100 protein-coding genes and 1 riboswitch are annotated in these 111136 nt (G+C 55.9%); of the genes, 45 read left to right on the forward strand and 55 right to left on the reverse strand.

Features of this window, described 5'->3' with window-relative positions; all coding sequences use genetic code 11:
* Positions 1–133 precede the first annotated feature (133 nt).
* The 3 genes from CNE01S_RS10845 to CNE01S_RS10855 all read right to left on the reverse strand — a co-directional run bounded on the left by CNE01S_RS10845 (position 134) and on the right by CNE01S_RS10855 (position 4145).
* Positions 134–1009, reverse strand: coding sequence for a diguanylate cyclase regulator RdcB family protein (locus CNE01S_RS10845; RefSeq protein ID WP_072279129.1), 876 nt, complete (start codon positions 1007–1009; stop codon positions 134–136).
* Positions 1009–3372 (reverse strand): clamp-binding protein CrfC, encoded by a 2364-nt coding sequence (gene crfC / locus CNE01S_RS10850; protein WP_061275921.1) that lies wholly within the window; start codon positions 3370–3372, stop codon positions 1009–1011. The genes CNE01S_RS10845 and crfC overlap by 1 nt, the downstream gene beginning before the upstream one ends.
* A gap of 104 nt (positions 3373–3476) precedes the next feature.
* On the reverse strand, positions 3477–4145 hold the full coding sequence (locus tag CNE01S_RS10855) for a WYL domain-containing protein (protein WP_038476507.1): 669 nt from the start codon (positions 4143–4145) through the stop codon (positions 3477–3479).
* 409 nt (positions 4146–4554) lie between these two features.
* On the opposite strand from CNE01S_RS10855, the gene CNE01S_RS10860 reads away from it, so the two are divergent.
* From CNE01S_RS10860 to phnP, 13 genes are all read left to right on the forward strand, one after another.
* On the forward strand, positions 4555–4890 hold the full coding sequence (locus tag CNE01S_RS10860; protein ID WP_039289439.1) for a zinc ribbon domain-containing protein YjdM: 336 nt from the start codon (positions 4555–4557) through the stop codon (positions 4888–4890).
* Positions 4891–4988: 98 nt separating this feature from the next.
* The gene (gene yjdN, locus CNE01S_RS10865) at positions 4989–5417 is read left to right on the forward strand and encodes a VOC family metalloprotein YjdN (protein WP_061275923.1); all 429 of its coding nucleotides are present in this window, start codon (positions 4989–4991) and stop codon (positions 5415–5417) included.
* Between the two features lie 606 nt (positions 5418–6023).
* The gene (gene phnF, locus CNE01S_RS10870; protein WP_061275925.1) at positions 6024–6749 is read left to right on the forward strand and encodes a phosphonate metabolism transcriptional regulator PhnF; all 726 of its coding nucleotides are present in this window, start codon (positions 6024–6026) and stop codon (positions 6747–6749) included.
* Positions 6750–7211 carry a phosphonate C-P lyase system protein PhnG gene (gene phnG, locus CNE01S_RS10875; RefSeq protein ID WP_061275927.1) on the forward strand — a complete coding sequence of 154 codons (462 nt, stop codon included), beginning with the start codon at positions 6750–6752 and terminating at the stop codon, positions 7209–7211.
* On the forward strand, positions 7208–7792 hold the full coding sequence (phnH, locus tag CNE01S_RS10880; RefSeq protein WP_061275928.1) for a phosphonate C-P lyase system protein PhnH: 585 nt from the start codon (positions 7208–7210) through the stop codon (positions 7790–7792). The genes phnG and phnH overlap by 4 nt, the downstream gene beginning before the upstream one ends.
* Positions 7792–8856 (forward strand): carbon-phosphorus lyase complex subunit, encoded by a 1065-nt coding sequence (locus tag CNE01S_RS10885; protein ID WP_061275930.1) that lies wholly within the window; start codon positions 7792–7794, stop codon positions 8854–8856. The genes phnH and CNE01S_RS10885 overlap by 1 nt, the downstream gene beginning before the upstream one ends.
* Entirely contained in the window at positions 8849–9694 is an 846-nt protein-coding gene (locus CNE01S_RS10890; protein WP_008455722.1) for an alpha-D-ribose 1-methylphosphonate 5-phosphate C-P-lyase PhnJ, read from the forward strand. The genes CNE01S_RS10885 and CNE01S_RS10890 overlap by 8 nt, the downstream gene beginning before the upstream one ends.
* Positions 9691–10449: a phosphonate C-P lyase system protein PhnK gene (gene phnK, locus CNE01S_RS10895; RefSeq protein ID WP_008455724.1), complete on the forward strand. Its 759-nt coding sequence runs from the start codon at positions 9691–9693 to the stop codon at positions 10447–10449. Before CNE01S_RS10890 ends, phnK begins: the two co-directional genes overlap by 4 nt.
* Before the next feature lie 9 nt (positions 10450–10458).
* Positions 10459–11163: a phosphonate C-P lyase system protein PhnL gene (phnL, locus tag CNE01S_RS10900; RefSeq protein ID WP_061275932.1), complete on the forward strand. Its 705-nt coding sequence runs from the start codon at positions 10459–10461 to the stop codon at positions 11161–11163.
* Positions 11150–12286 (forward strand): alpha-D-ribose 1-methylphosphonate 5-triphosphate diphosphatase, encoded by a 1137-nt coding sequence (gene phnM, locus CNE01S_RS10905; RefSeq protein ID WP_061275934.1) that lies wholly within the window; start codon positions 11150–11152, stop codon positions 12284–12286. Before phnL ends, phnM begins: the two co-directional genes overlap by 14 nt.
* Positions 12283–12870 (forward strand): ribose 1,5-bisphosphokinase, encoded by a 588-nt coding sequence (phnN, locus tag CNE01S_RS10910; RefSeq protein ID WP_245874493.1) that lies wholly within the window; start codon positions 12283–12285, stop codon positions 12868–12870. Before phnM ends, phnN begins: the two co-directional genes overlap by 4 nt.
* Entirely contained in the window at positions 12863–13330 is a 468-nt protein-coding gene (phnO, locus tag CNE01S_RS10915; protein WP_061275938.1) for an aminoalkylphosphonate N-acetyltransferase, read from the forward strand. Before phnN ends, phnO begins: the two co-directional genes overlap by 8 nt.
* Positions 13308–14066 carry a phosphonate metabolism protein PhnP gene (gene phnP / locus CNE01S_RS10920; RefSeq protein ID WP_061275940.1) on the forward strand — a complete coding sequence of 253 codons (759 nt, stop codon included), beginning with the start codon at positions 13308–13310 and terminating at the stop codon, positions 14064–14066. The genes phnO and phnP overlap by 23 nt, the downstream gene beginning before the upstream one ends.
* On the opposite strand, the gene yjdP is transcribed toward phnP, so the two are convergent.
* Complete coding sequence (yjdP, locus tag CNE01S_RS10925) at positions 14063–14380, reverse strand: DDRRRQL repeat protein YjdP (protein ID WP_061275942.1); 318 nt, start codon at positions 14378–14380, stop codon at positions 14063–14065. The genes phnP and yjdP overlap by 4 nt on opposite strands.
* Positions 14381–14448: 68 nt before the next feature.
* The gene (rpiB, locus tag CNE01S_RS10930) at positions 14449–14898 is read right to left on the reverse strand and encodes a bifunctional allose-6-phosphate isomerase/ribose-5-phosphate isomerase RpiB (RefSeq protein ID WP_061275944.1); all 450 of its coding nucleotides are present in this window, start codon (positions 14896–14898) and stop codon (positions 14449–14451) included.
* A 355-nt stretch (positions 14899–15253) separates the two neighbouring features.
* Between rpiB and CNE01S_RS10935 the strand changes: the two genes are divergently transcribed.
* From CNE01S_RS10935 to alsK, 6 genes are all read left to right on the forward strand, one after another.
* Positions 15254–16144: a MurR/RpiR family transcriptional regulator gene (locus CNE01S_RS10935; RefSeq protein WP_061275946.1), complete on the forward strand. Its 891-nt coding sequence runs from the start codon at positions 15254–15256 to the stop codon at positions 16142–16144.
* 55 nt (positions 16145–16199) lie between these two features.
* Positions 16200–17135, forward strand: a complete 936-nt coding sequence (gene alsB / locus CNE01S_RS10940) for a D-allose transporter substrate-binding protein (RefSeq protein ID WP_061275947.1) — start codon at positions 16200–16202, stop codon at positions 17133–17135.
* A gap of 249 nt (positions 17136–17384) precedes the next feature.
* Positions 17385–18917: a D-allose ABC transporter ATP-binding protein AlsA gene (gene alsA / locus CNE01S_RS10945; protein ID WP_061275950.1), complete on the forward strand. Its 1533-nt coding sequence runs from the start codon at positions 17385–17387 to the stop codon at positions 18915–18917.
* Positions 18896–19876 carry a D-allose ABC transporter permease gene (alsC, locus tag CNE01S_RS10950; RefSeq protein WP_061275952.1) on the forward strand — a complete coding sequence of 327 codons (981 nt, stop codon included), beginning with the start codon at positions 18896–18898 and terminating at the stop codon, positions 19874–19876. Before alsA ends, alsC begins: the two co-directional genes overlap by 22 nt.
* A 135-nt stretch (positions 19877–20011) precedes the next feature.
* The gene (alsE, locus tag CNE01S_RS10955) at positions 20012–20707 is read left to right on the forward strand and encodes a D-allulose 6-phosphate 3-epimerase (RefSeq protein WP_061275954.1); all 696 of its coding nucleotides are present in this window, start codon (positions 20012–20014) and stop codon (positions 20705–20707) included.
* Positions 20691–21635 carry an allose kinase gene (alsK, locus tag CNE01S_RS10960; protein WP_061275956.1) on the forward strand — a complete coding sequence of 315 codons (945 nt, stop codon included), beginning with the start codon at positions 20691–20693 and terminating at the stop codon, positions 21633–21635. The genes alsE and alsK overlap by 17 nt, the downstream gene beginning before the upstream one ends.
* Here the strand turns inward: alsK and CNE01S_RS10965 are convergent.
* Entirely contained in the window at positions 21568–24150 is a 2583-nt protein-coding gene (locus CNE01S_RS10965) for an ATP-binding protein (RefSeq protein ID WP_061275958.1), read from the reverse strand. The genes alsK and CNE01S_RS10965 overlap by 68 nt on opposite strands.
* 321 nt (positions 24151–24471) lie before the next feature.
* Here CNE01S_RS10965 and CNE01S_RS10970 point away from each other — a divergent pair, with 321 nt between their 5' ends.
* The 4 genes from CNE01S_RS10970 to CNE01S_RS10985 all read left to right on the forward strand — a co-directional run bounded on the left by CNE01S_RS10970 (position 24472) and on the right by CNE01S_RS10985 (position 28775).
* The gene (locus CNE01S_RS10970) at positions 24472–25995 is read left to right on the forward strand and encodes a sugar ABC transporter ATP-binding protein (protein ID WP_061275960.1); all 1524 of its coding nucleotides are present in this window, start codon (positions 24472–24474) and stop codon (positions 25993–25995) included.
* Positions 25988–26980: an ABC transporter permease subunit gene (locus tag CNE01S_RS10975; protein ID WP_061275961.1), complete on the forward strand. Its 993-nt coding sequence runs from the start codon at positions 25988–25990 to the stop codon at positions 26978–26980. Before CNE01S_RS10970 ends, CNE01S_RS10975 begins: the two co-directional genes overlap by 8 nt.
* Before the next feature lie 35 nt (positions 26981–27015).
* Positions 27016–27960 (forward strand): ABC transporter substrate-binding protein, encoded by a 945-nt coding sequence (locus tag CNE01S_RS10980; RefSeq protein ID WP_008455755.1) that lies wholly within the window; start codon positions 27016–27018, stop codon positions 27958–27960.
* 131 nt (positions 27961–28091) lie between these two features.
* Positions 28092–28775: a D-lyxose/D-mannose isomerase gene (locus tag CNE01S_RS10985; protein ID WP_061275963.1), complete on the forward strand. Its 684-nt coding sequence runs from the start codon at positions 28092–28094 to the stop codon at positions 28773–28775.
* Here CNE01S_RS10985 and CNE01S_RS10990 read toward each other — a convergent pair.
* On the reverse strand, positions 28772–29506 hold the full coding sequence (locus CNE01S_RS10990) for a response regulator (RefSeq protein ID WP_061275965.1): 735 nt from the start codon (positions 29504–29506) through the stop codon (positions 28772–28774). The genes CNE01S_RS10985 and CNE01S_RS10990 overlap by 4 nt on opposite strands.
* Before the next feature lie 293 nt (positions 29507–29799).
* On the opposite strand from CNE01S_RS10990, the gene fdhF reads away from it, so the two are divergent.
* Positions 29800–31947, forward strand: a complete 2148-nt coding sequence (gene fdhF, locus CNE01S_RS11000; protein WP_082763209.1) for a formate dehydrogenase subunit alpha — start codon at positions 29800–29802, stop codon at positions 31945–31947.
* A 60-nt stretch (positions 31948–32007) separates the two neighbouring features.
* Here the strand turns inward: fdhF and gltP are convergent, their stop codons facing one another.
* The gene (gltP, locus tag CNE01S_RS11005) at positions 32008–33321 is read right to left on the reverse strand and encodes a glutamate/aspartate:proton symporter GltP (protein WP_061275971.1); all 1314 of its coding nucleotides are present in this window, start codon (positions 33319–33321) and stop codon (positions 32008–32010) included.
* Between the two features lie 426 nt (positions 33322–33747).
* Between gltP and acs the strand changes: the two genes are divergently transcribed.
* The 3 genes from acs to actP all read left to right on the forward strand — a co-directional run bounded on the left by acs (position 33748) and on the right by actP (position 37748).
* On the forward strand, positions 33748–35706 hold the full coding sequence (acs, locus tag CNE01S_RS11010) for an acetate--CoA ligase (RefSeq protein ID WP_061275974.1): 1959 nt from the start codon (positions 33748–33750) through the stop codon (positions 35704–35706).
* Positions 35707–35787: 81 nt separating this feature from the next.
* Positions 35788–36102 (forward strand): DUF485 domain-containing protein, encoded by a 315-nt coding sequence (locus tag CNE01S_RS11015; protein WP_061275976.1) that lies wholly within the window; start codon positions 35788–35790, stop codon positions 36100–36102.
* Entirely contained in the window at positions 36099–37748 is a 1650-nt protein-coding gene (gene actP, locus CNE01S_RS11020) for a cation/acetate symporter ActP (RefSeq protein WP_039289385.1), read from the forward strand. Before CNE01S_RS11015 ends, actP begins: the two co-directional genes overlap by 4 nt.
* Before the next feature lie 45 nt (positions 37749–37793).
* On the opposite strand, the gene CNE01S_RS11025 is transcribed toward actP, so the two are convergent.
* Both CNE01S_RS11025 and CNE01S_RS11030 read right to left on the reverse strand, forming a co-directional pair.
* Complete coding sequence (locus tag CNE01S_RS11025) at positions 37794–38483, reverse strand: LrgB family protein (protein ID WP_061275978.1); 690 nt, start codon at positions 38481–38483, stop codon at positions 37794–37796.
* A complete protein-coding gene (locus CNE01S_RS11030) occupies positions 38476–38901 on the reverse strand; it encodes a CidA/LrgA family protein (RefSeq protein WP_039289381.1) in 426 nt (141 codons plus the stop codon). The genes CNE01S_RS11025 and CNE01S_RS11030 overlap by 8 nt, the downstream gene beginning before the upstream one ends.
* 101 nt (positions 38902–39002) lie before the next feature.
* On the opposite strand from CNE01S_RS11030, the gene CNE01S_RS11035 reads away from it, so the two are divergent.
* Positions 39003–39902, forward strand: a complete 900-nt coding sequence (locus CNE01S_RS11035; RefSeq protein ID WP_061275980.1) for a LysR family transcriptional regulator — start codon at positions 39003–39005, stop codon at positions 39900–39902.
* 5 nt (positions 39903–39907) lie between these two features.
* Here the strand turns inward: CNE01S_RS11035 and CNE01S_RS11040 are convergent, their stop codons facing one another.
* The 4 genes from CNE01S_RS11040 to soxR form a co-directional block, all read right to left on the reverse strand.
* On the reverse strand, positions 39908–41554 hold the full coding sequence (locus tag CNE01S_RS11040) for a Na+/H+ antiporter (protein ID WP_061275981.1): 1647 nt from the start codon (positions 41552–41554) through the stop codon (positions 39908–39910).
* Positions 41555–41703: 149 nt separating this feature from the next.
* Positions 41704–43053: a guanine/hypoxanthine transporter GhxP gene (gene ghxP / locus CNE01S_RS11045; protein WP_061275983.1), complete on the reverse strand. Its 1350-nt coding sequence runs from the start codon at positions 43051–43053 to the stop codon at positions 41704–41706.
* A gap of 344 nt (positions 43054–43397) precedes the next feature.
* Positions 43398–44066 (reverse strand): glutathione S-transferase family protein, encoded by a 669-nt coding sequence (locus tag CNE01S_RS11050; RefSeq protein ID WP_061275985.1) that lies wholly within the window; start codon positions 44064–44066, stop codon positions 43398–43400.
* A gap of 309 nt (positions 44067–44375) precedes the next feature.
* A complete protein-coding gene (soxR, locus tag CNE01S_RS11055; protein WP_061275986.1) occupies positions 44376–44831 on the reverse strand; it encodes a redox-sensitive transcriptional activator SoxR in 456 nt (151 codons plus the stop codon).
* Positions 44832–44911: 80 nt separating this feature from the next.
* On the opposite strand from soxR, the gene soxS reads away from it, so the two are divergent.
* Entirely contained in the window at positions 44912–45235 is a 324-nt protein-coding gene (gene soxS / locus CNE01S_RS11060; RefSeq protein WP_038476622.1) for a superoxide response transcriptional regulator SoxS, read from the forward strand.
* A 20-nt stretch (positions 45236–45255) separates the two neighbouring features.
* Complete coding sequence (locus CNE01S_RS11065; RefSeq protein WP_061275988.1) at positions 45256–45921, forward strand: alpha/beta hydrolase family protein; 666 nt, start codon at positions 45256–45258, stop codon at positions 45919–45921.
* Here CNE01S_RS11065 and pdeC read toward each other — a convergent pair.
* Positions 45895–47502 carry a cyclic di-3',5'-guanosine monophosphate phosphodiesterase PdeC gene (pdeC, locus tag CNE01S_RS11070; protein ID WP_061275990.1) on the reverse strand — a complete coding sequence of 536 codons (1608 nt, stop codon included), beginning with the start codon at positions 47500–47502 and terminating at the stop codon, positions 45895–45897. The two genes, CNE01S_RS11065 and pdeC, sit on opposite strands and share 27 nt — an antisense overlap.
* Positions 47503–47943: 441 nt before the next feature.
* Between pdeC and CNE01S_RS11075 the strand changes: the two genes are divergently transcribed.
* A complete protein-coding gene (locus CNE01S_RS11075) occupies positions 47944–48225 on the forward strand; it encodes a YjcB family protein (protein WP_061275992.1) in 282 nt (93 codons plus the stop codon).
* 47 nt (positions 48226–48272) lie between these two features.
* On the opposite strand, the gene modA is transcribed toward CNE01S_RS11075, so the two are convergent.
* The 4 genes from modA to CNE01S_RS11095 all read right to left on the reverse strand — a co-directional run bounded on the left by modA (position 48273) and on the right by CNE01S_RS11095 (position 51228).
* Positions 48273–48977, reverse strand: a complete 705-nt coding sequence (gene modA / locus CNE01S_RS11080) for a molybdate ABC transporter substrate-binding protein (protein WP_061275993.1) — start codon at positions 48975–48977, stop codon at positions 48273–48275.
* Positions 48977–50029 carry an ABC transporter substrate-binding protein gene (locus CNE01S_RS11085; RefSeq protein ID WP_061275995.1) on the reverse strand — a complete coding sequence of 351 codons (1053 nt, stop codon included), beginning with the start codon at positions 50027–50029 and terminating at the stop codon, positions 48977–48979. The genes modA and CNE01S_RS11085 overlap by 1 nt, the downstream gene beginning before the upstream one ends.
* A gap of 102 nt (positions 50030–50131) precedes the next feature.
* Entirely contained in the window at positions 50132–50617 is a 486-nt protein-coding gene (locus CNE01S_RS11090; RefSeq protein WP_061275997.1) for a surface-adhesin E family protein, read from the reverse strand.
* Positions 50617–51228 carry a hypothetical protein gene (locus CNE01S_RS11095; RefSeq protein ID WP_061275998.1) on the reverse strand — a complete coding sequence of 204 codons (612 nt, stop codon included), beginning with the start codon at positions 51226–51228 and terminating at the stop codon, positions 50617–50619. Before CNE01S_RS11095 ends, CNE01S_RS11090 begins: the two co-directional genes overlap by 1 nt.
* A gap of 507 nt (positions 51229–51735) precedes the next feature.
* On the opposite strand from CNE01S_RS11095, the gene CNE01S_RS11100 reads away from it, so the two are divergent.
* A complete protein-coding gene (locus tag CNE01S_RS11100; RefSeq protein WP_008455804.1) occupies positions 51736–53121 on the forward strand; it encodes a diaminobutyrate--2-oxoglutarate transaminase in 1386 nt (461 codons plus the stop codon).
* 14 nt (positions 53122–53135) lie between these two features.
* Positions 53136–54608: a pyridoxal phosphate-dependent decarboxylase family protein gene (locus tag CNE01S_RS11105; RefSeq protein WP_061276000.1), complete on the forward strand. Its 1473-nt coding sequence runs from the start codon at positions 53136–53138 to the stop codon at positions 54606–54608.
* 59 nt (positions 54609–54667) lie between these two features.
* On the opposite strand, the gene CNE01S_RS11110 is transcribed toward CNE01S_RS11105, so the two are convergent.
* Complete coding sequence (locus CNE01S_RS11110) at positions 54668–55663, reverse strand: alpha/beta hydrolase (protein WP_061276002.1); 996 nt, start codon at positions 55661–55663, stop codon at positions 54668–54670.
* Between the two features lie 18 nt (positions 55664–55681).
* Complete coding sequence (locus CNE01S_RS11115) at positions 55682–56617, reverse strand: aromatic alcohol reductase (protein WP_061276004.1); 936 nt, start codon at positions 56615–56617, stop codon at positions 55682–55684.
* Positions 56618–56761: 144 nt separating this feature from the next.
* Here CNE01S_RS11115 and CNE01S_RS11120 point away from each other — a divergent pair, with 144 nt between their 5' ends.
* Positions 56762–57673: a LysR family transcriptional regulator gene (locus CNE01S_RS11120; RefSeq protein WP_061276005.1), complete on the forward strand. Its 912-nt coding sequence runs from the start codon at positions 56762–56764 to the stop codon at positions 57671–57673.
* Between the two features lie 50 nt (positions 57674–57723).
* On the opposite strand, the gene CNE01S_RS11125 is transcribed toward CNE01S_RS11120, so the two are convergent.
* Together CNE01S_RS11125 and ssb1 are read right to left on the reverse strand one after the other, a co-directional pair.
* Positions 57724–58341, reverse strand: a complete 618-nt coding sequence (locus tag CNE01S_RS11125; RefSeq protein WP_061276007.1) for a hypothetical protein — start codon at positions 58339–58341, stop codon at positions 57724–57726.
* Positions 58342–58459: 118 nt separating this feature from the next.
* Positions 58460–58990 (reverse strand): single-stranded DNA-binding protein SSB1, encoded by a 531-nt coding sequence (gene ssb1, locus CNE01S_RS11130; protein WP_061276009.1) that lies wholly within the window; start codon positions 58988–58990, stop codon positions 58460–58462.
* 234 nt (positions 58991–59224) lie between these two features.
* Between ssb1 and uvrA the strand changes: the two genes are divergently transcribed.
* Positions 59225–62056, forward strand: a complete 2832-nt coding sequence (uvrA, locus tag CNE01S_RS11135; protein ID WP_061276011.1) for an excinuclease ABC subunit UvrA — start codon at positions 59225–59227, stop codon at positions 62054–62056.
* Here the strand turns inward: uvrA and CNE01S_RS11140 are convergent, their stop codons facing one another.
* The 5 genes from CNE01S_RS11140 to dnaB all read right to left on the reverse strand — a co-directional run bounded on the left by CNE01S_RS11140 (position 62057) and on the right by dnaB (position 67312).
* Entirely contained in the window at positions 62057–62410 is a 354-nt protein-coding gene (locus CNE01S_RS11140) for an MmcQ/YjbR family DNA-binding protein (RefSeq protein WP_061276018.1), read from the reverse strand.
* A 139-nt stretch (positions 62411–62549) separates the two neighbouring features.
* Positions 62550–63263: an acid phosphatase AphA gene (gene aphA, locus CNE01S_RS11145; RefSeq protein ID WP_061276020.1), complete on the reverse strand. Its 714-nt coding sequence runs from the start codon at positions 63261–63263 to the stop codon at positions 62550–62552.
* Positions 63264–63480: 217 nt separating this feature from the next.
* Positions 63481–64674: an amino acid aminotransferase gene (locus CNE01S_RS11150; protein ID WP_061276021.1), complete on the reverse strand. Its 1194-nt coding sequence runs from the start codon at positions 64672–64674 to the stop codon at positions 63481–63483.
* 58 nt (positions 64675–64732) lie between these two features.
* Entirely contained in the window at positions 64733–65812 is a 1080-nt protein-coding gene (gene alr / locus CNE01S_RS11155) for an alanine racemase (RefSeq protein ID WP_061276022.1), read from the reverse strand.
* 93 nt (positions 65813–65905) lie between these two features.
* Positions 65906–67312 (reverse strand): replicative DNA helicase, encoded by a 1407-nt coding sequence (dnaB, locus tag CNE01S_RS11160; protein ID WP_008455821.1) that lies wholly within the window; start codon positions 67310–67312, stop codon positions 65906–65908.
* 79 nt (positions 67313–67391) lie between these two features.
* Between dnaB and CNE01S_RS11165 the strand changes: the two genes are divergently transcribed.
* Positions 67392–68375, forward strand: a complete 984-nt coding sequence (locus tag CNE01S_RS11165) for a quinone oxidoreductase (RefSeq protein WP_061276024.1) — start codon at positions 67392–67394, stop codon at positions 68373–68375.
* Positions 68376–68583: 208 nt separating this feature from the next.
* Here CNE01S_RS11165 and dusA read toward each other — a convergent pair whose 3' ends face one another.
* The 3 genes from dusA to CNE01S_RS11180 all read right to left on the reverse strand — a co-directional run bounded on the left by dusA (position 68584) and on the right by CNE01S_RS11180 (position 71656).
* Positions 68584–69588 (reverse strand): tRNA dihydrouridine(20/20a) synthase DusA, encoded by a 1005-nt coding sequence (gene dusA, locus CNE01S_RS11170; RefSeq protein ID WP_061276025.1) that lies wholly within the window; start codon positions 69586–69588, stop codon positions 68584–68586.
* Between the two features lie 85 nt (positions 69589–69673).
* The gene (locus CNE01S_RS11175; protein ID WP_061276026.1) at positions 69674–70981 is read right to left on the reverse strand and encodes a conjugal transfer protein TraF; all 1308 of its coding nucleotides are present in this window, start codon (positions 70979–70981) and stop codon (positions 69674–69676) included.
* A gap of 171 nt (positions 70982–71152) precedes the next feature.
* Positions 71153–71656: a cupin domain-containing protein gene (locus CNE01S_RS11180; protein ID WP_061276028.1), complete on the reverse strand. Its 504-nt coding sequence runs from the start codon at positions 71654–71656 to the stop codon at positions 71153–71155.
* A 95-nt stretch (positions 71657–71751) separates the two neighbouring features.
* Between CNE01S_RS11180 and zur the strand changes: the two genes are divergently transcribed.
* Positions 71752–72264, forward strand: a complete 513-nt coding sequence (zur, locus tag CNE01S_RS11185; protein ID WP_061276030.1) for a zinc uptake transcriptional repressor Zur — start codon at positions 71752–71754, stop codon at positions 72262–72264.
* Positions 72265–72335: 71 nt separating this feature from the next.
* On the opposite strand, the gene CNE01S_RS11190 is transcribed toward zur, so the two are convergent.
* From CNE01S_RS11190 to CNE01S_RS11205, 4 genes are all read right to left on the reverse strand, one after another.
* On the reverse strand, positions 72336–72545 hold the full coding sequence (locus CNE01S_RS11190) for a CsbD family protein (protein ID WP_061276032.1): 210 nt from the start codon (positions 72543–72545) through the stop codon (positions 72336–72338).
* A gap of 234 nt (positions 72546–72779) precedes the next feature.
* Positions 72780–74114, reverse strand: coding sequence for an MATE family efflux transporter DinF (gene dinF / locus CNE01S_RS11195; protein ID WP_061276034.1), 1335 nt, complete (start codon positions 74112–74114; stop codon positions 72780–72782).
* A gap of 75 nt (positions 74115–74189) precedes the next feature.
* Positions 74190–74798 (reverse strand): transcriptional repressor LexA, encoded by a 609-nt coding sequence (lexA, locus tag CNE01S_RS11200; RefSeq protein ID WP_008455837.1) that lies wholly within the window; start codon positions 74796–74798, stop codon positions 74190–74192.
* A gap of 109 nt (positions 74799–74907) precedes the next feature.
* Positions 74908–75276: a diacylglycerol kinase gene (locus tag CNE01S_RS11205; RefSeq protein ID WP_061276035.1), complete on the reverse strand. Its 369-nt coding sequence runs from the start codon at positions 75274–75276 to the stop codon at positions 74908–74910.
* Between the two features lie 131 nt (positions 75277–75407).
* Here CNE01S_RS11205 and plsB point away from each other — a divergent pair, with 131 nt between their 5' ends.
* Positions 75408–77837 carry a glycerol-3-phosphate 1-O-acyltransferase PlsB gene (plsB, locus tag CNE01S_RS11210; protein ID WP_061276037.1) on the forward strand — a complete coding sequence of 810 codons (2430 nt, stop codon included), beginning with the start codon at positions 75408–75410 and terminating at the stop codon, positions 77835–77837.
* Between the two features lie 59 nt (positions 77838–77896).
* Here plsB and ubiA read toward each other — a convergent pair whose 3' ends face one another.
* The 5 genes from ubiA to malK all read right to left on the reverse strand — a co-directional run bounded on the left by ubiA (position 77897) and on the right by malK (position 83017).
* Positions 77897–78769 carry a 4-hydroxybenzoate octaprenyltransferase gene (gene ubiA, locus CNE01S_RS11215; protein WP_061276039.1) on the reverse strand — a complete coding sequence of 291 codons (873 nt, stop codon included), beginning with the start codon at positions 78767–78769 and terminating at the stop codon, positions 77897–77899.
* Complete coding sequence (ubiC, locus tag CNE01S_RS11220; RefSeq protein ID WP_061276041.1) at positions 78769–79278, reverse strand: chorismate lyase; 510 nt, start codon at positions 79276–79278, stop codon at positions 78769–78771. The genes ubiA and ubiC overlap by 1 nt, the downstream gene beginning before the upstream one ends.
* Positions 79279–79504: 226 nt before the next feature.
* The gene (malM, locus tag CNE01S_RS11225; protein ID WP_061276043.1) at positions 79505–80443 is read right to left on the reverse strand and encodes a maltose operon protein MalM; all 939 of its coding nucleotides are present in this window, start codon (positions 80441–80443) and stop codon (positions 79505–79507) included.
* Between the two features lie 99 nt (positions 80444–80542).
* Entirely contained in the window at positions 80543–81865 is a 1323-nt protein-coding gene (locus tag CNE01S_RS11230) for a maltoporin (protein ID WP_061276045.1), read from the reverse strand.
* Between the two features lie 42 nt (positions 81866–81907).
* Positions 81908–83017, reverse strand: a complete 1110-nt coding sequence (gene malK, locus CNE01S_RS11235; RefSeq protein ID WP_061276047.1) for a maltose/maltodextrin ABC transporter ATP-binding protein MalK — start codon at positions 83015–83017, stop codon at positions 81908–81910.
* 373 nt (positions 83018–83390) lie between these two features.
* Here malK and malE point away from each other — a divergent pair, with 373 nt between their 5' ends.
* From malE to malG, 3 genes are all read left to right on the forward strand, one after another.
* A complete protein-coding gene (malE, locus tag CNE01S_RS11240; RefSeq protein WP_039289315.1) occupies positions 83391–84581 on the forward strand; it encodes a maltose/maltodextrin ABC transporter substrate-binding protein MalE in 1191 nt (396 codons plus the stop codon).
* 136 nt (positions 84582–84717) lie between these two features.
* Positions 84718–86262 carry a maltose ABC transporter permease MalF gene (gene malF / locus CNE01S_RS11245; RefSeq protein WP_061276048.1) on the forward strand — a complete coding sequence of 515 codons (1545 nt, stop codon included), beginning with the start codon at positions 84718–84720 and terminating at the stop codon, positions 86260–86262.
* Positions 86263–86273: 11 nt separating this feature from the next.
* Complete coding sequence (gene malG, locus CNE01S_RS11250; protein ID WP_061276055.1) at positions 86274–87164, forward strand: maltose ABC transporter permease MalG; 891 nt, start codon at positions 86274–86276, stop codon at positions 87162–87164.
* Positions 87165–87267: 103 nt separating this feature from the next.
* Here the strand turns inward: malG and psiE are convergent, their stop codons facing one another.
* The 6 genes from psiE to pgi all read right to left on the reverse strand — a co-directional run bounded on the left by psiE (position 87268) and on the right by pgi (position 93560).
* Positions 87268–87675 carry a phosphate-starvation-inducible protein PsiE gene (gene psiE, locus CNE01S_RS11255; protein ID WP_039299448.1) on the reverse strand — a complete coding sequence of 136 codons (408 nt, stop codon included), beginning with the start codon at positions 87673–87675 and terminating at the stop codon, positions 87268–87270.
* 85 nt (positions 87676–87760) lie between these two features.
* Positions 87761–89857 (reverse strand): YjbH domain-containing protein, encoded by a 2097-nt coding sequence (locus tag CNE01S_RS11260; RefSeq protein WP_061276058.1) that lies wholly within the window; start codon positions 89855–89857, stop codon positions 87761–87763.
* Complete coding sequence (locus CNE01S_RS11265; protein ID WP_061276060.1) at positions 89857–90594, reverse strand: capsule biosynthesis GfcC D2 domain-containing protein; 738 nt, start codon at positions 90592–90594, stop codon at positions 89857–89859. Before CNE01S_RS11265 ends, CNE01S_RS11260 begins: the two co-directional genes overlap by 1 nt.
* A complete protein-coding gene (locus CNE01S_RS11270; RefSeq protein ID WP_061276062.1) occupies positions 90591–91229 on the reverse strand; it encodes a YjbF family lipoprotein in 639 nt (212 codons plus the stop codon). Before CNE01S_RS11270 ends, CNE01S_RS11265 begins: the two co-directional genes overlap by 4 nt.
* 62 nt (positions 91230–91291) lie before the next feature.
* Positions 91292–91543 (reverse strand): exopolysaccharide production protein YjbE, encoded by a 252-nt coding sequence (yjbE, locus tag CNE01S_RS11275; protein ID WP_008455862.1) that lies wholly within the window; start codon positions 91541–91543, stop codon positions 91292–91294.
* 367 nt (positions 91544–91910) lie between these two features.
* Positions 91911–93560, reverse strand: a complete 1650-nt coding sequence (pgi, locus tag CNE01S_RS11285; RefSeq protein ID WP_061276067.1) for a glucose-6-phosphate isomerase — start codon at positions 93558–93560, stop codon at positions 91911–91913.
* Positions 93561–93799: 239 nt separating this feature from the next.
* Positions 93800–94021, forward strand: a riboswitch (Lysine riboswitch).
* 103 nt (positions 94022–94124) lie between these two features.
* Here pgi and lysC point away from each other — a divergent pair.
* From lysC to CNE01S_RS11305, 3 genes are all read left to right on the forward strand, one after another.
* Positions 94125–95474, forward strand: coding sequence for a lysine-sensitive aspartokinase 3 (lysC, locus tag CNE01S_RS11295; protein ID WP_061276071.1), 1350 nt, complete (start codon positions 94125–94127; stop codon positions 95472–95474).
* A gap of 92 nt (positions 95475–95566) precedes the next feature.
* The gene (gene panS / locus CNE01S_RS11300; protein WP_061276073.1) at positions 95567–96499 is read left to right on the forward strand and encodes a ketopantoate/pantoate/pantothenate transporter PanS; all 933 of its coding nucleotides are present in this window, start codon (positions 95567–95569) and stop codon (positions 96497–96499) included.
* Between the two features lie 91 nt (positions 96500–96590).
* Positions 96591–96863 carry a YjbD family protein gene (locus CNE01S_RS11305; protein WP_008455871.1) on the forward strand — a complete coding sequence of 91 codons (273 nt, stop codon included), beginning with the start codon at positions 96591–96593 and terminating at the stop codon, positions 96861–96863.
* A gap of 1 nt (position 96864) precedes the next feature.
* Here the strand turns inward: CNE01S_RS11305 and rluF are convergent, their stop codons facing one another.
* The 5 genes from rluF to metH all read right to left on the reverse strand — a co-directional run bounded on the left by rluF (position 96865) and on the right by metH (position 103882).
* On the reverse strand, positions 96865–97743 hold the full coding sequence (gene rluF / locus CNE01S_RS11310) for a 23S rRNA pseudouridine(2604) synthase RluF (RefSeq protein WP_061276074.1): 879 nt from the start codon (positions 97741–97743) through the stop codon (positions 96865–96867).
* A gap of 65 nt (positions 97744–97808) precedes the next feature.
* Positions 97809–98123, reverse strand: coding sequence for a CcdB family protein (locus CNE01S_RS11315; protein ID WP_045780956.1), 315 nt, complete (start codon positions 98121–98123; stop codon positions 97809–97811).
* Positions 98123–98386, reverse strand: a complete 264-nt coding sequence (locus tag CNE01S_RS11320) for a type II toxin-antitoxin system CcdA family antitoxin (RefSeq protein ID WP_061276075.1) — start codon at positions 98384–98386, stop codon at positions 98123–98125. The genes CNE01S_RS11315 and CNE01S_RS11320 overlap by 1 nt, the downstream gene beginning before the upstream one ends.
* Positions 98387–98422: 36 nt before the next feature.
* Complete coding sequence (locus CNE01S_RS11325; protein WP_061276076.1) at positions 98423–100054, reverse strand: Na/Pi cotransporter family protein; 1632 nt, start codon at positions 100052–100054, stop codon at positions 98423–98425.
* 144 nt (positions 100055–100198) lie between these two features.
* Entirely contained in the window at positions 100199–103882 is a 3684-nt protein-coding gene (gene metH / locus CNE01S_RS11330; protein ID WP_061276089.1) for a methionine synthase, read from the reverse strand.
* Between the two features lie 192 nt (positions 103883–104074).
* Here metH and iclR point away from each other — a divergent pair, with 192 nt between their 5' ends.
* Complete coding sequence (iclR, locus tag CNE01S_RS11335) at positions 104075–104908, forward strand: glyoxylate bypass operon transcriptional repressor IclR (protein WP_061276078.1); 834 nt, start codon at positions 104075–104077, stop codon at positions 104906–104908.
* On the opposite strand, the gene aceK is transcribed toward iclR, so the two are convergent.
* From aceK to metA, 4 genes are all read right to left on the reverse strand, one after another.
* The gene (gene aceK, locus CNE01S_RS11340) at positions 104905–106647 is read right to left on the reverse strand and encodes a bifunctional isocitrate dehydrogenase kinase/phosphatase (protein ID WP_061276080.1); all 1743 of its coding nucleotides are present in this window, start codon (positions 106645–106647) and stop codon (positions 104905–104907) included. The genes iclR and aceK overlap by 4 nt on opposite strands.
* 57 nt (positions 106648–106704) lie before the next feature.
* Positions 106705–108012: an isocitrate lyase gene (gene aceA / locus CNE01S_RS11345; protein WP_061276081.1), complete on the reverse strand. Its 1308-nt coding sequence runs from the start codon at positions 108010–108012 to the stop codon at positions 106705–106707.
* A gap of 30 nt (positions 108013–108042) precedes the next feature.
* The gene (gene aceB, locus CNE01S_RS11350) at positions 108043–109641 is read right to left on the reverse strand and encodes a malate synthase A (protein WP_061276083.1); all 1599 of its coding nucleotides are present in this window, start codon (positions 109639–109641) and stop codon (positions 108043–108045) included.
* Positions 109642–109886: 245 nt separating this feature from the next.
* Complete coding sequence (gene metA, locus CNE01S_RS11355) at positions 109887–110816, reverse strand: homoserine O-acetyltransferase MetA (protein WP_061276085.1); 930 nt, start codon at positions 110814–110816, stop codon at positions 109887–109889.
* Between the last annotated feature and the right edge of the window lie 320 nt (positions 110817–111136).

The raw sequence follows: 111136 nt of genomic DNA on the forward strand, positions 1-111136 counted from the left end.
CATGTGAAACAGCGCTGGAAGTGAACGGAACCTTAGTCGATCCTTCATGGAAGATATTTGTCGCTAAGAGGCAGCCTTCGGAAGAGAATGCCGGTGAGATGGAACAATCTCTTCCCTGAGAACGTTCAATCACTTAGCCAAAAACTTCATCGACCAGCGCACTGCCGAGGCGCATGGCAGAACAAATACGCGGCATCCCCAACGCTACGCCCTGCCAGCCCTGGGTGACCGAGTAGCTGACCGGCTGACGCTCGATATTGCAGCCATCGCCGAGCCAGGTTAAAGCGTCTTTATGCTCCAACAGGCCCGGAGACGTTGGCGTCGCCAGCCAGTCATGGAAATAGTGGCGGGTACGGGGGGAAGCATTTACTTCTTCCGCCAGGCGGCTAATGGCGAGAGCGCGCACATGCTCAATCAGCTCCGCCGCCTGTTCCGGCGTTCCCAGACGTACGGCATCGCCAAAGGTCCCCCAGCGCAACTCTTCCAGTGCGACGTAGCAACGTGCCGCGGGAGAGAATGAAAAATAGTGCCCGCTGCGCCAGCGGGAAAAAATCTGCTCACTGTGGACCATGCCCTGGCGAACAAGATCGCTGTGCTGAAACTCTTCTTCTAGCCGGGCCAATCGCTGAGAAAACTGCTCGCGCAGGGCCTGAAGCCGCTCGCGAACTGCCGCCGAATGGTGCGCAGTGCGGGCAGAAACCGGCTCTAGCTGGGCAATTCGCTCGCTTATCTGGCTGTTGGCTAAATAACTTTTTGCCAGATCTGCCGACAGCTGACCGAGGCTTATCAGCGATGCATCAAGCTCGTCCTGCGGCGGTATTGCTGCCATCCCGGCCTGCCGCCGGGCCATGACGACGAACAGCGCCAAAAGCTGCTCATAAAATGCCTGACTTTGTGGGCTGCTCCACGGCTGGCGGGCGACATCAATCCCCATGGCAAAATCGACGACAAATTTTTCGCTAAGACAGCTGAGGGTTCTTATTGGCCCTTCCATTAATACACTGCTCATCATTGCTCCGCTGAGAAAAGCGTCTGGATATCATCGCGCAACAGGCGTGTATCCTCGTGAATGTAACGTGCCGTTCTGACACTCTGTTCCAGCTTATTCTGGAGAGAAAACAGCACGGTGTCGTTCTGCTGCTTAGCGGAGAGACTCTGCCGTAAATTACTGTGAATAGCGTCCAGTACGCCGGTAAAATCAGCGAAAAACGTCGCCATCCCGGCCGTGACGGAAATATCCACCTGCGCGGTAATGGCCTGATTTATCTGGCTCAGGAAAGTCGACACATGGTCATGCAGCTTTTGCTGTAACTTCTCCAGGTCAATCACGTAGCGGCTGTGGGTGGCCGCGTAATCTTCCCAGCCCCAGTCCACGCTGTTTAACCAGCGCGCCAGCACGCCCCGCATCCCGTTCTGTGGCTGCATTTCTGACATCGCCACTTCCTGGCTTTCGATAACATTGGTGAAAGCCGATTGCGTATTAAAGTTAAGCTGGCTGGTCTGGAACGCAGGCAGGCTGATTTGGGCACGGAATCCGGCCACTTTGAGGCCGTCGCTTACCCGCTGTTCAATAGGTTTCAACGCCGACTGCAGCGTATAACTCAGGCTCGCCTCAAGATTACTGAGCAGCGCGCCAAGCTCCCCGCTTAGCGTCTGCTGCGCGGCAAATAAAATGCTTTCGCTGGAAGCGCGGACTTTGTGCAGCAAGGTGCGAGCCGTCGCTTCATCTTCACCCATTAGCTTGTCGCTGCCCGGTGAAAAATCCACGTTCCGCGTCAATGTGTGTGGGTATAACGGATGCAACTTCTCTGCGCCCAACCTCCCTTCGCGGAAGTAGGTTTTCAGGTCGCTATGAATCTGAGTTTCAAAGCGCCGCACAAAATCGGCTATGCCAGCGAGAGCATCGCTGACCTGCTGCTGAATCACCGTGCTCACCGACTGCTGAGTCTGCAGCAGCAGTTGAATATCCAGCTCCAGTTGCCGAATATTCTCCTGCAGGCTGTCGTTGGCCACCTGCAATCCCTGGCAGCGGAAGCTCAGATAGCGTTCAGCGCCCTCGGCATAATCCAGCAGTTTGTGGCACGCCGCACGCAGCGTGTACAGAGAAGCATTGGCGTGCGCGGTATGCAGGATAGTCTCAATCGGTGACTCAAACATGGAGTCTTCCCACAGCAAATCCGCCGCATGGCGCAGATGCTCGATGTCGGCCAAATCCGCACTGCGCCAGCGCCGGCCTAGTGCCGCTTCCGCAAAGTCCTGCACCCAGCGCTGCTCTTCAGGGTCGGGTAAACGGCCATGCGTGGCCAGTTCATAGCGGGCGCGGTTGGCAAGGTAGCCCCACATGCTCGACACCGGGAAAACGTTTTCCGGCGCGATGCTGTCCTTCATCAGCGTCCCGGCGATCATCGCCTTCACCTGAGCGGCATCGTCGCCGTTGCGATCCTTCTGATCGAACTTATTCACCAGCGCATACAGTGGCACCGATTTGCTGACGCCTAGCACCGCCTCACGAACTTCTTCGTCGGATATGGACTTGAGCTGCGTATAGTCCATCACCGCCAGCACGGCTGAAGCCTGTGCCAGCTGCTCTTTAAGCATCTTTTGCAGGTGCGGCTGCCCCGCTTCATTCGGGCCAGGCGTGTCCAGCAGCGTCAGCTGGCCGTGGCCGTTTTTGAGGCCGGCCAGATGCACAAATTCCACCTCAATGACCGGCACATGTTCAATAGCCGCGTAGGCTTTAAAGGGGAAAGCAACATCCAGCACCCGGCACAGGCGTACCAGATCGTTCAGGCTCTTCAGGCAGTGGAAAATAGGCTGCGCGCCGAGATAATGGCGCTCAAAGCCTTTGCCGTCAGCAATTCGGGCAATAAGCGCCTCCATATCCCGGTCCACTTCCAGCTTGCGCGCCAGCGCTTCCCGGCTGGTGATCAGCAGCTTTTCCTGCAGCGTCCCCATCAGACTTTCTATCGGCTGCACATACGGGAAGTGCAGCACCGGTTCGCGCTGGCCCGGCGTGTGGCGGATCAGCGTCGGCAACGCCGTCATTGGCCGGTTACGATTAGGCAGAACCTCCGTACCCACAATGGCATTAATGGTGGTCGACTTCCCCGCTTTCATGGTGCCGACAATAGCCAGAACCATTTCATGTTGGGTTATTTTACGCCTTTCGTTTTGCAGCATATCTTTCTGCAATTCGATACCGCGTGGGCTAAATTTCAATGGATGTACCGTAGCCACAGGGTTCGCTAAAGCGCTATTTTGTTCATTTTGCAAAGCCAGTGGAGCGACTTTTAAAGCGCTAAGGTTTTGCAACGCTAATTGCAAAAGCCGCTCGGCTTCCTGACTCAGTTCAAAAATAGTTTGTGTGTGCATAAAAAATCTTTCCTTAACTCAAATTATCCGGTTTTATGACCGCCACCGTTTAGTTGTAATCATGGCAATACCGGTTTTTATAATTACGTGAGGGAAATAATTTATTAATTAACATTACACCATGCCGCGATCCTGGCTTTTAAGTCGCTCTGCCAGACCTGCGGGGAAATAATGGTGAGATGCGGTATCCAATACTGCACCAGCGGAAACAATTGCTCAGGCGAAGCAATATGACTCGCCAGGAGTAACTCTCCGTTATCAAGCTCTCTGATGGTTTTCTGAAAAGGTAATAGCTTGCGCTGTTTAAAATGTTCAGCCGCCTGCGCGGAAACCTGTAACAGCACTTCCGTTTTTACCCTTTCCCCACCAGGATCATCCCGATCGTCAAATAATGGATAAAAAATAGCTTTACGCTGTGGGCTATTTTCATATTCATACCCTACAACCAATAAATCTGGAATAGCACGTAGAGTAATATATTGATTATGGCTCTTTATGTCGTACCACGGATAAAACGCAGCAAGCCCTACGCGTTTAGTAATGCGTAACAGGTCGTTTACGTTAAACTGTCCTTTTAAATGCGAAGAGAGACGCTTTTTCCCTTCGCCGACGTCCTCCAGAATAGCACCAAGCCGGTTCAAATCACGATACGCAGTTCGCATATCTACATCAAAACGCTGGCGGATAATATCAGCGGAAAGGGTTTCCCCCTGATAAAGACTTAAGACGATTTCGGCCAGTCGATCTGCAACTTTTACTTTCGCGCCTTTCATTCTCATCGGTTCCTGCCTCTGTATCGGTACATCCATAGGCCCAACCATACCCCTGTCAAGTGACAGGAGGTGTCAGCGCAATACGCTTTTTTTTATTTTTTCAAACAGGTATAGCGCAGCAGCCCATGCTGGCAGACTTGCTCGAAGCGAAGTGAAACTAAGTTAAATTAGCCTTATTTAACGGCAATTAAAGCCTGAACTTTAAGTTAAATTTGGTGCTTATTTCTTTGAATGAAAGGTTTTTTGCACTTTATGGCAGCCAGAAAGCCCATTGGGCATAGGTTTACGGCAATAATCCCTGCAAATGTAGGGATTTGATGTATAATCTCAGCACTTTTTCGCGATTCAGCATGTTTTTACGGCCAAATCGCTATTTTTCATTACTTTATCTCACCTTGAGGATCAGATAATGCAACTCCCTCATTGCCCGAAGTGCAATTCCGAATACACCTACGAAGACAACGGCATGCTGATTTGCCCGGAGTGCGCTCATGAATGGAACCCTGCCGCGGCGAGCGAAGAAGACGCTGCGCTGGTGGTAAAAGATGCCAACGGTAACCTGCTGGTCGACGGCGACAGCGTCACCGTGGTGAAAGATCTGAAGGTCAAAGGCAGCTCTTCGATGCTGAAGATCGGCACGAAAGTGAAGAATATCCGCCTGGTGGAAGGCGATCACAACATCGACTGTAAAATCGACGGTTTTGGCCCGATGAAGCTGAAGTCCGAGTTTGTGAAAAAGAACTAATTTCCCCCCGGCAGGTGGCTCTGCTGCCTGCCCCGCCTGGCCTACCTGTCCCGCACAACCTACACTTCTTCTGCACTCTTCTTACAGAGGATTCGGTTATGCCTTTAGGACCCTACATCTCATTAAACGGCCACTGCGCCGAGGCTATCGCCTTTTACCAGCAGGCTTTGGGCGCCGAACTGACGTTCAAAATCACCTTTGGTGAAATGCCCAAAGAAGCAAAAAATACCGAAGGCTGTAGCGGGGCCGTTGCCTATTCAGACGACAGCATCATGCACGCCAGTCTGCGGGTGGCCGGCAACGATTTGATGATGACCGACGCCAGCATGAGCGGAGAAAAACCGCAGCACAGCGGCTTTTCACTCTGTCTGGCAAGCCACGATACGGCAGAGGGTAAACGCTGGTTTGACGCCCTCTCTGCAGGCGGCACCGTCACCATGCCGTGGAGCGAAACTTTTTGGGCAAAAGGCTATGGCTCACTAACGGATAAGTTCGGCATTCCGTGGATGGTCAACGTCGAGAGATAAAGCGGTATATTCTATTATTCTTTTTGGGCCCGTCACGCCGGGCCCTTTATTTTCACTCCTGATTAAAAGTTCAAGAAAATCAACGCAACTTATATATTCATTTTTTTGATGCTATTTTATTATTCCATTTCAGCGAGTTTATTCCTGACAAAAAGAGTCAACTGGCAGGAAGCGATCGGCACGGGCACTAAATTAATTATTCCAAATCTAAAAATATTATTTCAGCAATAAGACACTCTATTTAAAAAGAAGCTAAGGAATATAGAATATATTCAAAAATCAATCGCAAGCGCCGCGGCTAAAAATTGGCTGCTGATGATTGCCTGGCTTTAACCTTTCCCCCGCCACCCACCGATTTTTAGGCAAAACAAGGCAACTCCCTGATTCCTCTGAAAACAGCTCAGTGCGCCGACCGCAAACTTCAACTCTTCATCGTACAGAAACCAATCATTAACAAAACCGTCACTTTCCCCCGGCACCATGAGGCAACTTTTGAAGGAGGCCCGTGATGCAAACGACTCTTCACCTCATCAAGCAAAACCCATGCACAGCCCAGCAGCCGCGCGTGCGCATTCGCTTTATCTGATTTGAGAGGCTTTGACTGTTATGCACTTGTCCAGACATCCGACCAGTTACCCGACCCGCTATCAGGAGATAGCCGCCCGGCTCGAACAGGAGCTGCGCAATAACTACCGCTGCGGCGACTACCTGCCCGCAGAAACCCAGCTGGCCGCCTATTACGAAGTTAACCGCCACACGCTCCGCCGCGCCATTGACGAACTGGTCAACAAAGGCTGGGTGCAGCGCCGCCAGGGCGTTGGCGTGCTGGTGCTGATGCGCCCGTTTGACTACCCGCTGAACGCTCAGGCGCGCTTTAGCCAAAACCTGCTGGATCAGGGCAGCCACCCGACCAGCGAACGCCTGCTGGCGGTGATTCGCCCGGCCTCGCAGGACGTAGCAGATGCACTGGGGCTGGCCGAGGGAGATAACGTTATTCACCTGCGCACCCTGCGCCGGGTGAACGGTATCGCGGTGTGCATCATCGACCACTATTTTTCCGAACAGAGCTGGTGGCCGACGCTGCAAACCTTCGGCAACGGATCGCTGCACGATTTTCTCCAGGCCGAGTTAGGGATTGCCCTGACCCGCGCCCAAACCCGCATCAGCGCTCGTCGTTCCCAGGCCAAAGAGAGCCGTCTGCTGGAAATCCCCAACTTGGCGCCGCTGCTTTGTGTTCGCACCCTTAACCATCGTGAAGGCGAGGCCAAAGCGGCGGAATACTCCGTAAGCCTGACCCGTGCCGACATGATTGAATTCACCATGGAGCACTAAATGGACACCAGCCATTTCAACACCGAACAGCGCCGCGAGTGGATGGCGGTGCTGTCACACAGCCAGCCGCAGGAGCTTCTTGAGCGCTGGAACAGCCTGAACATTCACGCGGATTACACGCTCATTCGCGCGCCGGAAATCGGCCTGGTGCAGGTGCAGGCCCGCATGGGCGGCACCGGCCAGCGCTTTTTCACCGGCGACGCCACGCTGACCCGCTCGGTGGTCAAGCTGGCGAGCGGCACCTATGGCTACAGCTACCTGCTTGGCCGCGACAAACAACACGCTGAATGCTGCGCGGTGATCGACGCCCTGATGCAGGAAACCGCGCATTTTCACACGCTACAAGAAACCCTCATTGCACCGCTGGCGGCCAACCGTGAACAACGTCTTGCCGCTCGCCGTGCGGAAGTTAACAGCAGCCGCGTGGACTTCTTCACGCTGGTACGCGGAGACAACGCATGACTTTAATGACCGCTTTTACCCTTCCGGTGCAGGATGCCCAGCAGAGTTTTCGTCGCCTGCTCAAAGCGATGAGCGAGCCGGGCGTGATTGTCGCGCTGACCTCGCTGCAGCAGGGCTGGCTGCCGCTGAACGTGGCCACCACCAGCGTGCTGCTGACGCTGGCCGATAACGACACGCCGGTGTGGATCGACAGCACGTTGGGCAACGATATTGCCGCACAAAATATCCGTTTTCATACCAATGCGCCGCTGTGCGAGCAGCCTGAGCACGCGCAGTTTGCCGTCGCCAGCGACGCTATCTCTTCCGAAGAGCTGAACCTGCTGGCTCAGGGCTGCGACATCGCACCCGATACCAGCGCGACGCTGATTCTGCAGGTGTCCAGCCTGAGCGGAGGGCGCATGCTTCGCCTGACCGGCGCTGGCATCAACGAAGAGCGCATGATCGCCCCGCAGCTGCCGGAATGTGTGCTGCACGAACTGACCGAACGCCCGCACCCGTTCCCGCTGGGCATTGACCTGATTTTGACCTGTGGCGATCGCCTGCTGGCTATCCCACGGACCACCCACGTGGAGGTGTGCTGATGTACGTTGCCGTCAAAGGGGGCGAGAAGGCAATCTCCGCCGCCCACGCCCTGCAGGAGCGCAACCGACGCGGCGATGAAACGCTGAAAGAGCTGAGCGTCGCGCAGATCGAACAGCAGCTAGGCCTGGCGGTCGACCGCGTGATGACGGAAGGCGGCATCGCCGACCGGGAGCTTGCCGCGCTGGCCATCAAACAGGCCAGCGGCGACATGATTGAGGCCATTTTCCTGCTGCGCGCCTACCGCACTACGCTGCCTCGCCTCGCCGTGAGCGAGCCGCTGAACACCGCTGAGATGCGCCTCGAACGCCGTATCTCCGCCGTTTATAAAGACGTCCCTGGCGGCCAGCTGCTTGGCCCAACCTACGACTACACGCATCGCCTGCTGGACTTCACGCTGCTGGCTAACGGCGAAGTGCCAGACGCAGAACCTGCCGACGAGCAAAGCGCCCCTTCTCCGCACGTGTTCAGCATGCTGGCGAAACAGGGCCTGGCCAAAGTCGAAGAAGACGACGGTGCTCAGCCGGACGACATCACCCGCAATCCGCCGGTTTACCCGTGCTCGCGCTCTTCGCGCCTGCAGCAGCTGGTACGCGGCGACGAAGGCTACCTGCTGGCGCTGGCTTACTCCACCCAGCGCGGTTACGGGCGCAACCACCCGTTTGCCGCCGAGATCCGCAGCGGCTACGTGGACATCGAAATTGTGCCGGAAGAACTGGGTTTTGCGGTGAACATCGGCGAACTGCTGATGACCGAATGCGAAATGGTGAACGGCTTTGTTGCCCCCGCAGATGAACCACCGCACTTCACGCGCGGCTATGGCCTGGCGTTTGGCATGAGCGAGCGCAAAACCATGGCGATGGCGCTGGTTGACCGCGCGCTGCAGGCTCCGGACTACGACGAAAACGTCGCCAGCCCGGCGCAGGACGAAGAGTTCGTGTTATCCCACGCGGATAACGTGGAAGCGGCGGGCTTTGTGTCCCACCTCAAGCTGCCGCATTACGTGGATTTCCAGGCCGAACTGGAGCTGCTTAACCGCCTGATAAAGGAGCGAGCCAATGGCTAACCTGAGCGGCTATAACTTTGCCTATCTGGACGAGCAAACCAAACGCATGATCCGCCGCGCGATGCTGAAAGCCGTGGCTATTCCAGGTTATCAGGTGCCGTTTGGCGGCCGCGAAATGCCAATGCCTTACGGCTGGGGCACCGGCGGCATTCAGCTTACCGCCAGCCTGATTGGCGAGTCTGACGTCCTGAAGGTGATTGACCAGGGCGCGGACGACACCACCAACGCCGTCTCGATTCGTAACTTCTTCAAGCGCGTGACCGGCGTGAACACCACCGAGCGCACCGAAGACGCAACGCTGGTGCAGACCCGCCATCGCATCCCGGAAACGCCGCTGGTTGAAGACCAGATCCTGATTTACCAGGTGCCGATCCCTGAGCCGCTGCGCTTTATCGAACCGCGCGAAACGGAAACCCGCACCATGCACGCGCTGGAAGAGTACGGCGTAATGCAGGTGAAGCTGTACGAAGATATCGCCCGCTTCGGCCATATCTCCACCACCTACGCCTACCCGGTGAAGGTGAACGATCGCTACGTGATGGACCCGTCGCCGATCCCGAAATTTGATAACCCGAAAATGCACATGTCCCCCGCGCTGCAGCTGTTCGGTGCCGGACGCGAAAAACGCATTTACGCCGTGCCGCCGTTTACCCGCGTAGAGAGCCTCGACTTCGACGACCATCCTTTCCAGGTCCAGGAATGGGAAGAGCCGTGCGCTATCTGTGGGTCACGCCACAGCTACCTTGATGAAGTGGTGCTCGACGACGCGGGTAACCGCATGTTCGTCTGCTCCGATACCGACTACTGCCGCCAGAACAGTGAGGCCTCTCAGTCATGACCAGCCCGTTACTTTCGGTGAATAACCTCACCCACCTCTATGCGCCCGGTAAAGGCTTTATGGACGTGTCGTTCGACCTCTGGCCCGGGGAAGTGCTGGGCATCGTGGGCGAGTCCGGCTCCGGTAAAACGACGCTGCTGAAGGCGATTTCCGCCCGCCTTGCGCCGCAGGAAGGGGAAGTGATTTACCTCGACCGTTCGCTGTACGACATGTCGGAAGGTGAACGCCGCCGCCTGCTGCGCACCGAATGGGGCGTGGTGCACCAGCATCCGATGGACGGCCTGCGCCGCCACGTTTCTGCCGGGGGCAACATCGGCGAGCGCCTGATGGCAACCGGGGCGCGCCACTACGGCGACATTCGTGCCACCGCCCAGCGCTGGCTGGAAGAAGTCGAAATCCCGTCGGCCCGTATTGACGACCTGCCGACCACGTTTTCCGGCGGGATGCAGCAGCGCCTGCAGATCGCCCGCAACCTGGTGACTCATCCGAAGCTGGTGTTTATGGACGAGCCTACCGGCGGGCTGGATGTTTCGGTGCAGGCGCGCCTGCTCGACCTGCTGCGCGGCCTGGTGGTGGAGCTGAACCTGGCCGTGGTGATTGTCACCCACGACCTGGGCGTGGCTCGCCTGCTGGCCGACCGCCTGCTGGTGATGAAACAGGGCAAAGTGGTGGAAAGTGGGCTGACCGACCGCGTACTGGACGACCCGCATCACCCGTATACCCAGCTTTTGGTGTCCTCCGTCCTTCAGAATTAGGTACTCGCTATGACCAGAATACGGGTTGAAAACCTGAGCAAAACCTTTGTCCTGCACCACCAGCACGGCATTCGCCTGCCGGTGCTGGCAAACGCCTCGCTGGAAGTCAAAGGCGGTGAATGCGTGGTGCTGCACGGCCACTCCGGCAGCGGGAAATCCACCCTGCTGCGTTCGCTGTACGCCAACTATTTGCCGGATGAAGGACACATCTGGGTTAAGCACAACGACGAATGGCTCGACATCGTGCAGGCTCCGGCGCGTGAAGTGCTGGCGGTGCGTCGCCAGACCATCGGCTGGGTGAGCCAGTTCCTGCGTGTTATCCCACGGATTTCCGCGCTCGAAGTCGTCATGCAGCCACTGCTGGATTTGGGCGTGCCGCGCGAAGAGTGCGAGGCAAAAGCCGCCAGCCTGCTGACCCGGCTCAACGTCCCGGAGCGCCTGTGGCACCTGGCCCCGTCGACCTTCTCCGGCGGCGAGCAGCAGCGCGTAAACATCGCCCGCGGCTTTATTGTTGATTACCCCATTTTACTGCTGGATGAGCCCACCGCCTCGCTGGACGCCAAAAACAGCGCCGCCGTGGTGGCTTTGATTCAGGAAGCAAAAGCGCGTGGAGCGGCCATTGTCGGCATCTTCCACGATGAAGCTGTACGTGAACAGGTGGCCGACCGCCTGCATACGATGTCCGCGATGGAGCCCCAACATGATTATCAATAATGTTCGCCTGGTCCTGGAAGAAGAAGTGATCAGTGGCTCGCTGGAAGTGGCCGACGGTGTGATTCGCAACTTTGCCGAGACCCAAAGCCAGCTGCCGGGCGCACACGACGGCGGCGGCGGCTGGCTGCTGCCGGGGCTGATTGAGCTGCACACCGACAACCTGGATAAATTCTTCACCCCTCGGCCAAAGGTTGACTGGCCGGCGCACTCCGCCATGAGCAGCCACGATGCGCTGATGGTGGCGAGCGGCATCACCACCGTGCTGGATGCCGTTGCCATCGGCGACGTACGCGACGGCGGCGACCGCCTGGAAAACCTCGAAAAAATGATCAACGCGGTTGAGGATACGCAAAAGCGTGGCCTCAACCGCGCCGAGCACCGCCTGCACCTGCGCTGCGAGCTGCCGCACCACACCACGCTGCCGCTGTTCGACAAGCTGGTTGACCGCGAGCTGGTGTCCCTCGTTTCGCTGATGGACCACTCGCCGGGCCAGCGCCAGTACGCGGAACTCTCGAAATACCGCGACTATTATCAGGGCAAATACCATCTCACTAACGAGCAAATGGATCGCTTTGAGGAAGAGCAGCTGACGCTGGCGGCGCGCTGGTCACAGCCAAACCGCCAGGCCATTGCCGCCCGCTGCCGCGACCGCAATATCGCCCTCGCCAGCCATGACGATGCGACGACCGCCCATGTGGTGGAGTCCCACGAAATCGGCAGCGTGATCGCCGAGTTCCCGACCACGGAAGAAGCCGCTGAAGCCTCTCGTCGCCACGGCATGAGCGTGCTGATGGGCGCGCCGAATATCGTGCGCGGCGGCTCTCACTCCGGCAACGTGGCGGCCAGCCATCTGGCTCAGGCCGGGCTGCTGGATATCCTTTCCTCGGATTACTATCCGGCAAGCCTGCTGGATGCGGCCTTCCGCGTGGCGCACGACGACAGCAACAGCTTCACGCTGGCGCAGGCGATTCACCTTGTGACACGCAACCCGGCGCGGGCGCTGAACCTGACCGACCGCGGGACGCTGGCGGAAGGTAAACGAGCGGATCTGGTGCTGGCGCACATGCACGGTGACCATATCCATGTCGATCACGTCTGGCGCCAGGGAATTCGGGTGTTCTGATGAGTAAACTAATCTGGCTGATGGGCCCGTCCGGCTCCGGCAAAGACAGCCTGCTGAGCGCCCTGCGCCAGCAGGAACACGCCAGGCTGCTGGTGGCGCACCGGTACATTACCCGCGCCGCCGACGCGGGCTGCGAGAACCACATTGCGCTGAGCGCAAACGAGTTTGAGCAGCGCCAGCAACTGGGGCTGTTTGCCCTGAGCTGGCAGGCGCACGAGCACTCCTACGGCGTCGGCGTGGAAATGGATATATGGCTCGAGGCCGGATTTGACGTGGTAGTAAACGGCTCGCGCCAGCACCTGAAACAGGCGCGGGAACGTTATGGCGATGGGCTGGTGCCCATCTGCCTGCAGGTTTCCGGGGACGTATTGCGCCAGCGGCTGGAACAGCGTGGGCGGGAAAACGCAGAGCAAATCGAGCAGCGGCTGCAGCGGGCCGCGCTTTACTCGCCAGAGGGAGGCGATTGCCTGATACTCAACAACGACGGGAGTCTGCTACAGTCTGCCGCATTATTTATGCGGCTGTTAGCCCAGCACCGCTCGAACGTTATCCCTCTTCACCGCAAGGAGCCCCGCCATGTCTGATGTTGTTAAATTAAAAGCCGCCGCTATCGAAGACAGCGACACCGTTTACCGCATGATTTGCGAGCTAAAGCAGGCCCAGGCCGACCGCCCCGGCTTTAATGCCTGCTTTGCCGAAAACCTGCGCGATCCAAATATCTTTTATCAGCTGGCATGGCTGGGTAATAAAGCCGTGGGGATGATTAGCCTGCACCTGCAATATCACCTGCATCATGGCCGCCGCATTGGCGAGATCCAGGAACTGGTCGTGCTGGAAGAAGCCCGCGGCCACGGCGTCGGCAAACAGCTGCTTGCCTGGGCTGAAGATAAAGCGCGTAAAGCCGATGCGGAACTGACGGAGCTGTCGACCAGCACCGGCCGCAAAGACGCTCATCGTTTTTACGAACGTGAAGGCTACCGCGCCACCCATATCCGCTTTACCAAACCGGTGGAGACACCTGATGACGCTCACGTTAACGCTTAGCGGCACCGGCGGGGCGCAGCTTGTTCCCGCCTGGGGCTGTGGCTGCGCAGCCTGTTCGCGGGCACGCAGTAACCCTTCTCATCGCCGCCGCCCGTGCAGCGCGGTGGTCAAATATAACGATGCGGTGACGCTGGTAGACGCGGGACTGCCTGACCTGATGGAGAGCTGGCAGCCCGGAGATTTTCAGCAGTTTTTGCTCACCCACTACCATATGGATCACGTCCAGGGGCTGTTCCCTCTGCGCTGGGGCGTGGGCGAGAAAATCCCGGTTTACGGCCCGCCGGATGAACAGGGCTGTGACGATCTGTTTAAACACCCCGGTCTACTGGACTTTAGCCATACCGTCGAACCGTTTGTCGCCTTCACCCTACAGGCACTGCGCGTCACGCCGCTGCCGCTCCTGCATTCAAAGCTAACGTTTGGCTATCTGTTTGAAACGGCCTACAGTCGGCTGGCGTGGCTGAGCGATACGGCGGGGATGCCGGACAAAACCCTGAAGTTTCTGGCCGCCAACCGCCCGGAAGTGGTGGTGATAGATTGCAGCCGCGAACCCCGACCAGAAACGCCAAAAAATCACTGTGACTTAACGACCGTTATCGCGCTGAACGAACAGATTGGTAGCCCCCGAGTCGTGCTAACGCACATCAGCCACCAGTTTGATGAATGGCTGATGCACAACACCCTGCCTGAAGGCTTTGAAGCCGGTTTTGACGGCATGGAAATCGTGCTGGATTAACGGTCGTCGTCCTGCAGGCGCCGCTCATCGTCATCCAGCTGCTGGCGTTCACGGTCGAGCTGGTTCTGACGTTCATCAAGACTTCGACGCCTGTCTTCCAGCTGGCGGTACCGGGCTTCGTCCTGGCGGCTGAGCCTGCGCTGAGCCGCTTCGTCATCGCTATCGTCATGATAAACGCGGTCGCCATCGGGCTTATAAGCATCGCTAAATGCCTGCTGGATATTGCCAATGGCGTCATCAATCACGTCGGCCTGCGCGAACGGCGAGGCCAGGTAAAGCGTGCCGAGCAGCAGCGCGGCGGCATAAGATTTCATCGGTCAGTCTCCGGGATGGACTGGCCTCAGCGTAGTCAGCCGGCCTCACGCGCAGTAGCGGAGGAATCTCAAATTCTCGGCGATTCCAGCGCGCCAATAGCCTCTACCCGCGCCTGATGCCGCCCGCCTTCAAACTGCCCGTTTAACCACGCGTCGACGATCATTTTGGCCAAATCCAGCCCGACGACTCGTGAGCCGAAGGCCAGCACGTTGGTGTTATTGTGCTGGCGGGAAAGCAGCGCAGAATATGGCTCACTGCAGACCACTGCCCGGATGCCGGGAAACTTATTGGCGGTGATGGAGATCCCCACGCCGGTGCCGCAAATTAAAATGCCGCCCTCAGCTTCGCCGTTAACCACGGCCTGCGCCACGGCGCTGGCGTAAAGCGGGTAATCGGTGCGCTCGCCGGACCAGGTGCCCTTGTCCAGCACCTCAATCCCTTTCTCCTGAAGATGCGCCACAATCTCCGTCTTCAGCAGGAAGCCTACGTGGTCACAGCCAAATGCAATTTTTTTCATTTTGTCCTCGCCGTTGCCGTTACTTTACGAACCCGACAACTCTTGTGATTTAAGACCGGTTCACTGCCCAATTAATCGGCAGAATTGCCGGGTTCGTGGCCATTTCTACACCGATTCTCTTCACAACACAATGCAGAAACTTGTCAAGTTCGTGTCATAAAACGATCTCCACTAACGAGAAAAACTAAGTTATTTCATTATATTTCATACAAATAAATACAATTAAGCACTCACCCAAACTTCACAAAAAGTAAAACTTTATGAATTAACTATTTTTGTGAAGTGATCAGCATATTTTCTGTTCACGCTGTGGTGTTATAGTGGCGTCTTCACTCTACGGACATGAGAGAACAGGATGAGTCAGTCAGATATTGATTCACAGCCGCCGTTCGGCATCGGCCTTGCCCCCTGGCTGCGTATGAAGCAGGAGGGGATGACGGACAATGAAAGCCGCATCGTCGACTGGTTGTTGAAGCCTGGTAATCTGAGCGATGCCCCGGCCATTAAAGACGTTGCCGAAGCCCTTGCGGTGTCGGAAGCGATGATCGTTAAAGTCTCGAAGCTGCTGGGGTTTAGCGGCTTCCGTAACCTGCGCAGCGCGCTGGTCGCCTACTTTTCCGAGTCAGAGCAGGTGCTGCCGACCGAGCTGGCGTTCGACGAAGCGCCGCAGGACGTGGTCAATAAGGTGTTTAACATTACCTTACGCACCATTATGGAAGGCCAGTCGATCGTCAACGTGGACGAAATCCACCGCGCGGCACGCTACTTCGCGAAGGCGAAACAGCGTGATTTGTACGGCGTTGGCGGCTCGAACTCTATTTGTAACGATATCCAGCACAAGTTTTTACGCATCGGCGTGCGCTGCCAGGCTTACCAGGATGCCCACATCATGATGATGTCGGCCTCGCTGCTAAAAGAAGGCGACGTGGTGCTGGTGGTTTCCCACTCAGGGCGCACCGGCGATTTAAAAGCGGCGGTGGAGCTGGCGAAAAAGAACGGCGCAAAAATAATTTGTATTACCCATAGCTACCATTCGCCCATAGCACGCCTGGCTGATTTTATTATTTGTTCACCAGCGCCAGAGACGCCTTTATTAGGCCGCAACGCCTCGGCACGAATATTACAATTAACGTTACTCGATGCTTTATTTGTTTCAGTCGCACAGCAAAACATTGAACAGGCAACATTAAATATGCAAAAGACCGGCGCTATTGTGGATTTCTTTTCACCTGGCGCGCTGAAGTAAAAAAGAGATCCCGTGTGAGCGGGATCTGACTGCACCCTACACTGAGAATATGATTATGAATAAATATCTGAAAATATTCAGCGGCGCTGCTATGGGCCTGATGTTATCCACCAGCGCTTTTGCCGCTGCCGATTACGCGGTGGTATTAAAAACATTATCCAACCCTTATTGGGTGGATATGAAAAAAGGTATTGAAGATGAAGCTAAAACGCTGGGCGTTAGCGTTGATATTTTTGCTTCGCCTTCGGAGGGTGATTTCCAGTCGCAATTGCAGCTTTTTGAAGATTTAACGAATAAAAAATACAAAGGTATCGCTTTTGCACCGCTTTCCTCGGTAAACCTCGTGGTGCCGGTCGCTAACGCCTGGAAAAAGGGCATTTACCTGGTCAACCTCGATGAAAAAATCGATATGGATAACCTGAAAAAAGCCGGCGGTAACGTCGAAGCCTTTGTGACCACCGATAACGTCGCTGTCGGCGCGAAGGGCGCAGGATTCATCATCGATAAGCTAGGTGCCGCAGGCGGCGACGTAGCTATCATCGAAGGCAAAGCGGGGAACGCCTCCGGCGAAGCCCGCCGCGTAGGTGCCAGTGACGCATTTAAGAAAGCCAGCCAGATTAAGCTCGTCGCCAGCCAGCCTGCCGACTGGGACCGCATCAAGGCGCTCGATGTGGCGACCAACGTGCTGCAGCGTAACCCGAATCTGAAAGCCTTCTACTGCGCGAACGACACGATGGCGATGGGCGCCGCTCAGGCGGTGGCCAACGCCGGGAAGACCGGGAAAATTTTGGTTGTCGGCACCGACGGTATCCCGGAAGCCCGTAAGATGGTGGATGACGGGCAAATGACCGCTACCGTGGCCCAGAACCCGGCGGATATCGGTGCGACAGGCCTGAAGCTGTTGGTGGATGCGGCGAAAACCGGCAAGGTGATTGCGCAGGATAAAGCCCCGCAGTTCAGCCTGGTGGATTCGGTGCTGGTGACGAAATAGTTTCTGGTCTGAGTGGCTTTATCCCCTCACCCCGGCCCTCTCCCAAAGGGAGAGGGTGAAAAAAGGGAGCCTGCTCCCCCGGGCAAAGGTGCGAAAAGAGTACTAAAAGAAAAGCAGTGGCAGCAGTTATTCCCTCTCCCTTTAAGGATGAGGCAGAAAATCAATATCAGCTCAGTACCGTCCCCTCTCCCCTGTGGGGAGAGGGTTAGGGTGAGGGGAAACCTTCGCTAAAAATGATTGAGGCTCGTCATGGTCACGCCATACATTGCAATGGCGGGGATCGGCAAATCCTTTGGTCCGGTTCACGCATTAAAATCGGTTGATTTAACAATATTCCCCGGCGAAATTCACGCCCTTCTCGGGGAAAACGGTGCAGGTAAATCAACCCTGATGAAAGTCTTGTCGGGTATTCATGAACCGACCAAAGGCACCATTACGATTAATGATGTTAATTATGAAAAACTTGATCATAAATTAGCGGCACAGCTCGGCATAGGGATTATTTATCAAGAACTCAGCGTTATTGATGAATTAACGGTTTTAGAAAATCTTTATATTGGCCGTCACACAACCAAAAAAGTTTTCGGGATTAATATTGTTGACTGGAAAGAGATGCGTATTCGCGCCGCGATGATGCTTTTACGTGTTGGCTTAAAAGTGGATCTCGATGAAAAGGTGGGTAATTTATCCATCAGTCACAAGCAAATGTTAGAAATTGCCAAAACATTAATGCTGGACGCCAAAGTGATTATTATGGATGAGCCCACGTCTTCTTTAACCAATAAAGAAGTGGATTATCTTTTTCTCATCATGAACCAGCTGCGTAAAGAAGGCACGGCGATGGTGTACATCTCCCATAAGCTTGCCGAAATCCGCCGCATCTGCGACCGCTATACGGTGATGAAGGACGGCAGCAGCGTCTGCAGCGGCCTGGTCAGCGACGTCTCCAACGACGACATTGTGCGCCTGATGGTTGGCCGCGAGCTGCAAAACCGCTTTAGCGCGATGAAAGAGAGCGCCGGGAACGTGGAGCATGACGTGGTGTTTGAGGTGAAGCACGTCAGCAGCCGCGACCGCAAAAAGGTGAAAGATATTTCGTTTAGCGTCAACCGTGGCGAGATTCTGGGCTTTTCCGGCCTCGTAGGATCCGGGCGTACCGAGCTGATGGACTGCCTGTTTGGCGTGGATAAACGCTCCTCCGGAGAAATTCTGCTTAACGGCAAAAATATCTCGCCCAGCTCACCGATGGATGCGCTGAAAAAGGGCATGGGCTACATCACCGAAAGCCGCCGCGATAACGGCTTCTTTGCCAACTTCTCCATCGCGCAGAACATGGCCGTCAGCCAGAGCCTCAAGCGCGGCGGCTACAAAGGCGCAATGGGCCTGTTTAACGAAGTCGAAGAACGAAAAATTGCCGAAGCCCAGCGCCAGCTGCTGGCGCTGAAGTGCCACAGCGTCGATCAGAACATTACCGAGCTTTCCGGCGGCAATCAGCAGAAGGTGCTGATTTCTAAGTGGCTGTGCTGCAACCCGGAGGTGATCATTTTCGATGAGCCTACGCGCGGGATCGACGTCGGCGCTAAGGCCGAAATTTACAAAGTGATGCGCCAGCTGGCGGATGACGGAAAAGTCATTCTGATGGTGTCGTCTGAGCTTCCCGAAATTATCGCCGTCTGCGACCGCATTGCCGTGTTCTGCGAAGGGCGACTGACGCAAATCCTGACCAATCGCGACGATATCAGCGAAGAGGAGATTATGGCATGGGCATTACCACAAGAATGAAACGCGAAGAAAGTGAGAAAAAGCCGTTCAATTTCGCCCAGTTCTGGGACAAATACGGCACCTTCTTCATCCTCGCGATTATCGTCGGCATCTTCGGCACGCTCTCCGCCGAGTACTTCCTGACGGCCAGCAACATCAGCGCCATCTTCGTGCAAAGCTCGGTGACCGTGCTTATCGGCATGGGGGAGTTCTTCGCTATTCTTGTGGCGGGGATTGACCTGTCGGTCGGCGCGATTCTGGCACTTTCCGGCATGGTGACCGCCAAGCTGATGCTGGCAGGCGTCGATCCGTTCCTCGCGGCGCTGATTGGCGGCGTGATTGTCGGCGGGCTGCTCGGGGCGATTAACGGCTGCCTGGTGAACTGGACGGGGCTGCATCCGTTCATCATCACGCTCGGCACCAACGCCATCTTCCGGGGCATCACGCTGGTTATTTCCGACGCCAACTCGGTGTACGGCTTCTCGTTCGACTTCGTGAATTTCTTCGCCGCCACGCCGCTCGGCATTCCGGTGCCGGTGATCTTCTCGCTGATTGTCGCCGGGATACTGTGGTTCCTGACCACCCGCACGCGGCTGGGGCGCAATATTTACGCCCTCGGCGGCAATAAGAATTCGGCCTTCTACTCCGGCATCGACGTGAAGTTCCACATGCTGGTGGTGTTCATCATCTCCGGCATCTGCGCCGGGCTGGCGGGCGTGGTCTCTACCGCGCGTCTTGGGGCGGCAGAACCCCTTGCGGGGATGGGATTTGAAACCTACGCCATCGCCAGCGCGATCATCGGCGGCACCAGCTTCTTCGGCGGCAAAGGCCGAATTTTCTCGGTGGTGATTGGCGGCCTGATCATCGGCACCATCAACAACGGGCTCAACATCCTCCAGGTACAAACCTATTACCAGCTGGTGGTGATGGGCGGGCTGATCATCGCCGCGGTGGCCCTGGATCGGTTAATCAGCAAGTAAATTCGTCGTCTTTCTAACGGCAGATGCGTTGGCTGCATCAGCTCACCCCAGTCACATAGTTAGCTATGCTCCTGGGGACTCGCAGCCTGGCCGCCTTTCTGTCGTCCGAAATCCATAGAATTACAGGAGCTTATAGTGAAAATTTCCCCCTCTTTGATGTGCATGGATCTGGCGAAATTCCAGGAACAAATTGAATTTATCGACCAGCACGCCGACTACTTCCATATCGACATTATGGACGGCCACTTTGTGCCGAACCTGACGCTGTCCCCGTTCTTCGTCGGCCAGATCAGGAAGCTTGCGAGCAAGCCGCTGGACTGCCATTTGATGGTCACCCGCCCGCAGGATTACATCGTCCCGCTGGCGCAGGCCGGGGCGGACATCATTACCCTGCATCCGGAAACCATTAACGGTCAGGCCTTCCGACTCATCGAAGAGATCCGCCGCCACGGCATGAAGGTCGGCCTGATTTTGAACCCGGAGACCCCGGTGGAGGCGATGAAGTACTACATTCATAAGGCAGACAAGGTGACGGTGATGACCGTTGACCCGGGGTTTGCCGGCCAGCCGTTTATTCCAGAAATGCTGGAAAAAGTGGCCGAGCTGAAAGCCTGGCGCGAACGCGAAGGGCTGAGCTACGAAATTGAAATTGACGGCTCCTGCAACGCGGCAACCTATGAACGACTCATGGCCGCCGGGGCAGATGTGTTTATCGTCGGCACTTCCGGGCTGTTTAATCACGCCCGTGACATCGACGAGGCCTGGCAGGTGATGAGCGAGCAGATCCTGGCGGCCAAAAACGAGGTTATACCCCATGCCAAAACCGCTTAACGTGGTGGCCGGAGTGGATATGGGCGCCACCCATATCCGCCTGTGTTTGCAGGATGAGTCCGGCGCGGTGCTGCACTGTGAAAAACAGCGCACAGCAGAGATTATCTCGGGGGGCGTAGTCTGCGGGATCGCCCATCTGGTAAACGATCGGTTGGATCGCTTTCACGCCCGCTGCCGCGGCATGGTGATGGGGTTTCCGGCGCTGGTCGGCAAAGACAAGCGCACGATCATCTCCACGCCCAATTTGCCGCTTGCCGCCGCCGAGTTTAACGAACTGGCGGGCAAGCTGGAGGATGCGCTCGGCTGCCCGGTCGAATTTTCACGTGACGTCAATCTGCAGCTCTCGTTCGACGTCGCGCAAAACGGGCTGCAGCAACAGCAGGTGCTCGGGGCTTATCTCGGCACCGGCATGGGCTTTGCCGTCTGGCTGAACGGCGCCCCCTGGACCGGCGCCCACGGCGTTGCCGGGGAGCTGGGCCATATTCCGCAGGGCGATATGCACCTGACCTGCGGCTGCGGAAATGCGGGTTGCCTGGAAACGGTGTGCTCGGGGATTGCCCTGAAACGCTGGTACGACGCCAGCCCGCGTGCGTATGAAATTGGCGAGCTGTTCAGCGTTGCCGCGCAGGAGCCGTTTGTCGTTGCCCTGCTCGACCATGCGGCGCGCGCCATTGCCACCAGCGTGAATCTGTTCGACCCGGATGCGGTGATCCTCGGCGGCGGCGTAATGGACATGGTCGATTTTCCACGCGAGGCGCTGATTGCGCAGACTAAACGTTATCTTCGTCGCCCGCTGCCTCACGATGCCGTGCGCTTTATCGACGCGTCTTCCTCGGCCTTCAACGGCGCTCAGGGAGCGGCTACGCTGGCCCGCGCCTGCTTCCTGCCCGCGCTTTACGTAGCGCCTCAGCAAGCTGCGCTCGGGTGAAAGGCTTACGCAGCAGCTCCACCTCCGGCTGGTGCTGCTCGCTGCGGCGTAGGTCCTGCCCGCTTACCAGCAGCAAATCCAGCTGAGGATGATGGCGGCGAGCCTGCTGGAGCACGTCCGCGCCGCTTAGCTCGCCGGGCAGCATCAGGTCGCTGATCACAATGCTAATGTCCGGCACCTCGCTCATCAGCTGCAGCGCCTGCTGGCTGTCGCTGGCTTCCAGCGTCAGGTAACCCAACTGATGCAGCTGTTCGCACAGCGTCTGGCGCACGTCCGGCTCATCTTCAAGCACCAGCACAAGCTGGTCGGAAATATCGGCCTGTTCATCGGCTACAGGCAGCGCCTCAGGTTGAACCTCCGCAGACGCCCGAGGCAGTTGCAGTCTGACCCGAGTCCCTTTGCCAGGCTCGCTTTCTATTTGCACTCGCCCGCCTGACTGGCGCACAAAGCCATAAACCATCGACAGCCCAAGCCCGCTGCCGCTGCCGGTCTGTTTGGTGGTGAAGAACGGTTCAAACACCTGCGCTTTCACCTCATCCGTCATGCCGTGCCCGGTGTCGGCGACCTCAACCACTACCATATCCTGCTTGCGCCCTTCGCCGCGAACCACGCGCTGGTTCCAGGTACGAATCTTAATTTCACCGCTGCGCCCTTCCATCGCGTCCCTGGCGTTCATCACCAGGTTAATGATCGCGTTCTCCAGCTGATTGACGTCGATCCACGCGGGCCAGGCGGGCTGCTGGGCTTCAACGGTAAGCGTGAGATGGGCGGGCAAAGAGTGGCGCATCAGCGGGTCGAGGTTTTCCAGTAGGCTTTTCATCGCCACCGCCCTCGGGTGCAGCGATTGCTTACGGGAAAAGGCGAGCAGCCGCTGGGTTAGCTGCGCGCCACGCTCGGCGGCCTTAAGCGCACGCTGAATGCGCATGGCATCCGACGAGTCTGTCGCGGTCAGCTCCAGACTGCCGATGATTACCGCCAGCAGGTTGTTAAAGTCGTGCGCCAGGCCACCGGTAAGCTGCCCCACCGCCTTCATTTTTTGGCTGTGTACCAGCGCTTCTTCCAGCGCTTTGCGCTCGCTACGCTCCAGCACCACGTTCACCATGCCCCGCCCCGGCACCGGGCTAAAACGCAGCTCGATGGTGCGGCCGTCTGCCAGCCTCAGCTCCTGCGGCTTCGGCAAGGGCCGGGATAGATTGCCCAGCATGTGTTCCTGCAGCGGCGTGACCTGCTTCAGCAGCCCGAGATAGTGCTGGCCACGCTGCAGGCGCTGCGGCTCAAGCCCCAGCAGCAGCGGATATTGCTGATTCCATACCACCAGGAAACCGTCGCTGTCGAACAGCGCAAAGCCATCGCGCATGGCGTGGAAGGTGGTTTCCAGCAGGGTACTTTTTTCTTTCAGCAGGCGTGAGGTGTGCTCCAGCGAAGCGGTATTACGGGCAAAGACGTTGAACGCCCTGGCCAGCTCGCCCAGCTCATCGCGCCGCTGCTGCGCGGGCACGCTGACCTCTTTTTCGCCTTTCGCCAGCCGCGTCATCGCCTGGGAAATCGCCGTTAAGTTTGAGCCCAGGTTGCGGTAAATATACAGCCCGGCAAACCCGGTGATCACCAGCGCCAGCAGGGCAAACAGGCCGATAAAAGCGATGATGGACTGCAAATCCCGATGGCTTTGCTGGCTGCGCTGCCGGGATTCTTCCCCGACTTTTTGCACATACAGGTTGATGTCCTGGTTCAGAAAAGCCACCAGCGCTTTGATGTGGTACATGTGCCAGGCGATGCCCAGGTCGCTTTCCTCAAGCTGCGCAGAAAGCGGCGGCAGCTGGCGCAGGCCGTTTCTGAACTGCTGCAAAATGCTGTCCGACAACGGCGACGGCGCTCGTTCGGGGAGAAGCTGCATCACTTCGCTAAGCTGGCGCACCGCAGGCCTCGGCGAGGAGGACTGAATCGCCACCAGAATCAGGCGATCCATCTCTTTGAGCAGCCCGGCATCCGGCACGTTCAGCCCTTCGCGCGCGTTGACCTCCTGCAGGTGCTCAAGGTAGCTCTGGTTTTGGTACAACGCGCTTAGCAGCAGATTGCGTTGCAGGTGGCGGCGGTGCCCCATCACCAGCATGTTAGTGACGCTGCTTTCCAGCTCGTTGCTGCGGTCGATGATCCGGCTAACCAGCTGCGGCTCGCGGCTCGCCAGCGGCGCGGTGGCCAGGTGAGAAAGCGAGTTTTGCAGCGAAAGCTGGGTTTGCTTCAGGCTTGCCGCCTCGCTCTGGTATTCCAGCGCGCCGACAACCTGAGAAAGCCTGACCGCCGCCGTCGCCACGTTGGAGGTGTCGCGCGCCAGCTCCATGCTGCCGGACATGTCGAGCAGCGTTTGCCCCTGCACCTGCTCCTGAAGGCGGCTGGCGTGCTCAAAGCCGAGCACCGCCACACCGCAGACCATCAGCGTGACCGCCACCACCAGCAGGTTAAAGAACAGCAGGCGGCCACGGGCGCTGGCGAAGAAGGAGGGGCGAGGCTGGGTCATAGAGGCTCCGTGGTTGATTGTGCCCTCTCACCCTCTCCCCCAGGGGAGAGGGGAAAAAAGGGGTAACCTCTCCCCTGGCGAAGTGGAGAAAAATTAGCACGCCGCTTTTCCCCCTCTCCCTTTTAGGGAGAGGGTCGGGGTGAGGGTCACACATTCACTCCAGTTAAGCATTGCACGGATTTTGATAAATGTTTCCGCACCGGGAATGTGATCCAGGTTAACTATTCAACTCTATGACAAATATGAACGGCCGCTGACATTTTGCATTTACCGGCATGTGGTTGACTGGCGCTTATTGATAACCACCACAGGCGCCGCACCATGAGCAGAGTTCCCATTCTGGAAATGCGCAATATTGCCAAGTCATTTGGCAAGTTTTATGCGCTAAAAGGCGTCGATTTAACGGTATTTTCCGGTGAGATCCATGCCCTGATGGGCGAAAACGGGGCGGGTAAAAGCACCCTGATGAAGATCCTCGCCGGGGCTTACATCGCCACCAGCGGCGAAGTGCTGATTGACGGCGAACCCTATGCCATCAAAGGCCCGAAAGATGCCCTGAACGCGGGCATCACGCTGATTTATCAGGAGATGCAGCTCGCCCCAAACCTTACCGTGGCGGAGAACATTTTCCTCGGCAGCGAACTGGCGCGCGGCGGCCTGGTGCAGCGTAAAGAGATGGTGCAGCAGGCGCAGGCGGTGATTGACCGCCTCGGGGCGCAGTTTAAAGCAACCGACCTCGTCATGAAGCTGACCATTGCCGAGCAGCAGCAGGTTGAGATCGCCCGCGCGCTCCAGCGCAAAAGCCGCATTCTGGTGATGGATGAACCCACCGCCGCCCTCTCCTCCCGCGAAACGCATCGCCTGTTTGAGCTGATTTTCCGCCTGCGTGATGAAGGCATGGCGATTATCTACATCAGTCACCGCATGGCGGAAATTTATGAGCTGTCAGACCGGGTCAGCGTGCTGCGCGACGGCCAGTACGTCGGCAGCCTGACGCGCGAAAATCTTAACGCCAGCGAGCTGGTGAAAATGATGGTTGGGCGACCGCTCAGCGACCTGTTTAACAAAGAGCGTGATATCCCGCTCGGCAGCCCTCGCCTCAACGTTCATCACCTGACGGACAGCGGAAAAGTGCTGCCCGTCAGCCTGCACGTTCGCTCCGGGGAAATTGTCGGCCTGGCCGGGCTGGTTGGTGCCGGGCGTTCAGAGCTGGCGCAGCTGATCTTCGGCGTGCGTAAGGCCACGGGCGGTACGGTTGAGATAGACGGCGAGCCGGTGACGCTTCACTCCCCTCGCGAGGCGATTCAACACGGCATCGGCTTCCTGACGGAAAACCGCAAAGAGCAGGGGCTGTTCCTCGAGCTGGCCGCGCAGGACAACATCACCATGGCCACGCTTGAGCGTGACGCTCATTTCGGCATGCTCGACCGCAAAAAAGCCCAGACCATTTCCGACGACGCCATCAGCCTGCTGAATATCCGCGTGCCGCACGCCCAGGTTCGCGCCGGGGGCCTGTCCGGCGGAAACCAACAAAAGCTGCTGATTTCCCGCTGGGTTGCCATTGGGCCACGCATTCTGATCCTCGATGAGCCTACGCGCGGCGTGGACGTCGGCGCCAAAAGCGAGATTTACCGCATCATGAACCAGCTGGCCCGCCAGGGCGTGGCCATTTTAATGATTTCCAGCGAGCTGCCCGAAGTGGTGGGCATGAGCGACCGGGTGTACGTCATGCGCGAAGGCAGCATTGCCGGCGAGCTGCTGCGCCACGACATTACGCAAGAAAATATTATGACCCTGGCTACCGGCGTGACCGAGGCCCATAAGAAAGAGGTTCACCATGACTAACTCAGGCACGCAACCGGTGGCAAAATCCGCCTCGCTTAAAAAAGCCCTGTTCGGCGATTTGATGCAAACCGTCGGTATTTTGCCGATTTTGATACTGATCGTCGCCGTATTTGGCTTTGTGGCACCGAACTTCTTCACCGAGTCTAACCTGCTCAATATCGCCCGGCAGTCGTCTATCAACATCGTGCTGGCGGCGGGGATGACCTTCATTATTCTGACCGGCGGTATCGACCTGTCCGTGGGCTCAATTCTCGGCACCACCGCCGTGACGGCAATGGTCGTGTCGCTGATGCCCGGCTGGGAGGGGCTGTCGATTCCGGCAGCGCTGCTGATGGGCACCGGGCTCGGGCTGTTTAACGGCATGCTGGTCGCCTGGGCTGGGCTGCCGCCGTTTATCGTCACGCTCGGTACCTATACCGCGCTGCGCGGTGCGGCGTATCTGCTGGCCGACGGCACAACGGTGATTAACTCCAACATCAACTTCGAGTGGATTGGTAACGCCTATCTCGGCCCGGTGCCGTGGCTGGTGGTTATCGCCCTGCTGGTGATTGCGGTGTGCTGGTTCATTCTGCGCCGTACCACGCTGGGGGTTCATATCTACGCGGTGGGCGGCAACATGCAGGCGGCACGCCTGACCGGCATCAAAGTGTGGATGGTGCTGCTGTTCGTGTACGGCATGAGCGGCCTGCTTTCCGGGCTCGGCGGCATCATGAGCGCGTCACGTCTTTACAGCGCCAACGGCAACCTCGGCGTGGGCTATGAGCTGGACGCGATTGCCGCCGTTATCCTCGGCGGAACCAGCTTCGTGGGCGGGATAGGCACCATCACCGGCACGCTGGTGGGGGCGCTGATTATCGCCACGCTCAACAACGGCATGACGCTGATGGGCGTCTCCTATTTCTGGCAATTGGTGATCAAAGGGGCGGTGATCATCATAGCGGTGCTGATCGACAAATACCGTACCCGTCACCATCAAAGTGCATAACAACAAAACCCTACCCTAAGAGTGAGGAAAACAGCATGCGTTTGAAACCTATAGTTACTGCGTTACTGGCTGGTGCAATGATCGCAGGCGCGCCGTTTGCCCAGGCGAAAGAGTTAAAGTCTATCGGCGTGACGGTGGGCGACCTCGCCAACCCGTTCTTCGTGCAAATAACCAAGGGCGCCGAGCTGGAAGCCCGCAAGCTCGCTGGCGACAACGTGAAGGTGACGCTGGTCTCCAGCGGCTACGATCTCGGCCAGCAGGTGGCGCAGATCGATAACTTTATCGCCGCGAAGGTGGACATGATCATCCTTAACGCCGCAGATTCCAAAGGGATCGGCCCGGCGGTAAAACGTGCGAAAGACGCCGGGATCGTTGTTGTGGCGGTGGACGTCGCGGCTGACGGCGCCGATGCCACGATCACTTCCGATAACACCCAGGCCGGGCAAATGGCCTGTAAGTACATTTCCGACCGCCTGAAAGACAAAGGCAACGTGGTTATCATCAACGGGCCGCCGGTTTCCGCCGTGCAGAACCGCGTTGAGGGCTGCGAAACCGAATTCAAAAAACACCCGGACATTAAGATCCTTTCCTCTAATCAGAATGCTAAGGGCAGCCGTGAAGGCGGCCTGGAAGTGATGACCTCGCTATTAGCGGCGAATCCGAAGATCGACGGCGTGTTTGCGATCAACGATCCGACGGCGATCGGGGCCGATCTGGCGGCAAAACAGGCCCAGCGTAATGAGTTCTTTATTGTCGGCGTGGACGGTAGCCCGGACGGTGAGGAGGCCCTGAAGCGTGGCGGCAGTTCGCTGTTTGTGGCGACGCCAGCGCAGGATCCGCAGGTAATGGCGGCGAAAGCGGTCGAGATTGGCTACGACATCTTGCAGGGTAAACCCGCGCCGAAAGGCCCGGTGCTGATCCCGGTGACGATGATCGATAAGAGCAATATCGGCAGCTACAAAGGGTGGACGGTGAAGTAATTTGCCCCTCACCCCAACCCTCTTCCCAAAGGGGAGAGGGAGAAAAACCGTTAGTTATCTCTCAGATCGAGTCAAAACGCCGTCAGTCCCCTCTCCTTCCAGGGAGAGGGTCCACGTCAAAGGGAGGCCAGATGAAACGCTCCGAGGTTAATCAATACCTGAATGAAACCCGCCAGTTTTTTGCCCGTCACGGTGTGCAACTGCCGCCGTTCGCCGGGTTCTCGCCGCAAAAATGGCTGCAGGTTAACCCCCGTAGCTGGCAAGAGGTCTTTGATCTAAAGCTCGGGTGGGATATCACCGACTTCGGCGGCAGCGACTTCCTGACCATGGGCCTGACGCTGTTTACCCTGCGCAACGGCTCTCCTGAAGGTGCGCCCTACGCCAAAACTTACGCCGAAAAAGTCATGCATGTGCGTGATAACCAGATGACGCCGATGCATTTTCACTGGAGCAAACAGGAAGACATCATCAACCGCGGCGGCGGGAATTTGATTGTCGAACTGTGGCATTCAGATCCGTTTGAACAGCCTGACGAATCGGACATCACGGTGGTGATTGACGGCTGCCGCCAGACGCACGCCGCAGGCAGCCAATTGCGTTTATCGCCGGGAGAAAGCATCAGCCTGGTGCCGGAGATGTATCACAGCTTCTGGGGGGAACCGGGCTACGGCGACGTGCTGGTCGGCGAAGTGTCGATGGTCAACGATGACGATCACGACAACCGCTTTTTAAAGCCTCTCGAGCGCTTCAGCAGCCTCAGCGAAGATGCCGCGCCGGAGCTGCTTTTGTGCCATGAGTACCGCCGGTTTATCTAAACCGCATTATTTTCGCCGTGGGTGATATCTGCGGCAAAGACGTAGCCCACGCCGCGAATGGTGCGGATAAGCGTGGGCTGGTGCGGATTGACCTCGATTTTGCGCCGCAGCCGCATAATTAATACGTCGATGGTGCGGTCAAACACTTCGAGGCTTTCGCTGTGGGTTAGCTCCAGCAGCTTTTCCCGCGACAGCACTTTCCTGGCGTTCTGCACCAGGGAAAGCAGCAGGCCATATTCACCCTGGGTGAGATCAACCTGCTGCTGCTGAGCGTTCATTAGCTGGCAGCGGTCAGTGTCCAGCCGCCAGCCGTTAAACTGCAGCCCGCTGGTTTTGGTCGGGCTGATTTCTACGGCCAGCGCCCCGCTACGCCTCAGCACCGCTTTCACCCGCGCGACAACCACGCGGCCGTTAAACGGTTTGGCGATATAGTCATCGGCGCCCATTTCCAGCCCCACCACCACGTCGGACTCGCTGCCCATACCCGTGAGCATCACCACCGGCAGCGCCGGACGCAGTTTCTGCACCTGCTGAAGCACCAGCAAGCCATTGGTATCCGGCAGCATCATATCCAGCAGGATAAGCGCGATGGAGGGTTCTGCCGCCACAATCTGCAGCGCTTCATTGCCGCTATGGCACACCAGCACGTCAAAAACGTGTTCACTGAGCACATCGCGCAGCACGTCGCAAATGGCCTTGTCGTCATCCACCACCAGGATTGCAGGTTTCATTATTGTCTCCGGAGGGGAGGAGGTTCTTTTAGTGTGAGCGATTGTTGATTGCGCGCCGCAGAAAGAACACAGATCCGTGCGGAATTTTCTATCACTGTCACAAATGGCCGTCAGTTCGACACGTCATTTATGACGAAATCCCCTGCCTTTCGTCAGCCCGTTCGCCAGATACCCGCCAAACCCGCACCAATAACCACTCACTCTATGTGGCATAGATAATGCATTGAGTGGCGCAGCAAGGCGGTTTGCATTTATCGCCGCACTTAAATGACAGCATTGACTGGAGCAACATGATGAAAAAAGTCGTCACGGTTTGCCCCTATTGCGCCTCGGGTTGCAAGATAAACCTGGTGGTGGATAACGGCAAAATCGTCAAGGCGGAAGGCGCACAGGGTAAAACCAACCAGGGCGACCTTTGCCTGAAGGGTTATTACGGTTGGGATTTTATCACCGATACCAAAATCCTTACCCCGCGTTTGAAATCCCCGATGATTCGCCGCGAGCGCGGCGGCAAGCTGGAAGCGGTTTCCTGGGATGAAGCGCTGGGCTACGTCAGCTCTCGTCTGAGCGAGATCAAAGCCAAGTATGGCCCGAACGCCATTCAAACCACCGGCTCCTCACGCGGGACCGGCAACGAAACCAACTATGTAATGCAAAAATTTGCGCGCGCCGTTATTGGTACCAATAACGTCGATTGCTGCGCACGTGTCTGACACGGCCCATCGGTTGCAGGTCTGCACCAGTCGGTCGGTAATGGCGCGATGAGTAACTCTATCGTCGAGATTGAGGATACTGATTTAGTCTTTGTGTTCGGGTATAACCCGGCAGATTCACACCCTATCGTGGCTAATCGCGTGATTAAGGCGAAGCAGAAAGGGGCTCAGATTATCGTCGTCGATCCGCGCAAAATTGAAACCGCGCGCATTGCCGACATGCATTTAAGGTTACGCAACGGCTCGAACATCGCGCTGCTGAACGCGATTGGCCACGTCATTATTGAAGAGAACCTTTACGATCACGCTTTCGTTGCTGCCCGTACCGAAGGCTTCGAGGAGTACCGCAAAATCGTTGAAGGCTACACGCCGGAGTCCGTAGAGGAAATCACTGGCGTCAGCGCCGGCGAAATCCGTGCGGCGGCGCGCATGTACGCCAAAGCCAAAACAGCCACCATTCTGTGGGGCATGGGCGTGACCCAGTTCTACCAGGGCGTGGAAACCGTGCGCTCGCTCACCAGCCTGGCGCTGATGACCGGCAACCTTGGCAAGCCTAACGTGGGCGTGAACCCGGTTCGCGGCCAGAACAACGTGCAGGGCGCCTGCGACATGGGCGCACTGCCGGATATGTTCCCCGGCAACCAGTACGTCCGTGACGCGGAAACTCGCAGCAAATTTGCCGCTGCCTGGGGCGTTGACGCGCTACCGGAAGCCAACGGCTACCGCATCAGCGAACTGCCGCACCGCGTAGAACATGGTGAAGTCCGTGCCGCCTATATTATGGGTGAAGATCCGCTGCAAACCGACGCCGAGCTTTCTGCGGTGCGCAAAGCGTTTGCCGGACTCGAGCTGGTGATTGTGCAGGACATCTTCATGACCAAAACCGCCGCCGAGGCCGACGTTATTTTACCGTCCACCTCCTGGGGCGAGCATGAAGGCGTCTTCACCGCCGCCGACCGTGGCTTCCAGCGCTTCTTTAAGGCCGTTGAGCCGAAGTGGGATCTCAAAACGGACTGGCAGATTATCAGTGAAATCGCCACCCGCATGGGCTACCCGATGCGCTACAGCAACACCCAGGAAATTTGGGACGAGCTGCGTCATCTGTGCCCGGACTTCTACGGCGCGACCTACGAGAAGATGGGCGAGCTGGGCTATATTCAGTGGCCTTGCCGCGATACCTCGGATGCAGACCAGGGCACCTCTTATCTGTACGAGAGCAAGTTCGAGCGTCCTAACGGTCTGGGGCAGTTCTTCACCTGCGACTGGGCGCCGCCTATCGATCGCATCACCGACGAGTACCCGATGGTGCTTTCCACGGTGCGTGAAGTCGGCCACTACTCCTGCCGTTCAATGACCGGCAACTGTGCCGCCCTGGCCGCGCTGGCCGATGAGCCGGGTTATGCACAAATCCACGTCGAAGATGCCGCGCGTCTGGGCATTGAAGATGAAGCGTTGATTTGGGTGAATTCGCGGAAAGGCCGGGTTATCACCCGGGCTGCGGTCAGCGAACGTCCGAATAAAGGCGCGGTGTACATGACCTATCAGTGGTGGATTGGCGCCTGTAATGAGCTGGTGACGGAGAACCTGAGCCCGATAACCAAAACGCCGGAGTACAAGTACTGCGCCGTGCGCGTGGAGCCGATTGCCGATCAGCAGGCCGCCGAGCAGTATGTGATTGATGAGTACAGCAAGCTGAAGGCCCGCCTGCGCGAGAGCGCGATGGGGTAAGACATCCCCTCACCCTAACCCTCTCCCCAAAGGGGAGAGGGCCGGGGTGAGGGGCTTTACTTAGCTGCTCGCTTTACTGTCAAACTTCCCAAAAAGCTCACGCTCATAGGCCTGGGCTTTTTTATGGTCGAATTTGTGTTCCCACTTGGCGATAACCAGCACCGCCAGCGCGTTGCCGACCACGTTCAGCGCGGTACGTGCCATATCCAGAATACGGTCAACCCCGGCAATAAACGCCAGTCCTTCCAGCGGAATACCGACGCTGCCAAGCGTCGCCAGCAGCACCACGAAGGAAACGCCCGGCACGCCGGCAATCCCCTTTGAGGTCACCATCAGCGTCAGCACCAGGATGATTTCCTGCCACAGCGACAGCTCGATGCCGTACAGCTGGGCGATAAAGATCGCCGCGATGCTTTGATATAGCGTGGAGCCATCGAGGTTAAACGAGTAGCCAGTCGGCACCACGAAGCTGGTGATCGACGCCGGAGCGCCATAGGCTTCCATCTTCTCGATGATGCGTGGCAGCACGCTTTCAGAGCTGGCGGTAGAGAACGCCAGGATCAGTTCGTCTTTCAGAATACGCATCAGGATAGTGATTTTCAGCCCGCACAGCCGCGCCACGGCGCCCAGCACCACCAACGCGAAGAAGGCAATCGCCACGTACACCAGCACCACCAGCTTGAGCAGCGGCCAAAGCGAGGCAAAGCCAAAGTTCGCCACGGTCACCGAGATAAGCGCAAAGACGCCAACCGGCGCATAGCGCATCACCATGTGCGTCACTTTGAACATGGTTTCAGAGATGGAGCGGAAGACGGTCACCAGCGGCTCGCGGTGCGTAGCGGGCAGCGAGGACAACCCCAAGCCAAACAGCACCGAGAAGAAGATAATCGGCAGCATCTCGCCCTTCGCCATCGACGCGACGATGTTGGTAGGTACAAGCGACAGAATGGTGCCCATCAGGCCGTGAGAATGGCTTTGTACATCCTGGGCCGTGTGCTGGTATTTCGAAATATCCACGGTAGCAAGCTGCGACATATCTATGCCGTGGCCCGGCTGGAACACATTCGCGAGCGTAATGCCCAGAATGATGGCAACCGTCGTGATCACTTCGAAATAAATGATGGTTTTAGCCCCAATGCGGCCAAGCTGCTTTGCGTCGCCAACGCCCGCAATCCCGACCACCAGGGTAGAAATCACAATCGGCACGACGATCATTTTGATCAGGTGGATAAAGATATCGCCCGCCGGTGACAGCAGGTTAGCGACCAGCCACTCACGGCTATCACTTTGATAATGCAGAAAACTTCCCAGGATAATGCCCAGCACCAGCGCCAGCAATATTTGCCAGGCCAGGCTCATTTTTAAGTTTTTCATAACGACGACAGTTCCTCAAAAAAACGCCATTCCCATGCTGTTGACTCAGGAGAAGGTCACAAACTGAAAGGGGGTATGACAAACATCAGGTGTTAAGCGGGGTTTTTTAAAGCGCCGTATCAGTACCATCCCGATAGCCTGCTGCGCAAGCCTTCATTTTTAGGGTTATGCACTCACATTGCATAGATAAACAGAATTTTTCGATGGATTATGAATATAACTTATTGTTATGGAAAAAATTTCATTATTTGTTTTTGGAAATAAATACCACCGGTAATTATTTCTTATGATTCATCTGTTTGAACAATTTTTGCGCGATTATTTTAATGCGTGATCTGCCGCCCAAAAAGTAAACAAAGCTTCCAATGCCCCTACTATTAACGTTTGTGTGACATATTATTAACATCCAAAAGGAGAAAAAAAGCCATGAGCCAAGTACACAAACATGCTATTCCCGCAAACATTGCGGACCGTTGCCTGATAAACCCGGAGCAGTACCAGGCCCTGTATCAACAGTCGATACAGGATCCAGACGCGTTTTGGGGCGAACAAGGGAAAATTCTCGACTGGATCAAGCCGTATCAAAAGGTAAAAAATACCTCTTTTGCGCCGGGAAACATCTCTATCAAGTGGTATGAGGACGGTACGCTCAATTTAGCCGCGAACTGCCTCGACCGGCACCTGAAAGAACGGGGCGATCAAACCGCCATTATCTGGGAGGGCGATGACGCGACCCAGAGCAAAAACATCACTTATCGCGAGCTGCATCGCGATGTCTGCCGTTTTGCCAACACCCTGGTCGAACTGGGCATTAAGAAAGGCGATGTTGTTGCGATTTATATGCCAATGGTGCCGGAAGCTGCCGTTGCTATGCTCGCCTGCGCGCGCATTGGCGCCGTGCATTCCGTTATCTTTGGCGGCTTCTCGCCGGAAGCCGTGGCCGGACGCATCATCGACTCCAGCTCCCGGCTGGTGATCACCGCCGACGAAGGCGTGCGCGCCGGGCGTTCCATCCCGCTGAAAAAGAACGTGGATGACGCGCTTAAAAATCCAAATGTGAAAACCGTCGAGCACGTTATCGTGCTGAAACGCACCGGCGGCAAAATCGACTGGCACCAGAACCGTGACCTGTGGTGGAACGAGCTGGTAGAAAAAGCCAGCGATCAGCACCAGCCGGTCGAAATGAACGCCGAAGATCCGCTGTTCATCCTCTATACCTCCGGCTCTACCGGCAAGCCAAAAGGCGTGCTGCACACTACCGGCGGCTATCTGGTTTATGCCGCGACCACCTTTAAATATGTCTTCGACTACCATCCAGGCGATGTCTACTGGTGTACCGCGGACGTGGGCTGGGTTACCGGGCACAGCTACCTGCTTTACGGCCCGCTGGCCTGCGGCGCAATCACGCTGATGTTTGAGGGCGTGCCTAACTGGCCGAAGCCAAACCGCATGGCGCAGGTGGTCGACAAACATAAAGTGAATATCCTCTACACCGCGCCGACCGCCATCCGCGCGCTGATGGCCGAAGGGGATAAGGCCACCGAAGGCACCGACCGCTCTTCGCTGCGCATTCTTGGTTCCGTGGGCGAGCCCATCAACCCGGAAGCCTGGGAGTGGTACTGGAAGCACATCGGCAATGAGAAATGCCCGGTGATGGACACCTGGTGGCAGACCGAAACCGGCGGTTTCATGATTACCCCGCTGCCGGGCGCAACCGAGCTGAAAGCCGGTTCCGCGACCCAGCCGTTCTTTGGCGTTCAGCCTGCGCTGGTCGATAACGAAGGTCATCCGCAGTTGGGCGCCACCGAAGGTAACCTGACGATTACCGATTCCTGGCCAGGCCAGGCACGCACGCTATTTGGCGACCATGAGCGCTTCGAGCAGACTTACTTCTCCACCTTCAAAAACATGTATTTCAGCGGCGACGGCGCGCGCCGGGATGAAGACGGCTATTACTGGATAACGGGCCGCGTGGACGACGTGCTGAACGTGTCCGGCCACCGCCTCGGTACCGCAGAGATCGAATCGGCGCTGGTGTCCCATCCGAAGATTGCCGAAGCCGCCGTGGTCGGCATCCCACACAACATTAAAGGCCAGGCGATTTACGCCTACGTCACGCTGAACCACGGCGAAGAGCCGACGCCGGAGCTGTACGCCGAGGTGCGCAACTGGGTGCGGAAAGAGATAGGCCCGCTTGCCACGCCGGATGTACTGCACTGGACAGACTCGCTGCCGAAGACCCGCTCCGGCAAAATTATGCGCCGAATCCTGCGCAAGATTGCCTCCGGCGACACCAGCAACCTGGGTGATACCTCCACCCTCGCCGATCCTGGCGTGGTAGAAAAACTGCTGGAAGAAAAACAGGCCTTAACCATACCTTCGTAACCTTGTTCTCCCCCCTCTCCCTTCCGGGAGAGGGAATAACTACAAATACCTACCCTACAAAAAACCTCTGGAGATTCTGTGATGAATGACACCATTTATCAGCGGATAGAAAGCAGTGCGCATTTCAGGGAGTTGGTTTCCAAAAGGCAACGGTTTGCCGCCATTCTGTCACTGATTATGTTAGTGATTTACGTTGGTTTTATTTTGCTGATTGCCTTCGCGCCCGCGTGGCTTGGCACTCCGCTTCATGACGGTACCAGCGTCACGCGGGGCATCCCTATCGGCATCGGCGTTATCGTTATTTCCTTCCTGCTCACCGGGATTTATGTCTGGCGTGCTAACGGCGAATTTGACCGCCTGAACAACGAAGTGCTGCGTGAAGTGGGGGTTAAATGAAACGTTTTCTTGCGGTTTTTGCCGCTCTGCTGCCGGCCGGTGCCTTCGCTGCCGATGCCATAACCGGCGACGTGCAGCGTCAGCCAACCAACTGGCAGGCGATCATCATGTTCCTGATTTTCGTCGCTCTGACGCTGTATATCACTTACTGGGCGTCCAAGCGCGTTCGCTCCCGCAGCGATTATTACACCGCGGGCGGCAACATTACCGGTTTTCAGAATGGCCTGGCGATTGCCGGTGACTTTATGTCGGCCGCCTCGTTCCTCGGGATTTCCGCGCTGGTGTACACCTCCGGCTACGACGGCCTGATTTACTCGCTGGGTTTCCTGGTCGGCTGGCCGATTATTCTGTTCCTGATCGCCGAGCGCCTGCGTAACCTGGGCCGCTATACCTTTGCCGATGTGGCGTCGTATCGCCTCAAGCAAGGGCCAATCCGCACGCTGTCCGCCTGCGGTTCGCTGGTGGTGGTTGCGCTTTATCTGATTGCCCAGATGGTTGGCGCCGGGAAGCTCATCGAGCTGCTGTTCGGCCTGAACTACCACGTCGCGGTGGTGCTGGTGGGCGTGCTGATGGTGATGTACGTGCTGTTTGGCGGCATGCTGGCGACAACCTGGGTGCAAATCATCAAAGCCGTGCTGCTGCTGTTCGGCGCAAGCTTCATGGCGTTTATGGTGATGAAGCACGTTGGCTTCAGCTTCAACAACCTGTTCAATGAAGCGATGGCGGTTCACCCTAAAGGCGCGGCAATCATGAGCCCTGGCGGATTAGTCAAAGACCCCATTTCTGCGCTGTCTCTGGGCCTCGGCCTGATGTTTGGCACCGCTGGCTTGCCGCACATCCTGATGCGTTTCTTCACCGTGAGCGACGCCCGCGAAGCGCGTAAGAGCGTGTTTTACGCCACCGGCTTCATGGGTTACTTCTACATTCTGACCTTTATCATCGGCTTTGGCGCCATTATGTTAGTGGGTGCTAACCCAGCGTTTAAAGACGCGGCGGGCGCGCTGATTGGCGGCAACAACATGGCGGCGGTGCACCTTGCCGACGCGGTGGGCGGCAACCTATTCCTCGGCTTTATCTCTGCGGTTGCCTTCGCCACCATCCTCGCGGTTGTGGCCGGGTTAACGCTGGCGGGCGCTTCGGCGGTGTCTCACGACCTTTACGCCAACGTCTTCCGCAAAGGCGCGTCCGAACGCGATGAGCTGAAAGTATCGAAAATCACCGTTCTGGTGCTGGGCGTAGTGGCTATCCTGCTGGGTATTCTGTTTGAAAAACAGAACATTGCTTTTATGGTGGGGCTGGCATTCTCCATTGCCGCAAGCTGTAACTTCCCGATTATCCTGCTGTCGATGTACTGGTCGAAGCTGACCACGCGTGGCGCAATGATCGGCGGCTGGCTTGGCCTGCTGACCGCAGTCGTGCTGATGATTCTTGGTCCAACAATCTGGGTGCAAATTCTCGGCCACGAAAAAGCGGTCTTCCCGTATGAATATCCGGCGCTGTTCTCTATTCTGATCGCGTTTGTTGGCATCTGGCTGTTCTCGATTACCGATAACACGCCGGAAGGTAAGCTGGAGCGTGAGAAGTTCCGCGCGCAGTTTATTCGTTCTCAAACCGGCATCGGTATCGATCAAGGGCGGGCTCACTAGTTAGTAAGCACTTACCGGGGCTATGTCTGCCCCGGTAAATGTAGGTTAAAACATCAGCCAGCTGACCAGCGGCGCGACCAAAACCGTCACCACGCCGGACAGCATCATCACCAGGCTGGCAATCACCCCTTCCTGCGGCCCCAGCTCATAAGAGCGAGCGGTGCCCGCGCCGTGAGAAGCCGCACCGAATCCGGCACCTTTAGCGATTCCTTCCCTGATCGACAGACGAAGAAACAGTACGTCCCCTACCGCCATGCCAAACACGCCGGTGATCACCACAAACAGCGCCACCAGTTCCGGCTCGCCGCCGATGGGCTTAGCGGCCGCCAGGGCAAAAGGCGTGGTAATTGAGCGCACGGCAAGGCTGCGCTGAATGCCGTCCGGCAGGGTAAATAAGCGGGCCAGCCAAATCGAGCTGGTTACCGCCACAATCATCGCCGTCAGCACGCCTGCGGAAAGCGACATCCAGTGGCGTTTAATTACCCTGAGGTTGTCATAAACCGGCACCGCAAAGGCGATGGTGGCAGGCCCGAGCAACCACAACAGCCAGTGCGCCTCGCCCATGTAGTTACTGTATGAGATATGCCCGAAGACAAGCATCGCCACCAGCAGCACCGGCGTAAAGACCAGCGGCATCAGCGGCAGTTTGCGAAAACGGCGATACAGGCGTTTATTGGCGAAATAGAAAATCAGCGTGACCACAAGGCACAGCACGCTGAGCTGGAAGTTAGTCATGACGAGACTGCCTGCGGGCTTCGCGAGCGAGCTCAAAGCGGTAGACTTTTTCCACCACAAAGGCCGTGCTGCCGAGCACCAACACGGTGCTGACCGCGATCACCGCAAAAATGCGCCAGCCTTCCACCATCAGCAGCTGCGAGTAGTTCACCACGGCCACGACCGCCGGGACAAAAAACAGCAGCATCTCGGCCAGTAGCCATTTTGACCCTTCCCTGACCCATTTCAGCGGCACAATGCGGCAAATAATCAGCGCCAGGAGCAGCAGCATTCCCACCAGATTCGCGGGCAGCGGCAGATGCCCCCACGTGACCAACTGTTCGGCAAAAACAAAAAGACCGGCGTACAGGGCAACCTGCACGGGGACGCGCAGGCTATGCATTACAGCAGGCGTAAAACGACCTAACGCCAAAGCCATGATCGGAACTCCAGAAAAAATACCAGCCCCGATTATAGAGAGCGGTTCATCGCTACTGAAATGAATTAAAATCATTGCAGGTATAGTCAACAGGAATAGTTATGGACATCAGAACGCTGCGTTATTTCGTTGAGGTTGTACGCCAGCAGAGCTTCACCCGGGCGGCGGAGAAGATGTTCGTCACGCAGCCTACCATCAGCAAAATGCTGCGTAACCTCGAGGATGAGCTGAACTGCACGCTGCTGATCCGCGACGGCCGCCGCCTGCTGCTGACCGATACCGGCCAGGTGGTGTTCCAGCGCGGGCTCGCCATTCTGGCCGAGTTTCGTCAGCTTGAGGCCGAACTAAGCGACATCAAACAGCTCACCAACGGCGTGCTGCGCCTCGGTATTCCGCCGATGGTCGGCACCCTGATGACCGGCCCGATAGGCGTTTATCAGCACCGCTACCCCGGCGTGGAGTTTAAGATTTCCGAGTTCGGCGGCCTGACGGTGCAGCAGGCGGTGCTTAACGGCGACCTCGATCTCGCGGTGACGGCGATGCCAATAGCAGACGAAGACGCGCTGACGGTAATGCCGCTGTTCCGCCATCCGCTCTGCGTGCTGGTGCCCCGCTCCGGCCCGTGGATTGGCCGCACCAGCGTTGACCCGGCCGAGCTGGCCGAACACCCGCTGCTTATCTACAACGAAGATTTTTCTCTTAGCCGCCAGCTGATGCAGCTGTTTGCCGACAACGGCTTTACCCCGCGTATTGCGGTGCGCAGCGGGCAGTGGGATTTCCTGGCTGCGATGGTTCAGGGCGGCGTGGGGATTGCCGTGCTGCCGGAGCCGATTTGCCGCAAGCTCGATCACACCACGCTGATGTGGCTACCGCTGAACAGTAATCTAAGCTGGCAGTTAGGGATGATTTGGCGTGAAGGGGTTTATATTTCGCAGAGCGCGCAGGCGTGGATTGATTGCTGCAGAGAGTTCTGGCCGGAAGTGGAAACCGACCAGAACTAGCGGGATTACTCTTTCTCGATCAGCAGCGCTTCCAGCAGGTCGAGATCGTGCAGGAGTTTTTGCAGGGTCTCATTGCTGATTTGCTGCGTGGCACGCAGATGGTAAAGCTCGGCGCGCTCCGAACGCAGCGCCGTCAGGCGGAAGCGGCGTTCCAGGTTTTCTTCCAGCTCGCTGCTCTCAACGTCATTCCGGCCGTCTGCCCGGCGACGTAAATTCCCGATAACCCGCGAACTCACCTCTTTCAGTAACTGGTCGTCGATGTTCTCTTTGCTGTCCGTGGCCAGCCGTTCTTCCATTTTTTGGATAGCGACAATGGCCACTTCGGCCGTCGCGGAACGGGCCAGCCGCTCTTCTTTACGCGCCAGAGATTTGTCCCCTACCTCAACGTTTCGCAGCAGAATCGGCAGCATGATAACCCCGGCAAAAAGCGAGAACAGGATCACGCCTGCGGAGAGGAAAATCAGCTCATAGCGCGCCGGGAACGGCGTGCCGTCGTTCAGGAACAGCGGAATGGAAAGCACACCGGCCAGGGTAATCGCCCCACGCACGCCGGCGAAAGAGGCAATGCCCAGCTCGCGGGTCGTGAAGGAGCCAAACTCCAGCGGGCGCTTTTTCAAAAAGCGCAGGCTGAGGCGCTTCATCGACCACAGCCACAGGAAGCGCACCGCAATCAGGGCGAAATAGATCATCGCCACGTCGAGGAACAGCATCCACAGCTCAACGTTCGGATCGGCATTGGCTGCCGCAACGGAGGTCTCGAGAATGCCCGGTAGCTGCAGGCCCAACAGCAGGAAGACCATGCCGTTGAACACAAACTCCAGCATCGCCCAGACGCTGTTCGCACGCAGGCGCATGGTCAGCGGGGCGCTACGCAGCACGCCGGAACGGGTAATTGTCATCCCTGCAGCAACTGCCGCCAGAATGCCGGAAACCCCGATGTGTTCAGCAATCAGATAAGAAGCGAACGGCAGCAGCAGCAGCAGCAGTATTTGGGTCGCGGGTTCGTCGCCGCTCCAGCGGCTCATCAGGCGCAGCGATTTACCGTACAGCCAGCTGACCGCGATACCCGCCAGCAGGCCACCCACGGCCACTTTGAAGAACTCAAGCGAAGCCCCGCCAACGCTAAAGGCCATCGCCCCAACGGCGACCGCCACGGCAAGCTTCAGGGAGACCAGGCCAGAGGCGTCGTTCATCAACGCTTCACCCTGCAATATCCCCATGATCTTCTTCGGAATCCGCCCTTCGCCGACTATCCCGGACAGCGCCACGGCGTCCGTCGGTGACAGCACGGCGGCCAGCGCAAAGGCCGGAACCAGCGGAATGCCCGGCACGAGGAAGTAAATCAGGAACCCGATGCCGACCACGGTGACCAGCACCAGCACCAGCGCCAGGCCAATGATTTCCCGGCCATGATGGAGAAACTCGTGGGTGGGCGTTTTCCAGCCGTCGGCAAACAGCAGCGGCGGAATGAACAGCACCAGGAAAAGCTCAGGGTCGAATTCAACGTGTAAGCCAAAGTGCGGCCAGGCGAGCAATGCCCCGATGGCGATTTGCATTAACGGCAGTGGGATCTGAAACGGCAACATACGTGTTACCACCCCAGAGAGGGAGACCACGAGGGTCATAATCAAGATTGTGAAGAAAATTTCCATGTTTTCCCTGAACGTGATGTGTGATTTGAAGCGTCACCTTTGGAGGTTGTTTTAATAATAAAACAACTTTTTGCATCACATTGAAACCGGAAATGCCCGAAGTGGGCAAAAGCGGCGGGTTACGGAGCGCAACCCGCACGAATTGAAAATCAGATAGCCCAGCCGCCGGCGTAGAACGCCACCAGCGCAACGGCAATAACCACGGTGCCAACGTTCAGCTTGCGCCATTCACCGGACACTACGCGGCCAATAACCAGAGAGGCAAAGCCGATCATGATACCGGTCACGATGTTACAAGTCAGCACGATGAATACCGCAGTGATCAGCCCGGCCATCGCATCCACGAAGTCCGCAAAGTCGATTTTGGCGACGTTGCTCAACATCAGCAGACCAACATACATCAGCGCAGGCGCCGTAGCGTATGCCGGTACGAGGTAGGAGAGCGGCGACAGGAACAGGATCAGCAGGAACAGCACGCCAACGGTGATTGCTGTCAGGCCGGTTTTGCCGCCTGCTGCGGTGCCCGCTGCAGATTCGATGTAGACCGCTGCCGGAGCTGCGCCCACCAGGCCGGAGAACACGCTGCTAAGGGAGTCGGTGGTCAGCGCTTTACCGCCGTCGATGATCTGGCCGTCTTTATCCAGCAGGTTTGCCTGGCCGGCTACCGCGCGGATAGTGCCGGTGGCGTCAAACACGGCGGTCATCACCAGCGCGAGTACGCTTGGCAGAATGATCGGATTCAGCGCGCCCATGATGTCCAGGCTGCCAATCAGCGAGTTGCCTTTGTCATCGCTCAGCGACGGCATGGCGAAAACGCCGGAGAAATGCACGTTCGGGTCGAAGATCAGGCCGACGATGGACACGCCGATAATGGTCAGCAGAATGCCGCCCGGCACCTTCAGTTTTTCCAGACCAATGATCACCGCCAGGCCAATCAGCGACATGATCACCGGGAAGCTGGCAAAGTGGCCCAGCGCAACCGGCAGCCCGTCCAGCGGGTTTTTAATCACCAGGCCGACGCCGTTCGCGGCAATCAGCAGCAGGAACAGGCCGATACCAATCCCGGTGCCGTGCGCCACGCCCATCGGCAGATTGCGCAAAATCCAGCTACGAATGCCGGTGGCAGAGATAATGGTGAACAGAACGCCCATCAGGAACACCGCGCCAAGGGCGACCGGCACGCTGATGTGCTGACCGAGTACCAGGCTAAAAGCGGTGAAGGCGGTCAGCGAGATAGCACAGCCGATGGCCAGAGGCAGGTTCGCCCACAGGCCCATCACGATGGAGCCCACGCCCGCCACCAGGCAGGTGGCTACAAAGACCGCCGCCGGTGGGAACCCGGCTTTGCCGAGCATCCCCGGCACAACGATCACGGAGTAAACCATAGCAAGGAAGGTTGTCAGACCGGCGACAACTTCCTGACGCACGGTGCTGCCGCGTGCAGAGATTTTGAACCAGGCGTCGAGCGAACCGCCGGCGCGCGGAGAAGGTGTAGACATAGTGAAAAATCCCCTGAGATTTTTAGAATGACGTTTGCCCGGGTGGTGGACAACCCGCTGCCAGTTAAACGTTGTCTCCCTGCGCTACGATTGTGACAAAGGGGTGTCACAAAAAAGCAATCGTTTAACTCTACACGGACAAATCGGTGTTACAGAATTAAGGCAAACGATTATCCAGCCTTCCTGACGGGATTTTCAACTTAACTTTTGCGATTTTCGCGGAAAATATGCTCAGCTGATGAATTAATCGCCTCGCGGTGCGCAAACGTTATCGTCAATGCGCAATTTCGCAACAAAATCGTAAATTATCGGGCTGGCTTTCTTTCGTTTTGCCCCAGCGGCGATCAGGTGCCGGGGATCTCAAAAGGACCACCTTGATTTAACGCTCGCTGCCAGGCCGGCCGCGTCTGAACGTTTTTCATCCATGCCTGGGTGTGCGGCATGTCGTTGACTTCGCCTCTCGCCAGCAGCGCGGCCACCGGGAAACTCATCTGAATATCTGCCGCGCTAAACTGCTGCCCGGCGAACCACAGGTGCTGGCTCAGATGAGCCTCGATAAATCGGGCATGGGTGGCGATTTGCTTATTCAGCCAGGCTTTCTGCACGCCCTGCCCCAGCGCTTTGCCCACCGGGCGCAGCGGCCAGGGCACCGGCGCTTTGCCAAGGCTGCTAAACACCAGCTTCATTAATAGCATCGGCATCAACGACCCTTCCGCGTAATGCAGCCAAAAGCGGTACTGGATCTTGTCGTCAATCTCCTGCGGCTTCAGGCGGTTTTCGCTGTCGTAGGTTTCCTGCAGATACTCAATAATCGCGCCCGACTCGGCGAGGATATGGCCGTTATCTTCCACCACCGGGGATTTACCCAGCGGATGAATCTTTTTTAACGCTTCCGGAGCGAGCATGGTGGGTTCCCGCTGGTAACGCACGATCTGGTAGGGCAGCTCCAGCTCTTCCAGCATCCAAAGTACGCGCTGGGAGCGAGAGTTATTGAGGTGATGAACCGTTAGCATGAGGTAACCCTATGTTTAGCCAGATGGAATAACTATAGGAAAGCCCCCCTCGAATCACATGTCAAAAAAATGAACAAAAAAAGAACAATTGACCTTGCAAAGTGAAGGGGCAGACCTACACTTAAATTGTCGGTACAAACCGGAACCTCCAAAGTCAGTGAAGTGTGTACGTATGTATGTGTAAGCGTTATCGAGGGGTGCCGATGTCGGGGGAAACCCTCCTGTCAGAACGGGATAGAGCGAAAGACAAAGACCGGAAAACAACTAAAGCGCCCTTGTGGCGCTTTAGTTTTTTGTACAGCACGCATTTTAATCTTCCAGCAGTCTTGCGCCGGTGCCCTGCTCGCCCAGCGTGTCCCCGGGGTTACGCAGCGGACATTCCGCCCCCGATAAACAGCCGCAGCCAATACAGCCATTCAGTTGGTCACGCAATGCGGTCAGCGTATCAATGCGGTGATTTAATTCCTCTCGCCATTGCGATGACAGCTTCTTCCAGTCGTTTTTGTTGATCGAATGGCCGTCGGGCAGTACGCCAAAAGCATCGCCGACGGTGCTTAGCGGAATACCAATGCGCTGAGCAATTTTGATTATCGCCACCGTTCGCAGCACATCACGCTGATAACGCCGCTGATTGCCTGCGTTTCTAGTACTTTTTATCAAGCCTTTGCTTTCGTAAAAGTGAAGCGCGGAGACGGCCACGCCGCTGCGCTTCGCCACTTCACCGGGCGTTAACAGCGTTTTTATTCGGGGCAATTTCTTTTCCATAATGCTCTTTACCTCAAGTTAACTTGAGGAATTATACTCCCTGGCAATGAAACTAGCTAACCCGGAAATGAGGACGACTCATGGCTCACCAGGACATCATTTATACGTTGACTGAATGGATTGATGAACATATTGACCAGCCGCTTAATATCGACGTGGTGGCGAAAAAATCAGGTTATTCAAAGTGGTACTTGCAGCGCATGTTCCGTACCGTTATGCACCAGACGCTGGGTGACTACATCCGCCAACGCCGCCTGCTGATGGCCGCCACGGCGCTGCGCACCACCCAGCGCCCTATTTTTGATATCGCGATGGACTACGGGTATGTCTCCCAGCAGACCTTCTCCCGCGTGTTCCGCCGTGAGTTTGACCGCACCCCAACGGATTACCGCCATCAGGCATAAGAAAACCAACAGGAGTGGGAGTGAAAAAGTTAAGTTTCGCCATTTTGGCCATCGGGCTTGCCACAATGACGGCTCAGGCGGCAACTGTTTATACCGCGTTCCCGGACAACGTTAACCCGAAGCAGAAATACGTTTTTTATACGCATGGCAAGGTGTTAGAGGGGAACACGGACCGGCCGAGCAATCCAAATAAACCGCAGTGGGGCGTTTACGATTTTCCGGCGGTGAAAGAGAAGCTTAGCGATGATGGCTACAACCTGATTGCTTACCACAGGGCCAAAGATACTCAGCCAGATCAATATGCCGAAAAGCTAAAGAATGATGTGAACACGCTGATTGCAAAAGGCGTCCCGGCTAAGAATATTACGCTGGTCGGCTTCTCACGCGGCGGCGAAATTACCATTCTGGCGACAAGCAAACTGCAGAATAAGGCGCTTAACGTTGCCATTCTGGCGGGATGCACTCATTCCATTCAGGATGACGCCCACAACCGCCTGTACGGTAACGTGCTCTCCATTTATGAAGCCTCGGATGAAGTGGGTTCCTGCCAGACAATTGTTAACCACAGTCCGGGGATCGCTCACTTTAAAGAGATAAAAATCGCGACCGGCCAGCAGCACGGGGCATTTTTCCGCCCTAACCCAGAATGGGTCGTTCCGTTAAAGCAGTGGATCGCGAGCAACTGAAGCCTTGCGAACAGGTATCCCGCCTGGCGTATAGAGCCAGGCGATAAACTCTTGCGGAGGCAGTGCCTTCGCAAAATACCAGCCCTGGCAATACTCCACGCCGTGATCCACCAGCCATGCCACCTGCGCCTCGGTTTCAACCCCTTCGGCAATCGTCGTTAAATTCAGGCTGTGGGCAATTTCAATGATGTGTTCCACCAGCAAATGGCTGGCCCGCTCGCTGGCGAGAGAATCAATAAAGCTTTTATCGATTTTTAAAATATCGACGTTCAGGTACTGCAGGTTATGCAGATTTGAGTACCCCGTACCAAAGTCATCAATAGCGACTTTAAAGCCCGCATTGCGGAACTCCTGGATAAACGGTCTGGTTTTTTCAACGTCAATAAATCCTCGTTCGGTCACTTCGATTTTTATCTGCCCCGGACGAATGTTGTAAGTTTTAATGCGCTCTGAAAGTACGGTGATGAGGCGTGAAGAGTGAAAATCAGATGCTGAAAGATTAATCGAAATATAAAGCCCAGGGTGGTCGGCAAGAAATTCACCAAAATCTTTAAATACCGCATCAACCACATAGTCCGATATTTTGTGAATCAAACCTTCTGACTCTGCCAGCGGAATAAACGTTCCGGGGCTGATGGTTTGTCCGTTAAAATTCACCCACCGCAGCAGCGCTTCAGCCCCGACGCAATAGCCATTCTGGATATCAATGATCGGCTGATAGTGAAGTTTAAGCTGCTTTCTGGCCAGTGCCCTTAATAACATCCGGCGTGGTGAATTTAACTGCTGACGGGTTCGGGACCACATAATTAATATCAACAGGCTGCAAATAACGCCTAACGGAAGCGTCAGCGTCAATTGGTGATACCACTGGCGGTTAAACAAGGTTTCTGAAGTAGAAACAATCACCGCAATCGGTCTTTTAGCCGACTGATCAACGGTGTAAAAACGATTGTCCTCGGTAAACGCTTTTTCTTTACGCAGAATAAACCGGTGCAGCAAATCGCTGTCGGCCCCCGGACTTAAAGAGAAAAAGCTGCGGGTAACGGTGTCGTATACGCCATAAATCAGCGAGTCATCTTCGGACAAAACCTCTGACCAGGTGAGTGGGTTAATGACCGCCATATAATGCCCACGCTGCATATAGGTCATTTTATGCCCGGCATAAAACGGTGTATCCAGATAATAATAAATCGCGATATCCGGTTTACGGGTATATGAAGGGAGCGGCGTCGGCAGAGGTTTTAACGGCTTGTAGCTGGTCGAACACAGTAGTTTATCGCCGCTAACGTAAATTAAATCCGCGATAAAAAGTTTACCACGCACAATATCGAGCATACTTTCCATATGCCGGGGGCTACATATTTCTCCAGAAAAACGCTCCGCCTCGCTGCGCGCTTCATTGACATGGCTGATGACGATTTCCGTTTTTTCCATCACCAGTTTGCCAAAAGAGTGCAGGTGCTGCTGGGTGTCACTGGTGGCGCGAACGTGGGCAAAATAGATCGCTAACATTATCGGCAGGCAAACTATCAGGACAAAACCTGACATACGCAACGCCTTAAGATAAATTCGTTTCACCATGATGCCCACACGTCTCTGTTTTTATGCGCCTGTTTTTATGCTTTATTAGAACAACCTGATGACCGCCGATTACGTTGCATCATAAAGCCCGCTTTAGCAATAGCCTTCAGCCGTTAACTCTGCGGAAATTAATTTGCGCAACAATGAGATAAGAGGAACCGGGATTCTGTTTAGCTTAAGATTTAACCCACCGCGCTAATATGAGTTTTTCTTGGGTTAAAGCAGCAGGGAATGATTATTTAAACGAAATTGCGGTAAACGTCAGATAAACAAAATGTTCGCGCCATCCACCCCCTGGTTTCCTTCAATACCTCGCGCTTCCGCACCTCAAAATCGCGTAAAAAACCATCACAACACTGGTGATTAAACACTCAAAAGTGATATACTTCACATTATTAGTGCAACAAAATAATAAATTGCAGCTTTTGAGGAACAAGGTTCATGGCAACAATCACCACCGGCGTCATGCTCATGCGCTGGCCGCTGTTCAGTGCGGTTTTGATGTTTTTGGCAAGCAGCCTGAATATTCAGTTTCGCCGCTCGGATTACCGTGCCTTAGCCGTGATAAGTAGCGGGCTGGGGATTGCCGCATCCTGCTGGTTTGCCATGGGATTACTGGGCCTCACGCTCGGCGACTTCCCGGTTATTTGGGCTTCTTTTAAAACGGGGCTGGTCGAGATCATCGCCAGAATGCCGCCCGAATGGCCGACGATGATGCCTTAACGGGCAGATGCATGAAAAAAACCGCCCTTATCGGCGGTTTTTTCTTTTCAGGCGACAAAGCCGTAATCGCGTAGTATTTGCCGCGCAGCGTCCGAGACCAGGAACGCCCGCAGCGGCTCCGCCCGTTCGTCGCACACCGCCAGCCCATAATCGGCCTGAATATTGTAGAGAGCCGGGATCTCAAACACCCGCAATTCACGATGGGCCTGCAGCGCTGAAGCATAGCTTCGGTAACCAATCATCAGATCGGCCTGCCCGCTGGCAATAAGCCACTGCGCCGCAAGCATGCCGTCGGGCACGGCTTGCGTGTCCGGCCCGCCAACCAGAGCTAACGCCCGCGGCTGCAGGTCGATGCCAAATTCAGCTTCAAATCTGGCAAAGAACTGCCAGGTATAATCCCCGGACGGATCGCTGCCCGGCGTGGATGTACCAATGCGTAAGGCCGGGTCGCTCAATAGCGTTTGCCAGGTGCTTTGCTCATCAACACAGTGCGCCGCCGCCGTCAGGCAAAGGGTATTCCCGGCAAACCGCTGAACCGCCCTCGCTTTGCCCTGCTCCAGCAGCGTTTGCGGATGCGCCATGTTGGCCGACGCAAACAGCGAACAGCATTCGTCGGCTTCGATCCGCGCCCTCAGCAGGCCCGCTGGCCCAAACTGCGTCTCTGTCAGCAAACCCGTTTCCTGCTCAAACTGGGCCATAAGCGGCTGCCAGACCCGCCGCAGGCTTCCGGCCGCCAGGATCTGTAAGCTCATTACTCTACGCCTTCATAATGGGTGCGGTAAAAACGCTGATACCAGCTGTCAGCCACTTTCTTCATGTCGATGTCTTTGAATCTTGCGGGATACAATTTTTTCGCCATCCACAGCTCGCCGATCGCCATCGCTTCCGGCATCGGGTAGCCCCAAGCTTTGGCGTATTCCGGCATCAGCCAGACCTGATGGTTTTTCACCGCGTCGATCGGCTGCCATTCGGGTTTGCTGACGATCTCATCCACTACTTTAGGGTAACGATCCTGCACGAAGATCACCTGCGGATCCCAGGCGATCACTTGCTCCATCGACACCTGCTTAAAGCCTTTTACGGTGGACGCCGCCACGTTCAACGCCCCCGCGTGGGCCATCATCAGGCCGGTATACTTCCCGGAGCCGTAGGTGGTCAGGTCAGGGTTGGCCATGTAGGCACGCACGCGCTGCTCTGCCGGGATGTCTTTCAGGCGGTCGCTGACCAACTTGCGCTCGGCAAAGGTGGCATCGATCAGCGCTTTGGCCTGTTTCTCCTTATTAACCACTTCACCAATCAGCTCGATGCCTTCTTTCAGGCCAAGATTGTAAGCCTGCTCTTCATCGCCCATAGAAGGGTTCAGCTTGTCCTGCTCGCCCGTCGCATCATGACGCAGCGAAATAGCGATAACCGGGATACCAAGCTTGCTGATGCCGTCGATCATCTCTTTTGGCGCGTAGTTGGTGACAAACACCACCTGAGGGTGCAGCGCCACCAGCTTTTCAGTATCCACGCTGGTTAAATCCCCCAGCTGAGCTTTGTGCTCAAGCTCCGGCGCCAGGCGAGCATAACCGCTGCCAAGCTGCTGCTTCCAGTTAGCCAGAATACCGACCACTTTGTCGGTGGCATTCATTTGCACCAGCAGATTGAGCGTTTGGTGCTGAAGCACCACTACGCGGTCAACCTCGTCGGGGATCGTGACCTGGCGGCCAAGCTGGTCGGTGAGAGTGCGGTTCGCCAGCGCGGCGAGCGGGGAAAGTACTAATAGCGCGCCCAGCGTCAGGCGGCGAGTAAATCGGTTCACGGTGGGAGTCCTTATGATCGTTGTGTATAAAAATATACAGCGATGACTCCCCCGCGCCCAGCGATTTTAAGGGGTAGAAAAGCCCCCTCTTCTGCCAACGACTCAATCCATCCAGGCTTTACGCGTTTCTTTCAATGACGCGTCCTTCAGTAGCGCAGGGTCGATGGCACAAACCATTTTCTGAATCAGCCCTGCAACGGAGTCTTGAGGAAAAGTTTGCCACTGCCCTATTGGATCTTTCTTCGCAACAACCTTTCCTTCACCGTATAGCTCAGACAAGTAGACTCGGTCAAAAACGCTCCGTTCCGGACGCTCGCAGTTGACGACATTAATCGCCCTCGAGCTACGTACAAAGAGGTTTTCCTTTTCGGACATTAAAGAAGGTTTAACGTAATTATTAATAAGGTAGAACTGACGCAGATGCGGATTTCCCTGGTACAACGCGACACTGAGCATGGAGATGTAAGTTGTGACATCTTTATCCTCCATGATTTTAATCATGCCAGTCGGTCGAGGTTCAGGCTGTTTAACCGGCTTTGCGCAGCCGCTAAGCAGCAGAAGGACCGACAATATTAAGGCTCTTTTCATTATTTATTTCCCGCAGCAATATCCGGACGTTCCTGATGAAGCAGAGCCTCATCAATGCTGCCTTGCAGCGAACAGGACAAGCGTGATTTACCATTGCTAGTTTCCAGCATAACTAATTTTTCCGCGCTTCCTTCCACAGGCGCAATTCCCAAAGCGGCCGCGACATTCGGTTTCCAGGCCGAAGAAGCGTCCACTTTGATTTGTGGGTTGGTGATATAGCCATTGTCGCTCTTCTGCCAGCTTGCAGTAGGAAATGTGCCTTTGATCTTTTCCAGAGGTTCTTCCATCATCACCCCCCAGAAGTAATATTTCCCCATTTTCCCCAAGTCAAACTGTTGCTCATAATAGCCCGTCAGCGTCAGCGCCCCGTCGCGAACTGGCTGACTGAACCAGATCACATGAGATTCTTTATCCGCTACTGGTACCCAAGCGTTACCTTTGTTATCTGTTTCCACTGGAGAGACTTTTTTGAAGGCTGAGCGCTGCTGATAGAGCGTTTTAAAAAACTGCGGGGAGCATTGCATCAGCGCTTCTGAAAGCGCAACCGTTGCAGCGTGGCTTGCCGGAGTAATAATCAGTGATGTAATAAGCAGTGTTCTTGCAAAAGACATAATTCTTCCCTTTTATACAGCTTTATCCGAGGCGCTTTTTATCGTTTAACGCTCCCGATGTAACATCAGTTTCTATCGACAATCTTACCCATAACTTTACCCAGCCTCCCCCCCAAAAAATGGTACCGATTAGCTCGCAGTCTGAGGCCCAACAGGTAACCTTTTGTGCTTAATTGTTTCCAAATCCTGCCGAATCTGGTCTGGCCAGCGAATTTTGTTCTGGTAAATAAGTCCCTTAAAGGGGCTTTTTTTCATGCACTTGCCAATAGTTAAGAGATCGGATGTCTGGATACCGGTCAAAAGCATCTGCAATACATTGATTTTAAATTAAAAAAATCGGAAAAAATTAATCATTGAGCGGGGGGGTAAAAAGCCATATATTGGCGGCGTTTTATGCACCCTAAACGACATTTATACTCTGGATAATTCGAGTTTCAACTTGAAGCATGACGAGTATTGTTTACTTAATTCAGCCGCTGCGCTCATGCCGACGGTTGTAGGAGAGATATGATGACGGATAAAGTCCGTATTGATACTTTAGATGCAAAATCTGCAAACGCTACCAACGAAACCTATTTGGCACGACAGGCTGAATTCGAATCGAATGTCAGAAGTTACCCGCGCAAATTACCGTTCGCTATAGCCAAAGCCCAGGGCGCCTGGATCATCGACGTTGAAGGTAATCGTTACCTTGACTGTCTGGCCGGTGCTGGCACGTTGGCGCTTGGACACAACCACCCTGACATCCTGCAAAGCATCCAAAACGTCATTACCAGCGGCTTGCCGTTACATACTTTGGATCTGACTACACCGTTAAAAGACGAGTTCTCAGAATACCTGCTCTCTTTACTGCCGAGCCAGGGTAAAGAATATTGCCTGCAGTTCTGCGGCCCATCCGGCGCGGACGCAGTAGAAGCCGCGATCAAGCTGGCGAAGAAACACACCGGCCGCAGCGGCGTGATCAGTTTCTCCGGCGGCTACCATGGGATGACCCACGGCGCGCTGTCCGTGACCGGCAACCTGTCTCCGAAAGCGGCCATCAACGGCCTGATGCCGGAAGTGCAGTTCCTGCCGTATCCGCACGAGTACCGCTGCCCGCTGGGAATTGGCGGTGACGCGGGCGTGAAAGCGCTGACCTATTACTTCGACAACCTGATCAACGACGTTGAAAGCGGCGTGCGCAAACCTGCGGCCGTGATCCTCGAAGCCGTTCAGGGCGAAGGCGGCGTGAACCCGGCCCCTGCCGAGTGGCTGCAGCGCATCCGCAAAGTGACCAAAGAGCACGGCATCGTGCTGATCATCGATGAAGTTCAGGCTGGCTTTGCCCGTACCGGCAAGCTGTTCGCCTACGAACACGCTGGCATTGAGCCAGACATCATCGTGATGTCCAAAGCCGTTGGCGGCGGTCTGCCGCTGGCCGTACTGGGCCTGAGAAAAGAGATCGATGCCTGGGAACCAGGTCACCACACCGGCACCTTCCGCGGCAACCAGCTGGCGATGGCGACCGGCCTGACCACCCTGAAGTACCTGAAAGACAACAAAGTCGCTGACAAAGTTGCCGCTCAGGGCGAATGGCTGAAAGGCAAACTGTACGATCTGCAGAAACGCTACCCGGCTATCGGCCACGTTCGCGGCCTGGGCCTGATGCTCGGCATTGAGATCGTGAAGCCAGAAGAAGCACAGGATCACATGGGTTGCTACCCTGCCGACGGCGCGCTGTCTGCTCTGATCCAGAAAAAATGCTTCGAAGCGGGCCTGATTCTGGAGCGCGGTGGCCGTAACGGCTGCGTGCTGCGCCTGCTGCCGTCCCTGCTTATCAGCGACGACGAGCTGGAAATCTTCCTGAGTAAATTTGAAAAAGCCTTGTTAGCCGCTGGCGCAAAAGCTGTCTGACTGGAGTAATAAATATGTCCCGATCTAACCCGATTCTGGCCTCCTCTGCGCAGAGCATTGAGGAGTACCAGCAGGCGATCGCCCAGACCAGCCAGGCTGTAGTGGAATGGCTGCAGCAGCCCCAGATGTACAAGGGCAAAACCGTCGCCGAGCTGAAAGAACGTATTCAGCTCGACTTCAATCCACAGGGCCTGGGCAACCAGGTCGCGATTGAACGTGCGATTGAGTATTTCTTAAAAGACAGCCTGCTGGTGCACCACCCGCAGTGCGTGGCGCACCTTCACTGCCCAAGCCTGGTGGTTAGCCAGGCCGCAGAAGTGCTGATCAACGCCACCAACCAGAGCATGGACTCCTGGGATCAAAGCCCATCGGCGACCATCATCGAGATGAAGCTGATCGAATGGCTGCGCGCTCAGGTAGGTTACCAGCCTGGCGATGCGGGCGTGTTCACCAGCGGCGGTACCCAGAGCAACCTGATGGGTCTGATGCTGGCGCGTGACGCTTACTTTGCGCGTCAGGGCCACTCCGTCCAGCAGGACGGCCTGACCGGCGACATCCGCAAAATCCGGGTGCTGTGCTCTGAAAATGCCCACTTCTCCGTGCAGAAAAACATGGCGCTGATGGGCATGGGCTACCAGTCAGTCACGCTGGTGAAAACCGATGAGTTTGCCCGTATGGACGTTAACGACCTGGCGGCTAAAATCGCCCAGGCGAAGGCGAACGGCGAGCAGATCATGGCTATCGTCGCCACTGCCGGTACGACAGATGCAGGCGCTATCGACCCGCTGAGCGACATCGCGAAGCTGGCCGCTGAGCACCAGATTTGGGTACACGTTGATGCAGCCTGGGGCGGCGCGCTGCTGCTATCCGAGAAGTATCGCGATTACCTGAACGGCCTGGAGCTGGTGGATTCCGTAACCCTGGACTTCCACAAGCAGTTCTTCCAGACCATCAGCTGCGGCGCGTTCCTGCTGAAAGATGCTCGCCACTACGAGCTGATGCGCTACCAGGCGGCCTACCTGAACTCCGAGTTCGACGAAGAGCAAGGCGTGCCAAACCTGGTGTCCAAGTCGCTGCAGACCACCCGCCGCTTTGACGCCCTGAAGCTGTGGATGGGCCTGGAAGCGCTGGGCCAGAAACAGTACGCCGAAATCATCGATCACGGTGTGACTATGGCGAAGAACGTGGCCGCCTATGTGGCTGACCACGCTTCTCTGGAGCTGGTGATGCAGCCTCAGCTGGCGAGCGTGCTGTTCCGCTTCCGTCCGGCAAGCCTGGCTGGCCGCAGCGATGCGGAAATCGCACTGCTGAACCAGAAAATTGGCGATGCGCTGCTGGAGTCCGGCCGTGCGAACGTTGGCGTGACCGAGCATAACGGCGTCACTTGCCTGAAGCTGACCCTGCTGAACCCAACTGTGACCCTGGAGGATGTCAAAGTCCTGCTGGCGCTGGTGGAGAAAACCGCAGAGCCTCTGCTGAACGCGTAATTTTTTACGTATAAAGAAAAGCCGGTCGCGAACCTTCGCCACCGGCTTTTTTATTGCCTTTAGCTCTCCTGCCTGAACTGGCGGCGAATAAATTTCGCCACCTCTTCAACCAGCTCTTTGTCTTCGGGCGCCCCCATAAACCCACCGTGCGGCATCGCCTCAAAAACGTGCAGTTCGGCTTCGACATTCGCTTTTCTCAACGCCCGGTGTAGCCTCACCGCATTCGACAGGAATAAATCCCGCGTGCCGCTTTGAATAAAAGTTGCCGGGAAATCACGGGTAAAATCGCCAAACAGCGGCGAAAGATAAGGATGCGTTAACTCAACGCCTGCGGCATAAAGCAGGTTGTTTTCCCTCAGCGATCCCGGCAGCACCACATCCACGAGCTGGTTCACCTGGAAGCTGTCGCCGGACTCGGTAAGGTCAGCCTCCGGCGAGAGCAGCACTAACGCCCCTGGCAGTGGCAAGCCTTCATCACGCGCCCGCAGCACCATCGCGGCGGCGAGATTACCCCCTGCAGATCGCCCGGCAATCACGATATTTTCTGCCGCATAACGGTCGAGCAGATAACGGTATGTGGCCAGGCAATCATCCAGCGCGGCGGGATAGGGATGTTCAGGCGGCATGCGATAATCGACGCTGTAACAGCGGAGCCCGTAGTGCAAAGCCTGGGTGCTGGCGCTGGCCTTGCAGGCCTCTCCACCGCCAAAGGTAAATGCCCCGCCGTGGAGATCCACCAGCACGTGATGTTCCGAATCCAACACGCCAGGCGTGGCAACATGCACCGTGGCCTGCGCAATTTCCAGCGTTTGTGCTTCCGCCTCGCCGCTCGCAGACCGGGATTTCATGGCTTCGGCATACCAGGCCGCCGAAGTGGCCTGAATCTGCTTCCAGGCGTCGCCGTCGGTGTGCGACGGCATTGCAAAGCGTGCGTTGTGGGGCATACCGTTCTCATCCACCTGGCGACGCAGCACCGCCTGTGCCTCATCGCTAATGGAATCAGGGAACGGGATAATGTGTTCTGGGCGCAGAACGCCATCAATTTTGTCTGTCATTACCTGACCTGTGCTTGTTTATGCTTTCAGGTGCAACTGCAGCCAGTGCGCCACATCCTGAACCGGGATTTTTTTACTGAAGTTATAAGTTTTTTCCATCGGCCACCAGACACCTTCGCCGCGCGCAAAAGCGGTACGATAGCGCAGCATGACGTCATCCGGATGACGGCTAAGCCCGGCCTGTAAGTCCGGCAGGCTCAGAACCGCTTTGCTAAATGATTTGCCGCTGGTGCGCTCGACAATCTCTGCCAGTCTGCCATAGGTCAGCGTTTCGCTGGCGATAAACACCACCTGGTTAGCCACGCGAGGCTGCTCAAGATAAATGGCCGTAGTGAGCCGGCCGATATCTTCCGGTGAAGTGACCGTAACCTGAGTATCCCAGCCCCCCAGCGCGTTGACGGTTTGCTTATCCAGATTGACCACATCAAACGCTGGCTCAAACAGGAAGCTGGTGAACATCCCGGTGGAGACAATCACCCATTCGGTCACGCTCTGGCTTCGCAGCAGCGTTCTGACATCGTGCTGTTCGTCCCATACCGGCTGCCCGCTGCCTTTGCCCACCACATCGTAATCGACGCCAAACTGCCACGGGAAATAGCGGCTGACGCCTGCCTGAATCACCGCGCGGCTAATTTTAAGCTGTGTACCTTCGCCTGCGACAAATCCCATGCAATTGATGACGGTGTCGAATTGCCGAAACAGCGGCACCAAAGCGTCGCTCTCGCTGGCCGCGATATCCAGCGCGATAAAATCGATCCCGGCTTCGGCGTACTTTTTGTGACGCGGCGAAACCGGCCGACCGTGCTCATTGAGCGATCCCGGCGACACGCTGGCGGTTATCGTCCGGCCTGAACCCGAGACAGCTGGCTGCAGCGCGTCCAGAATGGCCGCGCCCAGTTGTCCCACGCCCAGCACCAATATCTTTTCATCTGTCTTCTCAGCATTGATAGTCATATCACTCTCCAGACTCTTTACTTGCAGCAGAATTGCTACATCATTGCAGAGTCTACCGGCGTGATTAGAGAGCGATAAGCCGCCCTGACCGGGTTAGACTGTTCGCAAAAATGGGATAATTTCGCCGAACTGACGGAGGATTCAATGGATAAACTGGAAGCCATGCGGGTCTACCGCCACGTGGTTGAAACGCAAAGTTTCGCCCGAGCCTCGGAGCTACTTGGGCTACCGAGATCAACCGTCTCCCGCATGATTAAAGACCTTGAAAACTCTCTGGCGGTGCAGCTTCTTCAGCGCACGACGAGAAAGCTAAGCGTCACGACCGACGGCCAGAACTATTACGCAGAATGTAAAAAAATCCTCGGTGATATAGCCGCCCTGGAATCCTCCTTCCCCGGAAAAGCCGGGCAGCCGCGAGGTCGCTTTAAGATTGGCCTGCCGCAGTCGCTGGCCCGGCATTGCATTTTGCCGGAAATACCGAGCTTTATGGCGCGCTATCCTGAACTGGAACTGGTGCTTTGCTCAAGCGATCGGGTTACGGATTTAGTGCAGGAGGGATTTGACTGCGTTATTAGGGCGGGTGCGGTAGAGGATTCCACCACGCTGGTTGCCCGCCAGATCGCGCGCTTCAGGTGGTCAGTACTGGCTTCCGGGCAATACATCTCTCAATTCGGAACGCCTAAGACCTTAGAGGATTTGCAACATCATCACGCCGTAGGCTACCTCTCACACGCCACCGGGCGCACAATCGAGTGGCATTTTGACCGGCAAGGCCGTGACGTCCCCGTAAGGATGAAAGAGACGCTGGTGGTTGATGATACCGACGCCTATATCCAGGCCGGGCTTCAGGGTATGGGGTTAATTCGCGTAGCCAGCTACCTGGTGAGTTCCTACTTATCCACCGGCACGTTAATTGCCTGCCTGGACGAGTACGCCGTCGATATGCCGCTGTTTCTGGTTTACCCGCAAAGCCGCCATGTTTCCCCGACGGTACGGGCGTTTTATGACTGGAGCAAGGAAGTGCTCGGCACGATTTCTCATTCCCCCACCAGCTAATATTGGCGGGATACTTTCCACCACGAGGAGTTTTGGCCGCGATTTTGTTCTTACTGCTGGCTGCCTGGCAACACGGCCGCCAGCTTTCGCTGGATGCCGAGTAGCGTGCGCCGCCTGATCCAGCCGCTGGCCGGGCGAATGAGCATCCAATAGAGAGCAAACAGGGTTTTCACACGTGGCGTTGGGCAATACACGAAGGTTTCAGTACGTAATACCGCCGCGCCATTTTGCCCCGGCGTGACATCAAAGCGCAAAACCAGTTTAGCCGCACGTGGGTCGGCAAAACGCTGGAAGGCTTCGGCATCTTTCAGAGACGCTACGTCGAGCAATGGCCTCCAGAAACGCCCGACTAAACCGAAAGAGGCTTCGTGGCTGCTTTGGTGAAGCAGAGTGAAAGATCCAAACCCGAATGAGTCGGCTGGCTCAGCGCTGCCTGACTTAAAAAAAGCCCGACTCAGGCGGCGAGGCAGCTGGCGCAAACGAAGTAGCCGACGGATAACCGGATCGTCTTCCATATTCAGCCCCAGAACGGCCTGAATAATGACCTCAGGCGAGCCATTAATGGGTGGCGATAGATGCTTTTCATAAAAGCTAAACGAAGGCAGGTGGGGCGTAGCTTCTGCCTGCCGCTGACATTCACTCTCACTGACAAACCCTAAAAATGCCACGGCATCTTCCTTATCCGAGGGTCACCTGTCCGGCAGATTTCATACCACAATAATAGAAAAAACCCTGCCAGGCAGGGTTTTATTTGTTCATCTTGTGCAGGTTTACACCTGCAATGGATCAGAACGGGATGTCGTCGTCGAAGTCCATTGGTGGTTCGTTAGATGGCGCTGGCGCGCTCTGCTGCTGCGGACGAGACTGCGCGCCGCCGCTGAACTGGTTGCCGCCCTGTGGCTGCTGAGGCTGACCCCAACTGCCCTGCTGCTGGCCGCCGTTGCCGCCTGCCGGTGCACCGCCGCCCTGACGGCCGCCGAGCATCTGCATGGTGCCGCCAACGTTAACCACGACTTCGGTGGTGTATTTTTCCACGCCAGCCTGGTCAGTCCATTTGCGGGTTTGCAGTGCGCCTTCGATGTAAACCTGAGAACCTTTACGCAGGTATTCACCGGCCACTTCTGCCAGTTTGCCGAACAGCACTACGCGGTGCCACTCGGTTTTTTCTTTGGTTTCGCCGGTTTGCTTATCACGCCAGGACTCTGACGTGGCCAGTGTAATGTTGGCAACTGCGCCACCATTTGGCATATAGCGTACTTCCGGGTCCTGACCCAGATTCCCAACGAGAATCACCTTGTTTACGCCTCTGCTGGCCATGTTCGTGTCTCCTGAAACGGTTTTAAATAGTCTAAACCGGGGATTCTACACTATGCCACCCACAATGTTTATAGCTGCGAGGGACATTCCAGAATGTCGGCTAAGTATAGCTCGTTTCATTAAAGCACTGGATATTCATTCAGGTTTTATTGTGTCATAATTAGCCGTTTCTGGCCGTCGGTTGTACCTCATATACATACCAGGCGCATGCAGTCATTATTCCGGGAAAGGTGAATGGATAAGATCGAAGTTCGGGGCGCCCGCACCCACAATCTCAAAAATATCAATCTCGTCATTCCGCGCGACAAACTGATTGTTGTCACCGGGCTTTCGGGTTCAGGCAAATCCTCACTGGCATTCGATACCTTGTACGCAGAAGGGCAGCGCCGCTACGTTGAGTCCCTCTCCGCCTATGCGCGCCAGTTCCTGTCGCTGATGGAGAAGCCGGACGTCGACCATATCGAAGGGTTGTCGCCCGCGATTTCTATTGAACAGAAATCCACGTCCCATAACCCGCGTTCCACCGTCGGCACCATCACGGAAATCCATGACTATCTGCGTCTGCTTTACGCCCGCGTAGGCGAACCGCGCTGCCCGGATCACGACATTCCGCTCGCGGCACAAACCGTCAGCCAGATGGTGGATAACGTGCTGGCGCAGCCGGAAGGCAAACGTCTGATGCTGCTCGCGCCGATCATTAAAGATCGCAAAGGCGAGCACGCCAAAACGCTGGAAAACCTGGCCAGCCAGGGTTACATCCGCGCACGCATTGACGGTGAAGTCTGTGACTTGTCCGATCCGCCAAAATTAGAGCTGCAGAAGAAGCACACGATTGAAGTGGTCGTCGACCGCTTTAAGGTGCGCGAAGATATCGCCCAGCGCCTGGCCGAGTCGTTTGAAACCGCGCTGGAGCTGTCAGGTGGCTCTGCCGTTGTCGCCGACATGGACGATGAAAAAGCGGAAGAGCTGCTGTTCTCCGCCAACTTTGCCTGCCCAGTTTGCGGCTACAGCATGCGCGAACTGGAACCGCGCCTGTTCTCCTTTAACAACCCGGCCGGGGCCTGCCCGACCTGCGACGGCCTGGGCGTCCAGCAATATTTCGATCCCGATCGCGTGGTACAAAACGGCGAGCTGTCGCTGGCCGGCGGCGCCATCCGTGGCTGGGATCGCCGTAACTTCTATTACTTCACCATGCTGCGCTCGCTGGCCGAGCACTATAAGTTCGACGTGGAATCTCCGTGGAACGAGCTGAGCGACACGGTGAAGAAAGTGGTACTGCACGGTTCCGGCAAAGAAACTATCGAATTCAAGTACATGAACGATCGCGGGGACACTTCCGTGCGCCGCCATCCGTTCGAAGGCGTGCTGCACAACATGGAGCGCCGCTACAAAGAAACCGAATCTTCCGCCGTGCGCGAAGAGCTGGCGAAGTTCATCAGCAACCGCCCTTGCACCAGCTGCGAAGGCACCCGTCTGCGCCGTGAAGCGCGCCATGTGTTTGTCGAAAACACCGCGCTGCCGACCATCTCTGATATGAGCATCGGCCATGCGATGGAATTCTTCCAGAACATGAAGCTCAGCGGCCAGCGCGCGCAAATCGCGGAAAAAGTGCTGAAAGAGATCGGCGATCGCCTGAAGTTCCTGGTGAACGTCGGCCTTAACTATCTTTCTCTCTCCCGCTCGGCAGAAACATTGTCCGGCGGTGAAGCCCAGCGTATTCGTCTGGCAAGCCAGATTGGTGCCGGGCTGGTCGGCGTGATGTACGTGCTGGATGAGCCCTCTATCGGCCTGCACCAGCGCGATAACGAACGCCTGCTGGAAACCCTGATTCACCTGCGTAACCTCGGCAACACGGTGATTGTGGTTGAGCACGACGAAGATGCCATTCGCGCCGCCGACCATATTATCGATATTGGTCCTGGCGCGGGCGTTCACGGCGGTCAGGTGGTTGCGGAAGGCACCATGAAGGATATTATTGCGGTGCCTGAGTCCCTGACCGGGCAGTTCCTGAGCGGCAAACGCGAAATTGCGGTACCGAAACAGCGAGTTGCCGCCGATCCGTCAAAAGTGCTCAAGCTCTCCGGTGCGAAGGGTAACAACCTGAAGGACGTCACGTTGACGCTGCCGGTGGGGCTGTTTACCTGTGTTACCGGGGTTTCCGGCTCCGGAAAATCGACGCTGATCAACGACACGTTGTTCCCGATTGCCCAGCGCCAGCTGAACGGGGCGACCATCGCAGAACCGGCACCGTACCGTGACGTTCAGGGCCTGGAGCATTTCGACAAGGTTATCGACATAGACCAAAGCCCGATTGGCCGTACGCCACGTTCCAACCCGGCGACCTACACCGGCGTGTTCACTCCCGTTCGCGAGCTGTTTGCTGGCGTACCGGAAGCGCGCTCACGCGGCTATACGCCGGGGCGCTTCAGCTTCAACGTTCGCGGCGGGCGCTGTGAAGCCTGCCAGGGCGACGGCGTGATCAAAGTGGAAATGCACTTCCTGCCGGATATCTACGTGCCGTGCGACCAGTGCAAAGGCAAACGCTATAACCGTGAAACGCTGGAGATTAAGTACAAAGGCAAAAGCATTCACGAAGTGCTGGATATGACCATTGAAGATGCACGTGAGTTCTTCGATGCCGTGCCGGCCCTGGCGCGCAAGCTGCAAACGTTGATCGACGTGGGCCTGTCCTACATTCGTCTCGGCCAGTCAGCAACCACGCTGTCAGGTGGTGAAGCGCAGCGCGTGAAGCTGGCGCGTGAGCTGTCCAAGCGTGGTACCGGCCAGACGCTGTATATCCTCGATGAGCCGACCACTGGCCTGCACTTTGCGGATATCCAGCAACTGCTGGAAGTACTGCATCAGCTCAGGGATCAGGGCAATACCATTGTGGTGATTGAACACAACCTCGACGTGATTAAAACCGCAGACTGGATTGTGGATCTGGGGCCGGAAGGCGGCAGCGGCGGCGGCGAGATTCTGGTCTCCGGCACGCCGGAAACCGTCGCCACTTGCGAAGCATCCCATACCGCGCGGTTCCTCAAACCGTTGCTGAAGATGAAATAGTCAAACCGACAATTGCTGCCTGACCTGCTCAGGCAGCAATGTCACCGCCTGCTGATACGAAGCATCCACCAGATAGTAAATTTGCGAGCCGGGCAGCGAACCGTCCAGGTACAGCGTGCTCCAGTGTGCCTTATTCAAATGGGCGCTGGGGAACACATCCTGATGCTGTTGACGCAGAAGCTCTGCCAGGTCTGGCGTCGCCTTGAGGGAGACCGCCGGGCGATGATTCTCCGCATGCACCATCGCAAACAGTACATCGCCGACTTTGATTTGTGTGGCCTTCCAGTCGCTATGCACGCTCTGCTCTGCGCCTGGTTTCTTCATGCAGTACTCTAGAAGTTCCGAATTCGTCATCTCGATTTCCTCGTCCTGATAGTCTGGCCGGAAGCATTCGCGGCAGGATTAAGTGTGCGCCAAAAGCGCATAACAGACGAGAGAATTGATTAAAAAAACGGCAACCCATTAACGTGAGCTGCCGTTTTTCCTGTCGCGATCAGTACTCGGAGTTAACGATAACTTCTTCGCCAAACGAGCCTGCTTTCGGCAGCGGCTGGTAGCTGGAGTTCGAGGCTCGCAGGATGCGAATCCCGCGGGCACCGACGTCCTGCGCGGCGGTGATGTCATTGTCTGAGTCGCCGTAGAAGATTTTGATTTTCTTCTCTTTCAGCCACTGCGTTTTGGTGTTCTGGCCTTCTTTATCCCCGGCAAAGATCACCGGATTAACGTTCGGCTCGGGGATCAGGAAGTCGCTTTGCAGGGTTTTGGTGACGGTTTCGGTTTTGGTCTGGCTGCGCCCGGTGACAAAGTACACGCTGTCGCCGCGCTTGAGGTGCATGGTGATCAGGCTTTTTGCCACTTCTTTGGGCATGCTGAAGTCATCCCAGCCGTTGTTCATCTTTTCCCAGAATGCCGGGTTTTTCAGGTAGTCCTGTTTACCCGGAGAAAACTCTTTTTGCCCGCGGTAAAAACCCGGGCTTGAAAACAGCACGGTATCGTCAATATCAAACCCGACGGCGATAGGCGCACGGCCAAGCAGGCTGTTTTCGATTTGTGCCACGGAAACCCAGTGAATTGGCACCTGCTGCGCCAGCTGTGCCACGGTGACGCCAGGATTTAGCGGAGCGGGGGCAGATTCGGTTGCCAAAGCGGCGTGATTGAAGCCCACCAGCAGGCAGACGGCACTGAGTGCCAGAGCGATCTTACGCATTGTTTTCCCTTTAATTTTCTGTTTTTAATCGTTGTTAAAATGAGCAGCCTTGCCATAAAGCCTTCCGACCATACCTGCCGGGGACCGATCGACAAAGATTTTTTTCAGTTTTGTGTCAGAGAAAACAGGCAGGGTCACAGAATAAGAGAAGGGACTTCCTCTCCCAAACGGGAGAGGAAAAAGGGACATGCAACAATTAAATTAAGTTAGCAAGCACTTACATTACCGCAGCGAACGCTTGCGCCACGCGCTGGACGTTGCTGTGGTTAAGCCCGGCAACGCAAATGCGGCCGCTGGTGAGCAGGTAAATGCCAAACTCTTCGCGCAGGCGGTCGGCCTGAGCCGCACTTAACCCGGTGTAGCTAAACATGCCGCGCTGTTTCACCAGGTAGTCAAAGTTACGCCCCGGCACGGCTTTGGTCAGAACTTCCACCAGCACCTGACGCATTTCCAGAATACGCACGCGCATGGTTTCCACTTCGGCAATCCAGCTGGCTTTCAGCTTCTCGTCGTTCAGAACCGTCGCCACTACCTGCGCCCCAAAGTTCGGCGGGCTGGAGTAGTTGCGGCGCACGGTGGCTTTCAGTTGGCCCAGCACACGCCCTGCGGCATCGCTGTCTTCGCACACCACCGAAAGCCCGCCCACGCGCTCACCGTACAGGGAGAAGATTTTAGAGAAAGAGTTACTGACCAGCATCGGCTGCCCGGAGGAGGCTATCGCGCGAATGGCATAAGCATCCTGCTCCATCCCCGCGCCAAAGCCCTGATAGGCGATGTCGAGGAACGGGATGAGATTGCGTGCTTTAAGAATTTCCGTGACGGCATCCCACTGGCTGTCGGTGAGGTCGGAGCCAGTTGGGTTATGGCAGCAAGGATGCAGCAACACGATGCTAAGCTCAGGCAGAGTATTCAGTTTTTCCAGCAGCGCCTCAAAGCGCACGCCGTTGGTTTCGCTGTCGAACCACGGGTAAGTATTCACGGTGAAACCCGCGCCTTCGAAGATGGCGACGTGGTTTTCCCAGGTAGGATCGCTGACCCACACCTGAGAATCAGGAAAATACGTTTTCAGGAAGTCAGCGCCTATTTTTAAAGCACCGGAACCGCCAAGGGTCTGTACGGTCGCAATACGGCCTTCCACCAGCGCCGGATGATTGGCACCAAACAGCAGCGGCGCAATCGCGCTGCGGTAGCCATTCAGGCCTTCCATCGGCAAATAGAGAGAGGCGCCGTGAGGCTGCGCGTTCAGGCGAGCTTCAGCTTCTGCCACGGCCTGTAACTGCGGGATCACCCCGTCTTCATTGTAATAGAGGCCGATGCTGAGATTGACCTTGTCGCTGCGCGGATCGACTTTAAAGCGTTCCATGAGGGAAAGGATCGGGTCGCCAGCATAGGCGTCAACTTTTTGAAACACGGTGAGGTTCTCCTGGTTTACAGTTCGCGGATTTCCACTGTAAACCAGGCGAGGACACTCAGTCCAGATACTTCATGGTCACCCTTGACGTCAGGCGAGTGATAAGTTCGTAAGCACTTACATTTGAGTATTCAGCGATGCGTTCGACCGGCAAGCCATCGCCCCAAAGCACCGCGCTATCGCCCGGTTTTTCAGCGGCATCCGGCCCCAAATCAACGCAAATCATGTCCATAGCGACGCGCCCCACGATAGGCACTTCGCGGCCATTGACCAGCACCGGCGTGCCGGACGGCGCGCTGCGCGGGTAACCGTCGCCGTAGCCCATCGCCACCACGCCAAGGCAGGTGTCACGCTCGGCAATCCAGGTACCGCCGTAGCCGACCGGCTCACCGGCTTTATGGCCGCGAACGGCTATCAGGCTTGAGGTCAGGGACATGACGGGCTGGAAACCAAAATCCTCGCCCCACGGTTTTTGCTCCAGCGGAGAAACGCCGTACAGAATAATGCCGGGGCGAACCCAGTCCATGTGCGAATCAGGCCACAGCAGAATGCCGCCCGAGGCGGCGATAGAACGCTGCCCCAGCTTGCCTGCGGTAAAGGAATTGAAGATGTCGAGCTGACGCGGCGTGGCGTCGGATTCCGGCTCATCGGCACGGGCAAAATGGCTTACCACGTTCACCGGCTGGCTAACGTTTTTGCTGGCGGCCAGGCGCTGATAGAAAGCTTCCGCATCTTCCGGCCGTACGCCGAGGCGGTGCATCCCAGTGTCCAGCTTCATCCAGACGGTAACAGGCTGGCTCAGTTCGGCCTGCTCAAGCGCTTCCAGTTGTTGAATGCTGTGGATTGCCGTTTGAAAATTTTGGGCGGCGATAACAGGCAGGTCTTCAGCATTGAAGAACCCTTCCAGCAGCAGGATCGGCTTGGTGATGCCGCCCTCCCGCAGGCGCACGGCTTCTTCGAGACGGGCAACGCCGAAAGCATCGGCGTCTTCTAAGGTGCGGGCGGTCTCCAGCAGACCATGCCCATAAGCGTTTGCTTTCACGACTGCCACCATGCGACTGTTCGGAGCCAGTTCGCGCAGGCGTTGCAGGTTGTGTCGCAGAGCGCGGCGGTTAATGACGACGGTTGCCGCTTGCATGTTCGTTCCTTGCTCAATGTTTGGATTAAATTGTGCAAATCCTCTTAATCATTCAGGTCACAGTAAGGCGGCTTGAAAGATGACGAGGATTTTTTATTCTTCGTCGTACTGCGGCCCGGCGTAGTTATCGAAACGCGACCACTGGCCGTTAAAGGTCAGGCGCACGGTACCGATGGGGCCATTACGCTGCTTACCGATGATGATTTCCGCGATACCTTTCAGGTCGCTATTTTCGTGGTAAACCTCGTCGCGGTAGATGAACATGATCAAGTCGGCATCCTGCTCGATGGAGCCGGATTCACGCAGGTCGGAGTTAACCGGGCGTTTGTCGGCACGCTGTTCCAGGGAGCGGTTAAGCTGCGACAGCGCCACCACCGGTACCTGAAGTTCTTTTGCCAGCGCCTTGAGCGAGCGTGAAATCTCGGCGATTTCCAGCGTACGGTTATCGGACAAAGACGGCACGCGCATCAGCTGCAGGTAGTCAATCATGATCATGCTCAGGCCTTCATGCTCGCGATAAATACGGCGGGCGCGGGAACGCACTTCGGTAGGCGTCAGGCCGGAGGAGTCATCGATGTACATGTTGCGCTTCTCCAGCAGGATGCCCATGGTGCTGGAGATGCGCGCCCAGTCCTCATCGTCCAGCTGGCCGGTACGGATTCGGGTCTGATCCACGCGCGAGAGCGACGCCAGCATACGCATCATGATCTGCTCGCCGGGCATCTCGAGGCTGAAGATCAGCACCGGTTTGTCCTGCAGCATGGCGGCGTTTTCGCACAGGTTCATCGCGAAGGTGGTTTTACCCATCGACGGACGAGCCGCCACGATAATCAGGTCGGAGCGTTGGAGGCCCGCGGTCTTCTTATTCAGATCCTGATAGCCGGTATCCACGCCCGTGACGCCGTCGTGCGGTGTCTGGTACAGGGACTCGATACGCGACACCGTAGCTTCCAGAATCTGGTCGATGCTTTTCGGGCCTTCGTCTTTGTTGGCGCGGTTTTCGGCAATCTGGAAGACGCGGGACTCGGCAAGATCCAGCAAATCTTCACTGGTACGCCCTTGCGGATCGTAGCCAGCATCCGCGATTTCATTGGCGACCGCGATCATCTCACGTACAACTGCACGTTCGCGCACGATATCTGCATAAGCGCTGATGTTCGCCGCACTTGGCGTGTTTTTAGAAAGCTCAGCGAGATAAGCAAACCCGCCGACGCTCTCGAGCTGGCCCTGAAGTTCCAGGGATTCGGAAAGCGTAATCAGGTCGATGGGTTTGCTCATTTCGAGCAGGCGCTGCATTTCAGTGAAGATCATGCGGTGCGGACGGCTGAAGAAGTCGTTGGCGACCACGCGCTCGGCGACGTTGTCCCAGCGTTCATTATCCAGCATTAAACCGCCCAACACCGACTGCTCCGCCTCAAGCGAGTGCGGCGGCATCTTCAGCCCTTCTACCTGACGGTCGCGGGGTTCTTTCGGTTTGTTGAAGGGTTTATTTCCTGCCATAGTGAGGGAGCTACCAAATTCATAGTGAGAGACCGGGAAGTATAACCATTCTTGTCCCTCTTCGACACAAGGAGTTTCCATGGCAACGCGCATCGAATTTAGCCAACACGGCGGGCCTGAAGTACTGAAAGCCGTTGAGTTTACGCCGAAAGATCCGGCGGAAAACGAAGTTCAGGTTGAGAATAAGGCTATTGGTATTAACTACATTGATACCTATATCCGCAGCGGGCTCTATCCGCCTCCGGCGCTGCCGAGCGGGCTGGGCACCGAAGCCGCCGGCGTTATCAGCAAGGTCGGCAGCAGCGTCACTCATCTGAAAGTTGGCGATCGCGTTGTTTACGCGCAATCCGGTCTCGGCGCCTACAGCAGCGTACACAATGCGCCGGCCGATAAGGTCGCTAAAATCCCGGATGTTATCTCTTTCGAACAGGCCGCAGCCTCGTTCCTGAAAGGCCTGACCGTGTTTTACCTGCTGCGTAAAACCTACGAAGTCAAAGCCAATGAAATCTTCCTGTTCCACGCGGCGGCCGGTGGCGTGGGCTTAATCGCCTGCCAGTGGGCGAAGGCGCTAGGCGCAAAACTGATTGGTACCGTCGGCTCGGCGCAAAAAGCCGATCGCGCCCAGCAGGCTGGGGCCTGGCAGACCATCAACTATCAGCACGAAAATATCGCTGAACGCGTCAAAGAGCTGACCGGCGGTAAGAAAGTGGCGGTGGTTTATGACTCGGTTGGGAAAGAAACGTGGGAGGCTTCCCTCGATTGCCTGCAGCGCCGTGGGCTGATGGTCAGCTTTGGTAACTCTTCCGGGCCGGTGACCGGCGTGAACCTGGGCATTCTGAATCAGAAGGGATCGCTCTATGTGACGCGCCCTTCTCTGAACGGCTATCTCACCACCCGCGCAGAGTTCGATGAGGCCTGCCACGAGCTGTTTTCGCTGATCGCCAGCGGCGCGATTAAGGTGGATGTAGCGGGAAATCAGAAATTTGCGCTTAAGGACGCGGTACTTGCTCATCAGACGCTGGAGAGCCGCGCAACACAAGGGTCGAGTTTGTTGATTCCGTAGTTATTTTAAAATCCACAAAGAATTAGGGCTTCCCGGAGGAAGCCCTTTCTTTTTTGTTCGTGCTGTATGTAGGGTACAGCGCGATGAATTCTTGTTACTGCCAAAAGATAGTCGCAGATTTAATAAATAAATGAAATGACGCCGCCGGGTTTAAGTTCAGGCTTGTGATCTGCTCCTCAATACCTAAATTATCCCGGCTGCTTTACGGCTAGAGCTGGCGTTTATCGGCAACCAAAGACAGCGCGTGTTCAACCACGTCAATGCCTGCCCCGGCTTTATGGGCGTTCTCACTTAAGTAGCGGCGCCATTGTCGCGCGCCCGGTATGCCCTGGAATAACCCAAGCATATGACGAGTCACATGGCCCAGGTAAGTGCCGTTCGCCAGCTCGCGTTCAATGTACGGATACATCGCTCTCACTACGGCAACAGGATCGCTGTCTGCAGCATCTGCACCGAAAATTTCACGATCAACCGTCGTCAGCAGGCCAGGATTTTGGTAAGCCTCACGCCCGACCATCACGCCATCCAGGTGCTGGAGGTGCGTTTTCGCTTCTTCCAGCGTCTTAATACCGCCGTTAATGGCCATCGTCAGATGCGGGAAATCACGCTTGAGCTGATAGACACGCGGGTAATCCAGCGGCGGGATTTCACGGTTTTCTTTCGGGCTTAGGCCAGAAAGCCAGGCTTTACGCGCGTGGATGATGAACATCTCGCATTCGCCCTTACCTGCCACCGTGCCGATGAAATCACAGAGAAATTCGTAGCTGTCCTGGTCATCAATGCCGATGCGGGTTTTCACCGTCACCGGGATAGAAACCACGTCGCGCATCGCCTTAATGCAGTCGGCAACCAGCTGAGCTTCGCCCATCAGGCAGGCACCAAAGCGCCCGTTCTGCACACGATCGGAAGGGCAGCCAACGTTAAGATTGATTTCATCGTAACCGCGCGCTTCGGCAAGCTTCGCACAATGTGCCAGCGCCTGTGGGTCGCTGCCGCCAAGCTGCAGCGCAATCGGATGTTCTTCTTCGCTATAGGCCAGATAGTCCCCTTTACCGTGGATGATCGCCCCGGTGGTCACCATTTCGGTGTACAGCAGCGTGTGGCGGGACAGCTGACGCAGGAAATAGCGGCAGTGGCGGTCGGTCCAGTCGAGCATCGGCGCAATGGAGAAACGGTGCGGCTGGAAAGGAGTCTGGTTGCTTTGTGAGGACATACGTTTACGCAGGCTACGATTAAAAAAGGGTCGCTACTATAGCATAAAGCAGCGCCGGGGCATCAGGCTGCCCCGGCATTCAGCATCAGAAGGCTACGCTCAGCTGAGCCCCTGCGCCCCAGGTTTGGTCCTCGCCGTACAATCCCATTAAATCGATGTTAACGTGCTTGCCGGCCGCGAACCCTAGCCCGCCGGTAAAGACGTTGCTGTCATTACTTTTCACATCCGCACGGTAACCGGCACGCACTGCCAGCCAGGAAAGCGGCCTCACTTCTGCACCTACGCCAATGTACTGGGAATTAGCCTCGCTTTTGAAGCCTTTCGTTTCGGTCAAATCCCCATCGGCGCTCAGCGTCACTAGCTCGTTATGCCAGGCCACGCCAGCGGTAACCAGCGGACTGATTTGATAAGTATCTTTGTAGTTGCGAACCTCACCGGTACGCCCGTTAGTGATGCGAATATCTTTGGTGTCGATATCGCGGGAAACCAGGTTCTGGCCACTCAGGCCGACGGTCCAGTTCTCGCCAAAATCGGCCGCCACGCCGGCATCAAGGTTGAATCCGGTGTCATCGTTGCGGTACTGGCTGTTCTTCCAGTCGCCGCTGCGGTAGTCATAAATAGAGGTGGTGTAGTTATAGAGCCAGGTTTTCTGCAGCTTTGGCGTGACGCCAACGGAAACCGGCACGCCACCGACGTCAAATTTGTGGGCCAGCGCAATGCCGTAATCAGAAACGATAGCCGCACGTCCGGAGGCGGTGGAGTTCAAGTTCCGGGTGATACGGTCTGAGCCGTTTAGCGCTGCATCAATCGCTACGCTGCCCGCCACCAGATTGGAATTCTGGATGCTGTGCAGATAATCGATATCGTTTTGATCGATTGAAGAGCTGACCTTCGCACGTGCGTAAGCCTTGGTGACAAAAGCAACGGAGAGGGTGTCATTTGGAATACTGACTGCAATACCCGCCGCGGCTTTGGCATGCGCCGTCTCGCCTCGTAAATCCTCAAGCTCGCCGGCTAAATCCCCCGCGGCGCTACGAAACTGATTTAACGTCCCATTCGGATTTAAAAGAATATCTCGCGGCGTTAACGACCCAATGGCCTGTTTATAGTTATCAACTTTATCGCTGATATCGTCGATGCGGTCCTGGAGGTTATCTTTATCCGTTATTTGCGCCCCAATAGACGGCAGAATAACGGTAATATTGTCGTCTGGTTTCGATCGGGCTAATAGCGCCGGGTTGATTAATACACCGCTGCCATAATTAGCAGAAGCTACGCCTGTCCCCCCCATCGCATCGTTACGCGCCTCGGACCAGGTCCCCGCAGCCCCGGCCTGATGGGCAATAAATAACGTTGCAGCGAGTGTCGCCACCGAAGATTTTATTTTATTCATTCACAGCACGCCTGTCTGATTGTCAGATGAAGTAATTCGCCCCTGACAGTTATGACTGAACAGAGGCAGACTATTGCTGTGAATAGCGCGATAAAAAGATGGATATTTGAACCATCAGGATCCCAGATATATCCTTAGGGTTAGCGTTTTATTGTTTCCTTGCTAATTAATTTATAGTTTACCCTTTGGCTTTCGTGAAGGCTGGCCGTTATGCGGGCCAAAGAATTGAGGCGGGTGATCTATCCAGCGGTCCTTACGCTGCACGGCGTAAGACTGATTTAGCGGGTAATAAATTTTATTTTCGGCTTTATTGGCTTCACCCACCACTAAAAGCCGCACATCCTGTTCGGTATTGTTAATAAAGGTATGGCAGATGCCTGTTCCGGCTGGGAACCCCACGCTATCGCCCGGTTCAAGCGCCCAGAGATGACCATTGATCCACACCTCCGGGTGCCCTTCGAGCACATACGCGAACTCTTCTTCGCTGCTCTCGGCGTGGGGATAAGAGGTTCTGCGGCCAGGGGGAATCCGTTCGTGGTGAATACCAAGGCGGGTTAAACCGAAATAACGGGCCAGAGGAGCGCCAATAGAAAACAGCTCCGTGCTGTCGGGATAGGTTGAGTCATCCTCGCCTTCCAGCTCACGCCAGTGACGAATACAATCGGGTTTTTGCATCACTTCCTCCTGGGTAGATAGGGTCATTATGTACCAGGATTCGGCGTTTTATCCGCATTATGATAAAGTATTGCGTCAATGACCGGGAGAGGCTGATGGATACCACAACTTCGCAAAACGTGTTAGCTCAGGCTGAAAAGCTCTGCCTGCAACGCAATGTACGCCTGACGCCACAGCGTCTCGAGGTTTTGCGCCTTATGGCCGAGCAAACCGGCGCCATCAGCGCCTATGATTTGCTAGATCTCCTGCGCGTCAGTGAGCCACAGGCTAAGCCACCCACCGTTTACCGAGCGCTGGATTTTCTGCTGGAGCAGGGTTTTGTGCACCGCGTGGAATCCAACAACAGTTACGTGCTGTGCAATTTTATCGATCATCCCACCCATTCTTCTGCCATGTTTATCTGCGACAGATGCGGGGCAGTGAAAGAGCAGGCGGCTCAGGGTGTGGAAGATATTATGCAGAAACTTGCGTCCAAAATGGGGTTCTCCCTGCGGCACAACGTCATTGAAGCCCACGGATTGTGTGCTGATTGTTCGGAAGTTGAAGCTTGTAGTCACCACGGTGCCTGCGATCACGATCATTCAGTGCAGCCGAAGAAAAAGCGTTAAGAGGGAGTGGTACATCCTTGTACCCGGGCAGGATAGGTCTTACTGATTAGCACATTTGAGGGGCCGCCAGGTTACCAGCGGTATTTATTTCCGGACTCCCAGTCCTTCACCTCTTTCTCTGCCTGGTCTTTGGCGTAACCGTAACGCTCCTGGATTTTACCCACCAACTGGTCACGCTTCCCTTCGATGACGGTCATATCGTCATCGGTCAGCTTACCCCATTTCTCTTTGACCGTACCTTTGAACTGCTTCCAGTTACCGCCGATTTCGTCCTTATTCATAGTCATCTCCTCATCGTTCGGTTTAGAATTTTGCATCCGGGCTGCAGGATGCTGTCTTGCTGGAAAACATCCGCTGTCTGCTGGATGTAAAGGTAATTGTAGACAAGGATTCTGGGTTACATTTAAAACTCAGAATCTTTAACCATTTTTAAAAACGATGGCATGCTGACCCCTCGCCTTAAAAACGAGAAATCAGCAGATAGAAGATGGGTTAACGAAGGCCAGGCAGCACCATCAATGGCAGCCCTGTGCGGCAAACCAGGTGTTATTGCGCCAGTGGCGTCGCCAGATGACGCCAAGCGCCAGGCCGCGCAAAGCTAAAAACACCGCCAGCGACAGCCACAAAGCGTGATTACCCAACAAGGGCAGCGTAAGCATCGTCACGCCAAAGCCCAACGCCGCAACCGCCATGCTGTTTCGCATCTCGGCCCCGCGTGTGGCCCCAATAAACATCCCGTCCAGCAGGTAGCACCAAACGCCCACAACCGGCAATATCACCTGCCAGGCAAGGTAGCTGTCGGCCTGCTGACGCAGCTCCGGCAAGGAGGTAAGCAGCGCGATGATGTGTTCTCCAGCAACGGCATAAATAGCGGCAAACGCTATCGCAACCAACCCCGCCTGCCTACACGCTGCGCCCCAAACCTCCAGCAGTTGCCCACGGTTACGCGCCCCGTAAGCCTGCCCTGAATGAGCCTCCACGGCGTAAGCAAAGCCGTCCAGCGCATAGGCCGTGAAGGTCAGTAACGTCATCAGCACGGCGTTAACAGCGACAATTTCACTGCCAAGACGGGCACCAAAGATGGTGATAGAAGCAAAACAAATTTGCAGCAGCAGCGAACGCAGCATGATGTCGCGGTTAAGCGCCAGCAGCTTGCGTAAATCCCCCTGCCAGGCCGTTTTAAGGCGCGCCCAGCTAATGCCGCGCAGCTTCAGGACTTTGTGCACCATCAGCAGGCCGATGAAAAACGTGGCGTATTCAGACACCGCCGTCGCCAGCGCTGCCCCCTGCACGTTCATGTGCAGCCCCATCACCAGCCAAAGGTCGAGCACGATATTGATAAGGTTTCCCACCACCAGCAGGATCACCGGTGCCCGAGCATACTGAACGCCCAGCAGCCAGCCCAACAGTACGAGGTTAGCCAGCGATACGGGAGCACTCAGCCAGCGGATCTCCAGGAACCGCCTTGCCTGATACAGCACTTCGTCATTGCCACCAACAACGTGCAGCGCAAGGTTAATCAGTGGATAACGCAGCGCCACGATAGCAAACCCGGCTATCAGCGCCAGCATCAGAGGCTGAACCAGCGCACGCGCCAGTCGCTGTGGATCGTTCGCACCAAACGCCTGCGCCGTTAATCCGGTGGTGCTCATACGCAGAAATAGCAGCAGCATAAACAGGAAGCTGGTCGCCGTGGCGCCGATAGCCACCCCGCCGAGATAGTTTGGGCTATCGAGATGACCAATGACTGCGGTATCGACCAGGCCCAGCAGCGGCACGGTAATGTTGGAAAAAATCATCGGCAGCGCAAGCCGCCACAGCGCACCATCCGTTGACGAGAAGAATCGCATGGGAATGATCCAGAGGAAAATAGAGGAGTTTAAAGCGGGTGGTACAGCAGGTTTACCGCACCACCGAAAGAGGTGTTACAGCCATTCACCGTTGCGGATAACCCCGACGGCCAGGCCTTCAATGCTAAAATTCTGCTCGCGGAGATCGACCACAATGGGCTGGAATTCGCTGTTTTCTGGCAGCAGATGCACGGTGTTGCCCTGCTTTTTCAGGCGTTTTACGGTCACTTCATCATCTATACGCGCGACAACGACCTGGCCGTTACGCACATCCTGCGTTTTGTGAACCGCAAGCAAATCGCCGTCCATGATGCCGATATCTTTCATCGACATGCCGCTGACGCGCAGCAGGAAATCGGCATTCGGCTTGAACAGAGAAGGGTCAACCTGGTAGTGGCCTTCGATGTGCTGTTGCGCCAGCAGCGGCTCACCGGCGGCAACGCGGCCCACCAGCGGTAGGCCATTTTCTTCTTCAACCAGCAAACGAATGCCGCGTGATGCACCGGAGACAATCTCGATGGCACCTTTACGTGCCAACGCTTTAAGATGCTCTTCCGCGGCGTTTGGAGAACGGAACCCCAGACGTTGTGCAATTTCGGCGCGCGTAGGTGGCATGCCGGTCTGGTTGATATGATCCCGAATGAGATCAAACACCTCTTGCTGCCTGGTAGTTAGTGCTTTCATTCCGCCCCCTGGGTGTTTATACAGTTATGCTGTGAGTATATACAGCCCAAGGCGATTTTGAAACCACAAATTAAGCAAAAAACCAGCGACTTAAACTATTCTGGAAGGGCTATCGCAAATGTGACCAAAGCAGGGTGGCCCAGGTCGCAACTGCAAGGATAATCGCTATCAATACCGCGGCGGAACCCATATCTTTGGCTCGCCCCGAAAGCTCGTGGTAGTCGGTGCCAACACGGTCGACCAACGCTTCAATGGCGCTGTTAAGGATCTCGACAATCATCACCAACACGACCGAGCCAATCAATAAAATACGGGTGATGGGGTCAACGTCCAGCCAGCAGGCAACGATGATAGCGATAACCGCAGCCACGCCCTCCTGACGAAAGGCGGCTTCGTTGATCCAGGCCGCACGCAGCCCCTTCCACGAGTAGCCTGCAGCCTTAATAATGCGGGTGATGCCGGTGGTATTATTCGCCATTCAAGGAAACCTTTTTAAATATTGAGCGTCAATGCTCATTGAGTCTAAATCGCAGCGCCACAGAAATTCCCCAGAGTTTCTGATATCCTTGCGGCGCATTTGCATTATTAACCTGAGGCTTTACATCATTTATGTCAGGCTGGCCAAGAATTTACTACAAATTACTGAATTTACCATTAAGTGTTCTGGTAAAGAGCAAGTCTATCCCGGCGGATCCACAAACCGAACTCGGTCTGGACCCTTCACGCCCCATTATGTACGTCCTGCCCTACAACTCTAAGGCAGACCTACTGACGCTGCGGGCCCAATGCCTGGATCACGATCTGCCCGACCCGCTGGAACCTCTGGAAATTGACGGCGTACTGTTGCCGCGCTACGTGTTTATCCACGGCGGGCCGCGCGTCTTTACCTATTACACGCCAAAAGAAGAGTCGGTAAAACTGTTCCACGACTATCTGGATCTGCACCGCAGCAATCCAGACCTCGATGTGCAGATGGTGCCGGTTTCCGTGATGTTCGGCCGCTCGCCAGGCCGCGAGAAAGGGGAAATCAATCCGCCTTTACGTACCCTGAACGGTGTCCAGAAATTCTTTGCGGTTTCCTGGCTCGGCCGCGATAGCTTCGTGCGTTTCTCTCCACCGGTTTCGCTGCGCCGCATGGCAACCGAACACGGCACGGACAAGATTATCGCCCAAAAACTGGCTCGCGTGGCGCGCACTCACTTTGCCCGCCAGCGTCTGGCTGCAGTAGGCCCACGCCTGCCGGTTCGTCAGGATCTCTTCAACAAGCTGCTGGCGTCAAAAGCGATTGCCCGCGCGGTAGAAGATGAAGCCCGCAGCAAGAAAATCTCCCACGAGAAAGCGCAGCAAAACGCCGTCGCGCTGATGGAAGAGATCGCCGCGAACTTCTCCTACGAAGCCGTACGTCTGACGGACCGCGTTTTAGGCTTAACCTGGAACCGCCTCTATCAGGGCATTAATGTGCACAACGCCGAGCGCGTGCGCCAGCTTGCCCATGACGGCCACGAAATTGTCTATGTGCCCTGCCACCGCAGCCACATGGATTATCTGCTGCTTTCCTACGTGCTTTATCACCAGGGGCTGGTTCCGCCGCACATCGCCGCCGGGATCAACCTGAACTTCTGGCCGGCTGGCCCGATTTTCCGCCGCCTGGGCGCGTTCTTTATTCGTCGTACCTTCAAGGGCAACAAGCTTTACTCCACCGTGTTCCGCGAGTACCTCGGCGAACTGTTCAGCCGCGGCTATTCCGTAGAGTACTTTGTCGAGGGGGGCCGTTCCCGTACCGGTCGCCTGCTGGATCCGAAGACCGGCACGCTGTCGATGACGATTCAGGCAATGCTGCGCGGCGGCACCCGCCCGATTACTCTGGTGCCGATTTACATCGGCTACGAGCACGTCATGGAAGTAGGGACTTACGCGAAAGAGCTGCGCGGTGCGACCAAAGAAAAAGAGAGCTTCATGCAGATGGTACGCGGCCTGAGCAAGCTGCGTAACCTGGGTCAGGGCTACGTTAACTTCGGCGAACCGCTGCCGCTGATGGCCTACCTGAACCAGCATGTGCCGGAATGGAAAGATTCTATCGATCCGATTGAAGCGATTCGCCCAGCCTGGCTGACGCCAACGGTGAACGATATCGCCGCTGACCTGATGGTGAGAATCAACAACGCAGGGGCCGCTAACGCCATGAACCTGTGCTGTACAGCGCTGCTTGCCTCGCGCCAGCGTTCGCTGACCCGTGAACAGCTCACCGAACAGCTCGACTGCTACCTGAATCTGCTGCGTAACGTGCCGTATTCTCCGGATGCCACCGCACCAACGGTTTCCGCCGATGCGCTGATCGACCACGCGCTACAGATGAACAAGTTCGAGGTGGAGAAAGACACCATCGGTGACATCATCATTCTGCCTCGCGAGCAGGCCGTGTTGATGACCTATTACCGCAACAACATCATGCATATGTTGGTGTTGCCGTCGCTGATGGCGTCCATCATCACTCAGCATCGCCATATCTCACGTGCCGAGCTACTTCGTCAGATAGAAGTCGTTTATCCGATGCTGAAGGCCGAGCTGTTCCTGCGCTGGGAAAAAAGCGAGCTGGGCAGAGAAATTGACGCGCTGATCGCCGAGATGGAACGTCAGGATCTGGTGATGCTTGTCGGTGACGAAGTGCAGATCAACCCTAACCGCTCTCGTACTCTGCAGCTTCTGGCGGCGGGCGTGCGCGAGACGGTTCAGCGGTATGCCATTACCTTCTGGCAGCTGAGCGCCAACCCGTCGATCAACCGCGGGACGCTGGAGCGCGAAAGCCGCACGGTGGCGCAGCGCCTGTCCGTTCTGCACGGCATTAATGCCCCGGAATTCTTTGATAAAGCGGTCTTTACCTCGCTGGTCCTTACCCTGCGCGATGAAGGCTATATCAGCGATACCGGTGATGCGGACGCAACCGAAACCATCAAGGTTTACCAGATGCTGGCAGACCTTGTGACCTCGGACGTACGCCTGACGATTGAGAGCTCTGCGTCACAGGACGCGGTTTCTTAATTCAGCAAAAACGAAAAAGGCGGGTGATTAACCCGCCTTTTTTATTGCCTGAGGCTGACTCAGAAATGCAGGTAGCTCAGTACCAGCCCAATAAACAGCACCAGGCCCACGTAGTTGTTGTTCATGAACGCTTTAAAGCAGCCTTCACGCTCACGTTTGGCGATCAGCTTCTGCTGATGGACAAACAGCCCGCCCGCCAGCAAAATTGACCAGTAAAACGCACCGCCCAGCCCGTTTAGCCAGCCCACAATGCCCATCAACAGCATGGTGGCGATTTGCAGCAGGCCGATGATCAGCTTATCGTTGCGGCCAAAAAGAATTGCCGTCGACTTAATACCAATCTTCAGGTCGTCGTCGCGATCGACCATCGCATACTGCGTGTCGTACGCCACGGTCCAGCAAATATTCGCGAGGAACATCAGCCAGCAGCTTAGCGGCACCGATTCGCTGGCGGCGGCAAATGCCATAGGAATGGACCAGCCAAAAGCCGCACCCAGCACCACCTGCGGCAAATGAGTGTAACGCTTCATAAACGGATACACCCACGCCAGCGCCAGCCCTGCTATCGACAGCAGGATAGTCATGGTGTTAAGCGTCAGCACCAGCAGGAAGGCAAGGCCCACCAGCACGGCAAACAGGATCTTCGCTTCTTTCTCTGAAACCGCCCCGCTGGGCAACGGGCGCTGCGCGGTACGCTTAACGTGACCATCGAACTTACGGTCGGCATAATCATTCACGACGCAGCCTGCGGCGCGCATCAACCAAACGCCAGCGATAAAGACAATCAGGTTCATCAGCGATGGCAGGCCCGGCGTTGCAACCCAAAGCGCCCACAATGTTGGCCACAGCAACAGCAAAGCGCCGATGGGCTTATCGGTGCGCATCAACCGGTGATAAGCCAGAAGCTTTCCCTGGTTAAGACTCCACTCCATTATTTTTCCTCTTCGTACAGCGGAGACGCCGGCAAAAACAGTTCGGTCAGTAGCAGCGGTTTGCCGGAAAGTCTCAGTCGGGAACGACGTCCCCACAGTTCGGCGCTACGGCCAATCTCAATATAGTCACGCGTCAGGGTTGATGAACTAAACAGATAGCGCCCGAGCGGCGTGTTGCCGAGCTTTTGCAGCGCCAGTTCAGGGCCATCAAGCGTGCTTTCAGGTACCACGGTGCGGCCCAGCAACCAGGGTTCGTCATCCCCACAGAGAATAATTTCCCGCAGCCAGTAATGCTCAGAGGCAGGTAATAAATCGGCTTCGGGCAAATCATTGCCAGCGGGAACAAACCCTTCACGCACGATGCGGACGGTGACTTTTTGGCAATGCTGTTCGAAGCGTTTCGTCATCGAATCTTCCAGCAACAGCCAGTCGAGATAAGCGGAGCTCAGCCCTTGCGGGACCTCCGTGTAGAAATTCAGGGCGCGCAACGGCGACAGCGCGTCGGACATGGGAATACTCTCCGATACATAACCTGATGGCATTGTAACGCAGAACATCTCTGTGCGGGCAGACAATGGCAACACACGCGGCAAATACCGCAACAATTGAGCAACAGGAAGAGCTATCTGGAGTCAGGGAGTGCAGCCAACTCTCCTGAGACTTGAATTATGACGGGAAAAAAAAGGTGCGCCTGAGCGCACCAATACTTCAAGCATCAGCAACGTGGGGAGATAGTTACCCCTTGCCTTTTACACTGCTGATAAAAGTTTTACGGGCGGAGGTGGAACCCAGACGCTCGGCTTCATTCAGCAGTTTCAGGGCCTTATCGATGTTGCCTTTATCCACCGCCTGTTTAATGGCGCGGTTAAAATAGCTTTCCGTATCATTGAGCATTGGTTCGCTTTTCGCAGCTGGCGCTGCCACAGGTGCTGGCGCGGCGGCCGGTGCAGAGTAAGCCGTCGGCGGCGCTACGTTACCGACCACAACAGGTTTGGCATCGGACCCACCAAAGATCTTACCGATCATGATGTTGCCGCTGTTTTGTTCGGTTTTCAGCTTAACCGTCAGGGTACCTTGCCCACTGTGGCTGGCGACCGGGTCAGCCACATCAGGAATGGCGTTGCTTGCCCCTTCGGCATAGAGCTTCGCCGGGTTGATCATGCGGGTGGTTTCCGTCAGATCGTGTTTCGTGGTGTACACCAGCATGTAGATCTGTTTCTGACCCATCATTGGGGTCAGCTTCATGACGTTCTCCAGACGGTTGCCGGAGGTCATACCTGGCTTCTGGTACTGGAAATAACTGCTCGGGAAGAAAGCAGAAGGCTGCATCTGCCCGTCGAGAATCAGAACATTTGGCGCATAAACGCTCAGGTCTTTTACCAGGCTGGTCAGCGTGATTTCCAGTGAGCCCTGATCCGCTGGCAGCACGAAGGCGGCCACGCTCCCGGTGAGTTCCCCGACGTTAAGGCTGGCCGAAGAAGCGGTCAGCACCACGTCCTGGCTAACGGGCGGCATCAACGGAGTCCACGGCAAGCTTTGTAATTTGTCCGTAGGAATAGACGGTGCGGTAGAGATATTTTGCGGGTTAATCGCCGCGTTGGCGGCAAAGGAAGCCGGCACGGACGATAAGCCCAGAACGGGAAGCAGGCAAAGCGCGAGAAGATGTTTTTTCATTGTTTTATCCTCGAAGCGAACCCGTCTCCTTCAGGCAAAAAAGAGACGGGTCAGGCATGTGAAACCGGCGGGCGCTAAGCACCCGCACGGGGGATTAACTTACCACCAGACTTCCATCTGAGCGCCGAAGGTGACTTCGCTGTCGTTGCCGCGGCTGAAAGTACGAGCGCTGGTATCGGCGAAAGCAATGCCGGATGGCGTGCCCGCTACATAGTTAGAGTCGGTGGAATCGCTGGAAGAATAACCCCACTTCTCATCCCACTTGGCGTAGGTTGCGAAGACGCGGATAGCCGGACGAGACCAGATGCTGTTACCCGCCTGCCACTGCTGTGCCAGGGTGATTTTGTACTGGTTGTTGCTCTTGTCGGTCAGCTGAGACTTCACGTTGTCGTAGCCGACTTCCAGCAGGGTGCTCATGATTGGCGTCCATTTGTACATAGGACGAACGCCCACGGTCCACCACTTGGTGCCGTTGTTATCATCGCGGTTGATATCCTGGTACATACCCACGTACATCAGGCCCCAGGTATCGTTGAAGTCGATAGCACCGTGGTCGATAACGCGCAGCATTTTGCCGTCGTTGTTTTGGAAGGTATTCGGGCGCCCGGTACCGTTGGTTTGTGCCATCGCGTTAGTGCCGTACTGCACCACAAATTTGTTCAGGCTGGTGCCGAGGAAGGTCTGAGTATGTTCCACGGTACCCAACCAGCCATTTTTAGTCGCATCCTGCACGCCAAAATCGTAGTGCTTGCTGGTATTTGCACGACCGTAATCAAAGCCCACTTCCAGAGAACCGCCAGGGTTCACTTCCATCTGCCCTAAACGAATATCAAAGATGTCGTTCGCCAGGTCTTGTTTTTTGGTAGTACCGTTGATAAATGCCTCTGAACCACCGGCTTCACCGTTACGGGTGGCGGCCAGGGAGAGTTTACCGAAGCCCAGGTTAATATCTTCCAGGCCAGCCCCTGGGCCAGAAACGTCCCAGTAGTAGAAGTCGATCATGTGCACGTCATGGCGTTTGTAGTAACGCTTACCTGCCCAAATATTCGCGCCAGGCAGCGCGTCAATCAGGTTTTTACCCACCACGTTCATCTGGCGCACGCGCGGACCACCGTTGGTGTCCTCGTCATCGTTCAGCTGGTTAGTGGCGTAACCAATCATGGTGTCAACGTAGAAGCTTTTCTCGCCTTCCTGCCAAACTTGCTGACCTAACTCAATTTCAGCATAAGTTTCACATTCGTTACCCAGACGGTATTTAGAGCCAGCACCTGTCGCTTTAAAACACTGCTGCTGGCCGCCGCTACCTGTCCAGCCAATACCAGAACGTGCGTAGCCCTTGAAATCAACGGCACCAGCCTGTGCAGACACGATGCCTGCAATTACGGCGACCGCCAGTGGGAGTTTGCGCAGAGTAATCATCATTCTATCTCCTGAGATCATTGCTTTTCTTTTTTATGGGAATGCTTAAACGCCAGGCTCTTGATGCAACCGACGACACGCGGTGCCATCTTCTCGGAACAGATGGCAACGCTCTGGCGGCAGGCCAATAGCGAATGTGGCACCCTCTTTTACCAACACCACGTCGTTCTGGCGGTAAACCAGGTTTTGACGAATGGCGGGGATTTGGATGTGAATCTGAGTCTCATGTCCCAACTGCTCAACGACCTGCACTTCCCCTTCAAGGGTGACGTCAGCAATGTCGCTCGGCAGCAGGTGTTCCGGGCGAATGCCAAGTGACATATTGGCCCCCACCTGAACGTTGCGGCTTTCCACCGGCAGCCAGACATGCTGACGGTTAGGCAATTCCACCTGCACCTGGTCAATGGCCGTCGCGGTCACTTTTACCGGCAGGAAGTTCATTTTTGGCGACCCAATGAAGCCCGCGACGAAGCGGTCCGCCGGGTAGTGATACAGCTCTAGCGGTTTCCCTACCTGCGCAACGCGACCGGCGTCCAGCACGACGATTTTGTCGGCCAGAGTCATCGCCTCAATCTGGTCATGGGTCACGTAAATCATCGTGCGCCCCAGACGCTTGTGCAGGCGGGATATCTCAATGCGCATCTGCACGCGCAGCGCCGCATCAAGGTTTGAAAGCGGCTCATCCAGCAGGAAGACTCGAGGCTCCGCGACCAGGGTTCGGCCAATGGCCACGCGCTGGCGTTGTCCACCGGACAGCGCCTTCGGGCGGCGGTCCAGCAGATGCGCGAGCTGCAAGGTTTCAGAAACCTGATTCACGCGCTGGTTGATATCGACTTTTTTTGCCCCGGCAAGCTTCAGGCCAAAGGACATGTTTTCCGCGACAGAAAGATGGGGATAGAGGGCATACGACTGAAACACCATGCCCACACCGCGCTCGGCAGGTGGAATGTCGTTCATCCGTTTTTCACCAATCAGCAGTTCGCCGCTGGTGATGGTTTCGAGACCCGCAATCATTCGCAGCAACGTTGACTTACCGCAGCCTGATGGTCCGACAAAAACCACGAATTCTCCTTCATTGATGTCGAGATTGATGTCTTTCGACACCACCACGTCACCCCAGGCTTTTGTTACGTTCCGTAGCTGCACGCTCGCCATTACCACTCCCTCATTACTGCCGCCTGCCGTCGGACAGGTGCTTCAATATGTGTCCGACTATGAGGGATAGCTACATTTGGTAAATCCTCCACCCTAAGGCTTTTTTATGGGGGAGGAGGCGGGAGGATGAGGAAGGGACATCTGCAACCGGTTGCAGGTGACACAAGGGATTTTCGTGATCGCGGCTTCAGTTTTCAGTGCGTTTTTATGTGCGCCAGAACACATAACGGCCAGTTATGCAAAGCAGATCACAGATAACCACTCAGGGGCGTAGAGCAAAGGAGGATGAGAAGCGCTTGCCATCTCCGCAGACTTAACAACGTTAATCTGCACTACCCTATAAAGCGCACACCACCACTCAAAGGATGGGAACATGAAAATTAAAACCGGCGCCCGTATCCTCGCTCTGTCAGCTCTGACGACGATGATGCTTTCCGCCTCTGCACTGGCAAAAATCGAAGAAGGCAAACTGGTCATCTGGATTAACGGCGATAAGGGCTACAACGGCCTGGCCGAAGTCGGTAAGAAGTTTGAGAAAGATACCGGTATTAAAGTCACCATTGAACATCCTGATAAACTTGAAGAAAAATTCCCACAGGTGGCGGCAACCGGCGATGGCCCGGACATTATCTTCTGGGCTCACGACCGCTTTGGCGGCTATGCCCAGTCCGGCCTGCTGGCCGAAATCACCCCAGACAAAGCTTTCCAGGACAAGCTCTATCCGTTCACCTGGGACGCGGTGCGTTACAACGGCAAATTCATCGCTTACCCGATTGCGGTAGAAGCGCTGTCGCTGATTTATAACAAAGACTTGGTACCAAACCCGCCGAAAACCTGGGAGGAGATCCCCGCCCTGGATAAAGAGCTGAAGGCGAAAGGGAAGAGCGCGCTGATGTTCAACCTGCAGGAACCATACTTCACCTGGCCGTTGATTGCGGCAGACGGTGGGTATGCCTTCAAGTTCGAAAACGGCAAATATGATGTGAAAGATGTGGGCGTAGACAGTGCGGGTGCAAAAGCGGGCCTCGGCTTCCTGGTCGATATGATCAAGAACAAGCAGATGAACGCCGACACCGACTACTCCATCGCCGAAGCCGCGTTCAACAAGGGCGAAACGGCGATGACGATTAACGGCCCGTGGGCCTGGTCCAATATCGACAAAAGCAAAATCAACTATGGCGTGACGCTACTGCCAACCTTTAAAGGCAAGCCGTCTAAACCGTTCGTGGGCGTACTGAGCGCCGGTATTAATGCCGCCAGCCCGAATAAAGAACTGGCGAAAGAGTTCCTTGAAAACTATCTGCTTACCGATCAGGGTCTGGCAGACGTGAACAAAGACAAACCGCTCGGTGCCGTGGCGCTGAAATCGTTCCAGGAACAGCTGGCGAAGGATCCACGTATTGCCGCCACCATGAATAACGCCCAGAAAGGCGAGATTATGCCAAATATTCCTCAGATGTCTGCTTTCTGGTATGCCGTGCGCACCGCGGTTATCAACGCCGTTAGCGGTCGCCAGACCGTTGATGCTGCGCTGAAAGATGCTCAGGGACGTATCACTAAGTAAACCTTGCCCCTTACCCCGGCCCTCTCCCCATAGGGGAGAGGGGGAAATCGACAGAAGTCCGGCCCTTTCTGTCCCCTCTCCCCCTTGGGGAGAGGGTTAGGGTGAGGGGAAATAACACGCTGTAGAGGAACACCCCATGGATGCAGTTAAAAAGAGCCGCTGGTGGCAAAACGAGGGACTGAAATGGTCAGTCATCGGGGCATTGGGCCTGCTGGTTGGCTATCTTGTGGTTTTAATGTACGCCCAGGGGGAGTACCTGTTCGCCATAATGACGCTGATTTTAAGCTCACTTGGCCTCTATATTTTTGCTAACCGCAAGGCCTATGCCTGGCGCTATGTTTATCCCGGTATGGCCGGTATGGGGCTGTTCGTCCTCTTCCCGCTGATCTGCACTATCGCTATCGCTTTCACCAACTACAGCAGCACCAACCAGCTGACGTTTGAACGCGCGCAGCAGGTGCTGATGGACCGCCAGTACCAGGCGGGCAAAACGTTCAATTTTGGGCTTTACCCGAATGGTAACGAATGGACGTTGGCGCTGACCGATGGGGAAAGCGGTAAAAACTATGTTTCGGACAAATTCACTTTTGGCGGCGCACAAAAAATCCAGCTGAAAGAAGTAGATGCGCTGCCGGAAGGCGAGCGCGGCAATCTGCGGGTGATCACCCAAAACCGCCAGGCGCTGAGCCAGATAACCGCCGTGCTGCCGGATGAAACCCGGGTCGTGATGAGCTCGCTGCGCCAGTTCTCCGGCACTCGCCCGCTCTACACCCTCACGGAAAACGGCGAGCTGACCAATAATCAGACCAGCGTGAAATACGCCCCGAACGACCATGTCGGCTATTACGAATCGGTGAATGCCGACGGTAGCTGGGCCGGGGAACAGCTAAGTCCTGGCTATACCGTGACTATCGGCTGGAAAAACTTCCTCCGCGTGTTCCATGATGACGGGATTCAAAAGCCGTTCCTGGCGATCTTCGTCTGGACGGTGATTTTCTCGGTGCTGACGGTGATTCTTACCGTCGCGGTAGGGATGGTGCTGGCCTGCGTGGTGCAGTGGGAATCATTGAAGGGTAAGGCGGTGTATCGCCTGCTGCTGATTCTGCCCTACGCCGTGCCTTCGTTTATTTCGATACTGATTTTCAAAGGCTTATTCAACCAAAGCTTCGGCGAAATCAATATGATGCTGAGCGCACTGTTCGGCATTAAGCCCGCCTGGTTTAGCGACCCGACAACCGCTCGTTCGATGATTATCATCGTCAATACCTGGCTGGGCTACCCGTACATGATGATCCTGTGCATGGGGCTACTGAAAGCTATTCCTGACGACCTTTACGAAGCGTCAGCGATGGACGGCGCGGGCCCGTTCCAGAACTTCTTTAAAATCACGCTGCCGCTGCTGATTAAGCCGCTTACGCCGCTGATGATCGCCAGCTTTGCCTTTAACTTTAACAACTTCGTGCTGATTCAACTGCTGACCAACGGCGGCCCGGACCGGCTCGGGACGACTACGCCAGCGGGTTATACCGACCTGCTGGTGAGCTACACCTACCGTATCGCCTTTGAAGGTGGCGGCGGCCAGGACTTTGGCCTGGCTGCAGCTATCGCAACGCTTATCTTCCTGCTGGTGGGCGCCCTTGCGATTGTTAACCTGAAAGCCACCCGAATGAAGTTTGATTAAGGAGCCTGACGATGGCCATGGTGCAACCCAAATCTCAAAAGCTGCGTCTGTTTCTCACGCACTTTCTGCTGCTGCTGTTTATCGCGGCAATCATGTTCCCACTGCTGATGGTGATCGCCATTTCGCTGCGTCCGGGTAACTTTGCGACCGGCAGCCTGATCCCGGACCAGGTGTCATGGGAACACTGGAAGCTGGCGCTGGGCTTTAGCGTGGAACACGCGGATGGTCGCGTTACGCCGCCGCCGTTTCCGGTTCTACTGTGGCTGTGGAATTCGATAAAGATTGCCGGGATCACGGCGATAGGCATCGTTACGCTTTCGACGACCTGCGCCTATGCTTTTGCCCGTATGCGCTTCCCGGGTAAAGCCACGCTGCTGAAAGGGATGCTGATTTTCCAGATGTTCCCGGCGGTACTGTCGCTGGTCGCGCTGTATGCCCTCTTTGACCGCTTAGGCCAGTACATTCCGTTTATCGGTCTGAACACGCACGGCGGGGTGATCTTTGCTTATTTAGGCGGGATTGCGCTGCACGTCTGGACGATTAAGGGCTACTTCGAAACTATCGACAGCTCGCTGGAAGAAGCCGCCGCGCTGGACGGAGCGACGCCGTGGCAGGCATTCCGCCTGGTGCTGCTGCCGCTGTCGGTGCCGATTCTGGCGGTGGTCTTTATCCTGTCGTTTATTGCCGCGATTACCGAAGTGCCGGTGGCTTCTCTGCTGCTGCGCGACGTGGACAGCTACACGCTGGCCGTGGGTATGCAGCAATACCTCAATCCGCAAAACTACCTGTGGGGTGATTTTGCCGCCGCGGCGGTGCTCTCCGCGATACCAATTACCGTTGTGTTCCTGCTGGCCCAGCGCTGGCTGGTGAGCGGCCTGACCGCTGGCGGGGTGAAAGGTTAACGTTTATTCCTGAAAGTCATTTGCTTCATCTTTATGCCATACCACTGCAACCCTCAACTTTGACCTTAGTATTTTATTCAGGCGGCCCCAGGGCCGCCCTTTTTTATTCTCGTTTCAGGCGCTGGCTGTTGCACAGCCAGAGCGTTATCACCAGCACCAGAATCGCTGCGGAATAAATCAGCACGTCGAGCGGCGATTTATGATCGATGATAATCAGCCGCACAATCGCGGTGATGCCGATGTAGACGAAGTAGCGCAGCGGGAAGTGATAGCCCGACTGGAAGTACTTCACAATCAGCGCGATAAACTCGAAATAGAGGAAGTAGACCACCAGCCCTTCGATGAACAGGTACGAACTGGCATCATCCCCCGGCGTGAACAGCACGGTGGCCAGGTGAACGGTTTCTTTGCCCAGGAAGATAATCAGGATCAGCCCCAGGGCTAATAAACCCAGATTGAGCACCGTCTGCATGACGGTAGAAATCCAGGCAAAACGCGGTGTCGCAGGCATAACGGCCTCTCATTATTATTGTGGTATTGAGAGGCTGTTATACGTCGAAAATGTGATCGTGATCTAGTTTATTTACTTACCTTCATTAGCGGAAGTTTTCGCTGCGGTCGCTGGTTATTCCGTACAGGTCAAACTTACGGCCCAGCATCTGCCCGCCATCACGCGTCAGCGGCGTCCAGGTCACCTGCGCCCGACTGCGGGTCGGGTAGGCAGAGAAGATATCCAGTGGCACATTGATGTAGAAACCTTTGGTGAAGTCCCCTTCGCCGTACTCTTTCTTCGACACGTTGGTAATGGTGGCGTAGGTGCCCACCACAATACCGCTGTCAAAGTGTTTGGAGATCTCCAGCGTGCCGCCTTTATCCTGCGCCAGGTACTGGCCGATGCTGAGCTTAACCAGCACATCCTGTGCAAACGGCGGCGTCCAGTAGCCGGTGATATGCCCTGTCTTAGCGCTATAGTCAGTGAATTTCATCATGTCCTGCGAACTGCGCCAGTCACGCTGTTTGACGTAGTTACCGTTAACGCCGATCGCCCAGTTACTGTCCACCGGACGGTAAAGCAGCTCCGCCCCTGCGCCGCCGTACATGGTTTCCAGGTAGCCCGCGTAAACCTGGCCGTAGACCCCATGCCCAAAGTACTGGAAGTAGTTAGCCTGCAGGTTGTTGATGTAAATATCATTTTCTACATATTCGCGAACGTGGGTACGCACTCGCGGTAGCGTTGAATCCGTTGGCGGATTGGTATAGTTAAATTTGTCGTAGTTATTGGCGACGTTAGCAAACAGGCTGCCGCTGGTTAACAGGTGGTCCGTCAGCCAGTAATCGACGTTCCCCATCACCCCAAGCTGGTACATGTAGAAGCTTTCCGGGCCGCCGATAGACTGATTGAGAATCGGATCGAGCGAGTAGTTGAAGCGCGACTTCTCGATGTAATACCCCTGCTCGGTGCTTTCTGGCACCACAGGCTCAACGCGTTTTTGCACCAGCGTCGTTTCCTGTCCCAGCGGTTCGCCTGAAAGGTGATTACGCAGGCTGGCCACGTCCGTTTCAGTGGTGACCTGCGGCATATTGAGGCGGCTTTCGGTAATGCGGATGGTGCGAATATTATCCGGCAGATCATTCATCACTATGCGGTTGGCGCGTTCGATACCTTCGCGGGAATTACGGTATTTCACCTGCTCGCCCGTGACGTAAAGCGTGTCACCTTTGACCTGAATATTCGGGTTGATCAGCCCAGCGTTGTACTTCAGATCGGTCAGTTGGTTGGCCGCCACGTTGTGCTGCAGAATTTCGTCCTGCGGATGCGGCTGGTACTCAGGACGACGGGAATCGTTGTACCCCGGCTTGAGGTCGTTGAAATTGGTGCGGAGCGTCACGCCAAACATAAAGGTGTTGCCGCGCTCGTAGCTCATGTTCACGTCGGCCCAGTCGGTTACCCGATAGATAGCGCCGACGTTGACGCTGCTGCGTTGGTCTATTTTTCCCGCAAATTCATGGCTGTAGTTGTTACCCTCATACTCAACTTTCAGCCTGAGTGGCTGCCACGGCGTCTGGTACTCCACGCCGCCAAACAGCGATGTCGGGCCGTGGAACATGCCGCTAAAGTTGAAAGAGCCCGCCATTTGGTAGCTGTTATCGCGATGGCAATATTTGTCGCTGTATTCACAGAGAGGATTTTTGATGTTGCCGCTGGTACCTAAATATCCCCAGCCCATGCCGAGGCTGAAGTCGAACGGCCCCCACGCTTTGCTTGCCACCACATATTCACCGTCAAACAGCCCGGTACCGCCCAGGTCACGAATACCGGCGGAAACCTGAGGCAGCCAGTAGCCCTCTTCCCAAAGGCGGAATTTCACGTCAAACGCTTTGTCTTTATAGGTCTGGTCTCCCGAGAAAGCCTTCACGCTACTGTAGTGGCGAGTCCGCACGTCGGTGTAACGGAGCGTGGCTTCCATCCAGGGGAAAAGCTGCATGGAGGCGGAGTAAAAGCGATACTGATCGTTGTCGCGATAGTTGAGGTTAAATTCGCCTTCAGGCGCCATACGCGCCGTCGGCGTTTGCAGCAGGCCCGCGCCGCCAAAATCTGCCTGAGAAGGGCCAACGGGTGCCGGATACGTTTCGGCGCGGCAGGCGGAAGTCACCGCCAGCGCAATCAGGCTATACAGGTAACGTTTTTTCATTAATCCGGTATCCGATGGGTCAGGGTGTTGAGAATTTGCTGGTTCAGTTCATCAAAGGTGGCGCTGAAAAGGCGGTCGGAGAAACCCACAAAGATAAGGCTACCTGGCGACGGTTCTATATGGCGCTTATTCCAATACGCGACCGGCGCTTTTTCGATTTTGCCGTCCGGGTAAATCACCCAGGCGTAGCTTCTTTCGGCCCCGCTCAACAAACTGGTGTCATCCAGATAGTCATCCACGCTGCGCCCTAGGGTAAAAGGTTTCACTCCCGGCGAGCTGACTAATCCCACCAGGGTGATTGTTGTGGGCTGCGGCCCGGTCCACAGGCTGTACTCCCCCTGAAGCGGCACGTTCGCCTGCGGGCGCAGGCGCACCCAATCGGGGTCCAGATTGACAAACTGCCGCCCGGTTACGTGCATGGCGCTGAGCTGCTGACGCAGCCCGTTGATGGCGGCGCCGTCATCTCCGTCTTCGTCTGCGGCCACCTCAGCCAGGCGGGCCAGAAGCTGCCGGTGCTTCTGCTCTTCTGCGGCGCTTGCCTGCCGGGTGCTAATCACCGCCGCAGGCCACCAGCTGCGGCTTAACGCAGGGTTAGTCACTAAATCCGCCAGCCGCTCAGCGTCTTTTATCACCTGCGGCTGCGTTTGCGGTTTTACATACACGGTCACGGTACTTTCTGCGTGGCTAAAGGCGCTGGCGAAAAGCAGCGCTATCAGCGTAAAGGGGATTTTTTTCATTGTTTTGCCGCCTTCACAAGAAGCGTAGTGATGGGCCAGTAGCCAGGGCCAAGGTACTGTTTTGATTTGCGGATTTGCCCTTCATCATCCACCCAGTAGCGGTTCGTCCAGCTTTTTCCGAGCGCGGTCACTTCTTCTTCCAGAATTCGCACTTTGGTCACGCTACTGCCGAGCTTCACCGTGTCGGTACCGTCAAATTCAAAGGTCGACGTTGCTGGGGCGTAGCGAACCTGCTGGCGTTCAGTCCAGGCCATCTGCCGGGTCCAGCTCGCGCCATCCTTGATCTGTTTCACTTTCGCCAGCGGGTCGCTGGTCAGGTTGGTGACTTCCGTCAGGTTGTCGCGTAGCCCGGACGTTTTCACGATGCGACCGTTTTGCGTGACGATGACCGACCTGTCCTGCGTCACCCACTTCTGCTGGCCGTCTTCGTTATAAGCGAGTACCACGAACAGCTGCGGGCCGTTGTTGATGCTCATGTATTGGCTCGCGTAGCGCATCTCGGCAATTTCATCATCGGTAAGCTGCACGCCGCCGCCTCCGGCAACACTGTGCCAAAGCGAGGTACCCAGCCCTCTGGTGGTCGCTGAGCACGCCTGGAGTAACAGACAGACAAAGAGTATTGCGAGTCGCTGCACGGTGATTCCCCGGTTTAAAATAACCACACCGAAGTGTGGTTATGGTTAAAAACACCCAAACGTTAACGGGTGGTGGTGCTGGTCGTCGTGGTTGTGGTGGTCCCGGTGTTAGAACCGTCGCCGCCACCGGTTGCGGCTAATGCCACACCGACCGCAGAACCAACAGTGCTGGCGCTGGTTGCAGCAGAACTGCCTGCAGACACAGACGTCGCCTGCGCGCCGGCCGCATCACCCACTGCTACAGGGTCAGCATTCGCCGCGCCGGCGGCTGCCAGCGTAAATATGGCTAAAGCGCCATAAAGGGTTTTTCTCATTACAATTTCCCTTCATTGAATGAATGGAGATTTACCTGAAAAGGTTTCAGGCGCGATCGAGTATACACAACACAATGTGATGAATTGGTCTGTGGCAAATAAGAAGGGGATTTTAAGAAAAAGAGTAAAAATTAATGCGTTAATTATATTTAATGTAGGAATAAATCAATTAAAACAACACACTAAAAGAATAAAAGCACAAAATAAATTCAATATAATCTTAAATAAAAGACACAGGAAATACGTGGGGTATTTAATTTTCGGATTAACCTCAGGGTGGCAATATCAGAAATTATGACAGCAAGGGGATAACTCTTATAAAAAATATGCCAGCACAAGGCTGGCATATTTACATCAAGCGGATTAATTAATCACGCCATGCTTTATAGCGGTTAATCAGGCCGTTGGTGGAGCTGTCGTGGCTGGCGATTTGCTTGTCGTCACCCAGCTCCGGCAGGATGCGGTTAGCCAGCTGTTTGCCAAGCTCCACACCCCACTGGTCGAAGGTGAAGATGTTCAGGATTGCGCCCTGGGTGAAGATTTTGTGCTCATACAACGCAATCAACGCGCCCAGGCTGAACGGGGTGATTTCACGCAGCAGGATGGAGTTGGTTGGGCGGTTGCCTTCGAACACTTTGAACGGCACAACGTGGTCCAGCGTGGCCGGATCTTTACCCTGGTCACGGTATTCCTGCTCTACTACTTCGCGAGATTTACCGAACGCCAGCGCTTCGGTCTGAGCAAAGAAGTTAGACAGCAGTTTTGGATGATGATCCGACAGCGCGTTATGGCTGATAGCCGGCGCGATGAAGTCGCAAGGCACCATTTTGGTCCCCTGATGGATCAGCTGGTAGAACGCGTGTTGGCCGTTGGTGCCCGGCTCGCCCCAGATGATTGGGCCAGTCTGGTAGTCTACGGCGTGGCCGTTGCGGTCAACATACTTACCATTGGACTCCATGTTGCCCTGCTGGAAGTAAGCCGCAAAGCGATGCATGTACTGGTCGTATGGCAGAATCGCTTCAGTTTCAGCGCCGAAGAAATTGTTATACCAGATGCCGATCAGCGCCAGAAGAACCGGTAAGTTTTGCTCGGCAGGCGTGGTGGAGAAGTGTTTATCCATCGCATGCGCGCCGGACAGCAGCTCAACGAAGTTGTCGTAGCCCACGGACAGGATGATAGACAGACCAATCGCGGACCACAGAGAGTAGCGACCGCCAACCCAGTCCCAGAATTCGAACATGTTTGCAGTGTCGATACCGAATTCGCCGACGGCTTTACCGTTGGTGGACAGCGCAGCAAAGTGTTTCGCTACGTGTTTTTCATCGCCAGCCGCACGCAGGAACCAGTCACGCGCGCTGTGGGCGTTGGTCATCGTTTCCTGAGTGGTGAAGGTTTTGGAGGCGACCAGGAACAGCGTGGTTTCCGGGTTCACTTTCTTCAGCACTTCGGCAATGTGAGTCCCGTCAACGTTGGACACAAAGTGCATGTTGAGGTGGTTTTTGTAAGGGCGCAGCGCTTCGGTGACCATGAATGGGCCGAGGTCAGAGCCGCCGATACCGATGTTAACCACGTCGGTGATAGCTTTACCGGTGTAACCTTTCCAGCTGCCGCTGATGATGCTTTCAGAGAAGGCTTTCATCTTCTCAAGCACCGCGTTCACTTCCGGCATCACGTCTTTGCCGTCGACCACGATAGGCGTGTTGCTACGGTTACGCAGGGCAACGTGCAGAACGGCACGGTCTTCGGTGCGGTTGATTTTCTCGCCGGCGAACATAGATTTGATCGCGCTCTGCAGTTCGGTCTCTTTCGCCAGAGCCTGCAGTTTTTCGAGGGTTTCGGTGGTGATGCGGTTTTTGGAGAAATCCACCAGCATCAGGTCATCGAAGGTTGCGGAGAACTTACTGAAGCGGTCGTTATCTTTCGCGAATAGCTCGGAAAGCGTAACGTCTTTCATCTCATCGTAGTGTTTCTGGAGCGCCTGCCAGGCAGAGGTCTGCTTCGGGTTGATGTTTTTCATAGCAATACTCTTCTGATTTGAGAATTGTGACTTCGGTCGATTGTAGCGCCTGCAGGCAAAAATTGTGATTGATTTTATGCCATTAACCGAGGGTTTCCCGTAACCCCCTAAAAAGCGGCAAAAATACCCTCTTATAAGTTAAATTCCTGATTACGGATTTAACATGAAAAATCCGCATAACCCCGCAGTTGACATGCCTTCGCTGAAGCTTTATTTATTAGGCGCTACCTGCGCTTGCGCAGGCCAGAAGAGGCGCGTTGCCCAGAAAATCGTATCCGAGAAACCAGTAACAAGGACGATACGTGAGGGGGAGCAACGCCGAGATGATGAAGCGGCTGGTCACGCTTATTGTCGGCTGCAGGGGCTGAATCCTCTGGGTTGTCACCAGGAAACGTTCGCAGTCGAGCGTTTCATATCCGGCTCATAAAGCCGGATAAACAAGGTGGAGCACTTCTGGGTGATATCGTAGTTCTCCTGCTCTGCGCCCACCCGTTTACCGCTCTTCCCTTGTGCCAAGGCTGAATACTTTTTTGCCAGTTGAATGGCCCCTGACACGAGGTAGTTATGTCTCAAACCGTAGTCGCCAAATTTGGCGGTACCAGCGTCGCCGATTTCGATGCGATGAACCGCAGCGCCGATGTGGTGCTGGCCGATAACCACGTCCGCGTGGTGGTACTTTCCGCCTCCGCTGGCGTGACTAACCTGCTGGTTGCTCTGGCTGAAGGCCTCGAAGCGACCGAACGTTTCGTCAAGCTCGATGCCATCCGCAAAATCCAGTACAACATCGTTGAGCGCCTGGCGAGCCCGGAAGTGATCCGCGAAGAGATCGATCGCCTGCTGGAAAACATCACGACGCTTGCGGAAGCCGCCTCCCTTGCGACCTCAACCGCGCTAACCGACGAACTGGTCAGCCACGGTGAACTGATGTCCACCCTGCTGTTTGTAGAAATTCTGCGTGAACGTAGCGTTGAAGCGCAGTGGTTCGATATTCGTAAAGTCATGCGCACCAACGACCGCTTTGGCCGTGCCGAGCCGGATATCGCCGCGCTGGCGGAACTGGCAAGCCAGCAGATGCTGCCGCGCCTCGCGGAATCCCTGGTGATCACTCAAGGCTTTATCGGTAGCGAAGAGAAAGGCAGAACGACTACCCTTGGCCGCGGCGGCAGCGACTATACCGCTGCGCTGCTGGGCGAAGCGTTGAATGCCGCTCGCGTGGATATCTGGACCGACGTGCCGGGCATCTACACCACCGACCCGCGCATGGTGCCTGCGGCAAAACGTATCGACCGCATCGCCTTTGAAGAAGCCGCCGAAATGGCCACCTTCGGGGCGAAGGTGCTGCACCCGGCCACGCTGCTGCCCGCCGTGCGCTGTGATATCCCGGTGTTTGTTGGCTCCAGCAAAGATCCTGCGGCTGGCGGCACTTTGGTGTGTAAAAAAACGGAAAATCCACCGCTCTTCCGCGCCCTTGCGGTGCGTCGTAAGCAAACGCTGCTGACGCTGCACAGCCTGCATATGCTGCATTCACGCGGTTTCCTCGCGGAAGTGTTCAGCATTCTGGCTCGCCACAATATTTCCGTGGATCTGATCACCACCTCCGAAGTGAGCGTGGCGTTGACCATGGACACCACCGGCTCTACCTCCACCGGCGACAGTCTGCTGACCACCGCGCTGCTCACCGAGCTTTCATCGCTGTGCCGCGTGGAAGTTGAAGAGAACCTGGCGCTGGTTGCCATCATCGGCAATAAGCTGTCCCAGGCCTGTGGCGTAGGCAAAGAAGTGTTCGGCGTGCTCGATCCGTTCAATATCCGCATGATTTGCTACGGCGCTTCCAGCTACAACCTGTGCTTCCTGGTGCCTGGCGACGATGCCGAGCAGGTGGTGCAGAAGCTGCACCACAACCTGTTTGAATAACAGCCTGAACTATGCAATGAATACAGAAAGCCGGGCTCGCACCCGGCTTTTTTATAACCATAAAACAACACACACTTTGCAAGGACACCGCTATGTTCGCCACTCTAACCCGGCTGTTCCCGCTCTGGGCGCTGCTGCTCTCCGTCGCTGCGTATTATACCCCCTCAACCTTTACTCCGATTGGCCCGTGGGTCAGCACGCTGCTGATGCTCATTATGTTTGGTATGGGCGTGCATCTTCGGATTGAAGACTTTAAACGCGTGCTGTCGCGCCCGGCTCCGGTGGCCGCAGGTATTTTTCTGCATTACCTGGTGATGCCGCTGGCGGCGTGGCTGCTGGCGATGCTATTCCATATGCCGCCCGACCTTTCAGCCGGGATGGTGCTGGTTGGCAGCGTAGCCAGCGGCACGGCGTCCAACGTCATGATTTATCTTGCGAAAGGCGACGTTGCGCTCTCCGTAACGATCTCTTCGGTCTCCACGCTGGTCGGCGTTTTTGCCACACCGCTGCTGACCCGTCTGTATGTGGATGCCGACATAAAAGTCGATGTGATGGGCATGCTGGTCAGCATTCTGCAAATCGTCATTATCCCGATTGGCCTGGGCCTGATTGTGCATCACCTTTTCCCACGCCTGGTAAAGCGCGTGGAACCTTGGCTGCCCGCATTTTCCATGCTTTGTATTCTCGCCATCATTAGCGCGGTGGTTGCCGGTTCGGCGTCACATATCGCTTCCGTGGGACTGGTGGTGATTGTCGCGGTGATTTTGCATAACACTATTGGCCTGCTCGGCGGCTACTGGGGCGGACGCCTGTTTGGGTTTGACGAGTCGACCTGCCGGACGCTGGCTATCGAAGTGGGGATGCAGAACTCAGGTCTTGCGGCCACGCTGGGAAAAATCTACTTCTCCCCGCTCGCTGCACTGCCTGGCGCATTGTTCTCCGTCTGGCACAATCTTTCCGGTTCCCTGCTCGCCGGCTATTGGTCTGGCAAGGCGATAACCTCGAAGCCTGATGACAAAAAATAATCGCTAAAAGCCTGCTGATGCAGGCTTTTTTGTCTCGTCGCCGCGGAGGGTTTGTTTTACACTGAACGTCCTTTCCTGGGAGATTGCAACGATGGCTACAGCCAGACTGACACAGCAAGACATGACGGAAAGCGAACAGCGTGAGTTAAAAACGCTGCTGGATCGCGCCCGCATTGCCCACGGTCGTACGTTGACCAACTCAGAGACTAATCAGGTAAAAAAAGAGTACATAGACAAGCTGATGGCGGAACGTGCGCTGGCGGCTAAGAAAGCTCGCCAGCTGAAGAAACAGAATGCATTAAAGCCGGATACGACAACCACCTATTCATGGTCGGCCAATAACCACACGCGAGGAAAACGCTAGTTTAACGGCCTTTCTTCTTCCGGCCTGGGGAAGCAAAGCGTTTACGCGAGGCAAGCTCAGCGGGCGTTTTTGCTGAGCTTTTCGGGCCGCTTACCAACGGTTTTTTCGCCGCCGGGCTGGCCGTTTTTGGCTTCTCTTTTTTAGCCGGTTTCGCCTCTGAAGACGAATCCTCAATCAGCTTAAACAGCTCAATCAGTTCATCATCCGTCAGGTCACGCCATTCCCCCAGCGGAATACCGGTGAGATTGACGTTCATGATGCGCGTACGCTCCAGCTTCGTCACTTCATAGCCAAAGTGTTCACACATGCGGCGGATCTGGCGGTTCAGCCCCTGAACCAGGGTGATGCGAAACGCAAACGGGGCTTCTTTTTTGACTTTGCATTTTTTGGTGACGGTGCCGAGAATCGGCACGCCCGCGCCCATACCGCGAATAAACTCATCAGTGACCGGTTTGTTCACCGTGACCACATACTCTTTCTCGTGGTCGTTCCCGGCGCGCAGAATTTTGTTCACCAGGTCACCGTGGTTGGTGAGGAAAATCAGCCCCTGGGAGTCTTTGTCCAGGCGGCCGATTGGGAACACGCGCTTGCTGTGGTTCACGTAGTCGACGATGTTGTCTCTTTCGCCGTCTTCCGTGGTGCTCACAATCCCCACCGGCTTATTCAGCGCAATCAGCACCAGGTCTTCTTCATTGCGGGGTTCGATGAGCTGACCATTCACCTTCACGCTATCGCCGGCAAAAACCTGATCGCCAATTTTGGCGCGCTTGCCGTTAATAAAAACGTTGCCCTGTTCGATGTAGCGATCGGCATCACGGCGTGAGCAGATCCCGCTCTCGCTGATGTATTTGTTAAGACGAATAGATGAATTAGTCAGCATGGCTCCTCCGAAAACCCAGGACTATACCTTACCCGCAGGGCGTTGCGAACCGTAAAATGGGCCTGTTAGTAACCCTGAATCATAAAATCAACGGCGCCACACAGCTCATCTCTGTAATGCGTCAAATCAGCGACCGAAGCACCGAGTTCTTTAAGCGGAATACCTGCCATCATGTGAGTCATCGCCACGCAAGGCCGCCCCTCAATAGTCACGATGGGGCAGATTTTTTCTGGAGGCATGGCCCCCAGTAATTCGCGCTCAATAACGGGAATGACCAGGGCATGCTTTAAGGCATCAGCAATGGGATGCTGCATATTGATGAGATAAGGATACGTTTTCTTCCCTGCGCCAGTATTCTCGTAGGCGTGAAACTGTTCCATCAGAAGGTCCTCTGAAAATCACTGAACGAGCCGTGCTCCTCAACAAACTCATTAAGCACGGCGATCTTTTCCTGATTGTCCCTGAGCCACTCAACCCGAGCGTTTTCGCGAAATTTCTCGATTAATGCCTCAGTCAGTACCGCCGAGATGTTTAACTTCAGCTTACGGGCCTCATCCAGAATCTCCGGCGCGAGCGTGACATTCACCGATTTTTTGGCGGCTGCACTTTCAACACGCATATTAACCCCCATAACAATGCGCATACATTGTTCAATTATAGAGCGATGCCGGGTTAACGATCAATACTCATCCCGTTCGTCGTCATCGTCCGGCTGGTCCAGCACGCTGTAGGCGACGGAACAGAACAACGAGTTGAGGCGCTTCATGTCCCCCAGCAGCCCAAGGTGCAGCGAACTGGTTTCGATGCTCTGCACGTTTTGCTGGTGCAGACGGTCCACGTGAGCGTGGGAGTAACGGCGGTTCATGATGCGGAAACGGTGTTTGTTGCGGCGCAGGCGGCGGGCGCTGCCCAGATCGCTTGAGAAAAATACCGACAGGCTGAGCTGCAGGTTGCTGATCAGCTGCTGAAGCAGGTTATCCAGCTCGGTCAGGCCGTCCGGCGAGAAGGCCCGGCGCGCGGCGAGAGACTTATCCGCCACTTCGCTGCCCATACGCTCGATGATGTCTGCCGCCTGCTCCAGGTTTAGCGACATTTCAATAATTTCCGCCCAGCGGCGAGATTCCATTTCCACCAGATCTTCTTTTGGCATCTGCGCCAGATAAAGCTTGATGGCGGTATACAGCACGTCCACATCGTCGGCCAGCTTGCGCAGCTCTTTTTCCTGACGCGGTTCGCCGTGCATCACCTTGCTCCAGGTTTCCAGCATCTGTTCCAGCACGTCCCCCATTCTCAGGGTTTCACGCGCGGCGTTGGACAACCCCAGCGCGGGCGTATCCAGTGCCGTCGGGTCGAGATGCTTCGGCTTCATGCGGGCGTCGACTTCAGGCGCTTCGCTGATAACCCGGCGGCAGAAACGCGCCATCGGTTCGGCAAAAGGCACCATCACCAGGCAGCGAATCAGGTTGTAGAAGACGTGGAAGTAGATAACCAGTTCAGACTCAGGGAGCGGCAGGTGGTGCATCAGCCGGGCCAAGACATGCACAAACGGCAGCACCAGCAGGCTACCCACCAGCTTAAACAGCAAGCTGCCCAGCGCCACCCGGCGGGCCGCAGCATTGGCAGCGCTGTTGTTGATCATCGCCAGCAGGCCGGAGCCCAGGTTGGCCCCGATGACCAGGCACAGCGCCACATCAAAGGAGATCACGCCGGTAGACGTCAGCGTGGCCGTCAGTAAAACGGCAGCCAGGCTGGAGTAGCTGATGATGGCGAACATCGCGCCAATCAGCGCGTCGAGCATGATATCGCCGGTCAGAGAAGCGAAGATGACCTGAACACCGTTCGCCTGGGTAATCGGCGTCACGGCCCCAACAATCAGCTCCAGCGCCAGCAGAATAAGGCCCAGACCAATCCCTACGCGGCCAAGCTGCCCGGCGCGCGTTTGCTTGCGACTGAGGAAGAAGATAACGCCGATGAAAATCAGCAGCGGCGAAAGCCACGAAAGATCGAAGGTCAGGATACGCGCCATTAGCGCTGTACCGACATCAGCCCCGAGCACGATCACCAGCGCAGGGGCCAGCGCCACCAGGTCCTGGGCAACAAACGAGGTCACCAGCATGGTGGTGGCATTACTGCTTTGCACCAGCGCGGTAACGCCTATACCGGCGCAGAAGGCGAGCGGTTTCTTTTCTACGCTGTGGCTAAGTACACTGCGCAGGTTGGCACCGTAAACACGCATGATACCGGTACGCACAATGTGCGTGCCCCAAACCAGCAGCGAAACGGCGGACAGCAGGTGTAACAAGGTCAGCACGGATTTTTGTTCTCCTTATCGTTTTTAGGGTTCCTGAGGCAAAAATAGCCACCCTCCTTCAGTATAAGGGGTTAACTTCAATAAAGAGACAAGGCGCCCATAGAGCGCCCTGTAAGTTGTAAGGAAAGATAACAGGTTTGTGAGTCAGTCGGCGTCGTACCCGAGGTTCGGCGCAAGCCAGCGTTCAACCTCGCCGATCGGCATGCCTTTACGGCGGGCGTAGTCCTCTATCTGATCACGCTGGATTTGCGCGACGGCAAAGTACTTACTGTCCGGGTGGCTGAAGTACCACCCTGAAACGGACGCACCGGGCCACATGGCGTAAGACTCGGTGAGCTTCATGCCAATCACGTTTTCGACGTCAAGCAGCGCCCAGATGGCCGCTTTTTCCGTGTGCTCCGGGCAGGCCGGGTAGCCTGGTGCCGGGCGAATCCCCTGATAATTCTCGCGAATCAGTTCCTCGTTGCTGAGGTTTTCCGTGGCCGCATAGCCCCAGTAGACTTTACGCACACGCTCGTGCAGATATTCTGCAAAAGCTTCGGCCAGGCGATCGGCAACGGCTTTCACCATGATTTTGTTGTAATCATCATGCTGCGCGTCATAGGCGCCGGCCAGGTCGTCTTCTTCAATACCGCCGGTGACCGCAAAAGCACCGATGTAGTCTGTTTTACCGCTGTGCTTAGGCGCAACAAAGTCGGCAATACAGTAGTTCGGGAAGCCGCTTTTTTCGGTTTGCTGGCGCAGATGGCGGCTGACGGCTTTAACCTGAGATCGTGTTTCGTCGGAATAAATCTCAACATCGTCCCCCACCCGATTCGCCGGGAACAGGCCAACCACGCCGCGCGGCGTCATTGTCTTCGTGCGGTGAAGCATATCGAGCATGTCATTGGCGTCTTTAAACAGGCGCTGCGCTTCCTCGCCTACCACTTCATCTTCCAGAATACGCGGGTATTTCCCGGCCAGCGACCAGGTCATGAAGAACGGCGTCCAGTCGATGTAGTTCCGCAGCGTTTCAATGCTGGCGGTAACTTCCTGCACGCCCAGCCGATGCGGAACCGGAGGCGTGTAGCTTTCCCAGTCAAAAGGAAGGTCGTTATCCCGCGCTATCTCCAGCGTAACCGGCGGCGTGCGTGGTTTTTTACGCGCGTGCTGCGTTCGCACCACTTCGTACTCTTTGCGGGTACGGGCGACAAATTCATCGCGCTGGGTTTCTGAAAGTAGAGCAGAAACCACGCCGACGGTGCGCGAGGCGTTCTGAACGTAGACGGTTGGGCCGCTGTAGTTCTGCTCTATTTTCACCGCCGTGTGGGCTTTTGACGTGGTTGCCCCGCCGATCAGCAGCGGCAGCGTAAAGCCCTGGCGCTCCATCTCTTTGGCGACGTTGACCATTTCGTCCAACGACGGGGTGATCAATCCGGACAGGCCAATGATATCGGCCCCCACTTCACGAGCGGTTTTCAAAATTTTCTCGCCGGGCACCATCACGCCAAGGTCGATAATTTCGTAGTTGTTACACTGCAGCACCACGCCGACGATGTTCTTGCCGATGTCGTGCACGTCGCCTTTGACGGTCGCCAGCACAATTTTACCGTTACTGCTGCCCTGTTCCTTGCTGGCTTCGATGTACGGTTCCAGGTAAGCCACCGCTTGCTTCATCACGCGGGCGGATTTCACCACCTGCGGCAGGAACATTTTGCCTTCACCAAACAAATCGCCCACCACGTTCATCCCGGCCATCAGCGGGCCTTCAATCACTTCGATTGGGCGAGCCGACTGCTGGCGGGCTTCTTCGGTATCCGCTTCAATAAACTCGGTGATGCCTTTCACCAGCGAATATTCCAGGCGTTTCGCCACATCCCAGCTTCGCCATTCCGCCTGTTGAGTATTTGCGCCGTCATCGCTTTTGCTGCCGCGATACTTTTCGGCCAGATCCAGCAGCCTCTCTGTACTGTCGTCACGCCGGTTAAGAATGACGTCTTCTACGGCGTCACGCAGCTCGGCCGGAAGATCGTCGTAAATCGCCAGCTGCCCGGCGTTCACGATCCCCATGTCCATGCCGTTGCGGATCGCGTAATAGAGGAATACCGCGTGAATGGCTTCGCGCACCGGATCGTTGCCACGGAAGGAGAAGGAGACGTTAGACACGCCGCCGGAAATCATCGCGTGCGGCAGCTCGCGCTTAATGTCTTCGCAGGCGCCGATAAAATCCTGGGCGTAGTTGTTGTGCTCTTCGATGCCGGTCGCCACCGCGAAGATGTTCGGGTCAAAGATGATGTCTTCCGGCGGGAAGCCCACCTCTTCGGTAAGAATTTTGTAGGCCCGGCGGCAAATCTCGATTTTGCGCTCACGGGTATCCGCCTGGCCCGCTTCGTCGAACGCCATCACCACCATCGCCGCACCGTAACGGCGTACCAGCTTCGCATGGTGGATAAACGGCTCAATGCCTTCCTTCATCGAGATGGAGTTAACGATGCCTTTGCCCTGAATGCATTTTAGCCCTTTCTCGATGACGTCCCATTTCGAGGAGTCAATCATGATTGGCACGCGGGCGATATCCGGCTCGCCGGCAATCAGGTTCAGGAAGCGCACCATCGCCGCTTCGGCGTCGAGCATCCCCTCGTCCATGTTGATGTCAATGATCTGCGCGCCGCTGGCGACCTGCTGCAGCGCAACGTCCAGCGCCTCGCTGTATTTTTCTTCTTTGATCAGCCGCTTGAATTTAGCCGAGCCGGTGACGTTGGTACGTTCGCCTACGTTCACAAACAGGCTGTCAGCGCCAATGTTCAGCGGCTCAAGTCCGGCCAGGCGGCAGGCAACCGGCAGTTCGGGGAGCTGACGCGGCGCAACGCCAGCTACCGCTGCGCTCATCGCGGCGATATGCGCAGGCGTCGTCCCACAACAGCCGCCGACAATATTCAGAAATCCGGCCTGTGCCCATTCCCCAATCTGCTGAGCCATAACGTCTGCATCGAGATCGTACTCGCCGAAAGCATTTGGCAGACCGGCGTTAGGGTGAGCGGTCACGTAGCACTCGGCAATACGCGATAATTCAGCCACGTACTGGCGCAGTTCGTCCGGCCCTAGCGCGCAGTTAAGTCCGAAGGAGAGCGCGTCGGCGTGGCGCAGGGAGTTATAGAAAGCTTCCGTCGTCTGGCCGGAAAGCGTACGGCCCGACGCATCGGTAATGGTGCCGGAAATCATGATCGGCAGGTCAACGCCGAGCGCTTCAAACTCCGCTTTTACGGCGAAGATGGCGGCTTTGGCATTGAGGGTGTCGAAAACCGTTTCGATCATGATCAGGTCGGCTCCGCCCTCCACCAGCGCCCTGGTCGATTCACGGTAAGCGGCGACCAGTTGATCAAAAGTGATGTTGCGGAAGGCCGGGTCGTTCACGTCCGGGGAGATTGAAGCCGTGCGGTTGGTGGGGCCCAACACACCGGCGACATAGCGTGGTTTTTCCGGCGTGCGTGCCGTCCATTCATCGGCACAGGCACGCGCCAGCTTCGCGGCTTCGTAGTTTATTTCCGCCGACAGCGACTCCATTTGGTAATCAGCCATCGCAATGGTTGTGGAGTTGAAGGTGTTGGTTTCAACGATGTCTGCGCCTGCCTCAAAGTAGGCATAGTGAATCGCGGCGATAATTTCCGGTTTGCTAAGCACCAGCAGGTCATTGTTGCCCTTAAGGTCACACGGCCAGTCGGCAAAACGCTCCCCGCGGAAATCGCTCTCATCAAGACGGTAGCTTTGGATCATGGTCCCCATACCGCCGTCCAGCACCAGAATGCGTTCACTCAGTTGTTGCTTCAGCTTTTCTACGTTGTTGCTCACGCTCACTCCCACCTGTTTTCCCTGCCTGACGGATATGCCATCCCATACTTGCACAATCTATAGGGTCGTAAAAGCCGCACGTCGGGAACATGAGAGATGTTCAGCATCACTCCTCCGATCAGTCCGGGTAGTGGTTGCAAATTCGCCAAATAAAACGAAAATGATTTCCACGATACGAAAAAGGAGTTCGGTATGGTTGCTACAGTCCCCGCTAAACGAGGTAAGAAACCCCGCGCCGCAGCCGCTGCGGCTCCGGCTGCTACCGGGCAAGTGCAGTCCCTGACCCGCGGCCTTAAGCTGCTGGAGTGGATTGCCGAGTCTCACGGTAGTGTGGCACTCACCGAGCTTGCCCAGCAGGCTGGTTTGCCCAATTCCACCACCCATCGCCTGCTCACCACGATGCAGCAGTTAGGCTTTGTCCATCAGGTGGGCGATCTTGGTCACTGGACGATTGGCGCTCACGCTTTTGTCGTCGGCAGCAGCTTCCTGCAAAGCCGCAACCTGCTGGCCATCGTGCACCCGATTCTGCGCAAACTGATGGAAGCCTCCGGCGAAACCGTTAACCTCGCGGTGCTCGATAAGAGCGATCATCAGGCGATTATTATCGATCAGGTTCAGTGCACGCAGCTGATGCGTATGTCAGCCCCTATTGGCGGCAAGCTGCCGATGCACGCGTCCGGCGCAGGCAAAGCGTTTCTGGCTCACCTGAACGACGACGAGCTGGCCGGCCTGTTACATCGTAAAGGCCTGCACAGCTACACGCCTGCGACGCTGACTTCACCGCTGCATTTAAAAGAAGATTTAGCGCAAACGCGCAAGCGTGGTTACTCGTTTGACGATGAAGAACATGCGCTGGGGCTGCGTTGCGTGGCCTCGTGCATCTACGACGAGCACCACGAGGCGTTTGCCGCGATCTCCATTTCCGGCCCAATTTCACGCATCACCGATGACCGGGTGACGGAGATTGGCGCGCTGGTGATTAAAGCCGCGAAAGAAATAACGCTGGCATACGGCGGCGGGCGCTAACCTGCCCGCTTCACTTCGCCAAACCGCTGGCTGAAACGCTGGCGGCGGCGATAGGCGAAGACATCTTCGACATAGCCCTCGCGGATGCGGGTTTGCAAAGCTCGCCAAAAGTCGGCGCGGAAAAGGTCGGCATGCATTTCATCAAATAGCGGGCGAATACGCCTGTCCGCGCAAAGATAGTGCCGGAACTCTTCCGGAAAGACATCGCCCGGCGAGATGCTGTACCAGGGCTCGGAGGACAACTCATCCTCCGGATAACGAGGCGGCGGAATATCCCGGAAATTTACCTCGGTCATATAGCAAATTTCATCGTAATCGTAGAACACCACTCGCCCGTGGCGCGTCACGCCAAAGTTTTTAAACAGCATGTCTCCCGGGAAGATGTTGGCCGCCGCCAGCTGACGAATAGCGTTGCCGTACTCTTCCACCGCATCCCTCAGCTGCTGGCCTTCTACCTGCTCCAGCCACAGGTTAAGCGGCACCATTCGCCGCTCGATGTAGAGATGGCTGATGGCAATGCGGTCACCAAGATCGGTCAGTTTTTCCGGGACTTCTTCACGCAGCAGCGCCATCAGCTCACGGCTTATTTGCTGCTTATCCAGCACGAAGTTTTCAAACTCTTGCGTATCCGCCATGCGCCCTACGCGATCGTGCTCTTTTACCAGCTGGTAACAGGCACGAACCCTTTCGGCGGTGACCTCTTTCTGCGGCGCAAACCTGTCCTTTATCACCTTAAAAACGCGATCGAAACCCGGCAGCGTGAAGACCAGCATCACCATGCCGCGTATGCCGGGCGCCTCAATAAACTGCTCGGGCGTATTGTTAATGTAGGTCAGATATTCACGATAGCTCTCGGTTTTGCCATGCTTCTGGCAGCCAATTGCCATGTACAGTTCGGCGGTGGTTTTACCCGGTAAAATCTCGCGTAGCCACTCGACAAGTGCGGCGGGGAAAGGGGCATAAACCATGAAATAAGAACGGGCAAAGCCGAAAACGATGCTGGCTTCAGGCGAGCTGGTCAGGCAGGTGTCTACCATTAAGCGGCCATCATCGGTGCGATGGATCGGCAGCAAAAATGGAATTTTGCCTCCCGCCAGCACCAGTTTGCCAACCAGCCAGGCGGCTTTGTTGCGATAAAACAGTTCGTTGGCCACTTCAAGCGTGGCCGTTCGCAATGCTTCTGCGCCGAACGTTTCATGGAGATGGGCCAGGATAAAACCAACGTCCCTCGCAATATCTTGCCAGGGCAGGCGCAGCGGGAGATCGGAAAGCAAGGTCGTGAGCAAGGTCGTCCAGCCCTGCTCCGGGAAAAAGGTTTTAGCCAGCGGACGAGGCAGCGGCCGGAGCTGTTTGCCCGCCTGCGAGCTAAAGATAAAAAGCCGCTCGGGAGTAAGCGAGCGGTGGTCGAAGAGCCGACAATAGACGGAATTAAAAAAGCTTTCGGCAATTTCAAAACGCGGATAATCCGGCAACAACCGGGTGTACTGCTCTTTCACGCGCAGTAAAAAGGCCGCGTCGGTGTTCTGCCCGCCGGTAATGCAGCGAAGTTGTTCTACGACGAGGCCTACATGGTGATCGTACAGGTTGATGCGGCTTTTCATCGCCTGCTGAACGGCGTGCCAGTCGGCCTGTTCAAAGCGCTGCTGGGCACCTGCGGTGACCTCGAGAAATCGACCGTATTGTGCGTCGAACCCCTGCAGGATGGTGTGGGCAATTAACAGCTCCAGCCTGTGTGACATTTATTTCTCCCCTCACCCCAGCCCTCTCCCAAAGGAGAGGGGGAAAATAAAGTTTGTTCAGAACTGTTCTTCTTCGGTAGAACCGGTCAACGCGGTTACGGAAGAAGCACCGCCCTGGATAATGGTGGTTACGCGGTCAAAGTAGCCGGTGCCCACTTCCTGCTGGTGAGAAACGAAGGTGTAGCCTTCAGAAGCGGCAGCAAATTCAGGCTGCTGTACCTTCTCAACATAGTGGCGCATTCCCTCACCCTGCGCATAAGAGTGCGCCAGGTCGAACATGTTGAACCACATGCTATGGATCCCCGCCAGGGTGATGAACTGGTATTTGTAGCCCATGTCCGACAGCTCTTGCTGGAAGGAAGCGATGGTTTTGTCATCGAGGTTTTTCTTCCAGTTAAATGACGGCGAACAGTTGTAGGCCAGCAGCTTGCCTGGGAAGCGAGCGTGGATAGCCTCAGCAAAGCGACGAGCCTGGTCCAGATCGGGTTTAGAGGTTTCACACCAGACCAGATCGGCATAAGGGGCGTAAGCCAGGCCGCGGCTGATAGCCTGCTCAATACCAGCCCGAGTGCGATAGAAACCTTCCTGCGTACGCTCGCCGGTGACGAACTCACGGTCATATTCGTCGCAGTCGGAGGTGATCAGGTCTGCCGCATCGGCATCGGTACGAGCGATCAGCAGCGTTGGAACCCCCATCACGTCGGCCGCCAGACGAGCAGCGATTAATTTCTGGATAGCTTCCTGAGTCGGGACCAGGACTTTGCCGCCCATGTGGCCACATTTCTTCACGGAAGCAAGCTGGTCTTCAAAGTGCACCGCAGCGGCACCGGCCTGAATCATCGACTTCATCAGTTCGAAGGCGTTCAGCACGCCGCCAAAACCCGCCTCTGCGTCGGCAACGATCGGCAGGAAGTAGTCAACGTGGCGTGGATCGCCCGGCTCAATATTCGATGCCCACTGGATCTGATCCGCGCGCTGGAAGCTGTTGTTGATCCGATCGACTACTGCAGGGACAGAGTTCGCCGGGTAGAGCGACTGATCCGGGTACATGCTGGACGCGAGGTTAGCGTCCGCTGCAACCTGCCAGCCGGAGAGATAAATGGCTTCGATGCCGGCTTTGGCCTGCTGTAAAGCCTGGCCACCGGTTAACGCTCCCAGACTGTTTACGTAGCCTTTTTTCGACTCACCGTGCAGCAGGCGCCAGAGTTTAGCCGCCCCGTGCTGTGCCAGGGTACATTCCGGGGTCAGCGAACCACGCAGTTTCACCACGTCTTCTGCGCTATAGGTACGCTCAATGCCTTCCCAACGCGGCTGTGTCCATTCTTGTTGTACTTGTTGAATCTGTTGGCTACGAGAGGTTTTCATTTCAGATGCTCCATTTTTATAGGGTTAGGTTCAGGCAAGCAGGCGGTAGCCCGGCAGCGTCAGGAAGTCGATTAACTCTTCTGAGGTGGTAATTTGTTCCATCAGCCTCGCAGCTTCATCGAAGCGTCCCTGGCTAAAACGCTGGTCGCCCAGCTCTTCCTGAATCACCAACATCTCTTCGGCAAGCATCTGGCGGAACAGCGCTTTCGTCACGGTCTGGCCGTTGCTTAGCGTCTTTTGGTGGTGGATCCATTGCCAGATGGAAGTACGGGAAATTTCAGCGGTCGCGGCATCCTCCATCAGCCCGTAAATCGGTACGCAGCCGTTGCCGGAGATCCACGCCTCGATGTACTGCACCGCAACGCGGATGTTGGCACGCATGCCTTCTTCGGTGCGTTCGCCAGGACAAGGCTCAAGCAACTGTGCCGCGGTAATTGGCGCATCTTCGCTGCGGCTAATATCCAGCTGGTTCTGGCGCTCACCCAGCGCTTTGCCAAAGACCTCAACAACCGTGTCCGCAAGGCCCGGATGCGCAATCCAGGTGCCGTCGTGGCCGTTGTTGGCCTCCATCTCTTTGTCCGCTTTAACTTTGTTCAGCACCCACTCATTCCGCGCGCTGTCTTTGCTCGGGATAAAGGCCGCCATGCCGCCCATCGCAAACGCACCGCGACGATGACAGGTTTTGATCAGCAGACGCGAGTAAGCATTCAGGAACGGTTTATCCATCGTCACGGATTGTCTGTCCGGCAGGACGCGGTCCGGATGGTTTTTCAGGGTTTTGATGTAGCTGAAGATGTAGTCCCAGCGCCCGCAGTTCAGACCGACAATGTGATCTTTCAGCGCGTGCAGGATCTCGTCCATCTGGAAGACAGCCGGTAACGTTTCGATCAGCAAGGTCGCTTTAATGGTGCCACGCGGCAGATCGAACCGATCTTCCGTAAAGCTGAATACTTCGCTCCACCAGGCCGCTTCCTGCCATGACTGGGTTTTAGGCAAATAGAAATATGGGCCACTGCCTTTAGCCAGCAGGGCATCCACGTTGTGGAAGAAATACAGCCCGAAGTCGAACAGGCTGCCTGGGATAGCTTCCCCACGCCAGGCCACATGTTTTTCAGGCAGATGCAGGCCACGCACGCGGCAAACCAGGACCGCCGGGTCGGGCTTCAGTTGATAGATTTTTCCCGCTTCGTTTGTCCAGCTGATGGTGCCGTTAATCGCATCGCGCAGGTTGATCTGGCCGTCGATGACTTTGCTCCAGCTCGGCGCCAGGGAATCTTCGAAGTCGGCCATAAAGACTTTTACGTTAGCATTCAGGGCGTTGATCACCATCTTACGTTCAACCGGCCCGGTAATTTCTACCCTACGGTCGAGGAGATCCTGAGGAATGCCTCTAATCTGCCAGTCACTTTTACGAATGGAATCGGTTTCCGAATTAAAATCAGGAAGCTTTCCGCCGTCGATAGCCTGCTGTTCAGCAATGCGAGATGCCAGCAGCTTGTTGCGCTGTGGAGTAAAGCGACTCACCAGATCGCTGAGGAATTCTACGGCTTCCGGGGTGAGGATCTGCTTCTCTTGCTCGCCAAACGGCTGGCTAAAGGCCAGCTCTTCGCTAACTGTCTGTTGTGTCATTCGGTTACTCCTTCGTCTTATCCCGTCGAGACGGCCAAAAGTGAATCGCGCACGGCTGTGCAGTTTTCATGCAACAGAATTAAGACTACTTCATGAATTTTTAAAATCAAAAACAATTTCCATTTTTGATTTTAAATTTATTTATCGCATTGATATTTATGAGATTAAAGTTTTTGCAGGCGGGGAAGTGGTTTTCAGAATAGAAAAAAGGCGCCGAAGGCGCCTGTGGTGGGAAGCTGAAACGCTTAATCGAGCGTCGGATTCATGTGGCGCAGGTCGAACGGCGTGATCTGGTAGACGTAATAGTTCAGCCAGTTGGTGAACAGCAAGTTACCGTGGCTGCGCCAGGTCGCATGTGGTTTTTTCGCTGGATCGTCACCCGGGAAGTAGTTATACGGTACTTCCGGCTGAAGCCCCGCCTCGACATCGCGGAAGTATTCACCTGACAGCGTCAACGCGTCATATTCCGGGTGGCCGGTCACAAACGCAATGCGCTTATCCCTGCTGCCAAACAGATAGGCATCGCCCTGTTCTGTTTCGGCAAAAATCTCCAGATCGGTGTAGTCCCGAATCAGTTGTGCAGGGAAGTCGGCATAGCGAGAGTGAGGTGCCAGGAATGAGTCGTCAAAGCCACGCGTCAGTAAAGCATGGGGCTGAGTAACATGGTGCTCGTAGACGCCAGACAGCTTTTCATCCCGGGTTTGCTTAGGAATACCGTATAAAATATTCAGTGCCGCCTGAACAGCCCAGCAGACAAACAGGGTCGAGGTGACATGATCTTTGGCCCACTCCAGGACCTGCTGGATCTGCGGCCAGTAAGCGACGTCGTTGAATTCAACCAGCCCAAGCGGCGCGCCGGTCACAATCAGGCCGTCATAGTTATCGTGTTGGATATCTTCAAAATTACAGTAAAAGTTATTGAGGTGTTCACTAGGCGTGTTGCGAGATTCACGGCTATCAATGCGCAGCAGCTGGATGTCCACCTGCAGCGGAGAGTTGGAGAGCAGCCGCAGGAACTGGTTTTCCGTCTCAATTTTCTTCGGCATCAGATTCAGGATCAGTACCTTTAGCGGACGTATTTCCTGATTGCTGGCGCGCGATGAAGTCATCACAAAGACATTTTCCTCACGCAGGAAATTGACGGCTGGTAGCTCGTCCTGCACCCGAATCGGCATAACCTTATATCCTCAAAGCATACGTTTAAACGTTTAGACATCCAGACACCTGACGATACCGAGTTTATAGATCAATGTCGAGTCAGAAGCGAAAAGGTGAAAATGTTTCATTTAAGAGTGATAACGAAGGGCAGATGCTTACGCTGGATTGAAGGCAGGAATGCAGTGGATAAATCTACGGTAGAGAGTTAAAAATATGAAGGGTATAAAAGCAAAAAACCCCGGTCTTCCGGCCGGGGTTAATGCTTAATTTGATGTCACATAAACAAAAAACCCCAGCCGTCAGGCTGAGGTTTTCTGTTTTATTTGATGCCTGGCAG

It is taken from the genome of Cedecea neteri NBRC 105707 = ATCC 33855 (assembly GCF_001571265.1).
In the GTDB taxonomy this organism is placed as follows: domain Bacteria; phylum Pseudomonadota; class Gammaproteobacteria; order Enterobacterales; family Enterobacteriaceae; genus Cedecea; species Cedecea neteri.

Bases quoted from the DNA above. Each gene is read 5' to 3' on its own strand.
- CNE01S_RS11260 (WP_061276058.1), bottom strand. From the start codon at position 89,857: ATGAAAAAACGTTACCTGTATAGCCTGATTGCGCTGGCGGTGACTTCC.
- alsA (WP_061275950.1), top strand. From the start codon at position 17,385: ATGGTCACGCCATACATTGCAATGGCGGGGATCGGCAAATCCTTTGGT.
- phnL (WP_061275932.1), top strand. From the start codon at position 10,459: ATGACCAGAATACGGGTTGAAAACCTGAGCAAAACCTTTGTCCTGCAC.
- plsB (WP_061276037.1), top strand. From the start codon at position 75,408: ATGTCAGGCTGGCCAAGAATTTACTACAAATTACTGAATTTACCATTA.
- dinF (WP_061276034.1), bottom strand. From the start codon at position 74,114: ATGCGATTCTTCTCGTCAACGGATGGTGCGCTGTGGCGGCTTGCGCTG.
- CNE01S_RS10845 (WP_072279129.1), bottom strand. From the start codon at position 1,009: ATGAGCAGTGTATTAATGGAAGGGCCAATAAGAACCCTCAGCTGTCTT.
- acs (WP_061275974.1), top strand. From the start codon at position 33,748: ATGAGCCAAGTACACAAACATGCTATTCCCGCAAACATTGCGGACCGT.
- CNE01S_RS10860 (WP_039289439.1), top strand. From the start codon at position 4,555: ATGCAACTCCCTCATTGCCCGAAGTGCAATTCCGAATACACCTACGAA.
- CNE01S_RS11095 (WP_061275998.1), bottom strand. From the start codon at position 51,228: ATGTCTTTTGCAAGAACACTGCTTATTACATCACTGATTATTACTCCG.
- aphA (WP_061276020.1), bottom strand. From the start codon at position 63,263: ATGCGTAAGATCGCTCTGGCACTCAGTGCCGTCTGCCTGCTGGTGGGC.
- CNE01S_RS11190 (WP_061276032.1), bottom strand. From the start codon at position 72,545: ATGAATAAGGACGAAATCGGCGGTAACTGGAAGCAGTTCAAAGGTACG.
- phnG (WP_061275927.1), top strand. From the start codon at position 6,750: ATGGACACCAGCCATTTCAACACCGAACAGCGCCGCGAGTGGATGGCG.
- aceK (WP_061276080.1), bottom strand. From the start codon at position 106,647: ATGTCACACAGGCTGGAGCTGTTAATTGCCCACACCATCCTGCAGGGG.
- soxS (WP_038476622.1), top strand. From the start codon at position 44,912: ATGGCTCACCAGGACATCATTTATACGTTGACTGAATGGATTGATGAA.
- CNE01S_RS11110 (WP_061276002.1), bottom strand. From the start codon at position 55,663: ATGACAGACAAAATTGATGGCGTTCTGCGCCCAGAACACATTATCCCG.
- metA (WP_061276085.1), bottom strand. From the start codon at position 110,816: ATGCCGATTCGGGTGCAGGACGAGCTACCAGCCGTCAATTTCCTGCGT.
- CNE01S_RS10965 (WP_061275958.1), bottom strand. From the start codon at position 24,150: ATGACCCAGCCTCGCCCCTCCTTCTTCGCCAGCGCCCGTGGCCGCCTG.
- CNE01S_RS10855 (WP_038476507.1), bottom strand. From the start codon at position 4,145: ATGAAAGGCGCGAAAGTAAAAGTTGCAGATCGACTGGCCGAAATCGTC.
- dnaB (WP_008455821.1), bottom strand. From the start codon at position 67,312: ATGGCAGGAAATAAACCCTTCAACAAACCGAAAGAACCCCGCGACCGT.
- iclR (WP_061276078.1), top strand. From the start codon at position 104,075: ATGGTTGCTACAGTCCCCGCTAAACGAGGTAAGAAACCCCGCGCCGCA.
- yjdN (WP_061275923.1), top strand. From the start codon at position 4,989: ATGCCTTTAGGACCCTACATCTCATTAAACGGCCACTGCGCCGAGGCT.
- pgi (WP_061276067.1), bottom strand. From the start codon at position 93,560: ATGAAAAACATCAACCCGAAGCAGACCTCTGCCTGGCAGGCGCTCCAG.
- aceB (WP_061276083.1), bottom strand. From the start codon at position 109,641: ATGACACAACAGACAGTTAGCGAAGAGCTGGCCTTTAGCCAGCCGTTT.
- CNE01S_RS11105 (WP_061276000.1), top strand. From the start codon at position 53,136: ATGTCCCGATCTAACCCGATTCTGGCCTCCTCTGCGCAGAGCATTGAG.
- uvrA (WP_061276011.1), top strand. From the start codon at position 59,225: ATGGATAAGATCGAAGTTCGGGGCGCCCGCACCCACAATCTCAAAAAT.
- lexA (WP_008455837.1), bottom strand. From the start codon at position 74,798: ATGAAAGCACTAACTACCAGGCAGCAAGAGGTGTTTGATCTCATTCGG.
- ssb1 (WP_061276009.1), bottom strand. From the start codon at position 58,990: ATGGCCAGCAGAGGCGTAAACAAGGTGATTCTCGTTGGGAATCTGGGT.
- rluF (WP_061276074.1), bottom strand. From the start codon at position 97,743: ATGCTGACTAATTCATCTATTCGTCTTAACAAATACATCAGCGAGAGC.
- alsK (WP_061275956.1), top strand. From the start codon at position 20,691: ATGCCAAAACCGCTTAACGTGGTGGCCGGAGTGGATATGGGCGCCACC.
- CNE01S_RS11175 (WP_061276026.1), bottom strand. From the start codon at position 70,981: ATGAATAAAATAAAATCTTCGGTGGCGACACTCGCTGCAACGTTATTT.
- CNE01S_RS11040 (WP_061275981.1), bottom strand. From the start codon at position 41,554: ATGGAAATTTTCTTCACAATCTTGATTATGACCCTCGTGGTCTCCCTC.
- crfC (WP_061275921.1), bottom strand. From the start codon at position 3,372: ATGCACACACAAACTATTTTTGAACTGAGTCAGGAAGCCGAGCGGCTT.
- malG (WP_061276055.1), top strand. From the start codon at position 86,274: ATGGCCATGGTGCAACCCAAATCTCAAAAGCTGCGTCTGTTTCTCACG.
- aceA (WP_061276081.1), bottom strand. From the start codon at position 108,012: ATGAAAACCTCTCGTAGCCAACAGATTCAACAAGTACAACAAGAATGG.
- CNE01S_RS11165 (WP_061276024.1), top strand. From the start codon at position 67,392: ATGGCAACGCGCATCGAATTTAGCCAACACGGCGGGCCTGAAGTACTG.
- lysC (WP_061276071.1), top strand. From the start codon at position 94,125: ATGTCTCAAACCGTAGTCGCCAAATTTGGCGGTACCAGCGTCGCCGAT.
- alr (WP_061276022.1), bottom strand. From the start codon at position 65,812: ATGCAAGCGGCAACCGTCGTCATTAACCGCCGCGCTCTGCGACACAAC.
- soxR (WP_061275986.1), bottom strand. From the start codon at position 44,831: ATGGAAAAGAAATTGCCCCGAATAAAAACGCTGTTAACGCCCGGTGAA.
- alsC (WP_061275952.1), top strand. From the start codon at position 18,896: ATGGGCATTACCACAAGAATGAAACGCGAAGAAAGTGAGAAAAAGCCG.
- CNE01S_RS11180 (WP_061276028.1), bottom strand. From the start codon at position 71,656: ATGCAAAAACCCGATTGTATTCGTCACTGGCGTGAGCTGGAAGGCGAG.
- CNE01S_RS11120 (WP_061276005.1), top strand. From the start codon at position 56,762: ATGGATAAACTGGAAGCCATGCGGGTCTACCGCCACGTGGTTGAAACG.
- actP (WP_039289385.1), top strand. From the start codon at position 36,099: ATGAAACGTTTTCTTGCGGTTTTTGCCGCTCTGCTGCCGGCCGGTGCC.
- alsB (WP_061275947.1), top strand. From the start codon at position 16,200: ATGAATAAATATCTGAAAATATTCAGCGGCGCTGCTATGGGCCTGATG.
- CNE01S_RS11205 (WP_061276035.1), bottom strand. From the start codon at position 75,276: ATGGCGAATAATACCACCGGCATCACCCGCATTATTAAGGCTGCAGGC.
- CNE01S_RS11140 (WP_061276018.1), bottom strand. From the start codon at position 62,410: ATGACGAATTCGGAACTTCTAGAGTACTGCATGAAGAAACCAGGCGCA.
- panS (WP_061276073.1), top strand. From the start codon at position 95,567: ATGTTCGCCACTCTAACCCGGCTGTTCCCGCTCTGGGCGCTGCTGCTC.
- CNE01S_RS10985 (WP_061275963.1), top strand. From the start codon at position 28,092: ATGAAACGCTCCGAGGTTAATCAATACCTGAATGAAACCCGCCAGTTT.
- phnM (WP_061275934.1), top strand. From the start codon at position 11,150: ATGATTATCAATAATGTTCGCCTGGTCCTGGAAGAAGAAGTGATCAGT.
- psiE (WP_039299448.1), bottom strand. From the start codon at position 87,675: ATGCCTGCGACACCGCGTTTTGCCTGGATTTCTACCGTCATGCAGACG.
- pdeC (WP_061275990.1), bottom strand. From the start codon at position 47,502: ATGGTGAAACGAATTTATCTTAAGGCGTTGCGTATGTCAGGTTTTGTC.
- rpiB (WP_061275944.1), bottom strand. From the start codon at position 14,898: ATGAAAAAAATTGCATTTGGCTGTGACCACGTAGGCTTCCTGCTGAAG.
- CNE01S_RS11030 (WP_039289381.1), bottom strand. From the start codon at position 38,901: ATGGCTTTGGCGTTAGGTCGTTTTACGCCTGCTGTAATGCATAGCCTG.
- ubiA (WP_061276039.1), bottom strand. From the start codon at position 78,769: ATGGAGTGGAGTCTTAACCAGGGAAAGCTTCTGGCTTATCACCGGTTG.
- CNE01S_RS10970 (WP_061275960.1), top strand. From the start codon at position 24,472: ATGAGCAGAGTTCCCATTCTGGAAATGCGCAATATTGCCAAGTCATTT.
- CNE01S_RS11305 (WP_008455871.1), top strand. From the start codon at position 96,591: ATGGCTACAGCCAGACTGACACAGCAAGACATGACGGAAAGCGAACAG.
- gltP (WP_061275971.1), bottom strand. From the start codon at position 33,321: ATGAAAAACTTAAAAATGAGCCTGGCCTGGCAAATATTGCTGGCGCTG.
- CNE01S_RS11320 (WP_061276075.1), bottom strand. From the start codon at position 98,386: ATGCGCATTGTTATGGGGGTTAATATGCGTGTTGAAAGTGCAGCCGCC.
- ghxP (WP_061275983.1), bottom strand. From the start codon at position 43,053: ATGTCTACACCTTCTCCGCGCGCCGGCGGTTCGCTCGACGCCTGGTTC.
- CNE01S_RS11015 (WP_061275976.1), top strand. From the start codon at position 35,788: ATGAATGACACCATTTATCAGCGGATAGAAAGCAGTGCGCATTTCAGG.
- CNE01S_RS10980 (WP_008455755.1), top strand. From the start codon at position 27,016: ATGCGTTTGAAACCTATAGTTACTGCGTTACTGGCTGGTGCAATGATC.
- CNE01S_RS11230 (WP_061276045.1), bottom strand. From the start codon at position 81,865: ATGATGATTACTCTGCGCAAACTCCCACTGGCGGTCGCCGTAATTGCA.
- CNE01S_RS11115 (WP_061276004.1), bottom strand. From the start codon at position 56,617: ATGACTATCAATGCTGAGAAGACAGATGAAAAGATATTGGTGCTGGGC.
- CNE01S_RS11090 (WP_061275997.1), bottom strand. From the start codon at position 50,617: ATGAAAAGAGCCTTAATATTGTCGGTCCTTCTGCTGCTTAGCGGCTGC.
- CNE01S_RS10885 (WP_061275930.1), top strand. From the start codon at position 7,792: ATGTACGTTGCCGTCAAAGGGGGCGAGAAGGCAATCTCCGCCGCCCAC.
- CNE01S_RS10990 (WP_061275965.1), bottom strand. From the start codon at position 29,506: ATGAAACCTGCAATCCTGGTGGTGGATGACGACAAGGCCATTTGCGAC.
- ubiC (WP_061276041.1), bottom strand. From the start codon at position 79,278: ATGTCCGACGCGCTGTCGCCGTTGCGCGCCCTGAATTTCTACACGGAG.
- CNE01S_RS11265 (WP_061276060.1), bottom strand. From the start codon at position 90,594: ATGAAAAAAATCCCCTTTACGCTGATAGCGCTGCTTTTCGCCAGCGCC.
- CNE01S_RS11100 (WP_008455804.1), top strand. From the start codon at position 51,736: ATGATGACGGATAAAGTCCGTATTGATACTTTAGATGCAAAATCTGCA.
- modA (WP_061275993.1), bottom strand. From the start codon at position 48,977: ATGAGCTTACAGATCCTGGCGGCCGGAAGCCTGCGGCGGGTCTGGCAG.
- malF (WP_061276048.1), top strand. From the start codon at position 84,718: ATGGATGCAGTTAAAAAGAGCCGCTGGTGGCAAAACGAGGGACTGAAA.
- phnF (WP_061275925.1), top strand. From the start codon at position 6,024: ATGCACTTGTCCAGACATCCGACCAGTTACCCGACCCGCTATCAGGAG.
- CNE01S_RS10975 (WP_061275961.1), top strand. From the start codon at position 25,988: ATGACTAACTCAGGCACGCAACCGGTGGCAAAATCCGCCTCGCTTAAA.
- CNE01S_RS11050 (WP_061275985.1), bottom strand. From the start codon at position 44,066: ATGCTAACGGTTCATCACCTCAATAACTCTCGCTCCCAGCGCGTACTT.
- zur (WP_061276030.1), top strand. From the start codon at position 71,752: ATGGATACCACAACTTCGCAAAACGTGTTAGCTCAGGCTGAAAAGCTC.
- phnP (WP_061275940.1), top strand. From the start codon at position 13,308: ATGACGCTCACGTTAACGCTTAGCGGCACCGGCGGGGCGCAGCTTGTT.
- CNE01S_RS10935 (WP_061275946.1), top strand. From the start codon at position 15,254: ATGAGTCAGTCAGATATTGATTCACAGCCGCCGTTCGGCATCGGCCTT.
- phnO (WP_061275938.1), top strand. From the start codon at position 12,863: ATGTCTGATGTTGTTAAATTAAAAGCCGCCGCTATCGAAGACAGCGAC.
- yjdP (WP_061275942.1), bottom strand. From the start codon at position 14,380: ATGAAATCTTATGCCGCCGCGCTGCTGCTCGGCACGCTTTACCTGGCC.
- CNE01S_RS11315 (WP_045780956.1), bottom strand. From the start codon at position 98,123: ATGGAACAGTTTCACGCCTACGAGAATACTGGCGCAGGGAAGAAAACG.
- CNE01S_RS11035 (WP_061275980.1), top strand. From the start codon at position 39,003: ATGGACATCAGAACGCTGCGTTATTTCGTTGAGGTTGTACGCCAGCAG.
- malE (WP_039289315.1), top strand. From the start codon at position 83,391: ATGAAAATTAAAACCGGCGCCCGTATCCTCGCTCTGTCAGCTCTGACG.
- CNE01S_RS11025 (WP_061275978.1), bottom strand. From the start codon at position 38,483: ATGACTAACTTCCAGCTCAGCGTGCTGTGCCTTGTGGTCACGCTGATT.
- malK (WP_061276047.1), bottom strand. From the start codon at position 83,017: ATGGCGAGCGTGCAGCTACGGAACGTAACAAAAGCCTGGGGTGACGTG.
- phnH (WP_061275928.1), top strand. From the start codon at position 7,208: ATGACTTTAATGACCGCTTTTACCCTTCCGGTGCAGGATGCCCAGCAG.
- CNE01S_RS11075 (WP_061275992.1), top strand. From the start codon at position 47,944: ATGGCAACAATCACCACCGGCGTCATGCTCATGCGCTGGCCGCTGTTC.
- yjbE (WP_008455862.1), bottom strand. From the start codon at position 91,543: ATGAGAAAAACCCTTTATGGCGCTTTAGCCATATTTACGCTGGCAGCC.
- CNE01S_RS10890 (WP_008455722.1), top strand. From the start codon at position 8,849: ATGGCTAACCTGAGCGGCTATAACTTTGCCTATCTGGACGAGCAAACC.
- phnK (WP_008455724.1), top strand. From the start codon at position 9,691: ATGACCAGCCCGTTACTTTCGGTGAATAACCTCACCCACCTCTATGCG.
- dusA (WP_061276025.1), bottom strand. From the start codon at position 69,588: ATGTCCTCACAAAGCAACCAGACTCCTTTCCAGCCGCACCGTTTCTCC.
- malM (WP_061276043.1), bottom strand. From the start codon at position 80,443: ATGAAAAAACATCTTCTCGCGCTTTGCCTGCTTCCCGTTCTGGGCTTA.